Source organism: Thalassospira australica (assembly GCF_044790785.1).
GTDB classification, from domain to species: Bacteria; Pseudomonadota; Alphaproteobacteria; order Rhodospirillales; family Thalassospiraceae; genus Thalassospira; species Thalassospira australica_A.
In genome coordinates, this window is the sequence record NZ_CP085258.1 from 3,827,058 (window position 1) to 3,942,400 (window position 115,343).

Sequence of the window (115,343 nt, forward strand, 5' to 3'; positions counted from 1 at the left end):
CGCGGCGTATCAAATTCGACAATTTCGTTGAGGCAGCCAAAATTAAGGCGCGCAAGTTCCCAGCAATCGACACCATCGGCATTGCGGCAAAGTGCCACGGTATATGGGGCCTCCAGCCGCGTTCCGGCCGCGATCATTTCGCGCCAGATCTGGATCAGGGCCGTTTTCGGGAAGGCACCATCGTGACGATCAACCAGTGTCCGCATGATACGGGCCTCACGGGCCGGACGATACGGCACCTTGACCTTGCCACCGGCCGCAATCACACGATCCTTATAGGCCCCGACCGCCTGCACAACCTTGGTGCGCCGAATGATCAGGGATTGCAGTGCCTGATCGATATCATCGATTTCCGCCCTCAGCCCGTCCAGGTCAAGATTTGCCAAATTTTCGTCGCTTTGCGCCATGATCCGCTCTTTTGTCAAACGGGGCCCAGTATTAGGACAGGGCAATCGAAAAGCAAAGAAAAGATTGACTAAATCCCGGTCTATTCCTAGCTAGAACAGGTTTCTTTGCATCCATGCCAAGGACCATCCAGCCTTGCCTACAACAAAAACAACCTAATCAAAGGGAAACGGACATTCATGTCGACCGCCGCCAGCACAGATCAGCGCAGCAAACTTCCCGGCCATCACATGGTCCTTGGGGAAACGGAAAAGCTGCGCCTTGATAGCGGCATCGAATTCGGGCCGTTCACCATTGCCTATCAGACATATGGCGAACTTAACGCCGACAAAACCAACGCCATTCTGGTTTGCCACGCCTTGACCGGCGATCAGTATGTCGCCGATGAAGTCCACCCGATCACCGGCAAGGAAGGCTGGTGGCGTGAAATTGTCGGACCGGGCAAAATCATCGATACCGACAAATATTTCGTCATCTGTTCAAACGTGATTGGCGGCTGCCTTGGCAGTACCGGGCCCAAGGAAATCAATCCGGCCACCGGCAAACCCTGGGGCCTTGATTTCCCGGTGATTACGATTGCCGATATGGTGCGTGCGCAGACCATGCTGATCGATGCGCTGGGCATCGATACCCTGTTTGCGGTTATTGGCGGTTCGATGGGCGGCATGCAGGTTCTTGAATGGTGCAAAAGCTATTCCCATCGCGTTTTCGCCGCCGCCCCGATTGCAACCAGCTTCCGCCATTCGGCGCAAAATATCGCGTTTCACGAAGTCGGGCGTCAGGCCGTCATGGCCGATCCGGACTGGTGCGGGGGCAATTACCTGCTGGAAGGCAAGAAACCATCCCGCGGGCTGGCCGTGGCGCGGATGACCGCGCACATCACTTATCTGTCGCAACCGGCCCTGCATCGCAAATTCGGCCGCAAGCTTCAGAATCGCGGGGCCATTACCTATAGCTTCGATCATGATTTCCAGATCGAAAGCTATCTGCGTCATCAGGGCAAAAGCTTTGTCGACCGGTTTGACGCCAACAGCTACCTCTATATCACGCGGGCAATGGATTATTTCGATCTGTCCGCCGATGCCGAAGGCCGCCTTGGCGACGCCTTCGTTGGTTGCAAAACCCGTTTCTGCGTCATTTCCTTCTCCAGCGACTGGTGCTTTACCACCGCCGAAAGCCGCCAGCTTGCCCACGCATTGAATGCGTCGTCATGCAATGTCAGTTGTGTGGAAATCGAAAGCGACAAGGGGCATGATGCCTTCCTGCTCGACGAGCCGGATTTCCATATGGTGTTAAGCGGCTTTATCGAAGGCGCTGCTGAAATCCGGGGATTGAAATAGGTTATGAATCACTCTTTACCCAATGGCAGCGGCGTTATTCCGAATGATCGCATTCGTGTCGATCTGCAGCTTATTGCCGATATGGTCGAACCCGGCACCCGTGTGCTTGATATCGGGTGTGGCGATGGTGAATTGCTCGGCTATCTGACGCGCAGCAAAAATGTCGACGGTCGCGGACTTGAACTGTCTAACGAAGGGGTGCGCAATTGCGTGGCACAGGGTCTTCCGGTGATGCAGGGCGATGCTGACCGTGACCTTGGCGATTATCCCGACGGGGCGTTTGATTACGCCATTCTTAGCCAGACTTTGCAGGCGACCAACCGCCCGAAACAGGTTTTGACCGAACTGCTTCGTATCGGCCAGAAAGCCATCGTTTCCTTCCCGAATTTCGGTCACTGGCGTGCGCGGTTTGATTTGATGTTCCGTGGGCGCATGCCGCAAAACCCGAATCTGCCGATCATGTGGTATGAAACCCCGAACATCCATTTCTGCACCGTCCGGGATTTCGTCGCCCTTTGTGATGAATGCGGCTTTAAGATCGAACGATCAATGGTACTTAATGAAAGCGGATCGAAAGTCAGTCTGGACAGCCATTCACGGCTTGCCAATTTCTTTGGCAATCAGGCGCTTTTCATGCTGAGCAAGTAGGGTCAGGACCTAGTTCCGCCAACGCCTTTGTCATTTTTGCCATCACAGTTTTCCCCCACCCCCGTCAAGTGACGAGCATGATCACGTGATGGGGACGTTATGGCAGTTTCATCGATCTACCAATTCACCCGCAAGGCAGTCCTGATTATTGGCATCGGGCTTTTGGCGGCCTGTTCGCAAAAGGCCGAAACCCTGAAAATCACGGTTACCCAGTTTGGCAGCGCGACCGAGGATGCCTTTGACGCCTATGGCACGGCACAGACCGCTCAATTTACACCGGCGCCAAAATCGCAAAGCGCCCGACAATCCGAATTCATCACCAATATGGAAGCCTTCACCGGCCAGGTGACGCCATCCAATCTGCCCACCCTGCTTGATCCGGATGCGGTTAAAATCGATCCGGATGTTGCGCAGCAATGGCAAAAGACACTGGCCAGCCTGCGCAACCAGTATCTACAATTTGTCGCGATTTTCGATCAGATCGAAGCCGGGTCGGCGCTTGGTGCTTCGGCGGTAACGGATTCCGGTCCGATCCTTGAAAAACTGCGAAGCCAGCTTGATGCCATCACCGACGATCTGGCCAAGGACCCGCCGCAATATCTTGTGCGCCGTGGCACACTGATTGCCGAACTGAACAAAATCCGTTCCGAACCGAACGATGATGAAGACGCCAAATCATTGCGTCTGCAAATCTGGTGGCAGAACTGGAACGCCTTGATGGCCGAGGAAAAGCTGCTTCAGACACACACACTGCGCAGTTTCATGGCGGCATCTGCGTTGGGCAGACATTTGCAAACGCAGATCGATAATTACGCCAAGCTGGATGTAAATGCCCTGATCGGAGCTGCCGAACAAGGTATAACTCTGGCCGGAAAGGTGCGCAGCCTGTCCCCAACGGAACTTGTCGCCGAGGGCAGCAATCTGTTTGAGACCGCAACCGGCAGCACAACAGCCACACCGGTACAATAGGAGATTCCCATGAACAATCTTGATGAATTGATCCGTGCGGCCAAAAACAGCTTTGTTGAAATTGACGCGGCCTATCAGGCAGCCGACATCAACGAAAAACTCGTGATGGCCGAAAGCCGCAACAAAGCCGCCGATCAGCTTATGACGCTTCAGGCAAAACGGCTGATCCAGAATGCATCGGCCATCACGGATGCGGATATAATCGAAATGAAGGCCCTTAAAGACCGGATCGACGATGCCGCCCAAATCCAGGCTGCCCTGCTGCAGTTTGTCGGGCTTCTGGTAAAATTTGTTGGTTAATCCGTGTTCCAGCGATCAGCATCGGCATCGTCCGATGCCTTCGCCGTGACCCAATGATCGCCTTCGGGGGTTTGTTCGCGTTTCCAGAACGGCGCACGGGTTTTAAGGAAATCCATGATAAAGTCGCAGGCCTCGAACGCGGCACGACGATGGGCCGATAGCGTGATCACCAGGACAATCCGCTCACCGGGCAACATACGCCCGAACCGATGCACGATCCGCACATCGTCAAGCGACCAGCGATTGGCAGCCTCGTCGGCGATCTTTTCAAGTTCGCGTTCGGTCATCCCGGGATAGTGATCAAGGATCAGGGCCGAAACCTGATCACCGCCATGAATATCACGCACCAGTCCGACGAAACTGACCGCCGCCCCGATATCGGTACGACCATCGGTCAGGGCTGCCAGTTCGGCCCCCGGATCAAAATCCTGTTCCTGAACGGATACGCGTGCCATGTGGAACCTTATCCTGTGCAACCCTTAATCGAGATGCTTTAGCCCGGTGCGAAGATAGATATACCCGGTCTGAACCGTCACCAGCCCGGCAATCCACAGAAGGATATCACCGATCAGGATCGACGGAATCATGTCGGGCGACGCATCCCCGACCAGAAGAAACCCGATGGCAAGGATTTGTGCCGTGGTCTTCCATTTCGCAAGGACCGTCACCGGCAGCGGAACTTTCAGTTCCGCGAGATGTTCCCGCAGACCCGACACCATGATTTCCCGGCACATGATGATCACGGCGGGCAAAACGGCCAAACCGGAAATACGTTCGAACGCCACCATCATCATCAGGGCAGCCGCAACCAGAAGCTTGTCCGCAATGGGATCAAGGAACCGGCCAAGCGGCGAGACAACATTCATGCTGCGCGCAAGGTAACCATCAAAAAAGTCTGTCACCCCGGCAAAGGCAAACAGTGCAAACCCGATCCAGTTACCAACCGGTCCGCTGATATAAAAGGACGCAACCAAGGCCGGAATCACAATGATGCGCGACAAGGTTAGCAGATTGGGAATCTGGTTTTTCATAAACAAGCCTGTTTGCGGGTATTCTACCGAACGGTCCGGCGAAGCGTTTTCTGTCTCCCCGATGCGAGGCAATTATTAATGTCTCCGGACAGTTACCACAAGTGCCGCGTTCAATTGCAACAAACCTGTTATGAAACAGCCGGTAACCGTGATCAGTTTTCGCCGTGGAAATGATCGTAAATCTTGCGTGCAAGGGCGGCACTGATGCCATCCACCGCCTCAAGATCGGTTAAACCGGCATCCGCCACGCCGCGCGCCGATCCGAAATGATGCAACAACGCCTTTTTGCGTGCCCCGCCAACGCCGGGCACATTATCCAGAACGCTTTTGCCGATCTGCTTGGACCGTTTGGCGCGATGCGTGCCAATTGCCCAACGGTGGGCTTCATCGCGCAGACGCTGGATGAAATACAGAACCGGGTCCTGCATATCAAGGCGCACAGGCGGCTTTCCGGGGATATGCAGCACTTCCTTGCCAGCATTCCGGTCAACACCCTTGGCAACACCAACCAGCATCACATCTTCTATTCCAAGGTCTTCAAGCACTTCGCGGGCCACGCCAAGCTGCCCCAAACCGCCATCAATCAGACAAAGGTCCGGCCATGTTCCGTTTTCCCGGTCCGGGTCTTCTTTTTGCGCACGCGCGAAACGCCGGGTCAGGACTTCACGCATCATGGCAAAGTCATCACCCGGTGCGATGTCGCTCTTGATATTGAATTTGCGATAGGCACTTTTCATAAAGCCCTCGGGCCCGGCGACGATCATGCCGCCGACCATGTTCGTACCCTGAATGTGACTGTTGTCGTAAACCTCGATCCGTTCCGGCGTACCATCCAGTTCCAGTTTATCGGCCAGATCTTCCAGCAATTTGCGTTGTGACGCGCTTTCGGCCATACGACGCCCCAGCGCATCCTTTGCGTTGTTCATCGCATGTTCGACAAGTTTGCGTCGACCGCCACGCTTGGGCACCTGCAGGGTGATCTTGCGGTTATTGTTGATCGACAATGCGGTTTCGACCAGTTCCTGGCCTTCGATCTCGTGCGACAGCAGCACCTGTTTCGGGGCCGGTTTATCGGCATAGAACTGTCCGACAAAGGCCGACAGGATTTCCGGGATTTCCGCCCCCTGCTCATGGCGCGGGAAATAGGACCGGTTGCCATAATTCGACCCGGACCGGAAGAAGAACACCTGAACGCAGCTTTGCCCGCCTTCGTGATGCAGGGCTATTACATCGGCCTCTTCAACGCCTTCCAGATTGATATCCTGATGCGATCTGATCTGGCTTAGTGCGCGAATACGGTCGCGATACATCGCGGCCTGTTCAAAATCCATGCGTTCGGATGCGGCCAGCATGTCACTTTCAAGCTGCTTGAGGATTTTCTGGCTGCGCCCGGTCAGGAAGTCACGGCAGATATCCACAAGCCCGTCATATTCGGCCTTGGCAATCCGGTCCACGCACGGGGCAGAGCACCGCTTGATTTGATACAGCAAACACGGGCGCGACCGGTTGGCAAACACCGCATCGGTGCAGGACCGCAGCAAAAAGGCCCGCTGCAGATGGTTGATCGTGTTGTTCACCGCCCAAGCGGATGCAAACGGCCCAAAGCAACTGCCATCCTTGGCTCGTGCCCCGCGATGTTTGACGATGCGTGGATAATCATGATCCTCGGTGATCAGGATATAGGGGAAACTTTTGTCATCGCGCAGAAGGATGTTGTATCGCGGTTTAAGCTTCTTGATCAGGTTGGATTCAAGCAGCAGCGCTTCGGCTTCGGTATGGGTGGTGATGATTTCCATCCGCACCGCCTGCGCAACCATACGGGCAATCCGTATCGGCAACTGCATCAGACGGGTATAGGCGACCACACGCTTTTTAAGGTTCTTGGCCTTGCCGACATAAAGAACCCGGTCCTTGTCATCAATCATGCGATAGACACCCGCCGACCCCGGCATGGTTTTCAGCGCATGTTTGATGGCCTCGACACCGCGCGCAGCTCCCCCGTCATATTCATCGCTTTCAAGCGACAATCCGATTTCCCGGGCGGGGTTTTCGGATGGGGTTTCAGGCTTCATCAGGCGTCTCCGGCAGATTTATTAAAAATCAAAAGTTGTGACGGCCGTCACTTCACAAACAGGCTTCCGACAATACCCAAAAAGATTAACGCCGCAACATCACTTCACAGAATCGCGACCCGAAAAAGATGTCCACCAAGGCTGTGGATAAGTTTGTGGGTAATAGGGGGGCTCTTTGCTGCACCCCTTGAGAGTCTTAACGTTCTATGAAGTGCCCATTTATTGAGCAAACAAGTTAAGTTATTGATTTAATTCACAAAAAATACTGTCAACCTGAAAACATTCGGTAATAGAGGAGTCAAAAAAGAATATTTTCCTTTGATTCCACCCCGCCAGATGCTTGTGCATAAGGGCGGCAGCGATTCGGCCTAGAGGAATCACAGAGTCCCCGTCCAAAACCGTTAACAAAAGTAAATTTTACGCAGATTTACCGATGCGATCAGCGCGCGATATTAAAGCGCTCTATTTCGACCCCGACCGCCGCAACGTCGTCAAAGACATCAAGCTTTTCAACCCGGACGTTCACCTTGCGCACCCGGCGATCCGCCAGACACATATCGGCCAGTTTTTCCCCAAGAGTTTCCACAAGGTTCACATGACCGTCACGGCAGATTTCACGCGTGCCGGTCACCAGATCCTCGTAGCTTAAAACAGTGGCAATATCGTCATTCTGGACACCCTCGCCTTCGAGCACGGCAAGATCCAGATTGATTCGCACCCGCTGCGGGGCATGTTTTTCGTGGTCATATACGCCAATGGATGTCTCGACCACCATGTCGCGTACGAAGACACGACGCAAACTGCCTGCATGATCTGCATAGGGCAGTGTCGTAATGTTATCGTCCTGCTTAAGGCCTGCGGTCATGGTCTGGTCTTCCTTGTGCTGCGCTTGTGCGGCCAGATGTCCGGAACCCAGGCCCGACTCATCATTCCTCTGGCATATCCTGTTCGCCACTGGGCGACCAATTCAGGTGCTGCCCGCCGTCAAGCGCTAACATTTGCCCGGTGATGGCTGGCGCGGCAAGGAAAAATCGTACCGCGTCGCAAATCTCTTGCGGGTTTGTCCCAATTTTCAGGGGAGTCTGACCACATTGCTGATCGAAAACTTCCTGTGTTTGCCGGACACTAGGCAGTGCCGGCCCCGGCCCAATCGCATTAACCCGGATTTGCGGTGCCAATGCCAGCGCCAGTGTCTGGGTCAGGGTCCAAAGACCGGCCTTGGACAAGGTATAGGTTATGAAGTGCGGTGTCAGATTCCAGACGCGCTGATCAATCAGATTGATGATGACACCCTTTTGCCCCGGCGGTAACCGTTTGGCGAAATCCTGCGACAACACGAACGGCGCGCGCAGATTGGCTTCCATATGATAGTCCCAGCCCTCACGCGTGGCGGTGCTGATATCATCATATTCAAAGGTGGATGCATTGTTGATCAGAACACCAATCGGGCCAAGTGCGGCAGTTGCTTCGCGCACGACACGGCTGGTGTCTTCTTCCCTGCCAAGGTCGGCAGAAATGACGCAGGCTCTCCTGCCAAGAGCACGGATTTCATCGGCAAGCTGTTCCGCATCCCTGCGCGATGAATGGCAATGCAGGGCAACATCATATCCCTGCGCGGCCAGATCAAACGATAAAGCCCGTCCGATGCGCTTGGCCGCCCCGGTTACAAGGGCCGTTTTCGGTATTTTCCCTGTCATCTGGTTTCCATCCCGTCCGTCAAGATGCGCCGGTGTTTAAGGACAGGCAGCATCGGAACTTACAATCAAACCGTCGTGCCGGTCCATTGTCGCATGACCGATATCAGCCCTGTTGACAGGTCAGGCCGTAACCAGACTTGCAACATATCCCAAATAGGCCACGACAAAGATCGTACCCGTGATCCGCGATATCCCGCGCAGGAAATAACCGACAATCAGCAAAAGAACGGTTACTGCCAGCATGATCCAAAGATCGGATTGCAGAATCTGATCGGGCACCGCAATTGGTGCAATAAGCGACACACCGCCGATAATCACCAACAGGTTCAAAAGGTTGGAGCCAACGACATTGCCCAGCGCCACATCGGAATGACCGCGGAACGCAGCGACGATCGACGCTGCCAGTTCCGGCAGTGACGTTCCGAACGCGACAAGCGTCAAACCTATAACGGCTTCGGACACACCGAACTGACGCGCAACCGAAACACCCCCATCCACCAGCAGATCCGCACCATATGCCAGGGCAACAATCCCGATAACGGTCGCGATGATCGGTTTCAACCAACCGCTTGGCACCTCGCCGACTTCGTCGACTTCTTCTTCATGCAGCTGGCTGGCTTCGCCCGGGCTTTTCTTGTCATGCTGATAGGTGAAATACCAGATCGCAGCCAGAACCAGCAGCATGATCGCACCGGCCCAGCGTTCCACAACCCCGAACATGCAAAGCCCGATAAACAGCACCGTGCCCAGCAACATCGTGCCACCGTCGCGTACAACCATTGTCCGGGACGCCGCAATCGGCTTCAGAACAGCCGTCGCCCCAAGGATAAGAAGGATATTGGCAATGTTCGAACCAACAACATTGCCCATCGCAATGTCACCGGACCCGGCAAGTGCCGCATTCAGCGACACAACGAATTCCGGGGCAGAAGTGCCGGCTGCAACCACTGTCAGGCCGACGATGATCTTGGAAACCCCCAGCAACAGCGCCAGACCGACAGCACCGCGAACAATAAACTCGCCACCGGCCGTCAAAAGCACAAGACCACCGATAATCTGTAAATAGGGGATGAATTGTTCCAATTCTGGCCTGCTCGTTTTGGGAACCATTATTTTTCTTTGCCCGTTTGCGGGCCCGCGGAACATGGCATTCCGCAAACAGAATAGCAAGCCGCCTCAGCCCGTTGCGATGCCATTCCATCCGTCACTGTGATACGGTTCCCACACTGTATGACTGGATCGGTCACATATCTGCAGGAATATCTGTATCCACATGGCATACATCCGTCACCGATGTCTTCGCAAACGCAAAATTTCCATAGAAATCATAGGGGTATTTCCGCTATCCTGATTTCAGCGACTTCCTTTACATGCCCATCTGCCCCGGACGCATAGCCCACCATGTCACACAGCGTTCTGTTCGAGCTATTCCTTGTCCTGACCGCGGCGGTGATTGCCGTCCCGTTGGCGCAAAAATTACGCGCAAACTCGATCATCGGTTTTCTGATCGGCGGTTTTTGCATCGGTCCTTTCGGTTTTGGCCTGATCAGTGACCGCGAAGACATTTCAACCGTTGCCGAACTTGGCATTGTCTTTTTGCTTTTCATGATCGGCCTTGAACTTTCGCGCGAACGATTACGTGTCATTGGCGGCCGGTTTGCCACTCTTGGTTTCCTGCAGATCTCTGTCACCATGGCGGTGATGTTTGGTGTGTTGTTCCTGATAAGTAGCGATATGCCATCCTCGATCGTGATTGCCGGGGCGTTGGCATTGTCGTCGACCGCAATTATCCTCAAGCAGCTTTCCGATGAACGGCAGTTGCATACCCGTTTCGGGCGTGCGGCCCTTGCAATCCTGCTGCTGCAGGACGTTGCTGTTGGGCCGTTCCTGATCATGGTTCAGGCCGCGGGCAAGGCCGGAACGGAAACCAGCCCGTGGATCAGCGTGTTAAGCGGTATCGGCGCCGTTGCCATATTGCTGCTGGCCGGCCGTTATCTGCTGCCGCGCCTGTTTCGCTATATCGCCGCCCTTAAGAACCCGGAACTTTTTGCAATCGGCACGCTGTTTGTCGTGCTTGCCGCCAGTACGCTGACCGAGGCGGCCGGGCTTTCGATGGCGCTTGGGGCCTTCATTGCCGGGGTGATGTTGGCCGAAACCGAATTCCGCCATCAGATCGAAGCCGATATTTCACCGTTTCGCGGCGTGTTTCTGTCGCTGTTCTTCATGTCGGTTGGCATGTCGGTCAATGCCAATGTGGTTATTGGCGAGGCCGGAACGATCATATTGTGGCTGATCGGGCTTCTTGCGGTTAAGGCAGCGGTTCTGTTCGGATTGTCCCTGCTGATCGGCTTTAACCGGGCATCGTCAATCCGGGTTGCCATGAGCCTTGCCGCGGGTGGCGAATTTGCTTTTGTCATGCTGGCACTCGCGTCCCAGAACGGCGCGGTTCCGCGCGACATTGCCGTTCTGCTGATACCCGTTGTTGCCATTTCCATGGGTCTGACACCGACCCTGATTTCACTGGGTCACCGGATCGAACAGAAACTACATCCCAGGGAAAATGACCAGCTGACCGAGATATCCGATGAAACCGACGGCATTCAAAAACATGTTCTGGTGATCGGCTGCGGGCGTGTCGGTCGGGTTCTGGCGCGCTTGCTGCGTACCAAAAACATTCCGTTCATCGTTCTGGAATCCGATGCCCAACAGGTATCGCGTGGCCGTGCCGAAGGGCTTCCGGTCTATTTTGCCGATGGTTCACGCCCGGAAACATTTCGTGCCGCCCATACCGAACAGGCCCATGTTGCGGCCGTTGCCATGGGCAACCCGCACGCGACCGAAAAAACCGTTGCCCTGCTGCGTCAGCATTATCCGCATCTGAAAATCTTTGCCCGCGCACAGGACATCACCCATATCGGGCCCCTGTCGCGAAGTGGGGCGGATGCGGCCATCCCCGAAGTGCTCGAAACCGGTTTGCGCCTGTCCGATCATGTTCTGGCAGCCTGCGATATCCCGCAGGAAGATATCGATATCGAAATCGCCAAGTTCCGGCGTGCCGATATGCTGTTGATGAACGAACTTGCACCACGAACATCTCGCCACAAGACAGAAGACACCGCAACAAAACCGGACAAACTGGCAAAAGACAAGAAAAGCACCTGAATACAAAAACCCCCATCACAAGAATGGGGGCCTTTCGTTTCGTCTTCCGGAATAAAAGTGTACTTAGGCGACTTCAACATCCAGTGCATATCCCGCGGCACGGACGGTGCGGATGACATCGCGCGTTCCCTTGACATCATTCAATGCCTTGCGCAGGCGACGAATGTGAACGTCGACAGTACGGGTTTCGACATAGATATTCGGCCCCCAAACCGCATTCAGAAGCTGCTCGCGAGAGAAAACCCGCCCCGGATGCTCCAGGAAGTAACGCAGCAGACGGAATTCGGTCGGGCCAAGATGGATCGCCTTGCCATTTCGGCTGACACGATGGGCGGCCAGATCCATTTCGATATCGGAATAGATCAACTGCCCCTGTGGTTGCGCCGGGCCGGATCGGCGCAGCAACGCCCGGATACGCGCCAGCAATTCGCCAATCGCGAACGGCTTGGTCACATAATCGTCGGCCCCGGTATCAAGGCCGCGGATGCGGTCGCCTTCTTCGCCACGCGCCGTCACCATGATCACCGGCAAATCGCGGCTTTCCGGTTTCCGGCGGATCTGGCGGCAAACCTCGATCCCCGACATCACCGGCAGCATCCAGTCCAGCAGCACCAGATCGACATGGGTTTCGGCCAGAATTTTCAACGCTTCGTCACCGTCCCCGGCTTCGACAACCTGCATCCCCTCGCGTTCGAGGTTGTAGCGCAACATGGTTACGATTGCAGCTTCGTCCTCGACGATAAGAACCGTTGGGTCCATCTTCCTATGCTCCAGTGTCACTCATTCGGTTCTACAACGGCAAAGTTCGCCGCATCATTTTTTGGCCGCGTATCCACCGGCAGGTCTTCGCCCTTGATCCGGTAATAGATCGTTTCGGCAATGTTGGTTGCATGATCGCCAATACGTTCGATGTTCTTGGCGATAAACAGCAGATGGGTCGATGCCGTGATGTTGCGCGGATCTTCCATCATGTAGGTCAGAAGTTCGCGGAACAGGGAGTTGTACATGTCGTCAACTTCCTGATCACGCGCCCATACACGCTGTGCCTTTTCCGCATCGCCTTCGATATAGGCGTCCAGAACGTCCTTGATGATTTCCTGGCACAGCTTCGCCATGTTCGGGATCACCTGAACCGGGCGGATCGGCGGAACCTGGTTTAGCACCTGCGCACGCTTGGCAATGTTTTTCGCCAGATCACCGATACGTTCCAGATCGTTCGAAAGTTTCAGTGCGGTTACCACCTGACGCAAATCGTCTGCCATCGGCTGACGCAGGGCCAGAAGACGTACGGCAAAATCCTGCACTTCCTGTTCGAGCAGATCAATACGGTGATCGGAAAGAATGACCTTCTCGGCCAGTTCCGAATCCCGTTTGACGATTGCGCGGATCGCAGAAATCAACTGGCTTTCGGCAAGCCCGCCCATCTGCGAGATGATATTGTTCAGACGGGTCAGTTCTTCGTCAAACGAACTAACGATATGATGTTTGTCATCGGCCATCGAAAATACTCCTGCCCGGACTTAACCGAAGCGACCCGTAATGTATCCCTTGGTGCGTTCGTCCTTGGGATTGGTGAAAATCTGATCGGTTTCGCCCACTTCGACCAGCTTGCCGAGATGGAAGAACGCCGTGCGCTGCGACACGCGGGCCGCCTGCTGCATGGAGTGCGTTACGATCACAATGGTGTAGTTCGAACGAAGTTCGTCGATCAGTTCCTCGACCTTTGCGGTGGCAATCGGGTCAAGTGCCGAGCACGGTTCATCCATCAGGATGACTTCGGGGCTGACGGCAACCGCACGCGCAATGCAAAGGCGCTGCTGCTGACCACCCGAAAGACCGGTTGCCGGTTCCGGCAGACGATCCTTGACTTCTTTCAGAAGGCCCGCTCGCTCAAGCGAGGTCATGACGATTTCGTCAAGCTCGTCACGCGAATTGACCAGGCCGTGAATACGCGGTCCATAAGCCACGTTGTCATAGATCGATTTCGGGAACGGGTTTGGTTTCTGGAACACCATACCGATACGGGCACGCAACTGAACAACGTCAATCGCCTTGTCATAGATATCACGATCATCAAGCGTCACCTTGCCATTGATCGTAACACCGTCAATCGTGTCATTCATGCGGTTCATGCAGCGCAGGAAAGTCGACTTGCCGCAGCCCGACGGGCCGATCAATGCCGTCACCTGGCGCTCGACAATGTCAAGATTGACATCAAAAAGCGCCTGGTTGTCGCCATAGAAAAGATTGAGGTCACGTGCCGTCATTTTCGGACTGGTGACTGACGGCTCTGCCGTCATTGCGCTTTCAGTTACAACAGCCATTTTACCACTTCCGTTCAAATTTCTTGCGCAGATACACGGCCAATCCGTTCATCAGAATCAGGAAGCCCAGCAACACCATAATCGCTGCCGAGGTTTTTTCGACAAAGGCACGTTCCGGGCTATCAGCCCACAGATAAATCTGCACCGGCAGAACCGTCGCCGGATCAAGTGCCCCGCCCGGGATATCAACAATAAACGCCACCATACCGATCATCAGAAGCGGTGCCGTTTCGCCAAGTGCCTGCGCCATGCCGATGATGGTACCGGTCAGGATACCGGGCATTGCCAGCGGCAATACATGATGGGTTACGGTCTGTACCGGCGATGCGCCAAGACCAAGGGCAGCCTGCCGGATCGACGGCGGCACAGCCTTGATGGCCGCACGCGATGCAATAATGATGGTCGGCAATGTCATCAGTGCCAGTGTCAGGCCGCCGACAACCGGGGCCGACCGCGGCAGATGCATGACATTAAGGTAGACCTCAAGCCCGAGAAGACCGAACACTATCGACGGCACTGCCGCAAGGTTGTTGATATTGACCTCGACAATCGTCGTGAACCGGTTACGCGGTGCGAATTCTTCCAGATAGATCGCCGCCAGAACACCAATCGGGAACGACAGTACAAGCGTCACAACCAGCGTGTAGAACGACCCGACCGCAGCGCCCCAGATCCCCGCCAATTCCGGTTCACGAGAATCACCACTGGTAAAGAAGCGTGTGTGGAACTGCTTTTCAACCGATCCTTCGGAAACAAGGGTATTATACCAACCGATCTCCTGATCGTTCAGTCGACGGTCGCCTTCGTCTGTATCAGCACTGATATACCCCTTGTTGAGCATGTCGAAATCGTCACCGGAAATCATCCAGATTTTCCGGGTCTGTCCGATCAGGGACGGATTTTCCAGCACACGTTCGCGCAGATCATAAGATGCCCCGCCCGAAACAATGTCATAGAGATCACGCCGTTCGCTACGTCCGCTAACTTCCGGGAACTTTTCACGCAACGCGGTCTTGATCAGACCGTCGAAATTGGCCCTGCCAATAACCGCCGGATCACCCGTTCCATCCGGATCAATCTCGGCCGGGTCAAAAAAGATTTCCATCTGAACATAGGTCTGGAAAAAGGCGCTATAGCCTTTCGAAATGATCGAATAACCAAGCACAACCAGCGCCATAAGAGCGATGGCAATCGCGCTTAAGCCGTAAATCTTGAACCTGCGTTCCGCTGCGTAACGTTTTTTAATGTTACGTGCCAATTTGGGGCTGTCCCAGTCAACCGGCGTATGCAGATTGCCAGAGATCACCTTGGCGGCAGCTCTATCTTCCATCAGCGATGCCATATCAGTCATATTTCTCGCGATACTTCTGAACAACCTTAAGGGCAAACACGTTCAGACCCAAGGTGATAAGGAAAAGAAGCAGACCCAACGCAAATGCCGACAGGGTTTTGGCACTGTCGAACTCCTGGTCACCGACCAGAAGCGTCACAATCTGCACGGTTACAGTCGTTACGGCTTCCAACGGGTTTACCGTCATATTGGCAGCAAGCCCGGCCGCCATCACCACGATCATGGTTTCCCCAATTGCACGCGATACTGCCAGCAGAACCGCCCCGACAACACCCGGCAGGGCAGCGGGAAGGATCACATGCCGAATGGTTTCAGACCGTGTTGCACCAAGACCATATGATCCGTCGCGCAACGATTTCGGCACCTGGGACATGACATCGTCAGACAGCGAAGACACAAACGGAATGATCATGACCCCCATGACCAGCCCCGCAGCCAGCGCACTTTCGGAACTGACATCAAGTCCCAGCACAGCCCCATTATCACGCAGGAACGGTGCAACCGTCAGGGCTGCAAAGAAGCCGTAAACAACCGTCGGAACACCCGCCAGAATTTCAAGCGCAGGCTTGGCAACGGCGCGAAATTTCGGCGATGCATATTCCCCCATATAGATGGCAGAAAACAAGCCGACCGGCACCGCCACAAACATTGCGATCAACGTAATCAGCAGTGTCCCGACAAAAAGCGGAATTGCTCCAAATGCGCCTTCTGATGCCACCTGATCGGCACGGATGGCCGTCTGCGGGCTCCATTCCAGACCAAACAGGAATTCCAACGGGCTGATCTTGTTAAAGAAATGCAGCGCTTCAAACAAAAGCGAGAAAACAATGCCGACTGTCGACAGGATGGCAATCGCCGAACACACAATCATAATGTATCGAAACAGCCGTTCGACATTGTTCCGCGCGCGCATTTCCGACGAAATCCGGCGATAAGATAGCGTCAACCCCAGCAGGGCAACGGACAGCATCACGACAATAAGAGCCGCATTCCCAATAGTGTTGAGGTTTGCAAGCCGGTGACCTGCCTCCACGATCTCGGGAGAAACGGTAAGATGTTCCCCGCCTCCGGCTGCAATTTGCGAGATACTGTTAAGCGCCAAAGATAACAGCCCCGAATTGGACCTCACTTCTTCAGGAAGATCGGCAACGATCATTGTCTGAATGATCGTCCCTTCAAACAGCATCCAAACCACCAAAAGACCCAAGGCAGGCAAACCGCACCACAACGCCGTATACATCCCGTAATGCGCTGGCAGCGAATGAAGATTGCTGTATCGTCCGTTTGACAAGGCAACGGCGCGCTGTCGACCGAAATAGAATGACACGGCGCACAGGATTGCCACGGCAAGCAGCAAATAGGTCAGGGACATTGCGGTTAATCCATTTGCCAGAGAATGACCAAAAACTTGGTGCGCGTTTAAGGCAGGTCCAAGAATAAATCAATTAAAGCCTGAAAACAAAGAAACCGGTGGCAGCAAACGCCACCACCGGTTGAAAGATCGCGTTACATGCTCAGCGGAGCAAGGTTCAGCGCAGCATTGCGAACGGCTTCACGCTCGCTTGCATCCATCGGGATGAGGCCACGATCAGCAAGGTAACCTTCGCCACCCCAAGCTTTGTCGGCGGTGAATTCGGTCAGATATTCTTTGATACCCGGAATGGTACCAACGTGTGCGTTCTTCACGTAGAAGTAAAGGGAACGCGAAACCGGGTAATCACCAGCAGAGATCGCTTCGAAGGTCGGAGCAACACCAGCGATCAGGGAACCCTGAAGCTTGTCGCCGTTCTGGTCGAGGAACGAGAAGCCGAAGATGCCAAATGCATCATGGTTGGCTTCGAGTTTCTGAACGATCAGGTTGTCGTTTTCACCGGCTTCAATGTAGGCGCCATCTTCACGAACGCCTTTGCAAACCGCACCATGCTGATCTTTGTTGTCCTTGATTGCCTTGATGGCATCGAAGGAGTCACAAGCTTCTTCAAGTACCAGCTCGGTGAAGGCATCGCGGGTACCGGAGGTCGGGGGCGGGCCAAGGACTTCGATTTTGATGTCCGGCAGGCTCGGATCGATTTCCGACCAGGTGCTATACGGGTTGTCGACCAGCGACTTGCCGTCTTTCGAAGGAACGGTTTTGGCCAGCGCCAGGAAGATCTGTTCCTTGGTCAGGTCAAGCTGCGGTGCATCTTTGGAGTTCGACAGAACGATACCGTCATAGCCAACCTTGACTTCGGTAACTTCTGCAACGCCGTTCGCGGCACAGGCTTCAACTTCGGACTTCTTGATACGACGCGAAGCGTTGGTGATGTCCGGATGCTGTTCGCCAACACCTGCGCAGAACAGCTTGATGCCGCCGCCAGAACCGGTCGATTCAATAACCGGAGTCTTGAAGGAGGTGGTTTTACCGAATTCTTCAGCAACCGCAGTTGCGAACGGGAAAACGGTGGACGAACCAACGATACGAATCTGGTCGCGTGCATGGGCCGCGCCAGCAAAGGCAACGCTCATCAGCGCCGCAACAGCAAGAGTCTTCTTCATGGTAAATTCCCCATTGATTGTTCCGGAGTGGAACGGTGCAACGATCTGCGAGGCGGACTCTAACGCCGGGTGCTTACGGTATTGCGTCAGTTTTGTTAACGTTATGTGACAACGTATCAGAGATGCAAACGACTCTCTGAAATCCTTTATTTCTCAATTATTTTTACGAATTGGCACCCGTGCAAAACCAGACCCGAAACCGGCAACTCGGCATTGGATTGCTCGATTTTCACAGGCTTGCTTACAAAAACTGTAACATTACACAATCACGGCATTGGCTGTTCTCCGCGCCCCCGCCTTTACAAAGACGGGGGAAAACACGAAGCTTGTTCATAAGATATCAAACCGTTGGGGACACTCTGGCGCAGCAGAGCGCAAAAAGGGAGACAGCAATGAGCACTTCGCTCGATGAGATTCAGGAACTGGTTCAGAAGCTTTCCGGTGAGCTGGGCGACATGTCCGAGGCCGCATCACGCCACATTGATGACCTGCATGTGGCGGTCAACAACATTGCGTCTCATGTGCTTGCCATGGAAGCCGTCATTGCGGTGATGGCAACAAAGGTCGATGTCAGCGAAGCCGACGTGCAAAACTGGATTCGCGAAAAAACCGCTGCCTTCGCCGAAGACAGCAGCGAAGGCTCCGCCGCCGAAGGTATTGCCACCAGTCTGCTTGCGAAATAAGCGATTTCCCCAAAACCGCCTGCCAAGTTGTACAAAAGCCCGCGCGACGTTTTGTCGGCGGGCTTTGGCATTTAAAGGTCAAATCTTTGGCTAGGCGATCTTTTCGGCATAGTGGGGCAAAAGCTTTTCAGGGACCGGTCCCCCCATCGCCCAGTCAAGCAACTGTACCGTATGCACAACCTTTAACGCATCTGTTTCAAGCTGCACCATGCATCCGATATTGCCCGTCGCAACCAGGTCGGGGGCCGTATTTCTGATATTGCCGAGTTTCCGTTCACGCAGCTTGCCTGCGATTTCGGGCTGCAACAGGTTATAAACCCCCGCCGACCCGCAACATAAATGCCCCTCGGCAATTTCAAGCACGTCGTACCCGGCCTTTTTCAAAAGGTCGCGCGGTTCGCGGATGATTTTCTGGCCATGCTGCATCGAACATGCGGAATGATAGGCAACCCGTGCTCCGCCATGTGCCGCACCGGCAAAACAGTCCACCGGAACATCAATCCCGGCAAGATATTCGGTCACATCACAGGCAATATCCGAAATTCTGGCCGCTTTTGCCGCATATACCGGGTCATTGCGCAACATATGCCCGTAATCCTTGACCGTTGTGCCACATCCCGATGCCGTAATGACAATCGCATCAAGTCCCTCGCCCGCAAGTTCATTGCTCCAGGCATCAATGTTGGCTTTGGCCTGATGATGGGACTGCGCTTCCTTGCCCATATGATGAACAAGCGACCCGCAACAACCTGCCCCTTGGGCAACCACGATCTCGATCCCCAGTCGTGTTAGCAAACGCACGGTTGCCTCGTTGATCTCGGTCTCAAGAACCTGCTGCGCACAGCCAGTCAGGATTGCGACCCGGCCTTTGCGTTCACCAATAGCCGGGATCACCTGCGGTTTGTCGACCCAGCTTGGCGGCGGCATATGCCGTGCGCCCATTTTCACCATGCCCTTCAGACGGCCGGGCAAAAGGTTTGCGAATGGCGATGCCAGTTTCGCCCCGATCAGCGACAGCCTGAAAAACGTCGGGTTTGGCACGACAATCGATAAAATCCGGCGCAGCCATTTATCCGCAAACGGCCGGTCATAGGTTTCCTCGATATGGGCGCGCGCATTATCGATCAGATGCATGTAATCGACACCTGACGGGCATGTCGTCGTGCAGGACAGGCACGACAGGCACCGGTCCAGATGCTTGACCACCTTATCGGTTGCCGGTTTGTCGTTTTCCAGCATGTCCTTGATCAGGTAAATCCGCCCGCGCGGACTATCAAGTTCATCCCCCAGCGTCACAAAAGTCGGGCATGTCGCGGTACAAAATCCGCAATGCACGCATTTGCGCAGGATCTGTTCGCTTTCGGCGATTGCCGGATGGGCAAGCTGGGCGGGGGTAAAGTTCGTTTGCATTACGCGTCTCCCCCTTTGGCAATCATCTTTCCAATCCTCCCCGGGTTAAGGATACCTTCGGGGTCAAAATTTTCGCGGATTCTGGCATTGATCCGCGCCAAGGCCGCATCCCCGGCATGGAACACCGGCACCTGATTTCGGATATCTTCGGGCGCGCGTACCAGAACGGCCCGCGCATCGTGGGACACGGCAATGTCGCGCACTTTATCGGCCATCGCATCGGCCCCGGCCAAATGCAGCCATGTCTGTGCCCCCGCCCAATCCATCATGATTTTCCCGCCGGTTTCAGCCGCCAGTGTCGCGGCAATCGTACCGCCCGATGCCGGTGGCCCGGAAACACGCCACAACAATCCTGTCCCGCCAGCAAACGGGGCAACATCGGCCACCGCCTGCCAGAACGCATGACTGTTGGTGCTATGAAGTTCTTCACTAACGCCAATATCGGTCATAAGCTTGCGCAATGCCTCACACCGCCAGGCAACCGAGGGGGCCGGTCCTTCAACCCGCAATGCGACAATCCCCGCCCCCATACCGGTCGCACTGTCCGCACCAAGTTTTCCAACCTGTTCCTGTCCAATCCATGCTGCGGCAGAAACTTCATTTTCGCTGCCCATGGCACGCGTCATCGCACGCCCGGCACTCTCGATATCGTCACAGGCGATCAGAACGGTTCGGGTTTTCTCGTCGCGCGGCATGACTTTCATGGTGATGGTGTGCATCACGCCAAGCGTGCCGAACGATCCCGCCATCAGCTTTGACAGGTCAAACCCGGTCACATTCTTCATCACCCGCCCGCCGGATTTGAAATCCTCGGCCCGGCCGCTAATGGCCTCAAACCCCAAAAGATGATCGCGCGCCGCACCAACCTTTATGCGGCGCGGCCCCGACAAATTGGCTGCAATTAGCCCGCCAATCGTCCCGGCATGATCAGAAATCCCATCGGCCAGAAGACCCGGAAAATTTCCGGGCTCAAAATGAAATTGCTGGTTTTTGTCGCGCAGCAATGCGTGGATTTCGGCAAGCGAAGTGCCCGCCCGCACAGACATCACCAATTCTTCGGGCTCGTAAAACAAAACCCCGGTCAGTTTCGACAGGTCCAGAACATGGTCGGCTGCAACCGCATGTCCATATGTTTTCTTGCTGCCCGATCCAATGATTTCCAGCGGGACCTTGGAACCAAGCGCCCAACTAATGGCTTCGCGCAATTGTTCTGGCGTGGTGGGGGATATGACTTCCGCCATTATGGTTTCTCTCTTCCTCTCCTGATCCTTGCCAACCGGTTGGTGGGAACCGGTGGCTGGATTATTTTTCTTCTCGTTTTTCGTTCCGGCCTAAAAGCGCGGGATATCCGGGAATTTGTTGGCAACTTCGCGTGCATGCAGGGTTTTAAGCTCCCCACAGCCATGCAAGGTCGGGAAAACCTTGCCGGGATTAAGCAATTCATCCTCGTCAAACGCCAGTTTCAGACGTTCCTGATGCTTCATGTCGTCGTCGGTAAACATTTCCGGCATCAGATCGCGTTTTTCGACACCAATCCCATGTTCGCCCGACAAGACCCCGCCAACCTCGACACACAGTTTCAGGATATCGGCACCGAATGCCTCGGCCCGTTCCAGTTCGCCGGGCTGATTGGCATCAAACATGATCAGCGGATGCAGATTGCCGTCGCCTGCATGAAACACGTTGGCCACCCGCAACCCGTGGCGTTGCGACAAAACCTGCATTCCGGTCAGGACTTCGGCCAGACGTCGGCGCGGAATAGTGCCATCCATACAGATATAATCGGGCGAAATCCGCCCAATCGCCGGAAAGGCATTCTTGCGCCCCGACCAGAACAGCAGCCGTTCATCCTCGCTTTCGGAAATGCGCGAATAGACCGCACCGCATTCGCTGGCAATCGCGCCCACCCGTTCAATCAGATAATCAACCTCGACCTTTGGCCCGTCGAGTTCGACAAGCAGCAACGCCTCGACATCAAGCGGATAACCCGCATGCACGAAATCCTCGGTCGCCTTGATCGCCGGGGCATCCATCATTTCAAGACCGCCCGGAATGATCCCGTGGGCAATGATCCGGGCAACGCAATTGCCGCCTTCCTCGCTGCTGTTAAAGCCAAGCAAGAGTGCACGTGCGGTTTCGGGTTTGCGTAAAATCCTGACCGTGACTTCGGTTACGATGCCCAGCAATCCCTCGGACCCGGTAACAACCCCCAAAAGGTCATATCCCGACTGCTCAAGTCCCTTGCCCCCGATCCGAAGGATTTCACCCTCGATCGTGACCATTTCAACACCAAGGACATTGTTGGTGGTTAGTCCGTACTTCAGGGAATGTACACCGCCCGAATTTTCCGCAATATTGCCACCGATTGAACAGGCGATCTGGCTGGACGGGTCCGGGGCATAATAAAACCCCTTATGTTCAACCGCCCGCGTGATGCCAAGATTGGTGACACCGGGCTGCACGACGACCGCCCGATTGTCCCAGTCGATATCCAGCACGCGGTTGAATTTCATCATGCTGATCGTGATCGCATCCGCCATCGGCAACGCCCCGCCCGAAAGGCCGGTGCCCGCCCCGCGCGGAACGACACGGATTTTGTGGGTATGACAATATTTCAGGATGGCCGCGACCTGCCCGGTATTTTCGGGCAGGACCACGATCATCGGAAGCTGGCGATAGGCCATCAACCCATCGCATTCATAGGGCCTGAGCCGGTCTTCATCGACAATGACCCCGCCGTCATTGGGCACGATGTCCCGCATGGCGGCAATGATATCCTCGCGACGCGCAAGGGTCGATTGATCCGGCTCAGGCATCCTAAGCATGCGAAGTTTACTCCCTTAATTCGATCAGCAAATCCTTGCTGTCGACCTGTGTACCGGCAGGGGCATGAATGGTGGCCACAACCCCGTCCCTTTCCGCATGAACTGCGGTTTCCATTTTCATTGCCTCAAGCGAACACATTACATCACCCGCCTTGACCTTCTGGCCTTCGGCAACATGGACCTCGACGACAAGGCCTGGCATCGGGGCAGCGATATGAAGCTGGTTGCCATCCTCGGCCTTTGGCTTGACCTTGCCCGTGGCGGCCAATGTCTTGTCGGCAACCTTGACAGTCCGGGGTTGACCGTTCAGTTCAAAGAACACGGTTCGATTGCCTTCCTCGTCCCCGCCTTCGGATGTCGCAAGATACCGGATTACAAGCGTCTTGCCCTTTTCCAGATCGACGGAAATTTCGTCATTCTGGCTCATCCCATAGAAGAAAACCGGGGTCGGCAGGATCGAAACATCGGCGTTGTGGCTGCGATGTTCGGCATAATCAAGGAACACCTTGGGATACATCACATAAGATGCGACCTCGGCATCGCTGATGCTGCGATGGGTTTTCTTTTCGATTTCCTTGCGCGTTGCTTCGAAATCAATCGGCGGCATCGACTTGCCCGGCCGATCCGAAAGGGCTTCGGCACCCTTAAGCACCTTGCGCTGAAGGGCTGGCGGGAAGCCGCCCACCGGCTGACCGATTTCACCACGGAAGAACGAAATGACGCTATCGGGGAATGCGATGTCCTTTTTCGGGTCCAGCACATCCTTTTCGCTAATGCCCGACGTTACCATCGTCAGCGCCATGTCACCGACAACCTTCGAGCTCGGCGTCACCTTGACCACATCGCCAAACATCTTATTGACTGCGGCATAGGCTTTCGACACTTCGGGCCAGCGTTCCTCGATACCAAGGGAACGTGCTTGCTGGCGCAGGTTGGTATATTGGCCGCCGGGCATTTCATGGACATAAACATCCGATGTGCCGCTGCGAATATCGCTTTCAAACCCGGCATAATACCGCCGGACCTGTTCCCAATAGGTCGAAACTTCTTTAAGCGCCTCTGTATTCAGCCCCGGATCGCGTGGCTGCCCGATATAGTTATTGGCAATCGAACCAAGGTTTGGCTGCGATGTCAGACCCGACATCGAATCCATGGCAGCATCCACCGCATCCACCCCGGCATCAATCGCGGCAATCACGGTTGCCGCCGAAATGCCGCTGGTATCGTGGGTATGGAAATGGATCGGAATATTGACCGTATCCTTCAACGCCTTGATCAGGGTCGTTGCCGCCGCCGGGCGCAGAACCCCCGCCATATCCTTAAGTCCCAGGATATGCGCACCGGATGCCTCAAGCTCGCGGGCCATTTTGACATAGTAATCAAGGTTATATTTCGGGCGTTTCTCGTCAAAAATATCGCCCGTATAGCAAATGGTTGCCTCGCACAGCTTGTCGGTTTTCAGAACCGCATCCATGGCAACTTTCATGTTTTCGACCCAGTTCAGGGAATCGAAGACACGGAAAACATCCATGCCGTGTTCTGCCGCCTGCTTGACGAAATATTCGACCGCATTGTCGGGATAGTTGGTGTAACCGACCGCGTTCGACGCCCGCAAAAGCATCTGTGTCAGGATGTTGGGAACCCGTTCACGCAACTTGACCAGACGATCCCAAGGATCTTCTTTCAGGAACCGCATTGCGACGTCAAATGTCGCCCCGCCCCAGCATTCCAGGGAAAACAGTTCCGGCAGCCCATGCGCATAATAAGGCGCGATTTCGAGCATATCGAATGTCCGCATCCGGGTCGCCAGCAACGACTGATGCGCATCACGCATCGTGGTATCGGTGATCAATACCCGTTTCTGATCCTTCATCCAGCGAGAAAATCCCTCGGCCCCCAACTGGTCAAGCTTCTGCTTGGTACCCGGACGGATTTCGCCCAGATCAATGGATTTGGGCATCACCGGCGCATGCAGGTTTGTCGGCACCACCCGGCCTTCGACTTCCGGATTGCCGTTCACCGTAACCTCGCCAATGAAGCGCAGCAAACGGGTCGCGCGGTCGCGACGGCGCACGAACTTGAACAGTTCGGGCGTTTCGTCAATGAACCGCGTGGTATATTCACCGGCCCGGAATTTCGGGTGATTGATCAGGTTTTCAAGGAACGCCAGGTTGGTCGCAACACCGCGAATACGAAACTCGCGAAGGGCGCGGTCCATTCGGTCGACCGCTTCGCGCGGGGTGCTGCCCCATGCGGTGACCTTTTCCAGCATACTGTCATAAAACGGTGTGATCACCGCCCCGGAATAGGCTGTGCCACCATCCAGACGAATGCCAAAACCGTTCGCCCCGCGATACACCTTGATGATCCCGTAATCCGGCACAAAGCTGTTTTCGGGGTTTTCCGTCGTGATGCGGCACTGAAGCGCATGATCACGCAGTTTGATCTTGTCCTGCCACGGAATACCGGTTTCCGACGGGAAGCCAATACGCCCCCCCTGCGCAACAAGGATTTGCGCCTTCACAAGATCAAATCCGGTCACGCATTCGGTCACGGTATGTTCGACCTGAATGCGGGGATTGACCTCGATAAAGTAAAACTTGGATGTATCCACATCCATCAGGAATTCGACAGTCCCCGCATTGACGTAATTTGCGGCCTTCCCCAGACGAAGCGCCGCTTCGCAAAGTTCTTTCCGCTGTTCTTCGTCAAGGTAGGGAGCCGGTGCGCGTTCAACGACCTTCTGGTTACGACGCTGAACCGAACAGTCACGTTCAAACAGATGCACCAGGGTGCCATGCGTATCGCCCAGAAGCTGCACTTCGACATGACGGGCGCGACGGATCAGTTTTTCGAAATAAACCTCGTCATTGCCAAATGCGGCTTCTGCTTCACGTTTGGCAGCCAGGACCTGTTTGGAAAGATCCTTGGAATTCTCGATGACACGCATCCCGCGGCCACCACCACCCCAGCTGGCTTTCAGCATGATCGGATAACCGACCTGATCGGCAATGCGGGCAACTTCGTCCATATCATCAGGCAGCGCGCCGGATGCCGGCATCACCGGCACACCGGCACTTTCCGCCAGATTACGCGCGGCAACCTTGTTGCCCAATGTCCGCATGACTTCGGAGTCGGGACCGATGAAGGTAATTCCTGCCTCAGCACAGGCATCGGCGAAATCCGGATTTTCCGACAGGAAGCCGTAACCGGGATGTATCGCATCAGCCCCGGCTTCGCGGGCGACGCGCAGGATATCCTCGATATCAAGATAGGCACGAATGGGTTTGTTGCCCTTACCGACGGTATAGCTTTCGTCGGCTTTGAACCTGTGCAGGGCAAAACGGTCTTCGTCGGAAAAGATGGCAACTGTGCGAATGCCAAGCTCGTTGGCGGCACGCAGAACACGAATCGCGATTTCACCGCGGTTCGCGACCAGAAGTTTACGGATACGCTTTGGTGCAGAACGCGTCATTGACACCGGGCTCCTACCAGATTTGCACGGCAGGCGCGTCCCTGTGCGCCCCTGCCGAAAACCAAGAGAAACGCCACGATATGATCCTGGAATGCGTTGCGGTGCGGGATGCCTGCAACGCCATACCATCTGTGGCGATAAAGGATGTCTGCCACGTTAAAACGCGTGCAGTGCATCCAGGGTTCCTGGCGCCCGGTGGGCAGGCGACGTGTCTGATATATGCGCAATGCGCTGCCTCTGTCAAAGCATGATCTTCGAAATTGGTAATACCAATTTTGCTTTATGGCAGCCAGTCCCTTTTCACCATGTGGAAAATCGCGCCCGCACGCAATGCAACCCAAAGGTTCGCAACCTGCGATCAGGCGCAGACTTTTGATGCTTTTGTGATATTGTCCGGCGCGAAAAATCTTCCTGCATTCGAGACCGTTGTGCCCATGCCCAAAATCAACCTGCGACTAAAGTTTTTGCTCCTGTCGATCCTGCCTCTGGTTCTGGCGGCGGCGGCAATTTCCTATCTGGTGTTTGCACAGGCAGAACGACTGGCCGAAGCCGAAATCAGAACGTTCGAACGCAACATCCTCGAAGCCCGCAAGGAAGAGCTTAAAAGCTATCTTGAACTCGCCATGGCATCCATCGACCACATCTATTCGGTCGCAAGCCCGTTGGATGCCGTTTCCAAGGAACGGGTCAAAAGCATTATCGAAGACCTGTCCTATGGCGAAGACGGCTATTTCTTTATCTATGACCACGATGGCACGGCCCTTGTCGACCCGCCGCAGCCCTGGCGTCTTGGACGGACCTATTGGAATTTGCGGGACCTGAACGGAAATTCCGTCATTCAGGCCCTGATCTTCAATGCCGAAAAAGGGGGCGATTTCCTGCAACATGTCTGGGAAAAACCCTCAACCGGGGAACCGGCCGAAAAGATTTCCTATTCCCTGATGCTTGATAAATGGGGATGGATGATCGGCACCGGGATTTATATCGACGATATTTCCGAACAGGTACAGGAAATCGAGACCGAGGTATCATCCCATATCCGCGACACCACCATTTCCATCGTCGGCATCACCATTCTGGCGGTTTTGCTGGTCGGTATTTCGGGCACCGTCGTCACGCTTTCCGAACGCAAATTGGCCGATTCCAAGTTAAAGGAACTGACCCATCGGGTTGTCGATGTACAGGAACAGGAACGCTTGCGGGTGTCGCGCGAATTGCATGACGGCATCAGCCAGATCCTTGTTTCCGTCAAATATTCGGTCGAAACGGCGATTGCACGCCTTGGACCGGAAAAAAATGCCGCAACCGAACCGATGGAAAAGGCTGCCAAACGATTGCAGGATGCCATCCATGAGGTACGGCGCATATCGCGCGACCTGCGCCCGGCGGTTCTCGATGATCTTGGCCTGCGCCCGGCCATTGAAAGCATGTGCAAGGAACTGGCGGACCGGTCCGGCATGCAGATAGAAGTCAAATCCGACAATATTGATGTGGTTCTCGATATCGCAAAGAAAACGACGCTCTATCGCGTCTTGCAGGAAACCCTGACCAATATCGAACGCCACGCCGATGCAACGCATATCAAGGTCACGATCCGCCGCGAAGGCCAGAGTGTCGTGATGAAAATCATTGATAACGGTATCGGTTTTGAAACCAACCGTTATATTCGCAACCGCGATCCTCGTGCCGGCATCGGTCTTCGCAATATGCGCGAACGCATGGAATTCCACGGTGGCGGCATGACCGTCAAATCCGAACCGGACGATGGCACAACCATCACGGCCTATATTCCGGTTTCGCGTGATAATGATCTACCCGTAACCGCCATCAGCGGCTAAGGTGGCACCAGATGTTTCGGCCCAGATGTTTCAGCAATGTGACAGAGAACTGAATTGACCATGAGCAGCGCAACTATCGCCTATTCGTCCAACCGTCCCATTCGTGTTTTGCTGTGCGACGACCATGCGCTGGTCATGGATGGCATTCGTTCACGCCTTGAATGCTATGACCATATCGACATTGTCGGCGAAGCCGGCAACGGCATGGAAGCCCTGTCGCTGGCCGCTAATGTCAAACCCGATATCGTTTTGATGGATATCTCCATGCCGGTGATGAACGGGCTTGAAGCTGCCGAGAAGTTCCGCGAAACCATGCCCGATATCAAGGTCATCATCCTGACCATGCATGAAAACCCGGAATATCTGCGCACCGCCCGTCAGGCCGGGGCACGCGGCTTTATCCTGAAAGACGTGTCCTCCAACGATATGGTCCGGGCAATCGAGGCAATCGCCAATGGCGGAGAAGCTTACAGCCCGACTTTTGACCATATCAGCAGCGCCGAGAAGGCATCCGACGACGGTATGCCGCTTACCACGCGGGAACGAACGGTTTTGCGTCTTCTGGCAAAGGGCGCAAGCAACAAGCATGTTGCACGCGAACTTGATATCAGTGTGCGCACGGTCGAAACCCATCGCCGCAATATCAAGCGCAAACTTGATATCGACAGTTCAGCCGGTTTGGTCCGCTATGCAATTGAAAAAGGGCTGGTGACGCTCGACAGTACGCCATAGCCTCCGATGCCCCCATAACAGACCACACGGGGCAGAGGCCTGATTGATTGCCCCTTACCGCAGAGCCTGTGGCAAAGTCGTCTGAAAGGCGGAATTGGGCCCGCATGCCTTTGACAATCTTTCATATTCGGATGGCGTATCAATGGCACGATGATCGTCTCGCCGCGCAAGATCGATCACACGTAAACGACGTGTGAAATCGCGGCCATACTGGGCCAGCAGCCGACGTTGCAAACGTTGTACATCCCCTGCCCCAACTGGTCGCATGGCGGCAAAGTCCGCCGTAATTTCGGCAACCATGGCATCAAGTTCGCGCTGGATATCGCGTTCCATATGCTGATTGATCTGCACATGTTGCCCTTCATGGGCATAAACCACGTCATATTCACAGGTCCCGCGTTCCAGTTCGGATGCCACATAAACCAGATGTTTGACAACCTCGACTTTCGGATTGATCCGGATCGGATACAGACAGAACCGCCCTACCGCAACTTCGACGGGTTCAAGCCGCATATCGAACTGAGCCTGAAGTTCATATTCGGTCAGGCCGGTCACCATATAACGACTGCCCTGATTGGCACGGTTGTTCAGCCAGCGGACGGATCGGTGACGATCCAGCATCGGGGCCTTATTGATAAAGGAAAGGCGCGCATCCGGCGCACGTGCAACCGCACAATTGTTTTGCTGCGCTTTTGCAGGGCCGCGATCCATCAAAAAAATCAGCAATGCAACCAGACTGCATGCTGCGATCCTGCCCCAACCGATCAATTTTCTCGACCCGGCATGCTTCGCCTTTTGATCTGCCATATATCGGATACGTTAATTCGGTTTGACCGGTTTTCTCCAACCATTCCTAGCTATGCTTAACATGATCGGCGCAGTCGACACATAGCGGTGTGGTCGGATCAAACTCCAGACGCTTCTTTTCGATTTCCTCGCCACAGTTGTGGCAATAGCCGTAATCGGCATGTTCAATCCGCGCCAGTGTCTTTTCGATACGATCAAGTTCGGCAGCGCGGCGACGTTCCTGCTCCAGATGCATTTGCTGGTTCTGAAGCGCATCCATGCGTGACAGACGACCGACTGCCTGCTGATCAAGTTCGACAGGCTTTCGGTAATCTTCGGAATGATTTGAATGCGCCATGATATCCGCGCGCCGTTCCTCAAGTCGTTGGCGCAAAAATGCAATGTCGATGTCTCTGCGATCGGACATTCTGGTCCCTCACCGTTAGTTGCCGCCATTTCTTATATATGGGTAGCAATCGACGGGTTTCGCCAAGGGGGCGTGCGAATTTGTTCGCCCCCCTGTGTTCAGGCATGCTTAGTCCTGTTCAGGCGCAGTTGCCGCAGGCATCGACCAGCTTTTCCATTGCGGCCTCTGCCTCGTCATCATCGAGTTTTTCGGCCTTCATCTTTTTCTGGATCTTGCCACACAGTGCCGGGCCATCGGCAAATGCATGATCGGTCCAGAACGGAATATCGGTGCCGAAATATCCAATCTGGTCAAGGAACGAGACACCGTAATAATACGCCGCCCCGACCGAGTTATAGAAAGTCGGATCATCAATGAACCCGCCATCGGGTGTCATGGATTTGGTCAGACACCAGTCAAGGATCGTGGAAATGTCGGCCGATGCCGATTTCTGGCTAGAGCTATCGACTTCGTCCCAGCCAAGATCAAAGATTTTGGCAACGTCATAATTGTTGTGATTGTTGAAATCACCATTGTGTTTCCAGCCGAACGGATAGGCATCATCACGGATCGCCAGCGTCGTTTTGAAGATGGCGGGCCATAGCTCGACCTTGCCGTGCTGGTAGGAAATATTGTGAAAGGTCAGGCTAAGGTCCGGGCTTTTAAGAATATCGCCAGCATCTGTTTCAAACCAGCCACCCCAATATCCCGATTGTCCGTCCTGCCAGTCATCCAGCCAGCTTTTATAAGCCGCGATATAATCATCGCTCAGATCGAAACCTTTGACATATTTGCGGAAATAGTCACGGATTTCGCTTTTGAAACACATTTCTGACAGTGCGGCACTAACCGCACCCAATGCATCACGACGGTCCAGACCATCGGCAAATATCCGTGACGTTTTCTGACTGTTCAGCCAGGCAACAAGATCGGATGGCGTAGCAATCGGTGCCATAAAAGTCAGTGGATAATCCGGTGCAACCCCGTCGTCTGCCAATGCGTTGATCGCATCAATCATCGCATCCACCTTCAGAAACCACTGGTCATAGCATGGCCCCCACGAACCATCGCTTGCCACCTGTTCCTCGGCCCAGTCCTGATCCTTGTTTTTCAGGGACTTTTCAAACTGCACAATCTTCGTTTCAAGAGTATCCCAGTCAGCGGTGTAAAGCAGCAGCCACTTGCATTCGATCATATACTGATCCGATGCTGCCATGCTGTTCCCGGTTTGCTGGGCTGCAATCAGCCTTTCCTCAAGCGGTGCAAGCCTGTCGGCGTAGGAACTCTTTTTCGCAAGATAATCTGAATCGAATGCACAAAATTGCTGCTCGATCAGTGAATTGAAATCTGTCACGCCTGCCCCGCTGTCTGTTTGATCTGCGAGTTAAACAGGAGATGTTCAAAATGCAAAGTGAAAGAGATCGTTCAATCAGTGTTGGCAAGCCAATGCCTGATAACACGAAGCGCCTGATCGGGGTCTGTATCGACCATATGACTGGCGATATTGGCTTTGCGCCGATCGATCCGGCCTTCAATCCCCGCAACAGAAAATCCTTCGCCCTCACTGTTTGCATCAGACAGGCTTGGCGTGTGTCGACGATCCGGAGATGTTCCGGGCTCGTAACGCGGTATTGGTGCACAAGGTTTGGGACCGGGCAAATACCCGTCGCCCACCTTTGCCCCGTTTGATAAATCAGATTTGTCGACCATTTCGAAATTGTCACCCCGATTGACGCACCGAAGCAAGGAATTTCAGAAGGAGGCCCGCAGCCTGATATGGGAATCAGCCATATTGGAGCATCTTGAACTTTAGTCGATAACCATTGTCATATATTATGTCCGGCAATTCCTGTCTTGCCGGTCAGGAAATGCGCACAAACTATGGGATACCTCCTTTTCAACAGGGCACCCGCTTCCAGATAGGGCGATAGGGTCTTTTCGGCACTGAAATGGATTTCGTGACCCGGTATGTTGTTTATCCGGCAAAAAAGATGCACATAGGAAAATTACACGCAATGCGTTGTAAAGGATTGCCTGTCCTCGCATCTTAAGAAGAATGATAAAACAGACATATGAACTTTACCTAGGTTCAACCATGAGATATTCACCACCTAAGAATAGGAATATCGATACTTTTCGATAGGCAAAAAAACATTCAGGGGATACCCGAAGTGCATAGGGTAGTGGGAAGCTTTATATCGCTGGTATCGATACTGGCCGCCATTATGGGTGCGTCACAACATGATGCCCATGCAGTCGAATTCGGCGAAGCCCCCATGCTGGCAGAAGCCGTTGAGAGTGGCAAACTGCCACCTGCCGCCGAAAGGCTCCCGCGCACACCAATGATCGTCACACCAAACGACAAGCTTGGCCAGTATGGCGGCACCTGGCATATGGCCCAGAATTCCGAACGCGACCATGCCCTTCTGATCCGGACGATAGGCTATGAACCGCTTTTGCGCTGGACGCCGCAATGGACCGATACGATTCCCAATGTCGCCCTGTCGATGCAGCCCAGCAGTGACGCGACCGAATTCATTTTCCGGTTGCGTCCGGGAATGCGCTGGTCGGATGGTGCCCCGTTCACCGCCGAAGATATTGTGTTCTGGTACGAAGATATCCTGATAAATCCGGCATTTGACAATGCCATACCGGAATGGCTGACGACCGACGGCGATCCGGTACGTGTCGAAAAAATCGATGAAAACACGGTCGGTTTTCGCTTCAGCACACCTTACGGTCTTTTCCCGACATTTCTTGCCAGACCAGAAGGTGTCGAACCGGTCAGCTATCCGGCACATTTCCTCAAACCGCTGCTTCCCAGATACAACAAAGATGCTGACAGCCAGGCTCGGAAACTTGGTTTTGAGGGCTGGAAGGAACGTTTCCTGTCCGTTTTCGGAAAGCCCGGCACGATTGACGATCCAGATCGCTGGCTCAACCCCGGGGTTCCAACGCTGAATGCATGGGTCCTGACCGGCGTTTATGGCAGCGACAACCCACTGGTTGCCGTGCGCAATCCGTATTACTGGAAAATAGATCCGGGTGGGCGGCAATTACCCTATATCGACAAAGTCTCGTTCAGTCTGATCCGCAGCAAGGATGAAGCGGGTGATGTCGCAATATTGGGCAAGGTCAATATGCAGGAACGTCATATTGGTCGCCGGGTTGACGAGATTCTTGCCGCCAACAACAATCTTCAGTCCTTTACCCTGATCGAAAGTGACATGAATATCCTGACCCTGTCGCTTAATCTCAATGACAAGGACCCGGTACTTCGAGATATATTCCAGAACAAGGAATTCCGTATTGCCCTGTCGCACGCGATAGACCGCGACAGTATCATCGCACGTTTCGTCCCCGGGGCCCTTCCGCATCAGGCGGCTCCGCGTCCTGAAAGTCCACTTTATCATACTGTTCTGGCCCGGCAATTCATCACCTATGATCCTGTGCTTGCCGCAAGCCATCTCGCCAATGCCGGCCTGACTGAAAAAGACGATGAGGGCTTCCTGCTGCGTCCTGACGGGAAACGCCTGTCCTTTACGATTGATACCGACGGGGCAGCTCGTTACGAGATGCTTGCTGCCACCGTAGATTACTGGCGCGATATCGGTCTTGATGTTACGGCACGTGATCTGTCGCGAGACGTGTTTGTCGCGACCCGTGAAAATAATGATCATCATGCCAGCGCATGGGGTGGTGACGGCGGACTTGATGCGATGGTGATTCCGATCAATTACCTTCCGGTATCAAGCGAATCTTCCTGGTACGCGACCGGTTGGGCGCAATGGTATGCGAACCCCGAAAACCCCGATGCGGTTGAGCCACCCGCCGAAGTCATTCGTCAGCTGGCACTGTATAGCCAGTTGAAAGCGACGGCAGATGCTGAAAAACAAAATAAACTTATGCGCGATATTCTCGACATCAGCGCAAATCAGTTTTACGTTATGGGAATTGCCTTGCCGCCCAATCGCAAAGGGCTCGTGGCAAAAAACTTCAAGAATGTTCCCAAGGTCATCCCTGCGGCTTGGAGCTATGCCACACCGGCACCGACCAATCCATCCCAGTATTATCTTGAGAGCCAATAACAGAATGACCGGCAATCAGGCTGGGCCAGGGTTTAGAGGTTGGCGTGAAGAAACTTTTTGACCGCCTGTTTGGCAGTCTGGTTTTCAAGATCGGGGTCGCAATTGTTATTGTCGAAACCATCCTGCTTGGCCTCTTTGGCGGTTATTATGTTCAGTATTTCGGTGCGGAGATTGACCGGCGGATTGCCGAACAGATCAGCGCACCCGGTCGCCTGATTCAGGATGAACAGCTCAAGATTTCCGTAATCAGCGATCCCAAACAGCTCGAACTGCTTTTGGGCCCGCACCTTCGTGAAGCCATGGCCATCGGCTTTGACGGTACGATCTATCACGCGATGGACCCGATGCTGATCGGATCGGATATTGCTTCTGTCCCCGATTTCCCCAAAGACCGGCTTTCTGCTGATTTGCGCAGTCAGGTGCTGTTTACCACCGATGGTCCGGATGGACGCAACATGGTCAGCATCACGCCGCTGTTCAGCCTGAATGCCAACCAGCCCTTCATGTTTGCTTATTTCAAGGTTTCTACCCTCGGTCTGGAACAAAGCCAGCGCCAGATGCAGTCAGTTCTGCTGATCGGCTCGGTTCTGTGTATTCTGATGACGTCGGGACTGATTTTCCTTTTCATGCAGCAAACCGTTCTGCGTCGCCTGATCACAGCCGCGCAATTTGTTTCTGAAATCCAGTTTGGAAAGCTCAGCGCCCGCCTGAAACCGGCCGGTCGGGACGAAATCGGTTCGCTTGAGCGTGGCCTGAACACCATGGCCGAAAGTCTGGAGCGGCGCACCAACCAGCACCAGATCGCCCAGGAAGCCCTCCGCGACAGCGAAGAACGGTTTCGTGACTTTACCCTGTCGTCTGCCGACTGGTACTGGGAAATGGGACCGGATCTGAAAATCACATTTGCATCCTATAAATTCTATCAGCTGATCGAGGAACTGAACGGCTCCCCGCAGGGCCAATCCTTTGACAAACTGGGCCTCAAGGCCGAAACGGATCATAACTGGGGCAGTCTGGTCAAAAGGCTTGAAAGCCATCTTGCATTCCAGAATTTCGAATTTTCGTGGACTTCGCGTGAAGGGCAAAAACATTTTGGCCGGATCAACGGTGTCCCGGTCTTCGATCTTGACGGATCGTTCAAGGGATATCGCGGCACCGGCAGCGACGTTACGTCACAACATCGCGCGACCGAAGAACAGCAGGCATTGCAGCGCCAGCTTGCCACGTCGCAGAAACTTGAGGCCGTCGGTCAGATGGCAGGCGGCGTAGCACATGAATTCAACAACTGTCTTGCCGGTATTCTCAGCTTTGCCGAAGTCGCGCGCGCCAAAATCGACGATCCCGACCGGGTCCGGGAATATCTTGATCATGTGATATCGCTTGGCGAACGTGCCACCAGTGTTGCCGATCAGCTTCTGATGTTCTCGCGCCGCCGGATCGATCAGCCGACCGTCGTTCAGGTCGATACAGCCATTACCGAAATGGAAAAGCTGCTGATCACCCTTCTGGAACACCGGATCGAATTGCAAATCTGGGCCAATGATGCCCCACTATATACGCGTGTTGATCCAACGCAGCTTTCGGCATGCATCCTGAACCTTGCGATCAATGCCCGTGATGCGATGCCCGATGGTGGCACATTGCAGATTTCATGCTATGGCGCGAGCATTCCGCCCGCCGATGAACGATCCCCCGATGACGAAGATGACATCTTCCCCAAAGGGGCCGCAGGCGATTATGTCGTGGTTACGGTACAGGATACCGGCACGGGTATCCCCGCTGACATCCTTGGCAATATTTTCGAACCCTTCTTCTCGACCAAGGAACCCGGCAAGGGAACCGGGCTTGGCCTGTCGATTGTTCATAGCTGGGTCGAGGAATCGAGCGGCTTTATCGATGTTGAAAGTGTCGAGGGTGAAGGCACGACCTTCTCAATTTATCTGCCACGTTGCGAAGCCGGGAAAGCGCAGGTTCTGGCCACGCGCGAGATTGATTATTTCCCTGGCAATGGCGAACGCGTGCTGGTTGTCGATGATGAACAGTCACTGCGGACCACCGCCAAAATCATTCTCGAAGATGCAGGCTTTGATGCCATCGTTGCCCGCAGCGCAGAAGAAGCCTTGCAGATCATTACGGAGTCACACAAGACAGACCGCATAGACGTTATCCTGACCGATGTCGTGATGACGGGGTTGAGTGGCCCGCAACTTGCCATTGAAGCACAGCGTCAATATCCCGAAATAGCCGTCGTCTTCATGTCGGGCTATCCGGCCCGAACCCGCAAGGAAATGGAAAAGATGCTGGGCGATTATATCTTCGTCAAAAAGCCGTTCCGCCCCGCCCAGTTGCAAAAGGCCATTCACGAGGCCCTTGCGCAAAAAACCGAACGTCATCGTCTTTAGCTGCTTTCGATAAATCGATTCGCTCAAATTATTAGAGTGATCCATCCCTTGCGTACGGCCCTACCGAACACGCGCGAGAATTTCCTTTTGGGCAACAACCCATAAGCCATTGATTTTATGAAATTCACAAAAACGTCATCACGCCATGCAGGTGCGCTGTGACGGTGGTCACTTTAAATATGTTAACCGAACCCTAATCTGTAAGTCAGAAGCACGCGATATCGCCGGTGGCGGTATTACAACTTCACGGAATTCGAGACGAGGACACAATGATCGGTTCAGCAGGCTCAGGACTTAGCGCAGCAGCACAGGCCGTAAATGACGCCATCACGCCGGGTGGCGGCAAAGATGGCGTGTCGGCACCGCTTGCCGCAGCAACCTCTTCGATCCAGAAGGCCACGGGCCTTGCACAGGTTATCGGCTCTATCGTTACAGAACATCAGCCGCTTGAGACCAGCGGCTCACGCGGTACCCGCGTCAATCTTCTAACGTGATTTTTCCCTCTCGTTAGCTTCCTCGGGGTGGTTTTAACCACCCCTTTTTCTGCGTGGCTTCGGGATGTATCCTGTCCCCATGCAGAAACCATCCGGCCCCCGTGAAAAAATCATTCCCGAAGGTGATGACCGCGAACGGCTAAGCTGCCCCGATTGCGGTTACATCCGTTATGACAATCCAAAAGTCGTCGTCGGTGTCGTCGCGACCTGGGAAGACCGCTATCTGATGTGCCGTCGCGCGATCAATCCGCGCAAGGGCTTTTGGACGCTGCCTGCCGGTTTCATGGAAATCGGTGAGACATCCGCCGCCGGGGCCGCACGCGAAGCCTACGAAGAAGCCCGCGCCGATCTTTCGCTTGATCGTTTGCTGTGCCTTTATGACCTGCCCCATATCAGCCAGTTGCAATTGCTCTATCGTGCAACCCTGAACAGTCCCGATGTTTCCTGTGGCCCGGAAAGTCTTGATGTCGGTCTGTTTCACTGGGAGGATATCCCGTGGGACGACATCGCCTTCCCAACCGTGCATTGGGCCCTGCATCATCATCGGGATGCCATCGGACAGGATGTCTTTCCGCCATTTGGCAACCCGCCGGGGGCCTCTGCCCGGATGGGAAATGACGACACGGCAACTTCATGACAAAACCCGTTGATCATGCTAATGTTTTTGCAGTTTCAGAACGGATAAACTCATGGCAACCAACCGGATCGGCAGTAGTGCCACACAAACGGGCCTTCACGATGCCCGCTCCATGCCGCAAGGCGTGCCTTCGGGTGCGCGCGGTCGTGTGGCTGCCAACACCGATCAGCCATCCCCCGACAGCTTCATCGCCGCCCAGCTTGCCCGCTTGCGTAATCTGATCGCCGCCGACCAGATTGACCACAATGCGCGGCGCGGGACTTATCTGAACATTCTTCTCTGATCCGCCTTGTTCGGATCAGGCCTGTTGCGCAGGGTCCCCGAAAACCCGGATGTAACGTTCAACCTGCTTTGGATCGCCCGAAATCTTTTCCGGATTATCCGAAAGCTTGACCGCCGGTTGCCCATTGGCACTTGTCACCTTGCACACCAGCGACATAGGCTCAAGCCCCTGTTCCCCCGCCGGATCACAACCGCGAAAATCATTGGTCAGGTTCGTGCCCCAGCCAAAGCTCATGCGGACCCTGCCATGGAAATGCAGATAGGTTTCGATAATCGCATCAATGTCGAGATTGTCTGAAAACACCAGAAGCTTCTCGCGCGGGTCCCTGCCATGTTCTTCCCACCATCGGATGATCTGTTCGCCACCCTCAATCGGTGGCGCACTGTCGGGGCGAAATCCGGTCCAGTCCGCCAGCCAGTCCGGCGCACCTTTAAGGAACGCCGCCGTGCCATATGTATCGGGCAACGCAATCAGAAGATTGCCGCTGTAATACTGGCGCCATTGCTCAAGGACCCGATAAGGCGACGCCGCAAGTTCTTCATCGGTTTTTGAAATCACCGCTTCGACCATCGGCAATTCATGGGCGTTGGTGCCAATCGCCTCGATATCCGCGGTCATTGCCAGCAACACATTTGACGTGCCGATGAACCGGTTGCCGATCCCTTCTTTCAGGGCTTCGACACACCAGCGCTGCCACAAAAAGCCATGCCGCCGCCGGGTGCCGAAATCGGCAAGAACAAGGTCCGGCAAATCGCGCAACCGTTCGACTTTTTCCCAAAGCTTGGCCTTGGCACGCGCATACAGCACATCAAGTTCAAACCGCCCGCGATTGCGCAACACCGCACGCGACCGCAATTCGGTAATGATCGCAAGGGCCGGTGTTTCCCACATCGAACTATGCGTCCATGGCCCGGAAAAATGCAGTTCAAACTGCCCGTCGATCTTGCGCAATTCATATTCCGGCAATTGGAAATCGCCCAGCCAGCGGATGAATTCCGGCTTGAACATATGGCTGCGCCCGTAAAATGTCGCCCCCGCCAGCCAGATCAGTTCCTGACGCGAAAAACGAAGGCTTCGCGCATGGTCAAGCTGCGCGCGCACTTCACCTTCATCGATGATATCGCCAAGCCTTATATGATGGCTGCGATTGATCAGCGAAAAGGTAACACTGACATCGGGATGCTCCTGCCAGATTGCCTGCAACATCAGAAGCTTGTAAAAATCCGTATCCAGAAGACTGCGGATAATCGGATCAAGCTTGAAGTTGTGATTGTAGGTCCGCGTGGCAATGTCGGTAACGGTCATGAACCACCTGTCGGAATGGCAAAGATGTTCGCTTTGACATAAGTATCGATGCCGCCCGGCGAAAGCACCACCCCATAAAGACCATAACCGGCAAAAAAAGAAGCCCCGCACAAAGTACGGGGCCAGTTTGTTTGTCCGGGTGTATGGACAAGGGAGCTTGCGCAAAAGCGTGAAAAGGGTTCACGCAGTTGCCTGGTTTTCGCTCATCGAGCGAATGGGGTGTTCCAGCTTGTCGACGATTTCTTTCGGCACGATCTGCCAGAAATTGCCGCGTTCACGATCCCAATTGTCGAGGATGGTGCGCGCAAAACCGCTATCGGTTTCGGCAACATGCTCTTCAATCAGCGAACGACAGACTTCGTCCCAATGCTGGGTTTCAATACGCTGGTACAGGATGGAGCCATCATTGACGACATCCCCAAAGGTGCCTTCAACGTCATAGATGAACGCCATGCCACCGGTCATGCCGGCACCGAAGTTCTCACCGACCGCGCCAAGGATCACGGCCGTACCGCCGGTCATGTATTCACAACCGTTCGAACCACATCCTTCAACCACGACCGTCGCGCCCGAGTTACGAACGCAGAAACGTTCCCCGGCCTGACCGGCGGCAAACAGCTTACCGGCCGTTGCACCATAAAGGATGGTGTTGCCGATGATCGTGTTCTCGTTGGTCTTGAGCGGGCTTGATGGCCGCGGGCGCAACACGATGGTGCCGCCCGAAAGGCCCTTGCCGACATAATCGTTGGCATCGCCCTGAACTTCGATTTTCAGCCCCTGAACCGCAAACGCGCCCAGTGACTGACCGGCAGAACCGCGCAAACGCACATGCAGATGGCCTGGTTTCAGGCCAGTCATGCCATATTTCTGCGTGATCAGCGACGAAATACGCGTCCCGATAGCACGCTGCGTGTTCTGGATATTGTATTGCAGTTGCATCTTTTCGCCGTCTTCAAGCAATGCACGCGCATCCTTGATCATCTGGGCGTCAAGCGTGTCGGGCACTTCGTTGCGCCCCTCAACCGTGCAATACCGTTTGTGATCACCAGCATCAGCCTGTGCAAGCAGCGGGTTCAGGTCAAGGTCAACAAGGTCCTTCGCACCACGATGAACCTGCTGCAACAGGTCCGAACGGCCGATGATTTCCTGAAGATTGTCATAGCCAAGCTCGGCCAGGATATCCTTGACCTCTTCGGCCATAAACGTGAACAGGTTGACCAGCTTGTCCGCCGTACCGACGAACTTGGCACGCAATGCCGGGTCCTGGGTACAAACGCCAACCGGACAGGTGTTCGAATGGCACTGACGCACCATGATGCAGCCAAGCGCGATCAGGGATGCGGTACCGATACCGAATTCTTCCGCGCCCAGCATCGCACCGATCACCACGTCGCGGCCGGTTTTGAACCCGCCATCGACACGCAGTTTCACCTTGCTGCGCAGATTGTTCAGCGTCAGAACCTGATTGACTTCCGAAAGGCCCATTTCCCACGGAATACCGGCATATTTGATCGAGGTCTGCGGGCTGGCACCGGTGCCGCCATCATAACCCGAAATCAGGATGACGTCGGCCTTTGCCTTTGCCACACCGGCCGCAATCGTGCCGACCCCCGAACGCGACACCAGCTTGACGCAAACGCGGCAACGCGGGTTGATCTGTTTCAGGTCATAAATAAGCTGTGCCAGATCTTCGATCGAATAAATATCGTGATGCGGCGGCGGCGAAATCAGGGTCACACCCGGCGTCGCATGACGCAGCTGTGCGATTTCAACCGTGACCTTGAAGCCCGGAAGCTGCCCGCCTTCGCCCGGTTTTGCACCCTGGGCGACCTTGATCTGGATTTCTTCGCAGTTGTTCAGATATTCGGCGGTTACACCGAAACGACCCGATGCCACCTGCTTGATTGATGAACGTGCATTGTCCCCGTTCGAACGCGGACGGAAACGTTCACGCGATTCACCACCCTCGCCAGAGTTCGATTTCGCACCGATGCGGTTCATCGCAATCGCCAGTGCCTCGTGGGCCTCGGTCGAAAGCGCACCGTGGGACATGCCCGGGGTAACGAACCGTTTGCGGATTTCGGTGATGCTTTCAACCTGTTCCTGACGAACCGGTTTGCGGTCGGAACGGAAATCAAGCAAATCGCGAAGATGAAGCGGTTCACGCGAACGAAGCCCTTCCGAAAACTTGCGGAAGGTATTGTACGACCCCGTCGTGACGGACGACTGCAACGTATGGATCAGCGGACCGGTCCAGACATGGCGTTCACCCGAACGGCGATATTTGTAAAGACCGCCGACGGGAAGGGTCACGACATTGCCGTTAAACGCTTCCTTGTGCTGGGCAATGCAACGACGCTGGATACCCTGAAGGCCGATACCCGAAATGCGCGACGGCATGCCCGGGAAGAATTCCGCCACCAGCGAGCGCGACAGGCCGATACTTTCGAAGTTATAGCCACCACGATAGGAACTGATGATCGAAATGCCCATCTTGGACATGATCTTGAGCAGGCCGGCATCAATCGCCGTCTTGAAACGCTGCATGACTTCGGCCGTGCTGCCGACATTCGGGAACAGTCCGCGCGCATAACGGTCCAGAAGACCTTCCTGCGCCAGATAGGCGTTCACCGTCGTCGCACCCACACCGATCAGAACCGCAAAGTAATGCACATCCATGCATTCCGCCGAACGGACGTTAAGCGAGATATAGGTACGCAGCGACGTTTTCACGAGATAGCTGTGCACACCACCCGTTGCCAGAACCATCGGGATTGCGGCACGTTCGGCCGAAATGCCCTCGTCGGTCAGGATAATGTGAAGCGCCCCGCCACGAACCGCTTCTTCGGCTTCGCGCTGGATACGGGTAATCGCATCGCGGAGTGCTGACGCGCCACCATTGATGTCAAACGTGGTATCGATTTCGACCGCCGTTTCGCCCATATAACCGCGCATCGCGTCATATTCGGCATTGGTCAGTACCGGGCTTTCAAGCTGCAGCAGGTCGCACTGGCTTTCATCCTCGTCAAGGATGTTGCCAAGGTTGCCAAGGCGCGTTTTCAGGCTCATGACGCGGGCTTCGCGCAAAGAGTCAATCGGCGGGTTGGTCACCTGCGAGAAGTTCTGGCGGAAGAAATGATGCAGACCGCGATACCGATCCGACAGGATCGCAAGCGGGGTGTCATCCCCCATCGAACCGATGGCTTCCTTGCCGTCTTCCCCCATCGGATGCAGGATCAGTTCAAGGTCTTCATGGGTAAGGCCCATCGCCTTCTGCAGACGCAGAAGCGCTTCCTTGCCAAGGCGCGCGGGTTCAGTGTGTTCTGGCGAAATCAGGTCATCAAGCACCTTGGTGCGACCCACCCATTTTGACCAGTCACGACGGTTCGCCAGCTTATCCTTAAGCTCGCTGTCATGGTACAGCTTGCCTTCTTCAAGGTTGATGGCAATCATCTGCCCCGGGCCAAGCCGCCCTTTTTCAAGGCAGCTTTCCTCGTCGATATGCACCATGCCTGCTTCGGAACCAGCGATCAGAAGGCCGTTACCCGTGACGGCATAACGCAGCGGACGAAGACCGTTACGGTCCGTACCACCCATAAGCCACTTGCCGCCATAAGCTGCCAGTGCCGCCGGGCCGTCCCACGGCTCCATCACCGCGTTGCAATAGGCATAAAGGTTTTTATAGCTGTCCGGTGTCGATGCCTTTTTCGACCAGGCTTCGGGCACCATCATGGTTTTCACCATCGGCAGGTCACGACCGGCCCGCACCATAAGTTCAAACACGGCATCAAGGGCGGCCGAGTCCGATGACCCCGGCTGAATAACCGGTTTCAAATCTTCGATGGTGTCGGAAAATGCCTCGTGTGCCATGCGGGCTTCGTGGCTTTTCATCCAGTTGACGTTACCGCGCAGCGTGTTGATCTCGCCGTTATGGGCCAGAACACGGAACGGCTGCGCCAACGGCCAGCTCGGGAAGGTATTGGTCGAATAACGCTGGTGATAGACGCAGAAGTTCGAAACGAACCGCTCGTCACGCAAATCCGGATAGAAGATGTCGACCTGCTCAGCAAGGAACATGCCCTTGTAGATGATCGAGCGGCACGACATCGAACAGATATAGAAATCCTTGATCGCTTCGGACAGGACTGCTTTCTCGACGCGACGACGGATGGTGTAAAGATCGACCTCGAACTGGTCCTCATCAACGTCATCACGCGCACCGATCAGAACCTGTTCGATTTCAGGCCGCGTCTGGTTGGCTTTTTCACCGATAACCGAAACATCGACCGGAACCTGACGCCAGCCAAGAATGCCGTAACCCTGTTTCAGGATTTCGGTTTCAACGATGGCACGGCAACGTTCCTGTGCCGACATGTCGATACGCGGCAGGAATACCTGGCCAACCGCAATCAGGCTTTCCGGAGCTTCCTGGTTGATAACCTTCAGGTACGCCTTGAAGAAATCCTGCGGGATCTGCAGGTGAATGCCCGCGCCATCGCCGGTTTTACCGTCGGCATCAACGGCACCGCGGTGCCAGATGGCTTTCAGCGCCTCGATACCGGCTTCAACAACCTCGCGACGCGGCTTGCCGTCAATCGCACCGACCAAGCCCACGCCACAGTTGGCGTGTTCTTCGGCCGGGTCATACATGCCGTTCGCCGACAGATGTTCGGCATTTTTTTCAAAACGGGCGATCTCTTGCGCGCCACGGTCATGAATAATCTTGTTCATAACTCTCTCTCCTAATGCGGCAGCGGGCTTAAGCAGCAGCTTCTTTGCGCGCCAGCAGATATTCATCGATCCGGTCAGCCGCGTCGCGACCGTCACGGATGGCCCAGACCACCAACGACGCACCACGCGCAATGTCACCGGCGGCAAAAACGCCATCCAGATTGGTCATCATCGAGCGGAAATCGATTTTAACCGTGCCCCAGCGCGACACACCCAGTTCCGGCGCATCGAACATGGTCGGCAGGTCTTCCGGCTCGAAACCAAGGGCAAGGATGACCATGTCGGCATCCATGGTGTAGTTCGAACCCTCGATCAGTTCCGGGCTCTGGCGGCCACCGGCATCCGGCGCGCCAAGGCGCATCTTGACCGCGCGCACACCTGTCACCTTGTCGTCGCCAACAAAGGCTTCCGGGTTGGTCAGCCAGACAAATTCAACGCCTTCTTCCTCGGCATTGGCCACTTCGCGCTGTGAACCCGGCATGTTGGCACGGTCACGGCGATAAAGACATTTGACCGACTTCGCACCCTGGCGAATTGCCGTACGGACACAGTCCATTGCGGTATCGCCGCCACCAATAACGACAACGTTTTTGTCTTTGGCGTTCAGCGTGCCATCGTCATAGGCCGCAACCGTATCACCAAGACCGATGCGGTTCGACGTGGTCAGATATTCCAGTGCCGGATAGATATTGCCAAGGCCGACACCCGGCAACTTCAGATCGCGGGATTTGTAAACACCCGTGGCGATCAGAACGCTATCATGTTTGCGGCGCAATTCATCAAGCGTCGCGTCACGGCCAACCTCGAATTCGGTGTGCATGACGACACCGCCTTCTTCAAGCAGCTTTACGCGGCGTTCAACGATATGCTTTTCCAGCTTGAAGCCCGGAATCCCGTAAACCAGCAATCCGCCCATGCGGTCATAGCGGTCATAGATATGGACTTCGTATCCTTTAAGGCGAAGCTGTTCGGCCGCCGCCATGCCTGCCGGACCACCACCGATGATCCCCACCGACATGCCGTTTTCCTGCGTCGGCTTGGGGGCCTTGACCCAGCCATTCGCAAAGGCGGTATCGGTAATGTATTTCTCGACAGAGCCAATCGTGACGGCACCATGGGTTGACTGTTCGATCACGCAATTGCCTTCACACAGACGATCCTGCGGGCAGATGCGACCGGTCACTTCCGGCATGTTGTTGGTTGCCGCCGAAATGGCATAGGCTTCTTCCATGCGACCTTCGGTCGTCAGGCGCAGCCAGTCGGGGATGTTATTGTACAAAGGACAATGGGCCTGACAGAACGGCACACCACATTGGGAGCAGCGCGCGGACTGATCGGCCGCAGCTTCTGTCTCGAAACCTTCGTAAATTTCATTGAAGTCCGTGCGACGCTCGGATGCTTCTCTCTTGTGCGGATATTTTTGTTCAAGATGAACAAACTTCAGCATCTTTTCTGTCATAGCAGCCCTCTGAAAGGGTTTTATGTTGCGGGTTGGCTTTTGTATACGCGCCGGTTTTGCAAGAATCCAGCACAAAATGCATGATAGGTCAATATTACTGACCATTATATCCTCAAATAAAATCAGGGTATCGGGAATTTCGGGTTTTAAAGCGCTGAAAGAAAGTTTCATTAGTACCATTTTGGTACTATTAATGCATTTCGCCTGTTCGCGCTAAGCTGCTATAAGCGGGGAGTTTTTGCCGATAACAGCGATCGAGGCCGGGGTGACGTTACAACATATAATTCTTCTGGCAGTCATCCAGGGGATCACAGAATTCCTCCCCATCAGTTCATCGGGTCATCTGATCCTGACCCCCGCCCTGACAGGTGCTGCAGATCAGGGTTTGTTGGTAGATGTTGCCGTTCATGTCGGCACACTGGCCGCTGTTCTGATCTATTTCTGGCGCGATGTTTTCGCGATGATCGGCGGATTCTTCTTCCTTTTGTCGGGCCGGATCAATGCCGGTGCCCGACTCGCGCTGCACATCATCCTTGCCACCATCCCGGTTGTCGCTGTCGGCTTCTATTTCAAGGTCTCAGGCATCGAGGAACAGCTTCGCTCGGTTGAACTCATCGCATGGACAACGCTTGTATTTGGCATCGTGCTTTGGATTGCCGACAAGATCGGCATGACGATCAACCGGCTTGAACATATGCGCTGGGGCGGCGCGGTGTTCATAGGCCTCGCACAGGTCCTTGCCCTTATTCCCGGCACCAGCCGTTCGGGCATCACCATGACGGCGGCACGTTTGATGGGCTATGAACGCGCCGATGCCGCACAGTTTTCCATGCTGCTGTCGATTCCGGTCATTCTGGGGGCTGGTATTCTGGCCGGTATTGACCTGCAACAGTCGGGTGACATGGCCCTGACCATGGATGTTCTTCTGGCGGCGGGCCTGTCCTTTATCACCGCCCTGATCGCCATCGCCATGCTCATGAGCTGGCTGAAACGTTCAACCTTCACGCCGTTTGCGATCTACCGCATTCTTATGGGGGGCGGCTTGCTGGTATGGATTTATGGCTATGGCGGCGGTCCGATCCCGCTGTTCGGATAAAATACCCGGCAACAGATCACTTGATAGGACGGTGGGTCCACCCCACCGTCAACCCCGCTAATCCTGCCAGATCGGCCCACCCGAAAGGATGACTTGCGCGCGCGCCGGATCTTCCGGCGCATAGCCGCTATCCTCGACAAAGCCCATCAGAAACGGTTCGTGCGAAAGCAGAAAATCAAGGGCCCCCAATTGCACGTCATTGCTGGTGATCCCGGCCTTCAGATCATCAATGCCAATGCCGGTCTGCGCGAAAAGCCCTTCGAGCAGTTCATCATCCCCTGCGATATGGGCAATGGCCCGAATGGCCAGCGTTTCAGCCGCATCTTTGTTCATTTCATCCCCGTCCTGTGACGATACCGGTTGCTTAACTGAACCATTTTGCCTTGGCCAGGGCCCGCCAGATCACCAGCCCGGCAATCACGATCAGGACACCGCCAATCATGCCGAAGTTCTGCCCCAGAACCACCACCAGCCCCCAAAAACCAATTGTGCCAAATCCGACCGCAAGTGCCAGAAACGCCGATTTCGTCAGGCTGTCCTGCTTCTTCTGGGCGGCTTCGGCGCGTTTAAGCTCGTCAACAATCTCGTACCAGGCAATCTGTTGCCAGCGCGAATATTTAAGGCCCTTGCGCGGGCCTTTGCGCAGGAACTCGTCAAGCTGCTTGACGATATTGGCCGCACGTTCCTCGGGCGCGACATATTTTCCGAACCGCTCTTTCTTGCGCGGGCCCTCGTCTTCACTATCGATATCGTTCACCCAACCACTCCGAAAGCCGCCCATTTTCGGGCCATGCCATTGGTCATAAGCGTTTCTGATTTATATCCGGTAAATCAGAAACGCCATGATGACGATCACGCAGCACTTTATCCCCCGCAAAATATTGCAGGAAAAATAATGACAGATATCAGACGGTTGGAATTATGCGGGCTCAGGCAACGACCATTGCGGTAATCGCAATCACGCCAAATGCAAAAAGATGAATCATTGTCTTCTCCTGTTGTCGGGGATATTGGTCCCGGTCAAACGCATGTGTATTGCGTTTGTTCCTGAAACCTAATCTGCAAAACAGGTTATTTAATGGCGCAATTCCGGGCCCAAAACGGCGATCACCCCATAAGGGTTCCGGGGATATGGTGCGGGCGGCCGGACTTGAACCGGCAAGGTCTTTGAGGACCGGCGGATTTTAAGTCCGCTGCGTATACCAATTTCGCCACGCCCGCAAAGCGCTCACAAGGTTGGCGTTCCAACCGGCAAAAAGGGTTCTAGCGCGGCTTTAAAAACGGCGCAATACCGGAATAGCCGTTTTTGCCAATCCCGATAAACCCGGCACAGCAACAGCCGCGCGCAACCGGATGTGGCATTGCGACATAATTGCCTGTCTTTCACCATATTACCCCCATTTTTCCCCGGCACGGTTGTAATGATCCCATCGGAATCAAACAGGCGACCCGGTTGACCGTGAAGAAACACTGGTACATTTCACTGGTTATTTCAGCATGTCTGGCACTTGCCATGCTTGCCTTTCTGTCGCGCCACGAAATCGTTCCCCCTGCCAACGCCGAAGATGATGGCCCCAATCGTCTTGATGCTCCGATCCTGAGAAGCGAGACAATCAACCGGTCCGCCAATCAGCAACGCCACATCAATCGCCTGTATGACAAGATGGAAAAAGATCTTGTCGGAAGCACAATCGGCCCGCTCTTTCTCGATAATTCCATTCCCGCCCCGGCCCAGCCGCCAAACGCACTTGCGCTTGGCACCGGCGATGCAACAACCATCGAAACATTTGGCGGGCGCTCTGCCCTGGCATCCATCGCCAAAAAGCTCGATTTCGATACGGCCAACGGTACCTTTCCCAACCAGACGCGCCGCGGCGCCACCCCGATCAGCCTGTGGGTGCATGGCAGTCAGACCGACATTGAAAACCGCATTACCGATACCGGTTACAATCCGAATCTCAGCGGCGATGTCATCTCGATTGATACCGGTGTCGATTATCAGGTCGATGACAGCCTGATTATCGGTCTTGGTGTCGGCTGGGGCAGCACACTCAGCGAAGCCGCCGCCCGACAGGTACTGTACCGCGAAAACAACGTCACCTTTTCCCCGTATTTTGTATCGCGCATGACCGAATGGCTCAATATTCGCGGCAGCATCGGGGTCGGCAGCAGCACCATCACCCAGTCTGCCCTCAATGGCGGTTCGGATGATCTCAGCTATGCCGAAAATCTCCAAAGCTCGACATTGTCGAGCTCGATCGGTTTTGGCACGGAATACGATCTGGATTTTCTGCCCGTCACGCTAAGTCTTGACGGGGATGTCATTACCGCCCGCGAAGAATTTGACAGCGCACGCGCGGTCGACGGATCACTTGTCCGGGCACGCACTGCCCTGAACCAGATTTTCGATACCACCGCCGAGGCCCGCTATAACCTCGTTCTGGGGGACCATCATCTTATGCCTTTTGCCGGGCAGGACCAGACCGTGACCCTGATGAACCAGGGATACGGCCGCTCCACCAATCGTCGTTATTTCGCGGGAACCGAATATGCCTATGATCCCTGGCAAATCGGGGCATCGGTAGAAGGCTTTCGCGAATTTTCTCCAAATTCCGACGCCGTCGAAGGGGTAAGGTCCGAACTGATTCTCCGCTCGGAACTACCCTATGATTACGGGGTTCTCAGCCCCTACGTCACCAGCGAAAATACCAGCACCTATTCACAGCTGGGCGGCGGCATCACACATGACTGGGGCGGCATTCCCGGCCAAATGAGCCTTGAGGTTCAGCGCAAACTGACCTTCGAGACGGAACACAACAACCTGTCGGGCCTGATGACGATCCATTTCGATTTCTGATGTTTTCCACGCCCTGCTGTCATCTTGTGGCTTGGCGTTACACCCCTGTCCGGTTAGGGTGCAAAAAGAATTGAAACCGCCAAGACCAGCAGGTTCGCGCCATGACCCGATCCGATCGCGATGCGCCCGACGCAACAGATGCACTGACCCCGCCGGTGTTTGATCGCACCTTTCAAAAACAGTTCATCGATCTGTTGTTATGGCGGCGTGACGTGCGGCGTTTTCGCACCGACCCGATCCCGAAGGACGATATTGACGACCTGATCAAGGAAGCCTGCCTTGCGCCATCTGTCGGCAATTCTCAGCCGTGGCGTTTTGTAAAGGTCAACGATCCCGACCGCCGCCAAGCCATCCGCGACAGTTTCGAACGCGCCAATCAGCAGGCGCTTAACGATTATCACGGCGAACGCGCCAGACTTTATGCGTCGCTAAAATTGCAGGGCATGGATCAGGCCCCGATCCAGCTCGCCGTTTTCGCTGACGAGGAAACCGAGGCCGGCATGGGGCTGGGGCGCAAAACCATGCCCGAAATGCTTGATTATTCCGCCGTCGCCGCCGTACAGCTTTTGTGGCTGGCCGCCCGCGTGAAGGGAATCGGGGTGGGTTGGGTTTCAATCCTTGAACCCGAAACGGTTCTCAAAACCCTCGACGTGCCGCCGCACTGGCGGTTGATCGCCTATCTGTGCATCGGCTATCCCGAAGAAGACCACGTCATCCCCGAACTCGTCCGCGAAGGCTGGCAGGATCGCATTGATCCCGCTGCCCTGACGCTTGAACGCTAACCAAATTCGATCATCAAAGGAAACCCCGATGTCCGCCGACAAAGGCCAACCGACCAATCCAGAACAACCCGCCAAAAAGGGCCTGCCCAATGGTCATTATTTCAAGATCATGGGCTATCTTCTGACCGCGGCGTGGGTCGGCTATATCCTTGCGGTTTCGGGGGGCGACACCACGCACCCGATGTTCGACTATATCTTTGTCGTTCCGCTGGCCTTCTGGATCGGCGGCATGATCATCGCCAAAATCCTGCGTGCGCGCAGGGGTGCGGACCGGCCCTGACGGCCCCGTCAAATCGCCAAAGGCGCTGAAATCATCCGCGCCTTTTTTATAATCTGTTCCGATCATCCCGATGCTTTTTTCGTTCGTCGTCATAGCTGTCATTATCGGAAAAACCGCCCAGATTCATGATGCCGATGCCAAGGCTGATGCCACCAAACGTGATGAACAACCCGAAAAACAGCAACATGATAAAGACCGGCGCATCGTGTGATGCTATGGCAAGGCTGTAAATCCCGCCAATATCAAAAAACAGCACTAGCACGCCAAACACCAGCGCCCCGAACCCACCATAGGCGGTATGTTCGATCATGAATTTGACAATCGACCGGGCTTCGCGCGCCGCCTGACTGTTACGAATTTCGTCCGTTTCATCTGGCTTTTGCGTCATGCTGGCTCCTCCAACGCGACATCACCGGATTGTCATAGTCGGAATGATAGCACAGCCAAAATGATCAATCGCAATCCCGGTGTTACGAAACCGGGCCGCTATCCTCGATAATCTCGCGGCCCTGCTCGATAATCACCGCCCGGATACGCTCGGACGCAAGGTCAACATCCTTGGCTTCTTCGCCCCGCACCACAAGCGTCGTGCCGAGTTTTCCCTCCCGCAGGAACGGATAGGACCCGATATCGGTATCGGGGAAATCATGCTGGATTTCACCCAGCACCTTGGCAATCGTGCCTTCGGGAATATACCCGCCGACCGACCGCGAAACCATGGGCCGCCCGCCGGTCAGTTGATGTTTGATCCCCTGGAACATCGCCTGCATGATCATCGGCACACCGGCCATGACATAGACATTTTCCATCCGGAACCCCGGTGCCTTGGATATCGGATTATCAATCAGCTCCGCACCTACCGGAATATGTGCCATGCGCAGCCGCGCCTCGTTCAGGTCGGCAGGGTTCTCATAATGGCTTTTCAGCAATTCATGCGCTTGCGGGTTCAGTTCGATCTCGACCCCGAAGGCACGCGCCACACAGGGCGATGTAATATCATCATGGGTCGGGCCGATGCCGCCGGTGGTAAAGACGTAATCGAACTTTGCCCGGCATTCATTGACCGTCTCGATGATTGTGGTTTCGATATCGGGAATGACGCGGGTTTCGGCCAGCCGGATGCCAATCTTGTTCAGTTCCTCCGCCAGATAAGGCAGATTCTTGTCATGGGTCCGTCCCGACAGGATTTCATTGCCGATAATGATCAGACAGGCCCGAACCGCTTCAGACATCACAACCTCGCAAACTTGAACTCAGTATTCAAATACGACCGCCAAAAGGGGTCGGATCGTCACAGAAAATCGCGCAACATCGCCACCAGCGGCACATCGGCCGGCGGCATCGGATAATCACCCAACCGGATCGGGCGCACCCATTTCACCTGCTGGCCTTCCATCGGGGTGATTTCCCCCTTCCAGACCCGGCACAGATAAAGCGGCATCATCAGATGGAAATCATCATAGGTGAAGGACGCAAAGGTAAAAGGTGCCAGACAGCTTTCAGTGATGTCGATACCAAGCTCTTCCTTAAGCTCGCGCACCAATGCCATTTCCGGCGTCTCGCCCGCCTCGACCTTGCCGCCGGGAAACTCCCAAAGCCCCGCCATGGATTTGCCTTCCGGGCGCTGGGCGATCAAGACACGATGATCGGCATCCACCAGCGCCACCGCACTGACAAACACCGTTTTTTCGGGGATTTTTCCCTGCCGCAGGTCCACCGACATGCAGCCTCTATCTGGATTTTGAATGGTCATGCGATTGTTTTATCCTGCCCGTCTGCTTTCGCCAAGAGGTGCATTTTCCAATTGCTGCTCGCCCTTAGCCCGCCCTTTGCCCACCGGGGTCAGAGCCAGAATATCCTTCGTGTCATTCGTCCTGAAATGAAACAAATCCCGATGGCGGGCTTTTGCGTATAGTCTTTAAACCCAAATCGACAATATCTGTTTTACGGTGACAATGCGCGTATTCAAACTGACGGCAAATGCCCTGATCGCGGCCCTGTTTCTCGCCGGTTGCGATAAGCTCGCCGCATTCAATCACCTTCAGGCTGGCGACTATCAGCCGACCATTGCCGATCTGCAATATGGTGATGCGGATCGTCAGAAACTTGATCTTTACCTGCCTTCTGATCGCACAAAACCGGCCCCCCTGATCGTCTGGTTTTATGGCGGATCATGGGATTCGGGTGACAAGGCAAAATACGCTTTCGTCGCCAAACGCTTTACCGAAATGGGCTATGCCGTCGCCATCCCCGATTACCGGCTGGTGCCCGAAATCCGTTTCCCGGAGTTCATCAAAGACGGCGCAAAGGCCCTCGCCTTCATCAAGCAATACAGCCATGATCACCCCGACCGCATCACCACAGGTCCAATCATCCTGGCCGGCCATTCCGCCGGTGCCTATAACGCGGTTCAACTGGTGGCCGATCAATCCTATCTCGCATCCGTGGGGATGACCGCCAACGACATTGCCGGGATCATCGGGCTTTCCGGCCCTTATGATTTCTATCCCTATGACGTCAGGGCCACCCAGATCGCCTTTGGCAATACCCACGCCACCCAAAGCCAGCCGGTCGAACAGGATTTGTCGCATATGCCGCCCCTGCTTCTGATCACAGGCAACCGCGATCATACGGTCTATCCCCGCAACTCCATCCGCCTTGCCGAACTTGCCCCGAACACAAAGCTCGTCATCATCAAGGATACCGGCCATGCCGGAACCCTGATTGCCTTGGGCAGTGTATTGACGGAAAACCGGGCTGTCCTGGAACCGGTCCGGGAATTTTTAACCGCACAAACAACAGCCCCCATATCATCAATTGCTGCGCAGTAAATCTTGCAGCGACCTCAATGAAAAACGCGCCGTATAAAACGACGCGTTTTGTCTATCAGGTTCGGTTTAAAACGGCCTTACGCCAACTGACCGTGGCAATGCTTGTACTTTTTACCCGATCCACACGGACATGCGGCATTACGTGCCACCCGGCCCCAGGTCGATGGATCGTTCGGGTCAACATTGCCCGATGCCGCACGTGAATGGACCGTTGCACTGTCACCAGCTTCACCCGCCATCGCTTCGGGTTCGGGGTGATTTTCATGCATTTCCTGCGGTGCGCGGCGCGGCTCAAGGTCTTCGGGGCGCGGGGTGGATTGCAATTCAACATGCGACAGCATCTGGGTCACACGTTCACGCAATGTCACCAGCATGCCTTCAAACAGGTTGAACGCCTCGCGCTTGAACTCGTTTAACGGATCGCGCTGGCCATAGGCCCGAAGCCCGATGCCCTGACGCAGGTGATCAAGTGCCAGAAGATGCTCTTTCCACGTCTGATCCAGAAGCTGAAGCACAAGGCTCTTTTCAACCTGGCGCATGATATCCGCGCCATAATTGGCAACCTTGGCTGCCATCTTGCTCTCGACCGCCTGCTCGATCCGCTCGCGCATGACTTCGATATCAATACCTTCTTCCTTGACCCATTCGGTCACCGGAAGATCAAGGCCAAACAGACGCGTGCATTCTTCATGCAGGCTGGCGGCTTCCCACTGTTCCGGGTAAACCTTTTCCGGGCAGTATTTGGTCACAAGGTCTTCGACGACTTCGCTGCGCATGTCGGCCACATCTTCGGCAACATGCTTGGCCTGCATCAGATCGCGGCGCTGTTCATAAATGACCTTACGCTGGTCATTCATGACATCATCGAATTTCAGCACGTTCTTACGAATGTCGAAGTTGCGTGCCTCGACCTTCTGCTGTGCCTTTTCAAGCGCCTTGTTGATCCACGGATGATAGATCGCCTCGCCTTCCTGAAGGCCAAGCTTCTGAAGCATCCCGTCCATACGCTCGGACCCAAAAATACGCATCAGGTCATCTTCAAGCGACAGGAAGAATTTCGAACCGCCCGGATCGCCCTGACGACCGGAACGACCACGCAACTGGTTATCAACCCGGCGGGATTCATGGCGTTCGGTGCCGATCACGAACAGACCACCGGCATCCAGAACCTTCTGCTGATCTGCCTTGACCTCAGCCTTGATCCGTTCAATTCCCTCGGCGCGCTTTGCATCGTCTTCGATATTGGCAAGTTCAAGCTCGGCACGCATTTCAACGTTACCGCCAAGTTTGATGTCGGTCCCGCGGCCGGCCATGTTCGTGGCAATCGTGATCGCACCCGGCGCACCGGCCTGTGCCACAATAAACGCTTCGCGTTCATGCTGTTTGGCGTTCAGGACTTCGTGCGGAACTTTGCGTTCTTTCAGCAACGCGCCAAGAATTTCCGATTTCTCGATCGATACCGTCCCGACAAGAGCCGGCTGGCCGCGCTTGTGACAATCTTCCAGAAGATCGGCAATCGCGTTCCATTTTTCCTTGGCCGTCCGATAAATTTCATCATCGGCATCTTTACGGGCAATCGGGCGATGGGTCGGGATTTCCACAACCTGAAGCTTGTAGATTTCCTCGAATTCCTCTGCCTCGGTCATTGCCGTACCGGTCATGCCCGCAAGGGTCGGATAAAGACGGAAATAGTTCTGGAAGGTGATCGATGCCAAGGTCTGGTTTTCGTTCTGGATCTTGACCTTTTCCTTGGCTTCCAGCGCCTGATGCAGGCCATCGGAATACCGTCGGCCTTCCATCATGCGCCCGGTGAATTCGTCAATGATGACGACCTTGTCGTCCTTGACGATGTAATCGGTGTCCTTCTGGAACAGCTTGTGCGCCTTAAGCGCCTGATTGACGTGATGCACCAGATGAACGTTGGCCACGTCATAAAGCGTGCCTTCGGTCAGGATGCCCATCTGCTGCAAAAGCTGTTCGGCATTTTCGGTCCCGTCTTCGGTCAGGGTGACGGCACGCGCCTTTTCATCCTTCTCGTAATCGTCTTCGGTCAGTTTCGGGATCAGCGCATCAATCGCGCGATACAACTCCGAACTGTCTTCGGCCGGGCCGGAAATGATCAGCGGGGTCCGTGCTTCGTCAATCAGGATGCTGTCAACCTCATCGACGATGGCAAAGTTGAACGGGCGCTGCACCATGTCTTCAAGGCGGAACTTCATGTTATCGCGCAGATAATCAAAGCCTAGCTCGTTATTGGTCGCATAGGTAATATCGCACGCATAGGCCGCACGACGCTGGTCATCGGTCATGCCATGCATGATCACACCGACAGAAAGACCCAGGAAGCCGTAGACCTGCCCCATCCATTCCGCATCACGACGCGCAAGGTAATCGTTGACCGTGACAACATGAACGCCCTTGCCTTCGATCGCGTTCAGATAAACCGGCAGGGTCGAAACAAGCGTTTTACCTTCACCGGTTTTCATCTCGGCGATCTTGCCAAGTGTCAGAACCATGCCGCCCATAAGCTGCACGTCATAATGACGCTCGCCGCGCACACGCTTGGCAGCTTCACGGACGGTGGCAAATGCGTCAGGAAGAATATCCATGAGAGTCTCGCCCTTGGACAGACGCTCGCGCAGCCAATCGGTACGGGCGCGCAGTTCGTCGTCACTAAGCTTCTCGACTTCGGGTTCCAGGGCATTGACTTGCTCGACCGTGGCCCGCAGGGCTTTGACTTCACGATCGTTAGCTGAACCGAAAATTTTCCGGGCAATTACGCCGAGCATTAAAACGTTCCTGAACAAATGAAAAAACAGTTATGGGGCGACGGCTATATACCGGGACCCGATCACAGATAGAACCCTGTCTGCCATCTGTCAACGGAACGAACCAATATCACTAATGTTAGGGCGGTTATGGCCGCAAAAAGTCCCGACCAAGGGCACGCAGTTATACAACCTTTGCCTGTACACATGAATGTCACTTCCTTCATGCTTGAGGAAATCGCAAAAAACACGTATGATCTGTGTTCAACTTTGAATTTCAGAGCAAGTAGCTCATCTTTTTCGCGATATCTCGGGGCTTGGCTGCCTTGCGCGAAAGAAGCCTCAGGAGGAGGAAATGGTGGATTTCTCCACACTTAATCCCTTTCGACAGGGACAATCATCACTGACCGACACGCGACAGCCTATTGCTACGTCCGGCAATAATGCTGCGCAGACCAACGGAAACCAGAAGCCCGTCGTTGATCCCGTCGACCTTTCCGACAATGCGGTCGCCACACAAAATGCCGATAAAAATCTGCCGCAAACAGCAGGTTCGAAATCCCTGTCGTCCGAGCCGATGACAACCGATGAACTTTTTGCCAAGGCACTTGATGCCGCCCTTGAACTGATCAAGGACGATATGGTCGAAATGTTCAAACTTGCCGGAATGGACGATAAGGAAGCCCTTGCCGCGACCAACGCGATGTTCAAGGGAATCCGCGAAATGGCTGCCGATGACGGTCAGGTCGATTTCTCTTTCCAGCAGGCAATCGCAAGCCATTCCCGCAAGGAAATCTCCTATGCCGGGGCGAATGGTGCGGGCGTCGGGGTTTCCGAGTCTGCCATGATGGCGATGCAGTCGCTCGATATCAATATCAACAGCGACACCGGCGAATTCTCGTTCAAATACGAAGCGACCAAGGTTGAAATCGTCAAAACCCAGGCCGTTGCCATCGGCAACAGCGCGGGGGCTGCGATGGGCGCACTTGGTGCCGTGATGAACGGGCTTGGCGGCGGCAATCTGGTCGATATGCTTGGCAATCCGGCCAGTGCGGGCAATGGCAGCCTTCTGTTTGATATGGAAGGCAGCGGAGTCGCCGACTTCATCCGCGACCTGATGCTTGATACCACCGGGGCCGAACCCGGCGCCGAGGGCGAAGAAAATGCAGATGGCACAGCAGATGACGCCAGCATGCAGGAAATTCTCACCAGCCGCATGGCGAAACTCAACGCCCAGATCATGGAACAGGCAACCCTGATTGTACGTGGTGTTACCGAAACAATGGCCGAAGACGGTTCGGGTGATCCGATGCTGAAACTGTCGGTCGACATGCTGATGCCGATGGGCCGTTTCGGACAGGATGAAAACGGTGCCGCCTTCCAGTTGCCGAACGGTGAAACCGTTTCCGTAATTGACCCAAGCCAGGAACAGGACGTTCTGGCCTGACCATAGCAGTACGGGATGGGGTACAATTGTTGCCCCGTCCCGCGGCCCTTCAGGAAGGAGGCGCTGAATGTTTGGACATCCGTCATTTAACAGCAGTACCGGGGGACGATCTGCCGATTTGCTGGCGACGTCGCGGCGTGTTATTGCCGCCAACATTCAACCCGACACAAGGCAAAACCGCCCGGCACCCGAACAGGATATTGCCCGCGCGGGACGTCGCATCATCGATCAGATCGATGAAAGCCTGCGGATCAATCTGCGCCTTGATGAAACGCTGGGCGATGCCACCCTTTCCAACCTTATTCCCCCGACGGCAATTGAAAAACTGACCGGCGCTGTCGGCACAACGCTTGGCGATGCGGCAACAAAAATGAACCGCGATGCCTTCATCGTCCTTGCCATGCTGGGCATCCCACCGGCCGAGGCGCGCGAAATGGCGAATGCCCTGACCGCCGGGCTCGGCGAGGATATGGCTGCTGCCACCGGTATCGACGGCAGCCCGGCCGCGATGGCGCGCGATTTTGGTCTGGCTCTGGCCAACGGTTTTGCCGAGCGCGGCAGCCGGGCGACCTTTTCGATGGTGTCGCAAAGCATCCGCCTCGACATGAAACAGATCGAAGCCCGCTTTTCCGATGCGCTTGGCAGCGGCAGCATCTCGATCAGCGAATTTCACGCCCGCATCGAACAGATTCGCATTGAAATCATCGGCGTAACCCGGCAGGACCCGTTGATCCTTGATCTGGACGGCAACGGGATCGATATCACCAGCCTTGAAGACGGCAGGATATTCGACATCAATGGCGACGGCACACAGGATCGCACCGCCTGGATAACCGGCAATGACGCGCTGCTTGCGCTTGATCGCAATCGTGATGGCATCATCAATGACGGCACCGAACTGTTCGGCGATCAGAACGGGGCAAAAGACGGCTTTGCCGAGCTTGCCAGATATGACGGCAACGGTGATGGCCGGATCGACAGCAATGATGAAATCTTTTCATCGCTTGTTATGCTGCGGACCGATGGCAGCACCACCAACCTTGCCGATGCCGGTATCACAGCGATTGATCTGACCTTCATCACCCCGCTTGATCAGAAACTGGTCGGCGGCGTTCTGGCGGCAAGTGCCGGGTTTGAGCGTGACGACGGCAGCACAGGCACCGTAGGCGAGGTCTTTTTTGACGTGCGCGCCTAGTTAAGCACAAAATGCACCTGTCGGACCGTTTTCCGCGCTACATCAGCATTTCACATTTTAGCCAGATTGCTTTGAAAAAACCGTAACATCCGAGGGGAACCCTTGTGTGTCGCGAACGGATGTGATTTATCCGTGGGGTGAGGCATGGGGAAAAATCCCCCTTAAATGAAAAGTCTGGAGAAAATATGCTGCGCAAAACCCTACTCGCTGCGTCACTTGCAACCGTTATGTTTGCAAGCCCGGTTATGGCACAGGACGCTGCACCGGCCGAAGACCAGGTTCTTGCAACCGTCAATGGCGAGGAAATCCTGGAATCCGAAGTGCGCGCGACGCAACAGGGCCTGCCCCAACAGTATCGCCAGCTCCCGTTTGAAATGCTCAAGCCGATGCTTGTCGACCGCGAAATCAATCAGCGCCTGCTGATGCTTGCCGGTCAGGATGCAGGCCTTGCTGACGATGAAGAGGTCAAACAGCAGCTCGCCGCCCTTGAGCGTCGCCTCGTTGCTGAAACCTATCTTGAGCGCGCAATCGCCGAGAAAGTCACCGACGACGCGATCAAGGCACGTTACGACGAGTTTGTTAAAACCAACGAGCCGGAGCCGCAGGTCCACGCGCGTCACATCCTTCTGGAAAACGAAGAAGACGCCAAAGCCGTGATTGCCGAACTGGATGACGGTGCCGACTTCGTCGAACTCGCCAAGGAAAAATCCACCGGCCCGTCCGCGCCGAATGGCGGTGATCTTGGCTTCTTTAACCGCGGCGAAATGGTCGCACCGTTCGCCGAGGCTGCCTTCTCGATGGAACCGGGCAGCTACAGCAAGGAACCGGTTCAGACCGAGTTCGGCTGGCATGTCATTCTGGTTGAAGAGAAAAAAGACGGCGTCCAGCCGACCCTGGAAGAAATCCGTCAGCAGATGGAAGCCGAAGTCACCCAACAGGCCGTTCAGGACCTGATTGAAGAACTTCGATCCGATGCCGAGGTTGTCAATAACACCGAAGCCCCGGCCGCAGACGACAGCGCAGAAACCCCGAAAAACTAAGCCAGACGGCTTAACCGGTTTCAAAAGCTGAGATCCTAAACGGGGTGAGCCATCCGGCCTCACCCCGTTTTTTTGTCATCCACCCGTGCCAAATGCGCTACCTTTGGATTAATGGCAGGGTTACGTTCAACGAAGGAAATTGAACAGATGGTTGCGACGTCGCTTTCTCCGCTGGCCCCGGCCGGCTTCCCCGATCTTCCGGCAATTCCCGGTGTCAAACTGCACACCGCGACCCTTGGTATCCGCTACAAGGGCCGCCCCGATGTCCTTCTGGCCGAACTCGAAGCGGGGACACAGGTTGCAGGTGTCTTCACCACCTCGACCACGGCATCGGCTGCGGTTCGCTGGGGACGCGAGGCGCTTAAAGGCGGCACCGGTCGGGCATTCTTCGTCAATGCCGGTAACTCGGTCGCCTTTACCGGCAAGGCAGGCGAAAAGTTCGTCGCCGATAAAGTCGATGCCGCCGCAAAGGCACTGGGGTGCGATAAAACCGAAATCTTTACCGCCTCCACCGGCGTGATCGGGGAGCCGACCACCGCAAACCGCATCACCGATGCCCTGCCCGATCTTCTGGCAAACCAATCCGGCTGGCCTGATGCCGCCAGGGCGATCATGACCACCGATACCTTCCCCAAGGGGGCATCGGCCACCGCCACCATCCATGGTGCCAAGGTCACCATTGCCGGTTTTGCCAAGGGCTCGGGCATGATCGAACCGAACATGGCCACCATGCTGGGCTTCCTCTTTACCGATGCCGCCGTGCCCCATGCCGTGCTGCAAGCCCTGCTAGCCGATTGCACGGACCGGTCGTTCAACGCGATCACGGTCGATAGCGACACCTCGACATCCGATACCGTCCTTCTGGCCGCAACCGGCAAGGCGGGCAATGCCGCCGTCACCGATGCCGATGATCCGGCACTGGCCGAATTCAAAACCGCCCTTGAAGATGTCATGCGCGATCTTGCCCATCAGGTGGTTCGCGACGGCGAAGGGGCATCGAAATTCATCACCGTCAATGTCACCGGCGCCATCAGCGAAAAAGAAGCCAAAATCACCGCCAAGGCGATTGCAAACTCCCCGCTGGTCAAAACCGCGATTGCCGGTGAAGACGCCAACTGGGGCCGTATCGTTATGGCAGTTGGCAAATGCGGCGTTCAGGCCGACCCGAACACGCTGACCGTTTCCATCGGTGGCATTGTTCTGGCGAAAAATGGCGAACGCGTTGCCGATTACGACGAAGCCCCGGTCGCGGCCCACATCAAGGGTCAGTATATCGATATCGATGTCGATCTCGGCCTTGGCGATGGCACGGCCACCGTCTGGACCTGCGACCTGACGCATGGCTATATCTCGATCAATGCTGATTACCGCAGTTGATTGACCGGGCTTAAACCCGGATGCATCAAAGCCGCCTTTCATTCAAAGGCGGCTTTTTCTGTCTGGCTCAAAACGATTTTCCGATCAGGCAGGGCCCGGCAAATGCCCGTTCAGGACCGCCCCGACATTGGCCCCTTCAAAATCAACACCGCTCAGATCCGTATCGCCAAACGCAACGCCCGAAATATTGGTGCGGATCATTTTGACATCGGCCATTTTCGGATTGGTGAAGATCGCATTGCGCATGTCGGCCTTGGAAAAATCCGCACCGCTAAGATCGGCATGCCAGGTCACACCGGTTTTCTGCCCCCTGCCGTCGCGCTGTTCGACCGCACCAAAACGCGCCCCTTGAAAAACCGCCTTCTGGCAGTTTGCCCCGGTCAACCGCGCCCCGTTCAGGGTCGCACTGTTCAGCTTGGCAAGTTTAAGATTGGCCCCGCGAAACGATGCCATGGCAAGGATGGTGTCGATAAACAGCACGCCGCGCAAAATGCAGTCGTCAAAACAGGCCGCCGAAAGATCCAGCCCGGAAAAATCCATCCCCGAAAGATCACGCCCGGTCGCATTCAATGGCGTCCCGGCCTGCCCGTTTGTCGACAGCCACTCACTATGCGCATTCACCAGATCCCGAATATCGTCGGGCAAGGGGGCCAATGCCTTGCTGCCAAGGCTGTTGGCAATATTGGCCTGGGACAGATCAACATCGGTCAGATCAACATTGCGCATGTTTGCGCCACTCAAATCCGTTCCCGCCAGAACCGCATTCTGAAGTTTCGCCCCCTTGAGGTTGGCGTTCTTCATCTTGGCCCCCGAAAGGTTGCAACCCGATAAATCCGCCCCGGCAAGATTGACGGCAAACATGTTGGCATCGCTAAGATCGGCATCAATCAGGCTGGAACCCGACATGTTGCTTTCAGACAAATTGGCCCCCGACAGCATCGATCCTTCCATATCGGCATTGGCAAGATCGGTTGCGCGCTTGACGCGGCGTTCGCGCCCGGAATCCATGACAATCATCACGCCTGATCGCATATCCGCCCCTTTGAGATTGGCGTTGCGCAGCTTGGCGCGTGCCATATTCGCCCCGCGCAGATCCGCCCGCACAAAGCTTGATCCCTCAAGATCGGCTTCGACAAAGTTGGTCCCGAAAAGGTCGCAGAAGTTAAAGCTGACATCCTTGATGACAGCCTGGATAAAATTCGATCCGGGCATGATGGCGTCTTCAAGGCTGATTTTGCTCATCTTGATGCGCGAAAGGTTCCCGTTGCGAAGCTGCATGCGCTTGCCACCAGGCTGTTTCAATACATATCGCTGATGCTTTTTGATCGCTTCGATCAGCTCTGTACGTGAAACCATTTGATAGGATCGATCCCCCGAAGATCTGGCCCGGTTTAAGGTTTGGATTTTTTACAGTTTTATTGTAGCCGGGATTCACCGTTAATTTTCTGACACAATATGACATCTTGGTATTTTCGCGCCACTTTCCAACAAGTTGACGCAATAAATTACAAAACAGTTTCACATATCTATACAAAGATATAAATACAGGTATCAAACCCTCGTCGCCTTCCATGGCACCTGCCCGACATCAACGGCATTGCCACCCGTTTCCCGCAAAATTGATATCCGGGCGCCTCCTTGTCCCCGCTACATTCCCCCGCACAGCCGAAACCTGCGCTGAATTTCCCGGCACAACCTGATTTAAATAACCTCGATACCTTTGATCTGCTGCGTGAAATCACCAAATCCATAGGTAGTGCTCACTCGATGGATCACAATCTATGAAAAGCATCCTGTTCGTTGACGATGACGAAAACATCCTGAACGGCCTGCGCCGACGGCTGCGCGGCCTGCGTCCCGACTGGGAAATGGTATTTGCCGCCAACGCAACCAAGGCGCTGGAACTGGCCCAAACCACGCAGATCGATGTCATCGTATCGGATATGCGCATGCCCGGAATGGATGGGGCTACGCTGCTAGGCACATTGCAAAAGACCCATCCGCATGCCACACGCATCATTCTCTCCGGCTTTGCCGAGGAAGAGGCTGTTTTGCGAACTGTCGGACCGGCGCATCAGTATCTTGCCAAACCCTGCGAAGATTCCCTTCTGATCGAAACCATCGAAAACGCCCTGGACCTGCGCAGCCTGCTGACCCGTCCGGAATTGCGTTCGCTGGTTGCCAGCATCAATACGCTAAGCTCTCCGCCCGATACGTATCTTCGTCTGGTCAAGGCGCTTGAAGACCCGAAAATCTCGCAGGAACAGATCACCCGGATCGTCTCGTCAGATATCGCCCTGACCGCCGAAATCCTGAAACTGACCAATTCGGCCTATTTCGCAATCGCCCAGAAAATAAGCTCCGTTTCCCATGCCGTGCGTATGATCGGCACCGAAACGCTCAAGGCACTGGCACTTTTCGTCGGCATCTTCCATGGGTTTGACGGCCCCAAAAGCGAGGCGGCAAAACTGTTGCGGTTGTGCCACCGCAGCCAGCAGATCGGCGTGACCGCCGCCCTGATTGCCGAATACGAAAAGCTGCCGCGTGCCATCTGCCATGCCGTCCCGTCAACCGGCATGCTCAGCCACGTCGGCAGCCTGATCCTTTATGCCAATCGCAACCGGGAAATGACCCAAGTGATTGAACGGGTTGAAAGCGAACATATCCCGATCGAACAGGCCGAAGCTGAACAGTTCGGGGCCGGTCACCCGGAAATCGGCGCCTATCTTCTGGGATTATGGGGGTTCCCCGCCCCCGTGGTTCAGGCTGTTGCCTATCATCACCGCCCGATGGATACACCCCACCGCGAAATGAATGTCCTGACCGCAATTTATGTTGCCCAGGACCTGACACGACAGGTTGCCGCCGAGGAAACCGGCAAGAAAGTCGAAAGTCATATCGACATGGATTATCTGGCAAGTATCGGCAAGGCCGATCAGCTTGACGAATGGCGCATGATCGCGCGTGTTGTCGCCGACAAATACAAAACCCTGACCCAGTAAAGACCGTGGCCATGGAAAAAAGCAAAGTCCTTTTCGTTGATGACGACAGAAACCTGCTGCACGCCCTGCAACGCAAGATGCGCCGCAAATACGACTTTGAAATCGCCATCGGCGGGCAGGAAGCCTTGCGTATCCTGATGGAAAACGGCCCCTTTGCCGTCTGCATCGCCGATATGCGGATGCCCGGCATGGATGGTGTAAAACTTCTAAGCGAAATCGCCCGCGTCAGTCCCGATACGGTTCGCATGATGCTGACCGGCAATGCCGATCAGCACACCGCCGTCGAGGCCATCAATCGCGGCCATATTTTCCGGTTTTTCAGCAAACCCTGCGATGACGACGTACTTGAACAGGGGATCAATGATGCCATCCGTCAACATCACCTGATCACGGCGGAACGCGATCTGCTTGAACAGACACTGGCCGGCAGCGTCAAGGTTCTGACCGATGTCCTGGCCCAGCTTAATCCGCTGATATTCGGGCGTTCCATGCGGGTAAAATCATGGTGTGACATGATTGCGCGCGATATCGGCTATCCCCACCCGTGGGAACTTGGTCTGGCCGCCCTTCTATCCCCGATTGGCATGGTATCCCTGCCACCCGATACGCTGGCGCGTCTGGCGATGGGCAAGGTGCTGCAACCGCTTGAACGCGACTTGCTCAAACGCACCCCCGAAGTCGGAAAACAGCTGATTGCCAATATCCCGCGCCTGAACCATATCGGCGAAATTGTTTACCTCCAGTTCCGCAACTTCGACGGAACGGGCTTCCCCGTCGGTGATAGTCCCAAAGGTACGGATATCCCGCTTGGCGCACGCGTATTGCGCATTCTCAATGACCTTGCCGAACTCAGCACCAGCGACATGCCACTCGCCCGGAATTTCGATGAATTGCAGGATCACCCGCATCGATATGATCCCAATCTGCTCGGTCAGATATCCGACCTTCTCGCCATTGTCGACGACTCCTACGATATCGCCACCCACCCCCAGGGCCGCGAACAGGATGTCTATCTCAAATCACTGCGCGTACATGATTTTCTTATGACCGATATAGAAACCGTTGATGGCCATGTCCTGCTGACCCATGGCAACCATATTTCCGAAGTGCAGTTACAGCGCCTTCGGGTATTTCAGCAAATACACAAATTTCGTGAACCGATCCGCATTCGTCGTGGCGGTTCGCGACCGTCATAGAATGTCTGGGTAACGGAAACGCCGGTATGACCGACAAGCAGTATATGGATGAAAATCTCAAGGTCATTCACCCTGCCATTAACGCGGCGGGAACCGACGACCTGCTTGATGCCATCAATCAGCTTGATGTCGGTGACGAGGCCCTTCGGCAAATTCACGCGCTGTTGAATGAACAGAAGAAGCGCGAAACAGAATCCAATCAACGGCTTAAGACCATCCTCAACAGCGTGGTCGAAGGTATTCTGGTCGTCGATGGCGCAGGGAAGATTTGCGATTGCAATGAATCTGCCCTGACGCTGCTGCGCGGTTCGATGTCCACGATGCTGGGCCTGTCGGTTAACGCGCTGTTTGTCGATCGCAAGTCGACAGTCCGTCACAAACTGCTGAACCGCTGCATCAATATCAGCAGCGGCACACTGCGCTATGACTATACCGAAACCATGGGCCAGCGCCTTGATGGCGACACCTTTCCGATGGAAATCACCGTAAGCCCCGCCAATTTTACCGGCGAAATGAGCTATCTGTATATCTTCCGCGATATCACGCGCCGCAAACAGGCCGAAGAATCCCATCAAAAGCTCGAAGGCGAACTGCGCGAGGCATTGAAACTCGAAGCCATCGGCCATCTTGCTGGCGGGATCGCGCATGAAATCAACACGCCCAGCCAGTATATCCGCGACAACCTGAAATTCCTCAATGACGGCTACGGGGCATTATCCCGCATTCTGGGGCTGGCGCTGCAAACGCTTTGGCAAAATCGTGCGCAGTTGCCTGAAAACACCTTCAACAATTTTGCCCGCAAAATGCGCGATGCCGATCTGGAATTCCTGCTTGATGAAATACCGCACGCGACACAGCAATCGCTTGATGGCATCAATCAGGTTGCGCGCATCGTCCTGTCGATGAAGGAATTTTCCCATCCGGGCGGGACGGAAAAAACCGCGACCGATATCAATCGCGTCCTGTCCAATGTGGTCGTGATTTCACGCAACGAATGGAAACATTATGCGCAACTGGTCGAAGAATACGAACCGGAACTGCCGCATATCCCGTGCCATATCAACGAAATCAATCAGGTTTTCCTCAACCTGATCGTCAATGCCGCACAGGCGATTGATGCTGCCGGACGCAGCCCGGAAGAAGGCGAAATACGCGTTAAAACCACCTTCCTTGATGACAGTGCCCTGATCAGCATTTCAGATAACGGCACCGGCATCGCCAGGGAAAACCGGTCAAAGGTTTTCAACCCGTTCTTCACCACCAAGGAAGTCGGCAAGGGCACCGGTCAGGGGTTGGCAATCACCCATGACATCGTGCAGATCAAGCATGGCGGGCGCATCTGGTTTGAAACCGGAACGGGCAAGGGCACAACCTTCCATGTCCTGCTCCCGGCCGAGGATCGGACTGGTAAAAAAACATAATCTATGCAAAACCGCTGGCAAGGATGATCCCCGTCGGCATCGCCGCAACGTCTTTGGATATCTTGGATTTATCCGAACTGTTTCATAAGTTAGGGTCAGGCTTCTGAAAACCTCATCGGCGAAAACCCAATCTGGAGACCAATATGGCGTCGCGTCCGACCGTTCATGACGTTGCCCGCGAGGCCGGAGTCAGTCTTGCTACCGTCGACAGGGTCTTGAATGCACGAAGCGGCGTGCGCCCTGCCACCGCGCGCAAGGTCGAAGAAGCCATGGCAAAGCTGCGATATGAACGCGATATCGCCGCCGCCAATCTGTCAAAAAAACGCTTCTACCGGTTCTGCTTTATCCTGCCCAAGGGTCCCAACACCTTCATGCGCGGCCTGGAACAGGAAGTCGACAGGATTGCCGAACACGGGCCGCTTGATCGCATAGAAATCGAAACCATCATGGTCCCCGCCTTTGATGGCGTTGCCCTGGCCAAGGTACTTGACGCCATCGAACATCAGGCATTCGACGGTGTCGCCGTTGTCGCCACCGAATCGCAGGCCGTGCATCAGGCCATCGAGGGATTGCGGGAACGCAATATCCATGTCGTCACCCTGGTCAGTGACCACCCCACATCCCGGCGCGAACATTTCATCGGGATCGACAACGAAGTTGCCGGGCGCACCGCCGCCGGTCTTTTGGGGCGTTTCTGCCACGCGCCATCGGGCAAAATTGCCGTCATCGCCGGCTCGATGCTGCTGCGCGACCATATGGAACGGCGCAACGGTTTTGAACGGATCATCCGCAACGAATATCCGCATTTCTCGATCCTGCCCGCCATCGAAGGTCTTGATAATTCCGACCGCGTAGAACTTTTGCTGCGCGAAATGCTTGAACAAAATCCCGATATTGTTGCGCTCTACAGTTTGGGGGCGGGCAATCGCGGCGTTCTTCGCGCCTTGGAAAAAACCGGCAAGGCCGGGAAAATCCCGGTGGTCGTTCACGAACTGACCGAACATACCCGAAACGCTTTGCAAAACGGCATCTTTGACGCCGTCATCAATCAGGACGCTGGCCACGAAGCCAGAAGTGCGGTCCGCATCCTCAAAGCCCTTGTTGACGGTCGCCCCTTCCTGAATGCGCAGGAACGTATCCGCATCGATATTTTCATGCGCGACAACCTCCCCTAGAACAAAATCTCAATCAGGCACTTTCAAATCCCTCCCTTTTGAGGTACGTTAATCAAAGACGTACGTACATCAGAAAAACAACTGATTATCGTAACTTCCTAAAATACATCAACAAAAGGTTGCAAAAGCAGCCTTCCGGGAGGAACCAATGAAACATACACTTGGCGCTGTCGGTATCGCCGTGTGCAGTCTTTGCACCGTCGCCGCACAGGCGGACACCACCATCAATATCCTGCGCGTTGAAACCGGCGATCCGGCCCAGAAGGCATATCTGTCGACGATCGGCAAGGATTACGAAGCCAGCCATCCCGGCGTGAAAGTCAATTTCGAATATCTCGCCAATGAGGCCTATAAAAGCAAACTGCCAACCCTGCTGCAATCCGATGCCGCACCCGACATTTTTTATAGCTGGGGCGGTCAAACGCTGGCCGATCAGGCAAAGGCCGGCTTCCTCAAAGACATATCCGGCCTGCTAAACAGCGAGTTCCTTGATACCGTTCCGCAATCTGCGGTCAACGCCTATTCGGTAGATGGCAAGATTTATGGTCTGCCGATCTACGCGACCGAGGTTATCTTCTGGGTCAATACCGACCTGACCGCCAAGGCTGGTGTTGATCACACCCAGATCAAAACCTGGGATGATTTCCTCAAAGCGGTTCAGAAAATCAAGGATGCCGGCATCACGCCCATCGTTGCCGGGGGCAAGGATAAATGGCCGCTGCATTTCTATTGGGCCTATCTTGCGCTGCGCCATGGCGGGGCGGATGCGATTAACGAAGCCATGCAGGATGATGGCGAGAATTTCGAGTCAGAGCCCTTCGTCCAGGCCGGGCGTACTTTCCAGGAACTGGTCAAGCTCGAACCCTTCCAGTCAGGCATGATGGGCACAAGCTACGAACAGGCCAGCGGCATGTTCGGCGACGGTGCCGCGGCCTTCCATCTGATGGGCGACTGGGATTACCTGCCGTCGCGTGCGCGTTCCCAAAGCGGCAAGGGCCTGTCTGATGAACAGCTCGCCATCATGCCCTTCCCGATGATCGACGGCGACGAAGCCGGTGCCGATGCAACCTTTGGCGGCATCAATGGCTGGGCCGTTTCCCATAATGCACCTGACGAAGCTGCTGATTTCCTGCAACACATGATCAGCGCCAAATATCAGCGCGAAGCCGCAAAAGCCGGGATTTTCATCCCGATCGTCGATGGCAGCGACGACGCGCTCGACAACCCCTTCTTCAAGCAGGTCGCCCGCGATCTGTCGGGAACTTCCTATCACCAGATCTTTCTTGACCAGTATCTCGGTGCGTCCGTTGGCGCCACGGTCAACGATATCTCGGCCGATCTGGCACAGGAAGTCATCACCCCCGAAGAAGCCGCCGCGCAAATTCAGGAAGCCTGGGACTTTCAATAAGCCCTGACCTGCTTGCGGGGATGTTTGGCCCAACCCGGTTTCGGGTTGGGCAACGCCCCTGCCTTCTCCAATGATACATGCTTCGGAGGCGGCCCATGCCGACCATCCCCCACGCCCCGCCGCACCTTTCGCTGGCCCAGCGCACAAGAAACGTCCTGACCAATGGCAAATTCGCTGCCCTTGTGTTGCTGCTGCCGCCTGCCCTGATCCTGTTCAGCCTGTTTGTCATCCTTCCCCTGCTTCAGTCGGGCTATTTCGCGTTTTTTAACTGGAACGGATATGGTGAACCGACCGACTATGTCGGGCTGAAGAATTTCGAACAGATGATGGGACATTCCGTGTTCCATTCGGCGATCTGGAACACGATCAAGATCGTTCTGGTATCGCTTCTGGTCCAGATGCCACTCGCCCTGTTCCTCGCCCTTCTGATCTATAAGAAAACACCGACCAACGCCCTGTTCCGGCTGATCTTCTTTGTGCCCTACATTCTGGCCGAAGTCGCCGCCGGCCTGATCTGGAGCTTCGTTTTCGACGGCCATTACGGCGTCACCGCATCGGTCGGGGGCGCTTTCGGGCTTGAACCCTTCTTCATTCTGGCGGATCGCGACTGGGCCTTTGTCGCGGTGATGACCGTGATCGTCTGGAAATATTTCGGCTTCCACATGATGATCTATATCGCCGCCCTGCAAGGCGTACCCCGCGATCTGATCGAAGCCGCCCGCATCGAAGGCGCAAAACCGTTTGATATCGTGCGCTATGTGCAAATCCCGCTGATCAAGCCCGCGATTATCGTCAGCGCCTTTTTCGCCATTATCGGCGCCCTTCAGGTCTTTGACGTGATCATCCCGCTGACCAATGGCGGCCCGTCCAACACCAGCCACACCATTGTGACCTATCTTTACACGTTCGGCCTGACCCGTCTGCGTATCGGTTTTGGCAGTGCCATCGGGGTTGTCCTGTTCATCACGGCAGTTGCCGTTGCCATTTTCTATCAACGTGCCGCCATGTCGCCGGGGAAAAAGCCATGACAAGCAAAACCTTCCTGCGCAATCTTCTGCGGGTGACCATACTGTGCATCATCGCAAGCTTCGTCATCGCGCCCTTGCTTGCCACCGCCCTTGGTGGCTTTAAAACCAATGCCGAAATCCGCACTAGCGCCTTTGGCCTGCCCGAAAACTGGAACTTCGAATTCTATAACGCCATCGCGTCGGACCCGGCTTTCTGGCGCTATCTGGGCAATTCGCTGCTGATTTCGGTTTCCGCCGTTTTCCTGACCCTTCTGGTCGGGGCGGCGGCGGCCTATGTGTTTGCGCAAATCCGCTTTTTCGGGTCGCGGATGCTGTTTTCCTATCTGTTGCTGGGCCTGATGTTCCCGTTTGCAACCGCCATCCTGCCACTGTTCATTCAGGTGCGTGATATCGGCCTTCTGGATTCCTACTGGTCGGTCATTCTGCCGCAAACCGCCTTCGGTCTATCACTGGCGATTTTGCTGTTCCGCACCTTCTTCGAACAGCTCCCGCGTGAATTGTTCGAAGCCGCCTATGTCGATGGCTGCGGCTATATCCGGTTTTTCTGGCGGTTCACCCTGCCACTTTCCACACCGATCCTCGCCACGGTTGGCGTCTTCGTCTTCGTCCAGAGCTGGAACAACTTCCTGCTGCCTCTGGTCATGCTCAATTCGCGCGAAGCCTTCACATGGCCGCTTGGCATGATGCAGTTCCGCGGTGAATTCGTCACCGAATGGAACCGCACACTGGCCTTCGTCACCCTGACGATCATGCCCGCCATCGTGTTCTTCCTCGCTGCCCAGAAATATATCGTCGCCGGCCTGACCGGTGGTGCTGTCAAAGGTTGATGTCATGTCTGCTGAAATGATCCAGAACCCCATCCTTCCCGGTTTCAACCCGGACCCGTCAATCTGCCGCGTTGGCGATGATTATTACATCGCAACCTCGACCTTCGAATGGTTCCCGGGTGTGCAAATTCACCATTCCCGCGATCTGGTGAACTGGAAACTGATCTCACGTCCGTTAAACCGCAAATCGCAACTCGACATGCGCGGCAACCCGGATTCCGGTGGCATCTGGGCACCCTGCCTGACCTATGCCGATGGTCTGTTCTGGCTGATTTATACCGACGTCAAACGCAAGGACGGCGCTTTCAAGGATACGCCAAACTATCTTGTGACCGCCCCCGCCATTGATGGCCCGTGGTCTGACCCGGTCTATCTCAACGCATCGGGCTTTGACCCGTCGCTGTTCCATGATGATGACGGCCGCAAATGGCTAATCAATATGATCTGGGATCATAATCAGGTGGTCGGTGAACGCTTTGTCGGTATCGCCCTTCAGGAATATTCCACCACCGAACAAAAACTTGTCGGCCCCATCCGCAACATCTATCGCGGTACCGATCACCTGTTTACCGAAGGCCCGCATCTTTATCGTCGTGATGGCTATTACTATCTGCTCGTGGCCGAAGGCGGCACTGGCTATAACCATGCCGTCACCATCGCCCGGTCACGCGAACTGACCGGCCCGTATGAAACCGATCCGGCCAAACATATCCTGACCGCCAAGGACAATCCCGAAAACCCGCTGCAACGTGCGGGTCATGCCGATATTGTCGAAACGCAGAACGGCGAATTTTATATGGTGCATCTGTGCAGCCGTCCGCTGCCCGGCACCAAAAGATCACCACTGGGTCGTGAAACCGCGATACAGAAACTGATCTGGGAAAAAGGTGAATGGCCCCGTCTGGCCAATGGCACCAACCAGCCTGACCTGATCGTCCCGGCCCCCGATCTTGAACCCCATCCGTTCGAAGCCGAACCGTCACGGATTGATTTCACGCCGGGCGACCTGCCTGCCATGTTCCAATGGCTGCGTACCCCGGAACCCGAACGTCTGTTCTCGCTGGCCGAACGACCGGGGCATCTGCGCCTGTTCGGGCGTCAGGCACCGGGTTCGGCATTTGAACATTCCCTTGTTGCCCGTCGCCAGACCGACATCAATTACAGTGCTGAAACCGTTGTTGAATTTACCCCGCTGGACTTCCAGCAGATGGCGGGCCTGATGGCGTGGTACAACCGGTTCCAGTACCATTACCTTGCTGTCACTGCCGACGAAGACGGCAACCGAAAGCTCAACATCTATAGCTGCCCGGGTGATTTCCCCTATGCCCGGCTGACCTACCCGCTGCCGGCTTCTATCGACCTTCCCAAGGACGGTGTCATCCGCCTTGGCGTCGATGTGAACGGGCCGGAATTGCGGTTCCGCTATGCCCATCCCGGCGGCGACTGGACCATGATTGATGCGGTCCTGGATCACACGGCCCTGTCTGACGAAGCCGGAAGCGGCGAAGGCACAAACTTCACCGGTGCTTTCATCGGCATGGCCGCCCATGACAACAGCGGTCGCGGCATTCACGCCGATTTTGCTCATTTCATCTATAAAGCCAACGGGGAACGCAACAATGGCTGACGTTCATCTCAGACATATCAATAAATGCTTCGGCGCTATCGAAGTCATTCCTGATATCGAACTCGAAATCCCGCATGGCTCCTTTACCGTTCTGGTCGGGCCATCGGGCTGCGGCAAATCGACCCTGCTTCGCATGATCGCCGGTCTGGAAAAACCGACATCCGGGACGATTGAAATCGGCGGCACCGACGTCACCGGTTTCGAACCATCCGCACGCGGTATTTCGATGGTGTTCCAATCCTATGCGCTTTATCCGCATATGACGGTGGCACAAAATATCGATTTTGGCCTGCGTCTGATGAAAATGCCCGCGACTGAGCGCGAAGAACGCGTCAGGGATGCCGCCAAACGCCTGCATCTTGAACAATTGCTGGATCGCAAACCGTCCGAACTTTCCGGCGGGCAACGTCAACGTGTTGCCATCGGGCGTTCGATCGTGCGCAATCCCAAGGTTTTCCTGTTTGACGAACCGCTTTCAAACCTTGATGCCGCCTTGCGGACCCAGATGCGCGTTGAACTGGCCGAACTGCACCAATCCATCGGTGCCACCATGATTTATGTCACCCACGATCAGGTCGAAGCCATGACGCTCGCCGATCAGATCGTGGTCATGAATGGCGGCCGCATCGAACAGGTTGGCCCGCCGATGGAACTTTACGACAATCCGCAAACCGAATTTGTCGCCGCCTTCATCGGGTCCCCCAAAATGAATTTGCTACCCGGTCAGGCCATTGGCCGAGATGACATCAAATCGGTTGGCATCCGCCCCGAACATCTCGAAACCCATATGGAAAATGGCAAATGGGCTGCCAGGGTCGGGGTGATTGAAAACCTTGGCAGCGACACGGTCGTGTATATGGAAACCGATGATTTCGGGCCCGTTACCGTGCGCCTGCCCGGTCATCACCCCTTGCGCACCGGGGATCGTGTTTTCCTGACCCCGGATGAAAAACACCTGCATCTGTTTGGCAAGGATGGCCGCAAAATCCACGCCAAAGACGCACTTTCTGCGCCCGCCACCTGAACGGAAAAACTCGTTATGACAACATCATCACTTGGCGTTGGTATCATCGGATGCGGTGTAATCAGCGAAATATACCTTAAACGTGCCCAAACCTTCCCGCAGATCGACGTCAAGGCCGTCGCCGATCTGAACCCGGACGCCGCACGCATCCGCGCCGAGGCATTCGACGTCAAAGCCCTGACCGTCGATGCCCTTCTGGCCCGCGATGACATTGATATCGTCCTGAACCTGACGATCCCGACCGCCCACATGGATGTCAGCATGGCGGCGGTAAATGCCGGCAAACATGTCTATTCCGAAAAACCGCTAACCGGGAATGTCGCCGATGCCCGTGCCCTGCTCTCGCTCGCGGCCCAAAAAGCTGTGCGGGTCGGCTGCGCGCCCGATACCTTCCTTGGCGGCAGTCACCAGACCGCACGCGCCCTGATCGATCAGGGCAAAATCGGCACTCCCCTTGCCGGGACGGCTACCTTGATGCTGCCCGGTCACGAACGCTGGCATCCCAACCCGGATTTCTACTATGTCCGCGATGGCGGCGGTCCGTTGCTTGATATGGGGCCTTATTACATCACAGCCATGATCAACATGCTGGGACCGGTATCGCGTGTTTCAGGCATGGGGCGAAGCAGCCGCACCACCCGCGTCATCGAATCCGGCCCCCGCAAGGGACAGGAAATCCCTGTCACCACGCCAACCCATATTGCCGGTGTCATGGAATTTACCAGCGGCGCGCTGGTTCAGATCACCACCAGTTTTGATGTCGAGGCACACCGCCACACCCCGCTTGAAGTCTATGGCAGCGACGGCTCCCTGCTTGTGCCCGATCCCAACCGCTTTGATGGCACCGTCGCACTCTATCGCCGCGGCGAGGACTGGCAGGACATGCCAATGACGCATGGATATGGCGACGACAATTATCGCGGGATCGGCATCGCCGATATGGCCGATGCCATTCTCAATAATCGTCCGCACCGTGCCAGTGGCAAACTCGCCCTGCATGTCCTCGACGTGATGGAAAGCCTCCTGACCGCCACCCTCGAACAACGTACCATCGCCATCCAAAGCCACTGTGACCGACCCGACGGGCTCGCACCAAACCTGTCCGTCGGCCAAATTCACGCATAAAGGATAAAACCATGCCCCAGAAATCAGCCCTCATCTTCTACGGCGGATGGGAAGGACACGAACCCGAAGCCTGCGCCAAAGTTATCGACACCATGCTGCGCAACGAAAACTTCAAAACCGAACGGGTCGAAGGCACAGACTGCCTTACACGCGAAAACCTTAATCAGTTTGATCTGATTGTGCCTCTCTGCACCCAGACGACGGTTGAAAAGGATGCGCTCGACAATCTGGTTGCCGCCATTGCTGCCGGAACCGGGCTTGGCGGTTTTCATGGTGGTATGGGTGATACGTTCCGTATGGAACCTGCCTATCAATTCATGGTCGGCGGGCAATGGGTCGCCCATCCGGGCAATATCATTGATTACCGCGTCAACATTACCAAACCCGATGATCCCGTTGTCGCCGGCATCGGCGATTTCGATTACCATTCCGAACAATATTACATGCATATCGACCCGGCGATTGATGTGCTGGCCGAAACCACATTCACCGGCGAACATGCCCCATGGATCGCCGGGGTGAAAATGCCGGTTGTATGGAAACACCGCTATGGCAAGGCGCGTGTCTTCTACTCGGCCCTTGGTCACGTTGCCGACGAATTCAAGGTTCCCCAGATGTACGAAATTGTCCGTCGCGGCCTGATTTGGGCGGCACGCTAAGACCCGACACCGCGCATTGACAAAGACCACACCCGAAAATCAACGGGTGTGGTCTTTGCATTTGAGGACACTGTCAAAAAAAAATCGCCAGCCTATCGCGGCGCAAACAGGATGATCCCCGCCCCGACCAGACAGACCGCAACCCCGGTCATGTCCCATCTATCGGGCATTTTACCCTCAATCAGCCATAACCAGCCCAGCGACGCCGCGATATAAACCCCGCCATAGGCCGCATAGGCCCGCCCGGCAAAATCGCTTTCAACTCTGGTCAACGCCCAGGCAAACACAATCAGCGATAAAATGCCCGGCACGATCCAGAATGCGGATTTGCCAAGCCGAAGCCATGCCCAGAATGCAAAGCATCCGGCGATTTCGGCAATTGCTGCACCGGCATAGGCCGCAATGCTGTGCATCTTTCCCCCAAATCAGAATGCCGGGCGCAGATCCCCGGCATATTTGCCCGCCCAGTTGGTCAGAACCGGCGTCAGGTAATTTTTAAGTGTTTCGGCACGGGCATCATCAATCACCCCATGCTGGCGCAATATCGCCCCCATCGCAACCTCGGCCCCGCGCTGCGTGCCATCATCGATCTTAAGCGCGACACCAAGACCCTGTTTGGGGAATGCTGCGCAATAAACACCTTCGGCACCCACCTTGACCAGCGCATCCTCACCGCAGACTTCCATGATCCCGGTGCAAAAACGCCCGGTGCCTGCCACCATGAACGGGGCGGCCGCACATCCCTTGCGAATGCGTTTGATCGCCTCAATACGTTTCGGTTCCAACCCGCCTGGATCGGCCATCCGCGCCATCGCAAGGCCAAGGTCACGCAACCGCATCCCGATCACCGGAATGCCGCATCCGTCAATGCCGCGTGGCGTGGACGAAAGATCGCAATCGCCCATTTCTTCCAGCACCCGGATCAGGCGCTGCTGAACCGGATGGGCTTCCTCGATATAACCCGCCGGATCATCGCCCAGATGCTGCGCGGTCGTCAGGAACCCGCAATGCTTGCCCGAACAATTGTTATGCGCCTTTGAAAGCTTCACATGATCAGACGCCTGCTTGATCGCCGCATTCAGGCTCAGCGAATAATGCGGCGCACAGGCCAGCGTATCGACCGACAATCCGATTTTCTCAAGCCATGCGGCAACCGTTTGCGCATGTTCTTCCTCGCCATTATGCGACGAACAGGCCAGTGCAATGTGCTTGTCCTCAAGCCCGAACGCATCCGCCGCCCCGCTTTCGACCAGCGGGATCGCCAGCAACGGCTTGATCGCGGATCGCGGATACATCAGCGCGTCAATATCCCCGCCCTCGGCAACCACCGTACCATCGGCCTTCATCACGACATACCGCCCGCGATGGAAACTTTCGACCATCCCGCCACGCGTGGCTTCGACAAGGATCGGATTGGCAGCATTGGCAGACATCTTGGGGCTCTCCATCACCGGATGCATTCAGAACAGGATCAAACCTATGCCCGAAGTCGCCCCAAAAAAGCAAGCATCACCCGTAATGCAGTGCAGCGCGATCACAACCCACAAAGCGTGACGTCAACTTTGGGCTTCCTTCCTTTCGAATACGATCAACGAAACAAGGACCCCAAAGATGAAACGGACTTATCTCTCGATTGTCGGTCTGATGCTGCTTTTTATCGCGACCGGCCCCGCTCTTGCCGATTGGCAGGATCAGCAAGACGCAATCCATCAATTGTGGGATGCCCGGGCACCGGTTGGACACACCCAGAATTTCCCCGCCAATCAATGTGATAACTGGGCTGCATTACCGCAAAACGTGCAGGCCGTCTCGACCCAGACCGGATCAGGACTGGTCGTCCCCTCAGTCAGCGCCGCAAATAACGCCCTGACCGATGGCCTGCGGCAGATGGCTCAATCTCTGCACGCGTACAACACCGCTCTCACCAATGTGGGAACTTTCTATCCCGCCGAAGTCGATGGCCCGTTTTTAATGGATGCAGCCTATTGGCAGGGGGCCGGTCGCTCGCCGCATGGCAATGCTCTTGACCATCTGCCTCAAATCAATCTGGCAGGGCTGGACAACAACACTTGCCCTGCGGGTTTGGCAAACATGAACCGGCAACAGGTCATGGATGCGCTGAACCAAACCAACAACATCTCCAACAGTCAGCGCTGGCATTGCTATTCAAACCGGTTTTCGACCGTCGGGCAGGATCATATCCCCCTCACTGGCTATGTTGAATTCACCCAGCAGGAATATAACGGATACAACTATGCGGCGGCAGATGGCCGGATTGTCTACGACTATGTAAACAACCTCGTCTATTTCACCCCGGCCCATTACCGCCAATGGAAAAAGGCCGATTTTGCACAGGACATGACCGGCAATTACGGCTGCACGCCGGGTGGCACCTGCTGCGATCCGTTCTTCAAGATTGTGCCGTGATTTTACACACCCGGTCCCGAGGAGCTTCTCGGTAACGGCAGAACGGCTTCACGCTGTCGGCCAGGTTGAAAGTGCCTGGTCGATAACGCGTTCCAGCCTTTCACGGCTGAAACCTGCCTTGGCCTGTACGGCCATGCCATGCAGGATCGTCAGAACGAACGACGCAAGCACACCAGGATCGGCTGTTTCAGGCAGGTCACCCTCGTCCTTTGCCCTCTCGAACCGTTGGCGAAGCTGTTCTTCGCCGACTGCACGGGCCTCAATCAATGCCTGTCGCACCGGTTCCGCATCATCTGATCCGGCAAGAACCCCGTGGATGCCAAGACAGCCGGTATGATCGGGGTAACGTGTGTTCAGATCCGCCGCCTGATACAGAATATGCGCTGCAACTTGGCGGGCCGTCGGCAGGCCAAGCGCGACCGGAATATAATCAAGATAATGCGCGTAATAACGGTCCAGCGCCTTGCGAAACAGGGCTTCCTTGTTCCCGAACGCGGAATAAAGGGCGGGTCGCTCGACACCGGTGGCTTCTGTCAGATCGGCATAGGATGCCCCTTCGTAGCCCTTGCGCCAGAAAACACAAAGTGCCGCGTCGAGTGCCTTTTCCACATCAAATTCGCGATGACGTCCCATCAGTCCAATCCTGTTTTTCGTAATGATCGTTATTAAACCACTTGACAGTGCATGTCCAGTTTTCATAATGATCGTTACAGTAATGAACGTTATGAAAAGTGTCGCTGCCGTTTTGGCCAGCCCGCACCGGATCACATACAGAAAGGATTAATCATGACTGAAACTCTTGGCGGCAAAGTCGCCCTTGTCACGGGCGGGTCGCGCGGCCTTGGTGCCGTCACGGCCGAAAAGCTGGCCGATCTTGGCGCAAACGTCGCCATCAGCTACGCGTCTTCTGCTGACAAGGCCCATGCCGTCGTCGAAAGGCTCGAATCCAGGGGTGTTCGTGCGATTGCGATCAAAAGCGATCAGTCGGATCTGGCTTCTGCCAAACCATTGATCGATGCCGTGATTGCCGAATTCGGCAGGCTCGACATCCTTGTGAATAATGCCGGCATCGCCATTCAGGGGCAGTTGGTGGATGATCCCGAACTTGATGGCGACAAATACAATCGCCAATGGCAGGTCAATGTCATGGGGACAATCGCCAATACCCGTGCGGCCGCTCCCAAACTTTCGGACGGTGGCCGGATCATCTTTATCGGCTCACTCCTTGGCAGCTACGTGCCCTTCGCCGGTGCGGCCGACTATGCCGGGACCAAAGCCGCCCTTGTCGGCTATGCCAAGGGTGTTGCCCGGGATCTTGGCGGTCGTAACATCACGGTCAATGTCATTCAGCCCGGCGTGATGCCAACAGACATGGCGACCGAAGTCCTTGGCGACAGCGTCCCTGACGCGCTTCTTGACATGCACCCGATCCGCCGGATCGCGACACTCGACGAAGTCGCCGAAACCATCGCCTTCTTTGCCGGGCCGCATGCCGGTTACATTACCGGCGAAACCGTCAATGTCGCGGGTGGCATCGGAACCTGATGATCAATCTGATGCGGGCGGGCGGTCAAATGCCAATCCTTCGGCAGCCGGTATCCAACGCCTGCCCGCATCGCTTTCGAAAGCAAATCCAAAGTTAAACCTCCCATGACACCAATCGGCATCACAGGTGCTGGCGAAGTTGGCAGCCATATCGTGCCTGCAACCCTCAAACCGTCGCCAGTATCGGGATCGCCGTCTGGTTCTTGTATTCCTTGAGCACAAGGCTTGACTGCACATCACGCACATTGGGCATCGATAAAAGCTTGTGCGTGACGAAATCCCCGAAACTTTCAATATCGCGCGCCAGGGCCACCAGAAGGAAATCCTGCCGCCCGGTCATTGCCCAGCAGGACATGATCTGCGGCAGGTCGTTCATCGCCTTGGCAAAATCCTCTGCCCCTTCTTCGGTGTGGCGTTGCAGGCGGACCTGAATGGTTGCCAGCACGCCAAGCCCGGCCTTCTTGCGATCCAGCAACGCCACCGTCTGACGGATGATGCCCGACGACTCAAGCTGCTTGACCCGGCGCAGACAGGGCGAAGGCGACATACCGACCTTTTCGGCGAGCTGCACATTGCTGATCGATGCGTCGCGCTGAAGGATTTGCAGGATCTTGATATCGGTCGGGCTCAACTGCATCTCGGTCATTTTTCGCCCTCAAACTGGTTTATACGGTCACATCTGATCAACCATAACGCATTTTGATCCCTATATCGCGCGAAAATGACATTTGAATTGATGTAAAATGGTCCGTGCAGAAAATCTCATCAGGGAGCAAACGAGGACCGTCATGGACCAGAACAAAAATCTGCGCGGCGATTACAGCCACATCAATGATGACTACACCGTGGCCCAGGACTGGGCATCCTATTCCGGGGCCGAACATGACCTTTGGCGCAAACTTTACGCCCGTCAGAAGGCGATCCTGCCGGGCTATGCCGCCCCCGATTACATCCGCAATCTTGAAAAACTTGATGCTGCCGATGGCATTCCGCATTTCGGCCGGGTCAGTGAAAAGCTCCATGCTGCCACTGGCTGGCACCTTGTCGCTGTGCCGGGACTTGTGCCTGACGATGTGTTTTTCGATCATCTCGCCAACCGGCGTTTTCCGGTGACCGTCTGGCTGCGCAAGCCCGAGGAAATCGATTATCTCGTCGAACCCGACATCTTCCATGACTTCTTTGGTCATGTGCCGATGCTCTATGATCCGGTCTTTGCCGACTATCTGGCGGCTTATGGTGCCAAGGGCCCCGAAGCCATTGCCAAAGGCGGGCTCAAGAAACTCGCACGCATGTACTGGTACATGGTCGAGTTCGGCCTGATCATGACCGACCATGGATTGCGTGCCTATGGGGCGGGCATGCTGTCATCGCAATCTGAGACCATCTATTCCGTATCTGATCCAGCCCCCAACCGGGTGGCGTTTGACCTCGAACGGGTGATGGCAACCGACTATGCGATTGACGATTTCCAGAAAACCTATTTCGTGCTGACCGACTACCAACAGCTTTTCGACGCGATGGATGCCGATTTTGCGGCCATCTATGACCGCCTCGCCCATCGCCCGGCGATTGATCCGTCGGTCACACTTGCCAGTGATCGGCTTTATCATATTCACGGGGACGAGGATCACACCATCGCCATGCCATCGGGTGATCCGGCGCAACTTCGCCACGCCTGAAAAGGCATTTAACTATTATGATATGAGGAATATGAAAAATCGGGTCCAACGGCATTTTTTGCCAAAAGACCCGATTTTTTGATTTTTCACTGAAAATGAAAAATATGGACGATTATTAAAAATAACTCAGCAATGGCTCATGGATTTATCAAGCGCCCGGTTAAGCTGCTCGACCACCACCATCGGGCTTGCGTCCTTACTGATAAAGTCAGCCGCGCCAAGGGCATCGGCCTGCGCGCGCGTATCGGCATCATAATGGGCCGAGAAAAACAGAACCGGCACCTCGACCGCGTTCGGGAAGCGGCGGCGAATCTCGCAAAAGGCTTCAAACCCGCTCATGCCGGGCATTTCAAGATCCAGAATAATCGCGCGCGGATAAAGACCGTCCAGCTGGTCGATCAGATCGTCGGCACAGTCAAACCCTGCCACGTCATAGCCGGCACGGCGCAACACGGTTTCAAGGGCCGCTTTGGCGCTGGGGCTGTCGTCGGCAAACACCACCAGACCGTCATTCATTGGTCGGGGCGGCACGGCGCTGAGCGCATTCATGGATGGCAATACTCCGAGATTTGGGACAGCCCCAATCTGGCAGATGAAAATGTCAAATTGGTTAAACCCCGCATTTTTTCCCCGAAACCATCACAATCCGGCCAAAGTATAATGGCAGCGGCACGCCAGGAATATCCGTTCATCGACCCCATCCTTGGCAGAAAATCACCATTTTTCAGAAGGATAACGTTACGGAATGCTGATAGATGGCCGCAAGATTGACCTAAATAGGTATTTCCATGCCTATTTACGTAATTATGGGCGGGTGCTATAAACACCGCCATGTCGCAGATGCGATATGCAAACATTCTTTCGGGAATTCGGTACGGTCCGGCGCAAGCCCGCGATCAAGGCCGAAGCTGCCCTCGCAACTGTAAATGCGCCGTTTTGGCGGTGCATAAGCCAGATACCGAAAGATGGCTCTGTTTCTGCCGGACCGGGCGGGGTGTACCGGGCGGAGGGAATCCGTTGTAAAATAGAATCGACCAGATCCGAAAAGATCGGACCGCGACCGGGAGAGAGCATGACAGACCCGTTAAAGCTGGCCTCAGAGTTTCCAGCCGCAGATTATGCAAGCTGGCGTCAACTGGCGGAATCCGGCCTGAAAGGCGCATCCTTTGACAAGAAACTGGTCACAAGGATGCTTGACGGGTTCGCCATGCAGCCACTTTACACCAATGACGATCAGGACGACGCAACCCGCCTGATCCATCAGGTGCTGTGTGCCGCCGTCGATGCCAAGGACGCCGCCAGCGGCTGGGACATCCGCCAGCTTCATGCCCATCCCGATCCCAAATCGGTCAATGCCGCGATTCTTGATGATCTTGAAAACGGTGCAACGTCGGTCCTGTTGCGTCTGGATGCCGCCGCACGCACGGGTGCGGATATCACATCAGGCGACGCTGGCATTGACGGCATTGCCATTCATTGCCTTGCCGATCTCGATGCCACACTTGACGATGTCTATACCAACCTTGCGACCGTCGCACTTGATGCCGGTGCCGCCGCAATCCCGGCCGCGGCCCTTTTGGCCGCGCGCCTTGAAAAGGATGCGGAAAACAGCGCCGACGCAGATGACGATTTTGCAAGCGACGCCGCACCGGCCTTTAACATCGATCCAATTGGCACATTGGCCGCAACAGGATGCCTTCCGGTTTCAGCCGATGATGCGATCAAACAGGCCGCCGATATTGCCGCCGATCTGATCGACCGTTTCCCGCATGCCACCGCCATCACGTTAAATGGCGCGCCGTTTTACAATGCCGGTGCAACCGACGGGCAGGAACTTGCCTGCCTGCTGGCCGGTGGTGTGACCTATCTTCGCGCGCTGACCGATACCGGCATGGTGATTGACCAGGCCGCGGGCGCGATTGCGTTTAATGTCGCGGTCGGCACCGATTTCTTTGCCGGGATTGCCAAACTGCGCGCGCTTCGCCTGATGTGGAGCCGCGTTCTTTCGGCATCGGGTGTGGATGACGCCACCATCACGATCAACGCGGTATCGGCCGAAATGGCGCTGTCGAAGGTTGATCCGTGGGTCAATATGCTGCGCACCACCGTCACCAGCTTTGCCGCCGGTCTGGGCGGTGCCGATAGCGTTATCTGCCTGCCCTATGATCATCTGATCGGCCTGCCCGATGGCTTTGCGCGCCGCATTGCGCGCAACACCCAACTGATCCTGCAGGAAGAAAGCAATGTTCACCGTGTAATCGATCCGGCAGGCGGTTCATGGTTCATCGAAAACCTGACCCGCGAACTGGCATCCAATGCCTGGGGCCGGTTCCAGTCACTTGAAGCCAAGGGCGGCATTATCAAGGCCCTTGCCGACGGGTCCCTGCAAAAAGAGATTTCGGACGTCTGGCAGAACCGCGCAAACCGCGTTGCCACCCGTCGCGATCCGCTGACCGGGGTGTCGGAATTCCCCAACATCGCCGAGGCCAAAGTCACCTGCGATGCGCCGGACCTGGCGACGATCCGCAAGGAAGCCAAAGCCCGCCAGACCGGGTTTAAGGATGCAATCGGCAACAACCTTGATGATCTGATCACGGCCGCCAAATCGGGTGCCACCATCGCACAGATGTTTACGGCCCTTTATGGCACGGCGGCGGGCACACATATCGATCCGCTGCCAACGCATCGTCTTTCGGAAAGCTTCGAAACCCTGCGTGATCGTGCCGATGCCCACAAGGCGTCAACCGGCAAATTTCCGCAAATCTTTCTGGCCAATCTGGGCCCGGTTGCCAAACACACCGCGCGCGCCATGTTTGCCCGAAACTTTTTCGAAGCGGGCGGGATCGAGGCCATCACCAATAACGGCTTTGCCGATGCCAGCGAAGCCGCAAGGGCATTTGGCGAAAGTGGTGCCAGGATCGCGGTGATTTGCGGATCGGACCCGCAATATGCCGACATGGCCGCCGATGTTGCCAAAGCCCTCAAACAGGCCGGGGCGCCCCGCATTTACCTTGCCGGGCATCCCGGCGATGCGAAGGCGGATTACGAGGCGGCCGGTATCGATGATTTCATATTTATCGGGGCGGATGTTCTTGCGATCTGCGAAACAGCCCTTTCACATCTGGGGGTAAAATAACCATGACCCGGATTCCGGACTTTTCCGATCTGCCGCTGTTTGATGGTGCAACTTCCGGTCCGACCAGCCCGGTCAACACAGCGCCCTGGACCACGCCTGAAGGCATCGATGTCAAAGCGGTGTTTGGCGCGGATGATCTGGCAGGGCTTGATCATATCAACACCATGCCGGGCATGCCGCCCTTCCTGCGTGGCCCCTATCCGACCATGTATGTCCAGCAACCCTGGACGATCCGGCAATATGCCGGTTTTTCGACCGCCGAAGAATCCAACGCGTTTTATCGCCGAAACCTCGCCGCCGGGCAAAAGGGCCTGTCGATTGCCTTCGACCTTGCCACCCATCGCGGTTATGACAGCGATCATCCGCGTGTCACCGGCGATGTCGGCATGGCCGGTGTGGCGATTGACAGCATCTATGACATGCGGACCCTTTTTGATGGCATTCCGCTCGATCAGATGTCGGTCTCCATGACCATGAATGGTGCGGTTCTGCCGGTGATGGCGCTTTATATCGCGGCTGCCGAAGAACAGGGTGTTAAGCATGAACAGCTTTCGGGCACCATTCAGAACGACATTCTGAAGGAATTCATGGTCCGCAATACCTATATCTATCCGCCGAAACCCTCGATGCGGATCATTTCGGATATCTTTGCCTTTACCTCGCAAAACATGCCGAAATTCAATTCGATCTCGATTTCCGGCTATCACATGCAGGAAGCCGGGGCGACCGCGGACCTTGAACTGGCCTATACCCTTGCCGATGGCATCGAATATGCCCGTGCCGGTCAGGCCGCCGGTCTTCCGATTGATAAATTCGCGCCGCGTCTGTCGTTCTTCTGGGCGATTGGCATGAATTTCTTTATGGAAATCGCCAAAATGCGCGCCGCCCGCATGATCTGGGCCAAGCTGATCAAACATTTCGATCCGCAGAACCCCAAATCGCTGTCATTGCGCACACACAGCCAGACATCGGGCTGGTCACTGACCGCCCAGGACGTGTTTAACAACGTCATCCGAACCTGTGTTGAGGCGATGGCATCAACACAGGGCCACACGCAGTCGCTTCATACCAATGCCCTTGACGAGGCATTGGCCCTGCCGACCGATTTTTCGGCCCGCATTGCCCGTAATACGCAGCTTTTCCTGCAACAGGAAAGCGGCACGACCAAGGTCATCGATCCGTGGGGCGGGTCCTATTATGTTGAACGGCTGACCCGTGATCTGGCGGAAAAGGCATGGGCCCATATCCTTGAGGTCGAAGAACAGGGCGGCATGGCCAAGGCGATTGAGGCCGGCATCCCGAAAATGCGCATCGAAGAAGCGGCTGCGCGCACGCAGGCCCGTATCGATAGCGGCCGTCAGACACTGGTCGGTGTGAACAAATACCGTGCTACCGATGATCGCCCGGTGGATGTTTTGCAGGTTGACAATGCCGAGGTCCGCCGTCAGCAGATCGCCAAGCTGGAACGTCTGCGCGCCGAACGCAACAATGCGGATGTTGAAAGCGCCCTTACCGCCCTGACCAATGCCGCCGATCAGGGCAGCGGCAACCTGCTTGAACTTGCCGTGCAGGCTGCCCGGTCGAAATGCACGGTCGGCGAGATTTCCGACGCGCTTGAAAAGGTCTATGGCCGTCATCAGGCCGTGATCCGGTCGATTTCGGGGGTCTATAAAACCGAAGTCGGTGCCGATAACGAAGCACTGGCCAAGGTTGACCGGCTGGTAAACGAGTTTGAACAATCCGAAGGCCGCCGCCCGCGCATCCTGATTGCCAAAATGGGGCAGGACGGGCATGACCGCGGCCAGAAAGTCATCGCAACCGCCTTTGCCGATCTTGGCTTTGACGTCGATATCGGCCCGCTGTTCCAGACACCCGAAGAAGCCGCGCGACAGGCGGTTGAAAACGATGTGCATATCGTCGGTGCCAGCTCGCTTGCAGCCGGTCACCTGACACTTGTGCCGCAGCTTCGTTCTGAACTGGACAAGCTTGGCCGCGAAGACATCATGATCGTTGCCGGCGGTGTTATCCCGCCACAGGATTTTGACAAACTTTACGAAGCCGGGGCCGAGGCGATCTTCCCGCCCGGAACCGTGATTGCCGAAGCGGCCTGTGACCTGTTAGAAAAGCTGAAGGAATCAACGTCCGAGGAAGCAGCCTGATTGTGAAGGCGAGATCGTGACAGAAACCGCACCAAAAAGTGCACCGGAAACACTGCGCACCATATCGGGCAGCCCCAAGGGCCAGCCCCGCAAAACGGTGCGCAGGCGGGTTCTTTCAACCGATCAGATTGTCGATGGCATTCTGGCCGGTGATCGCACCATTCTCTCACGCGCGATCACGCTGGTCGAAAGCCGCAATCCCGGACATTTTGATCAGGCGCAGGACGTTCTTTCGCGCCTGATGCCCCATACCGGCGGATCGCAGCGCATCGGAATTACCGGCGTGCCCGGTGTCGGCAAATCCACCTTTATCGAGGCCTTTGGCAAAAACCTGACCCAAGCGGGGAAAAAGGTCGCGGTGCTGGCGGTTGATCCGACAAGTGCGCGATCTGGCGGGTCGATCCTGGGCGACAAGACGCGGATGAACGAACTTTCAATCGATCCGAACGCCTATATCCGCCCATCGCCTAGCAGCGGCTATTTGGGCGGCGTCAATCGCATGACCCGCGAAACCATTTTGCTGTGCGAGGCAGCCGGTTTTGACGTGGTTCTGGTCGAAACCGTCGGGGCCGGTCAAAGCGAAACCATGGTCGCCCAGATGACCGATTTCTTCCTGGTTCTGATGCTGCCCGGTGCCGGGGACGAATTGCAGGGCATCAAGAAAGGCGTTCTTGAAATCGCCGATCTGATCGCGGTCAACAAGGCCGATGCCGACCCGGCCAAGGCGCGCGAAGCCAAACGCGAATATTCATCCGCCCTTCGCATCCTGCAACCCAGTAGCCACCATTGGCGCCCGCAATCGATCATGGTTTCGGCCCTGATCAATGACGGCCTTGATCAGGTCTGGGCCCTGATCAACCAGCACCGCACCATCATGGAAAACGAAGGCGAATTTGCCGCCAAACGGGCCCGTCAGCAACGCGACTGGATGTGGACCATGCTGCGCGACCGGTTGCTTGAAACCTTTACCGCCCGCGAAGATGTTGCCGGACGGCTGAAAACACTTGAAGCCGACGTACTGGCCGGAACCACCAACCCGACCGCCGCGGTCGAGGAAATGCTGGGCCTGATCAAATCCCCCAAAAAATAAAGGCCGCACAAAAGTGCGACCTTTGATCGGCTGTTTTTATACAGCGGAGCTTATTTCTTCTCGCCCGCAGCTTCGAGCTTTTCTTTCAGGACTCGCAGCTTCTCGACCGCTTCGTTGATCTCGGTTTCGATATGCGCCAGATCTTCGCGCTTTTCACGCGGCATGGCTTCGATCTCGTTCAAAGCTTTTTCGATGATATAAAGCAATTCTGTCCTCCGTTACTGGCCGCCGATTATATGGCGGCTGTGACCTCGTTGCCGTGATCAGGCAGATCGTCGACCCGACACATCTGTCGCCGTCATAGCCCGGTTTGATGTCGGGGCCCATGATCCCGATCAACGGCTTATTGGTCGCGCACACTTTTCTGATGCGCACCAATGAGCCGCCCGGATCGTATGCCAGACCCGCATCATTTTACCCATAACAGGGACAAGGAAACAGGGATACGGGACGCTATCTTTTGAAAAAAGCCCGGAAACCTAGCCGTTGGTGGCGGGTTGTTCGAGCTTGTCCTTGAGGATTTTCAGATTCAGTGCCGTTGATTTCATCACGGTTTCAAGGTGTGACAATTTCTCGCGTGCGTCGCGCGATACGGCTTCGACTTCGTCCAATGCGCTTTCGATAATATACAGCATTTCCACACTCTCCTGCCCGGACCATCAAAGTCCGGGTCGTTTTATTGTGATTGACCTTACGAAGGTGGGCGGGAAATTCGCTGAAACCTTGTCGGAAATAAGCCAGATTGGCCTTAATTCACCGATCCTGTTGCCTATGGATCAAACCTGATCTGTGATTTTTGACCGGCATGATGTTGCTGTTTGTGTTAAAAGCCGCGCACTCAATTTCATTTAACGGGATAATCGGCACATGACGCATCTGGTGCTTGCACCAATGGAAGGACTGGTCGACTGGCGCGTTCGGCAATTGCTGAGTGCGACGGGCGGGTTTGACCTGTGCGTGACCGAGTTTATCCGTGTGTCGCAAAACCTGTTTCCGGCCCATGTGTTTTACCGTTACTGCCCCGAATTGCTTCAGGGCGGCAAAACGGCATCGGGCACGCCGGTTCTGGTGCAGTTGATGGGGCATGATCCCGAACTGATGGGGGAAAATGCCGCCTTTGCCGCATCCCTTGGCGCGCCGGGGATCGATATCAATTTCGGCTGCCCGTCCAAAACGGTGAATAAGCGCGAAGCCGGGGCGTCGCTTTTGAAATGCCCGGACAATCTTTTCAACATCGTTTCCGCCGTTCGTCGGGCGGTTCCCGATCATATCCCGGTCAGTGCGAAAATCCGTCTGGGTTATGCCGACAAGGAAATGTTTCTGGACAATTCGCGCGCGGTCGAGGCCGCCGGTGCGCAGCACCTGACGGTGCATGCGCGCACCAAGCTGGAAGGATACAAACCGCCCGCACATTGGGAATATCTGGCGCGCATCCGCGACGCCATTTCAATCCCGATGACCGCCAATGGTGAAATCTGGACGGTCGAGGATTACGCGAAATGCCGGGATATTTCAGGATGCACGTCCTTTATGCTCGGTCGCGGGGCCATCGCCGCCCCCGATATCGCCAATCGCATCAAGGCGTTTGAGACCGGTCAGAATCTTGAAAAGCAAAGCTGGTCGGATGTCCTGACGATGCTTTTGACCTATATCGATCTGATGAGTGCCGATGACACCACCGAAAACCATCAGGCCGGGCGCATCAAGCAATGGGTGGCGATGATCCGCAAGGGGCATGAACAGGCCGCTAGTTGCTTTGACGAGATCAAGCGTATTCGCGACATTCAAGAGCTTCGCGCCAAACTGACCATAGACCGCGACAATCCGGAAAATCAGCGGCCAAATGTTCCGATTGCCGCCGAATAGCCGGTAAAGAAAGACAATCAAAAGAAAAGGCATCATGGTTGGCTGCCTTTGTCATTTCCGGATCAGGCACCCCAAACGATCCGCGATCAGGTGCCGAACCCGAAATCATCGGCATCAAGATCATCGGTATCATGGACGCCCATCAGAGTGACTGATGCATCATTGCCAAGTTCAATCACGACATTGCCATCGGTATCAAGATGCATGTCGTTCTTGATCTGGTTGAAGTTGCTGTAATTCCATTCCGACAGGTTGATGATGTCCTCGCCCGGCGTGAAATCCGTGATGATGTCGTGACCGTTGGTTTTGCCGATCTCGAACTCGTCCCAGCCCGAACCACCGGTCAGGGTGTCGTCACCGGCACTGCCATAAAGACGATCATTGCCCGCACCGCCCAGAAGCACATCGTCGCCCGCATTGCTCCAGAGGATGTCATCACCATTGCCACCATCCAGCGTGACATTGCCATAGGTTTCATAGGTGCTGGTCAGATCAATGATGTCATCGCCATCACCGGCCTCGATCACCTCGATATTACGGATGCGCGGCGAAATGCCCGGATCGCTGACCGTGTCGGCAAGGAATAGCGCGTCATTACCGCTGGTCAGTTTCAGGGTATCGGTGCCATCGCCACCTTCGAAGATGTCGTTCGACTGGTTATAGCCGTTCAGATTGACATATTCGCCAGTCCCGGCATCGCCGCTGTAATCATGGCCCCAACCGTTACCGTGATGGCCGGTATGACCCCAGCCGGTATTGTTGTCATGGCCGTCTTCGCCCGGCGCACCATCATTAAGCGCATGCCAGTTCGAGCTCCAGGTGTCGTCGGCATTGTATTGCAGAACGTCATCACCGGCCCCACCATTCAGGATGTCGATCCCCGCACCGCCTGCAAGGGTATCGTTGCCCGCACCACCCCAAAGCGTGTCGTTGCCTTCGCCACCATCAAGGACGTCGTCACCGGCGTTGCTCCAGATGATGTCGTTGCCGGTTCCGCCAAGCACCGTGACATCGCCATAGGACTGGGTTTCACTGGTCAGGTCGACGATGTCGTCACCGTTACCGGCATCGATGACTTCGATATTCGAAATGCGCGGCGAAACGCCCGGATCGGTGACCTTGTCATCAAGGAACAGGGCATCATTGCCGCTGGTCAGGGACAGGGTATCGGTGCCGTCGCCACCATCAAATATATCCTGCGAACGGGTGTAACCTTGCAGATTGACCTGTTCATGGGTGCCATTCATGTGCGGGTCGCCGACATTCTTCGCGGCATAGCTGCCCGACCAGGTCGCGTCTTTCTGATATTCGATGATGTCGTCACCGGCACCGGCATCGATCAAATCGCTGCCCGAACCGCCATTGATGACGTCATTGCCATCGCCACCCCAGATGGTGTCATTGCCGCCATCACCGCCCAGAACATCATCGCCCGACAGGCCCGACAGCAGGTTGGCACCATCATCACCAAACAGATAATCGTTGAAGTTCGACCCGATCAGATCCTCGATCGAGGACAGGATATCATTACCATCGCCACCGGTGGCTGTACCGAGTTCAAGGCTGACACCAACGGCGGATGTCGCATTGGCATAACTTGCGGTATCCCGGCCCGATCCACCCGAAAGGGTATCGTTGCCCTGACCACCCATCAGGGTGTCATTACCGCCATCACCATAAAGCTTGTCATCGCCTGATCCGCCGAACAGGGTATCGTTGCCATCGCCGCCCCACAGACGGTCGTTATTTTCGCCGCCATCCAGAACGTCGTTACCGTCACCGCCAAGGATCGAGTCATCGCCGGTGCCGCCATTGATCACATCATTGCCGGCTTCGCCATACAGCCTGTCCTGACCCTGACCGCCCAACAACGTATCGGCCCCGTTTCCACCCCAGACGCGGTCATCACCCGATCCACCATCCAGCGTATCATCGCCTTCGCCACCGGTGAGGCTGTCCTGCCCGCTGCCGCCGTCAATCAGGTCATTACCGTTGTCACCATACAGCTTGTCGTCGCCATCACCGCCATAAAGGCTGTCATTGCCATCCATGCCCGAAAGCGTGTCCTGTCCATTCAGGCCAAAGACGGTATCGTCACCCGAAAGGGCTGCAATCGTGTCATTGTTGCTGGTGCCATACAGGACATCGTCATAGGGCGTCGGCCCGGTCGAGGCTTCGACACCGACAAACATATTTGCATTGAGGTCACCAACCGCGACACCAATCAGCGTCAATGTCCCCTGACCATTGAGGTTGATCACGGCATTGCCGTTTACATCACTCATCAGGCCACGCAGTTCGGCCCAGTCATCAACATCAAGGGCAGACAGGTTGATCTGGTCACTTGCCGGATCGAAATCGGTAACAACCTTGTCGCCGGAATTGTCCGAAACGATGATCTGGTCCGAACCGGCACCACCGGTATAGGTATCGTTGCCAGCCCCGCCATCAAGCGTATCGTTGCCATCGCCCCCCGAAAGGGTGTCATTTCCGGCACCACCCGACAGCCAGTCATTGCCTAGGCCGCCATTAAGGGTATCGGCACCGTCGCCGCCCGAAATGACATCATCGCCCGCTTCGCCCGAAAGCTGGTCATCACCGGCCGCGCCATAGATCGTGTCGGTATCATCACCACCGGTGACAACATCGTTGCCATCCATCCCGTCGATGAAGTCCGAACCGCCGCCGCCGGAAATCACATCGTCGCCCGATCCACCGATCAGGGTGTCATTGCCCGCTCCGCCCGCGATCACGTCATGGCCGTCATTGCCATCCAGATTGTCGTCGCCGTCGCCCCCGTCGATCACATCATTGCCGTTGCCGCCCGAAATCGTATCATTCCCGGCACCACCCGACAGGTTATCGTCACCGTCATTGCCAAGGATGGTGTCATTGCCATCCCCGCCATCAACCACGTCATTCCCGGCCAGCGCATCGATATAATCATCTTCGCTGGTGCCCAGCAGGACATCATCAAACGGCGTCGCGCCAACCGGGCCTTCAATCCCGACAAACATATCGGACGTGACTTCGTTCAGGCGCACACCCAGCAGCGTGACCGAGCCATCCGGGCCCAGATCGATGACGGTATTGCCATTGACCTCGCTCAGACGCGGGGCAAGTTCGGACCATTCGGAAATGCCAAGCGCATCAAGGGAAATCCGGTCAACACTGGTGTTGAAATCGGTAACGACCTTGTCACCGACAAGGCTTGTAACCTTGACCAGATCGGCACCCGAACCGGTCGAGATACGGTCATTGCCCGATCCGCCATCCAGCGTATCGTTGCCATCGCCGCCCACAAGGCTGTCATTACCAGCCCCGCCGTCAAGCGTGTCGTCGCCTTTTTCACCGTTCAGATAGTCGTTGCCATTGCCGCCCATCAGGGTATCGGCGCCATCACCGGTCCAGATCGTGTCATTGCCCTCGCCGCCATCGACTGTATCGGCGCTGACATCGGCTTCGACATTGTCAAACGTATCGTTGCCATCGCCCAGATCGACAACATTGTTCTGGCTGTTGCCATAGACATAATCATCATGGGCCGATGCAATGACGCGTTCGAAATTGGCAAGAATATCGCCTGCGGCATCGCCGCCAAATGCGCGGCCGCCTTCGCCCGGTGTTCTGGCATTGGCATCGGTATCGCCAAGATAAATCTCGACCCCGGCGCTTGAACCCTCATAGCTGATGGTATCGATGCCATCGCCGCCATCAAGCGTATCGGCACCCGCACCGCCTTCGATGGTGTCATCCCCAGCACCGCCCGAAAGGACGTTATCGCCATCCGATCCGGTAATGTCGTCATTGCCCGCCGATCCGATGACATTTTCAAAACCGGAAATATCATCATTGCCGGTTTCAGCACTGCTTGCGGTACCGGCCGACAAATCAACCGCAGCACCACTTGCCGCCTGGCTCAGGTCAAGGGTATCGGTGCCTGCACCACCCGAAAGCGTGTCATTCCCGGCACCGGCCATGACGGTGTCATTACCGGCCCCGCCATAAACGGAGTCATCACCCGCACCACCGTCCAGAACGTCATCACCATCCGCACCGGACAGGACGTTTGCCCCGCTCGATCCGATAAGCGTATCCGCGCCCGCCGTACCCAGAACATTCTCAAAGCCGGAAATGGTATCTGTACCGGTGGCATCGCTGCTTGCGGTGCCGGTCGACAGGTCAACCGTCACACCATTGGCAGCAGCGAAATCAAGGGTGTCGGTGCCATCACCACCGGCAAGAATATCGTTGCCCGCACCGGCAACAACCGTGTCATCACCCGTACCCGCATCAACCGTATCGGCGCCTGCACCCGCGGTGATGACGTCATTGCCATCGCCCGCCAGAATAACGTCGTCGCCCGCACCGGCATCAAGGGTATCGTTACCGTCACCCCCGCCCAGCGTATCATTGCCTGCACCGCCATAGAGGCGATCGGCACCGTCGCCGCCGGTAAGGGTGTCGTTACCCTCGCCACCATCGAGCATGTCGTTGCCGACACCCCCATCAAGGGTATCGTTGCCGCCATTGCCGATCAGGCTGTCATTGCCAGCCCCACCCGAAAGCAGGTTATCGCCATTCGACCCGGTCAGGGTGTCACTACCGCCCGAACCAATCAGGTTTTCAATACTGCTCAGGGTGTCGGCTTCGCCATTGGCAAGCTGTGCGGTACCGGTTGCAAGGTTCGCACGAACCGCTGCGGCCGAATTGCTGTAATCCGCCGTATCGTTGCCATCACCACCGCGCAGCGCATCATTCCCGGCACCACCCGAAAGGGTGTCATCACCAGAACCACCATCCAGCGTGTTGTTCTGCGCATCACCCCTGATGATGTCATCATGGGCAGAGCCGACAACGTTTTCGACCCAGTAGATGCCGTCATTTCCGGCACCACCCGTCGCGGTGTAATTGGCAAGATCAACATTCACGCCCGATGCCGCGTCGTCATAGGTCACGGTATCGATGTCGCCACCGCCATGGATGATGTCGTTGCCTTCACCACCGCGAAGCGTATCGTTACCCTGTCCGCCGATCAGCGTATCGTTGCCTTCGGCACCATCAAGAACATCGCGGCCATAACCACCATCAAGATAGTCGTCACCCGCGCCGCCATAAAGATTGTCGTCGCCAAGTTCGCCATTGATGCGGTCATTGCCTTCGTTGGCCCAAAGCGTATCGTTGCCGCCACCGCCATTGATGGTGACATCGCCATAGGCAATCGTATCGCTGGTCAGATCGACAACGTCATTGCCGTCGCCCGCATTGATAACCTCGACCCCGTCAAGGCGCGCGCCATCGGCAACCGTTTCTTCGACCACCGCATCAAAGGTGATGGAACGCACGAAATAGTCGCTGCTGTCACCACCCGATGAACCATCGGCATAAGGTTCGCTCTCGAAGGCGAGATAACGGAACTCAACCGGATTGCCCAGACTGTCGGTGACACTGATGGTTGCGGTGCCGACCCCGCCACTGGTGTAATTGATCGTGCTTTCGTCAAGCACGCCCGATGCCACCAGATTTCCATCGGCATCAAAGGCCTGCCACGAACCGACTTCACCGCCATGCTCGGCCGCGATCAGGTTGGAAACCTGGACCGTGGCATTCCGTGCATTGGCACCAAGATCGACAACGACGGCTTCGCTTTCGCCGGTATTGCCATTGTGGTTGATCTGGCTTCCGGCCGGTGATCCACCGTTATTGCCGATACCGTTGCCATCAAAGGTCACGGTGTCATCGGCCGCGGCAAGGTTCAGTTTGCCGTCTTCGCCGACATAGGATGTACCGAAATCAAAGGCATAAAGATTTGCATCCGACCATGCGGCCTGCACGGCACCCGATGATGCCGAATCCGTCAGGCCCAATGTCCGGGTTTCAGTCGTGATACCCGTCGTCTGGCCATCGCCCAGTTTGCTGCCATCAAGGATCAGCGCATCACTGCCACCGGTCAGGTTCAGGGTATCGGTACCGTCACCACCGACAAAGGTATCGTCCGAGATGTTCTTGCCACCGATATTGGCAAGCTCACCGGTGCCATCGACGCCCGGGCTGCCGGTATTTTCGGTGGTTTCACCGCTTGCGGCCGTGCCATCGGCTTCAAAGTTCAGGGCATCGTCGCCGGATCCACCGTCAAGGGTATCGTCACCTGCACCCCCCGAAAGCGTATCAGTGCCATCGCCGCCACTGAGTTGATCATTCCCGGTACCACCGCCAAGCGTATCCGAACCGCTTCCACCATCGACCGTGTCATCGCCCGAACCACCGGCCAGGGTATCGTTGCCCGCACCGCCATCAATCGTATCGTCACCGGCACCACCATCGACAACATCGTCCCCGGCAAGGGCATCAATGACATCATCGCCATCGCCACCGGTCAGGCTGTCGTCATAAGGCGTGCCGCCATCCGTCACACCGGTGAAATCATCGACTGAGAGATCAAGCGGATTGACGCCCTGTAGCGTTATCGTTCCGCCGGACGGCAGATTGATCACCGCATCACCAAGCGAATTGCCCGTGATCAGATCACGAAGTTGGGTCCAGGTTTCAATGCCCGTGCCATCAAGGGTCAGTTTGTCCGTCCCGATTTCGAAGTCGGTGACAACATCATCATCGGTGCCGTCGGCAAAGATAAAGCTGTCATTACCCGCCCCGCCCGAAAGCGTATCGTCGCCAGCCCCGCCATCAAGGGTGTCGTTACCCGCCCCTGCGGCCATGACGTTATTGGCATCCGATCCGGTCAGTTCATCATCGCCCGAACCGGTTGTGACATTTTCAAAGTTCGAAATGATGTCCGAACCGGTTTCTGCCGATTGCGCCGAACCTGCCGCCAGATTGACCGTGGCACCACTGGTTGCGTTGCGCATGTCGATGGTGTCATTGCCCTCGCCACCATCAAGGCTGTCATCACCGGCACCCGCGATAACCGTGTCATCACCTGTACCGGCATCGACATGGTCACTGCCCGCGCCATCGGATACGGTATCATTGCCATCACCGGCCACGATCCGGTCATTGCCATCGGCGCCGTCAATCGTATCGTTTCCTGCGCCGGACGATATTGTGTCATCGGCTGAACTTCCGGAAATCGTATCGTCACCAGCACCCGTAACGATCTGTTCGAAGCCTGAAATAGTGTCAGAACCGGTTTCCGTGCTGCTTGCCGTACCATTTTCAAGATCAATGACGGCACCGCCATCGGCATTGGTCAGATCAAGCGTATCGGTGCCATCGCCACCGGCAAGTGTATCATTACCGGCATCACCGATAACGATATCGTCACCCGCCCCGGCATCGACCGTATCGTTGCCCTCACCCGACGAAATCACATCGTTGCCGTCACCCGCAGCAATCACATCATCGCCGGAACCCGCCGCGATATCATCATCACCCGCCCCGGCGTCAATCACGTCACTGCCGGCACCCGTATTGATATGGTCATTGCCATCACCGGCAAGGACGCTGTCATCTCCGGCACTGGTCCAGATGGTATCGTTGCCAGCCCCGCCATCAACCGTAACATCGCCATAGGAATGCACCTGGCTGGTCAGATCGACAACGTCATCACCGTCGCCGGTTTCAATGATTTCAACGCCGCTGATTGACGGATTGGCAGAACCATTTTCATGATCGCGATCCAGAATGATCGCATCGCCACCCGACGTACCCACCAGCGTATCGATGCCGTCACCGCCATCATACTGGTCATCACTGATGCCAAGACCATCAAGATCGGCAATTTCGCCGGTGCCATCGACACCGGGGCTGCCCGCATGATCGGTGGTATCACCCGATTGACCGGTTTGATCCGCACCGAATTCCAGAACGTCATCACCCGCACCACCGTCAAGCGTATCCGTGCCCGGACCACCGATCAGGGTGTCGTTGCCGTCACCACCGTCGAGCGTGTCATCGCCATCGCCGCCGTCGACCGTATCGTTACCGGCACCGCCGTCGACGCTGTCATCGCCCGCACCACCGTCAACGGAATCGTCACCATCGCCGCCATCGACCGTGTCATTACCCTCGCCACCGTCGACCGTGTCGTTGCCATCACCGGCCCCAACCGTATCGTCACCACTGCCACCGCCAAGTGTATCATCACCCGGCGTTCCGACATTTTCGATTCCGGCAAAGTGGTCCGGTGTCAGGTCGCCAACAGCAACACCCGAAAGCGTTACCGTGCCGCCGGACGGCAACGTGATCACCGCACCATCCGGTCCATCGGACAGCAGCGGCTGCAATTCGGTCCAGCTTGAAACACCGATATCGGGCAGGGAAATCACGTCGCTGGCGATATCAAAGTCGCTGACCAGATCGGCGTCGCTGCCATCTTCAAAGACAAAGACATCCGCGCCATCGCCACCGGTCAGGGTATCGTTGCCGTCGCCTGCGGCCAGCGTATCATTGCCTGCACCGCCCGAAAGGACGTCGTCACCAGCCCCGCCATCAATCACGTCATCACCGGCACCACCGTCAATCGTGTTGGCCGCTGCATTGCCGGTAATGGTATCGGCGTCTGCCGAACCCGTCACATTTTCGAAACTGGCAATCGTATCGGAACCGGTTTGTGCGCCGTTCGCCGTGCCAGCGGCAAGATCAACCGTCACCCCGCCACTGGTGCCCGACAGATCAAGCGTATCAATGCCGTCGCCACCATCAAGATGGTCGTTACCGGCATCAATCGAAACCGTATCGTTACCCGCACCGGCATCAATCACATTGTCCGCGGCATTACCGATGATGATGTCATCACCATCCGTCGCGATCACATTTTCAAAGCCGGAAATGCTGTCCGAGCCGGTGGCATCGCTGCCTGCCGTGCCATTGGCCAGATCAATTGTCGCGCCATTGGCCGCAGACATATCAAGCGTATCGGCTCCGTCACCACCCGAAAGCGTATCATCGCCGATACCGGCCATGATGGTATCGTCGCCAGCACCGCCCGCGATAATGTCATTCCCGGTTCCGCCGTCGATGATGTCGTTATCCGCGCCACCATCGATATTATCAGCACCCGCACCGCCCAGAATATTGTCCGAACCGTCACCGCCAAGGATGACGTCATCACCGTCATTGGCCCACAGGGTATCGTCCCCGGCACCACCATCAATCGTGACGCCGCCATAGGAATGAATTTCACTGGTCAGGTCGACAACGTCGTTACCCGCACCGGCATTGATGTTTTCAATATCCACAATCGACGGGTTGGCGGCACCGCCACCGGCGTGATCGCGATCCAGGATGATGGCATCATCACCGTCGCCTGCCTGCAGGGTATCGTTGCCTTCGCCACCGACAAAACTGTCATCAGAAAGGTTTTTGCCACTGATATCGGCAACATCACCGGTGCCATCCGCCGTCGGGCTGCCGACATGGTCGGTGGTTTCACCCGACGCCGCGACATGGTCCCCTTCGAAGGTCAGGACATCATCACCGGCCCCACCGTCAAGCAGATCGGCCCCGGCGCCACCGGCAAGAGTATCGTTACCCGCACCGCCCGACAGGGTATCATGACCCGCACCACCCGAAAGGATGTTATCGCCATCCGATCCCAGAAGGGTATCGTTGCCCGATCCACCGGTCGCCCCTTCGATCTCGATCAGCGTATCGTTGCCATCGGCGGTCGTGCCGGTCCCCGCGGCCAGATCAACCACAACCGGATCGGTCCGGTCCGAATAATCGGCAATATCGGTACCATCGCCACCGACAAGGGTATCGTTACCGGTACCCGCCTGCAGGGTATCGTTTCCGGCACCACCCAGAATGGTGTCATCCCCGGCACCACCGGCCAGCACGTCGTCGCCCGCACCGCCTTCGATAACGTTGTTGGCATCATCGCCCGAAATGGTATCGGCATGGTCGGACCCGATCACGGTTTCAAAACCGTCAATCACATCATTTCCGGCACCACCACTTGCCGTCCCATTGGCAAGATCGACGGAAACGCCTTCTTCGGCCCCTTCGTAGGACAGCGTATCGTCACCTTCGCCGCCAATCAGGGTATCGTCGCCGCCATTGCCATAAACGGTATCGTTGCCAGCACCGCCATCCAGAATATTGGCGTTTTCATCGCCGATCAGGATATCGTCGCCGTCCCCGCCGGTAACATTTTCGATGCTATCAAGGGTATCGTTTCCGGCGTCCCCGGTTGCCGTACCCGCGCCAAGGTCAACGGTGACACCTTCGGATGTGTCGGAATAATCGGCGGTATCGTTGCCGTCCCCACCATTCAGTTCGTCATCACCGGCACCACCGGTCAGGGTATCGTTGCCCGCATCGCCATTGATGACATCATCACCGGCACCGCCATCAACAATATCGTCACCCGCCAGTGCATTGATTTCATCGCCAAGCTGGCTGCCATGCAGGACGTCGTCAAATTCGGTGCCTTCGATGGTGACATAGCCAAAGAAATTATCCGGCCCAAGATCATCGACCGAAACGCCTTCAAGCGTGATGCTTTCACCCGGACCAAGCGAAATAACCGCGTTGCCATTGGCGTCATCGAACATGCGATCGGCAAGATCGCTGTAATCTTCAATCCCGTAGGATGACAGATCAATCACATCTTCGTTGACGTCAAAATCGGTAACCGTGTCGCTGCCGCCACCCGGGGTAACAACGATCAAGTCTTCGCCGTCGCCGGTGATAATGACGTCGTCACCAGCCCCGCCAAACAGCGTATCGTTGCCCGAACCACCATCAAGTGTGTTGACCCCGTCGGCACCGATCAGGGTATCGGCAAAGTCGGTACCAATGACCCGTTCAACATTGCGAACAATGTCATTGCCGCCCGAACCCGATGCATACTGGTTGACCAGATCAACGACAACCGGGCCTTCGACATTGGAATAATCGACTGTATCGATACCGTCGCCACCATCGATGATATCGTCACCGGTATCACCATAAATCCAGTCATCGCCGGTCCCGGCCTGAATGATGTCGTCACCCGCACCGCCCGACAGGGTATCGTCATCGGCACCCCCGTCGATAACGTCGTTGCCGGTACCACCCGAAAGGGTATCCGATCCCGTACCGCCGGTAATTTCGTCATCGCCACTTCCGGCATCGACGACGTCATCCCCCGAACCGACATTGATCACATCGTTACCGGCACCTGCCGTTACGGTGTTATTGGTCGCATCGCCGGTGATTGTATCATTGAAGTCCGACCCGATGACATTTTCGATATCACCAAGCGTGTCACTGCCCTGACCGGTTGCCGTACCGTCTTCAAGATTGACGTCAACCGCACCGTTGGCGGTGCTGTAATCGACGGTATCCGAACCGGCACCGCCATCAATAATGTCATTACCCTCGCCCCCGGCCAGCGTGTCATTTCCGGCAAGGCCCAACAGGATGTTATCACCAGCGTCACCCGTCAGCGTATCTTCAAACAGTGTTCCGGTAAGATTTTCGATACCGTCAAGCACATCGTTGCCATCCCCGCCGGTGACGGTGCCGATCGCGAGGTCACCCGCAATACCGGCCGTCTCGGTCGAGTAATCAACGGTATCATTACCCGCACCACCGATCAGCGTATCGGAACCCGAATTGCCAATCAGCGTATCATCGCCTGCATCGCCAGAAAGGATGTCATTGCCTGCGCCACCAACCAGGCGGTCATTGCCGTCACCACCCGAAACGGTGTCATCCCCGCCCAGCGCGTTGATGATGTCACCACCCGAACCACCCATCATTTCATCGGCGTTTTCGGTTCCCAGACGGACATCGACACCGATGAAATTATCAATGCCAAGCGAGGATGCCTGAACCCCTTGAAGGGTGATCGTATCACCGCTATCAAGCGTAATGGTCAGGTTGCCGCTGGCATCCGTGCCAAACAGGCTTTCAAGCGCACCATAACCGGCAATGTTGAAGTCCGTCAGATCAATGACGTCATTCGCCGGATCAAAATCGGTAATCGTGTCATTACCATCGCCCGGACGGAAGACGACCTGATCCCTTCCGGTTCCGAGTGTCAGTGTGTCATTGCCAAGACCGGCTTCAAAGGTGTCATCACCGGCACCACCGATGAAGGTGTCGTTTTCCGCCCCCCCCATAAAGGTATCGTCGAATGCCGAACCTTCTATAACCTCAATACCGTCAAGCGTGTCTGTGCCGGTAGCAGATCCACTGACAGTATCGTTTGCGGTATCAACCAGAACAGGACCGGTTGAATCGGCATAACTGGCGGTATCAAGCCCGTCACCCCCCATCAGGACATCGTCACCGGCACCTGAAAGCAGGGTATCGTTGCCTGCCCCCCCTTCCAGCGTGTCGGCACCGTCACCGCCGGAAATAACATCGTTGCCAGCACCACCATTTACAACGTCGTCGCCAGCACCAGACGTAATGATGTTGTTGCCATCATCCCCAACGACAATGTCATTACCCGATCCGGTCGTGATATTTTCGATATTGGCAAAACTGTCGGTATCCGTGCCATCGGTTGCCTGGCCGACTGACATATCAACGGTGACATCACCCGTCAGGTCAGACAGATCAAGCGTATCGTTCCCGGCACCGCCATCTATGGTATCCGAACCGGCACCGCCACGGAGCGTATCATTCCCCTCACCGCCTGACAGAACGTCATCACCGGCACGACCATCGATGAAATCATCGCCTGCACCGCCGTCAATACTGTTGGTGCCGGAATCACCGCGCAAAGTATCGGCGAAAATCGAGCCATTGATATTTTCAAAATTGGAAATCTGGTCGTTTTCGGCACCGCCAACAACACCGCTTTGCAAGTCGACACTTACCGATCCGCCGGCGCTGTTATAGGAAATGGTATCTTCGCCAGCACCACCGTCGAGAATATCGCGACCTGTGCCACCATCAATCAGGTCATTACCATCGCCACCCGACAGAATGTCGTCACCGGCACCGCCAAGCAGCGTATCATCCCCGGCACCGGCACTAACCGTATCGGCATTGCCGCTTCCGGTGACGGTATCGTTGAAATCGGATGCCAGTATCTGTTCGATCCCGGTGAACAGATCGGTGCCTGTATCGGCCCCGGTGGCAATATTGTTGGCAAGGTCGATATTCAAACCCGATTGGGCCGTCCGGAAATCAAGGGTATCCGAACCCTCACCACCGACATAGGTGTCGTCACCGGCTTCTCCGACAAAGCTGTCATTGCCAGCCCCACCGTTCAGAAGGTCGTTACCGGCACCACCCGACAAGACATCGTTCCCGAGCCCGCCAAGCAATGTATTGTCAGCATCATCACCGGTAATCGTGTCATCGAAGGCCGTACCCGTGACATTTTCGAAACCGGCAATATCGTCGTTGCCATCGGCACCGCTGGATATGCCCGTCGCCAGATTGACGGCCTGCCCGTCGGTCGCGCCGGAATAATCAAGCGTATCAATGCCCGCACCACCGCGAAGAGTATCATCGCCCGCGCCACCGATAACGGTATCGTTTCCACCTTCGGCACTGATGAAATCATTCCCGGCACCACCCGATAGAACGTTATTACCGCTCGACCCGGTCATGCTGTCGTTGAAGCCCGTGCCGGTTGCGTTCTCGATACCGGTAAAGCTGTCCGCGCCATCGGCTTTTTGCGTCAAACCTGCCTGCAGGTTCAGCGATACACCACCATCAGCAGCACTGTAATCAATCGTGTCTGTGCCCGTACCGCCATCAAACACATCGTTTCCGGCACTGCCGATAAACCGGTCGTTCCCGGCACCGCCAATCAAGGTGTTATCTGCGTTTGACCCCGTGATCGTATCGCCAAAGGACGAACCGATGACATTTTCAACATTGGAAACGCTATCGGCGGTTTCCGAATCTGTCTGACCGGTCGCAAGATTGATTTCAACACCACCGGTTTGTGCCGAATAATCGATGGTATCAATACCATCACCGCCATCAACATGGTCGGCACCATCACCTGCAATCAGGGTATCGTTACCGGCCCCACCCAACAGGGTATCGTCGCCATCGCCACCCGAAAGGATATCGTTGCCCGCACGGCCATCAAGGATATTACCCTCCTGATCACCCGTGATAATGTCACCGGCATTCGATCCGCTAACATTTTCAACGCCACTTAATGTATCCGTCCCAAGTCCGGTTGCCGTTCCGGTTGTCAGGTCAACATTCACACCGTTGGTCGCATTGAGGTAATCGACCGTATCGACACCGCCGCTGCCGATCAGGGTATCATTGCCACCCGTTGCGATAAGGGTGTCGTTGCCCGCACCGCCATCAAGACGGTTATTGCCGTTATCACCTTCAAGCACGTCATTGAATGCCGAGCCAGTGGCATTTTCGAAATCGACCAGAACATCATTACCGGCAGCACCGGTTGCCGTCAGATCGGCCAGATTGACGCTAACCCCGCCCGACGCCGATGCGTAGGATGCGGTGTCACTGCCCGCGCCGCCAAACAGGGTATCATTCCCGCCAAGGCCATCGATCACATCATCTCCGGCATTACCCGAAATTACGTTATCCCCGGAACTGCCGGTCAGGATATCGGCCGAAGAACCGCCAATGATGTTTTCGATATTCGACAGATGGTCATTGCCCGCGGCCCCGGAAACCTCACCGGTTTGAAGATTTGCATTAACGCTACCACCGGCATCGCTGTAATCGACGGTATCGGTATCGGCACCACCGTCAATCCGGTCATCACCCTCGCCACCCTTCAGCAGGTCGTCACCAGCCCCCCCGGCAAGACTGTCATCCCCTTCAAAACCGTAAAGCGTGTCATCCCCGTCAAGCCCCGAAAGGGTATCGCGCCCGTCCGTACCGCTCAGAACGTCGTCGCCAAGCGTACCAACAATGTCGCGAATGCCGATAAAGTTATCCGCGGTGATACCGGCCTTGCTGACACCTTCCAGCGTCATCGTCACGCCATCACCAAAGTCGATCACCAGATCGCCATTACCGTTCTCGCTCATCTGCTCGAACAGTTCGCCATAGGTGTCGATGGATAGCCCGGTCAGATCAATCTGATCGCTGTTGACATTGAAATCGGTGACTGTGTCGTTCCCGTCGCCCGGTGCAATCTGGTAAATATCCGCACCAGCACCACCCGTCAGGGTATCATCCCCTGCACCACCGGTGATGATATCGTTCCCCGCACCGGCAGAAATCACGTTATCGCCAGCATCGCCCGTCAGGTTATCATCCCCGGACGAACCGATCAGGTTTTCAATACCTGAAAGCGTATCGGTTCCCGATGCACTTGTCGCCGTACCGTCAGCCAGATTGACCGTAACACCGCCGGTATTCTCGAAACTCGCAGTATCGCGACCTGCACCACCATCGATAACATCATTACCTGCTCCGCCGCGAAGCATGTCGTTGCCATCGCCACCGGACAGGACATCGTTGCCATCACCGCCAATCAGGGTGTTGTCAGCGCCATCACCTGTCAGCGTATCGTCAAATGCACTGCCTTGCAGGTTTTCGATACCTGACAATGTATCATTGCCATCCGCGCCACTCGCCGTGCCCGCCGCCAGATCAACGACAACACCGCCCGTCGCAGCAGAATAATCGGCAAGATCAACACCGCTGCCCCCGCTCAGGATATCGTCACCGGCGCCACCTGAAAGAACATCTGTCCCGGCACCACCAAGAACCTGATCGTTTCCGGCCCCGCCCGATAGCGTGTCATTGCCGGCTTCCCCGCGCAGGATATTGTCCTGATCGTCACCAAGCATACGGTCGGAATTTTGCGACCCGATAACGTTTTCGATATTGATCAAGGTATCGATAGTGCCGCCGACAGAACCTGTCCCGGCAGAAAGATCGACATCGACCCCGACACTTTGACCATAATCGACCGTATCACGACCCGTACCACCGTCGAGAACATCCGCGCCTGCGCCACCTGAAAGCGTATCGTCGCCTTCGCCGCCAAAAACAGTATCGTTACCCGCACCCGCGAAAATCGTATCGTTCCCGGCAAGACCGTCGATGATTTCAGCAACATCCGTGGCGTTGATCACATCATCATTTTCAGTCGCGCCAAGCGTTTCAAGACCGCTGAAGTTTGAAACATCAAGTGCCGAAACAGGAACACCGGTCAATGTCAGGCTGTTGCCGTTGATCGTGATAACGGCATTGCCATTATCATCTGTGCTGATCAACGGTTTCAGCGCTTCCCAGTTTGGAATATCGAACGCAGCCAGATCAATCTGGTCACTGGCGACATCAAAATCGGCAATTTTATCGTTTCCGGCAAACGTCCCGAAAACAAAAGTATCCGACCCGTCACCACCAATCAGAAGGTCATCGCCGCGCCCGCCATTGAGCGTATCGTCCCCGGCACCGGCACTCAGGGTATTTGCACCCTCGGAACCTGTAATGATGTCGTCGAAGCCGGAGCCGATAGCATTTTCAACATCGGTGATCGTATCGGAACCTTCCGACCCGATCGCGGACCCGGCACCCAGATTGATTTCGACACCACCAGCCGCATCATCGTAGGTAACAGTGTCAATACCGCTACCGCCTGCGATTGTATCGTTGCCAGCACCGCCATTGAGCATGTCAGAGCCAACACCGCCTATAAGGTAATCGTCACCATCCCCGCCACTGATGGTATCGTTGCCCAATCCACCAAGAAGCGTATTGGCTTCGTCATTACCCGCAAGACTATCGTCATGAATCGAGCCGGTGACATTCTCGATCCCGGTCAGGGTATCGTTGCCCGCACCACCCGATGCGGTTCCCGCATCAAGATCGACCGAAACACCGGCAGCCGCATCCCCGTATTGCGCCGTATCGTTTCCGGCACCCCCGTCAAGAACATCGTTGCCCGTGCCACCGTTCAGAAGATCGTCTCCGTCACCGCCAAACAGCGTGTCGTTTCCGGCATTGCCATAAATGGTATCGTCATCAGCCAGGCCATCAATGACGTCGCTTCGGTTCGTTCCGGTCAGAACATCACGATTTTCCGTCCCATCCAGCGACCGGATACCGGCAAAATTCGCGTATGTCAGGGCATCGGGGTCCACACCTTCAAGGGTGACAACCGAACCGCCAACCGTAATCGTGGCATTGCCTGCGGCATCTTCACCGATAAATCCGGCGACATCCGAAAACAGTTCAAGCCCGTCAATGCCCTGAATATCGATGACATCACTGGCCGGGTCGAAATCGGTAATCAGGTCATTGTCGCTTTCCGCCGACACGACAAATGTGTCCCGGCCGCTTCCACCGCTAAGCGTGTCGTCACCACCGCGCCCGTCGATGGTATCGTCGCCCGCGCCACCAATGAAACGTTCCGAGGCATCACTGCCCGAAAGGATATCCGCCCCTGATGAGCCCTCGTATTCCTCAAACCCGCTGAAAATATCCGCCGAACCACCAGCAACGGCCTGACCGGTCTGCGCATCCAGAACGATCCCCTGAGCAGAGTCCGTCCCGCCCGCATAGGACAACGTATCCCGACCATCCCCGCCAGACAGGGTATCATCGCCAGTGCTGCCGAAAACGGTATCGTTTCCGGCACCGGTATCAATAATGTTGTCCTGATCGTTACCGTGAATGACATCATCACCATCCCCGGTCGTCACATTGTCGATTTCGACCAGGGTATCATTCCCCTCGCCGGTTGCAGTGCCTTCGATCAGATCAATCGTGATATCTGCGTTCGTCCCGGTAAAGTCGGCAGTATCGCTACCAGTACCACCAACCAGCGTGTCGTCACCCGCACCGCCCGAAAGGGTATCGTCGCCCGCACCACCGGAAAGAATATTGGCACCATCATTGCCGCGAATGACATCGTCACCCGACGAACCGACGGCATTTTCGATGTTGGACAAAATCGTCTGGCCAAAATCCGATTGCCCTATCCCGGCAGCAAGATCGACAGTAACACCAGTCTGACCGGCAAAACTGACAGTATCGACACCATCACCCCCATCAAGCGTATCGTTGCCACGTCCGCCATTCAGGAAGTCGTCACCGGCACCTGTCGAAATAACGTTATCGCTGCTATCGCCGGTTACAACGTCATTGCCTGCACCGGTGAGAATGTTCTCGATCCCCGTGACAGCATCTATCTCGCCGCTGGTATCATCTGTGACAACACCGGCACCCAGATTAACCGTCTGCGCGCCATCGCGCGCACTCAGATCCAGCGTATCGTTGCCCGCACCGCCGATATAGGTGTCATTGCCAGCCTCGGCGACAAAGGTATCGTCACCGGCACCACCATCAAGCGTATCATTGCCATCCCGGCCGGTAATGGTGTCGTTGCCTGCCCCGCCCTGCAGCACGTTAACACCGCTGTCACCCGAAATCGTATCGTCGTAATTCGATCCGATAACGTTTTCGACGCGGTCAAGAATGTCATTGCCATCGGCACCGGTTGCCGTACCCTCGGCAAGGTCGACATTCACCGCACCATTGGCACCGGAATAATCAACCGTATCAATACCTTCCTGACCGCGCAGGGTATCATTGCCCGCACCGCCCGAAAGCGTGTCGTTGCCATAACCGCCGGAAATGACATCGTCACCGGTTCCGCCGCCAAGAACATCATTCCCGTCAAAGCCATAAAGCGCGTCATCACCGTCGGTACCCTCGGCAACGTCGTCCCCATCGCCTTCAAAGATGCGCCCGAACCCGCGGAAATTATCCGCAACGAGACTGTCCGAACTGACACCTTCAAGGGTCAGAACACCCTGATCGCCAAAATCGATAACGGCGTTGCCGTTGCCATCATCGCTCATCATCGATTGCAGGGTCGCGAAATCGGTCACGCCCAGCTTTGAAAGATCGACCGTATCTTCGGCAATATTGAAATCGGTGACCGTATCGTTGCCGAAATTCTCGGTCAGTTCGATGTCATCCTTGCCCGATCCGGTGGTCAGCGTATCGTCGCCCGCACCGCCCGTCAGGGTATCGATGCCATCCCCGCCAATCAGCACGTTATTGCCGTCATTGCCGGTAATATGATCGTCGAAGTCCGAACCGATGACGTCTTCGACCATCTGCAGGACATCATTGCCCGCACCACCGGTTGCCGTGTTCTGCGAAAGATCAACGGTTACAGCATCGGTCGCATCGGTATAGCTGACGGTATCAGTACCATCACCGCCCTGGATATGATCATCGCCAAGACCGCCGCGCAGGAAATCGTCGCCCGAACCGCCTTGCAAAACGTCATTGCCAGTGCCGCCAACCAGAAGGTCGCTGCCTTCGCCACCCTGAAGAATGTCGTCTTCGGAACCGCCATAAAGGCTGTCATTGCCTTCACCGCCCTGCAAGACATCGGCACCCGCACCACCATCCAGGGTGTCGTCGCCAAGGCCGCCCTGCAAGACGTCATTCCCGAGCCCGCCATCAATGACATCATTGCCATCACTGCCCTGCAAGGTGTCGTTCCCGGCAGCCCCGCCAAGGAAATCATCACCATCAGTACCATGGACAATGTCGTTCCCCGATGTCGGGGTGTTGTCAAAGATATTGGTATCGTCGCCGGTCTCGTTTCCGCTGTCGGTCGCGCCACCACCCGTATCGTCGCCAGTATCGTCACCGGCCTCATCCCCGGCTTCGGCATCCGTCCCGCCCGTGGCTTCACCATCGGTCTGCTCGCCCGATATGCTGTCGCCGTCTTCAGCACCCGCGTCAATTGGATCTGCTTCGCCATCCGTGGTTTCACCGCCGGTCGTATCCTCGGCTCCGCCTTCATCCGCGCCAGCATCTTCACCAACAGTCTCATCACCGGTCGCGTCACCGGTCGCGTCACCGGCCGCGTCACCGGAAAGACCGGTTTCATCCGTGCCGGTTTCCGGCGATGTTTCCGCCCCGGCCTGAAGACCGCTATTGGTGTTTTCCTGTTCGGTCTGGCTCTCTGACTGGGATGGCTGTTCTTCGCCGTCCGTGCTGTCATCACCATCACCCGACGCAGGCGTATCTTCGTTCAGAACGTCTTCGCCCGCACCGTCCGAACCGCCGAGGCTGTCGTCTTCGGCACCGTCACCCGAATTTGCTTCATCATCCGCCGCGTCCGAACCGGTTTCAGCAGGGGTCGTTTCCTGATCGGGTTGGGTTTCCCCGTCGGCTCCCTCATTCGATGAACCATCGGAAGTCTCGCCGTTTGTTTCGGTCAAAGAGCCTTCTTCGGTTCCGGATGTTTCCGAACCGCTTCCTGTCGGGGCGTCTTCGCCTTCCGTCACCGGATCGGTCGAACCTTCATCGGTGGTGTCCGCGGTGGTGTCATTCGCGCCATTTGAAGTTTCTTCGCCGCCACTTGCATCGCCTTGGTCGGCTTCATCAGCTTCATCACCGGAGGTACCGCTTTCAACCGCACCATCACCCGATGCCGTGTCATCGGTCTGATCCGGGGATGCGTCATCGGATGCATCGCCCTGTGCCCCGGTTTGCGTATCACCCGTCTGCGTCTGATCACCATCGGTGGTCGATCCGGTTTCAGTTTCCTGCGAAGCACCATCGGTTTCGCCGGCACCATCCGTCTCGTCACTGCCGGTTTCCGATCCCGTACTGGCATCGGTTTCGGTATCAGACCCCGTTTCGGTGTCATTTTGATCAGTCGGGGCTGTCTCTTCGATACCGGTGTCTGGACCGGTTTGTTCATCGGCCCCGGCATCACCGGTGGTTTCATCACCTTCGCCCGAAGCGGTACCGGTACCGGTATCAGTGTCAGCGCCGGAGTCAGTTTCCGCTTCGCCGGTTTCCTCGGCGGTGATGTCATCACCCGATCCACCAGATACGGAATCATCGCCAGCCCCGCCATCGGTTTCCGACTGGGCACTGTCCCCACCGTTACCGGAAGAAGCCTGATCACCCGTTTCGCTATCGGTCGTATCACTGCCGGTCGTATCACTGCCGGTCGTATCAGTTTCGCCAGTTACCGGCCCCTCCGACGGGTCTGATGCCTCGTCGGTCGCGTCGCCAGTATTTGACCCGGCGGTATCGCCGGTCGTCTCACCAGAAGTCTTGGCGTCCGTGCCGGTATCAGTTGCCGTTTCACCGCCGGATGCATCATCACTTGCCGTGCCGGAATCCGTATTGTTTCCGGTTCCCGAAACCGCATCATCGCCCGTTTCGGTCTCGGTCCGGCTTTCGGTCGCACCATTTTTCAGATCGACAACCACACCCTGTTCGGACGTGCTGTAATCAAGGGTGTTGCGACCCGCACCACCGTCAATCGTGTCATTGCCGCCACTGGCGCCAAAGGTATCGTCGCCTGCACCACCAGAAAGCGTATTGTTTCCGGCATCCCCGCGCAGGACATCATCACCCGATGTCCCGGTCAGATTTTCGATATTGGTAAATGAAACAGTATTGCTGCCGCCGATACTGCTTGCCGTGCCGGTCGAAAGATCGGCAGTTACGGCATCATCCGAACCATCGAATGACAGCGTATCGTTGCCAGAACCGCCATCAACAATATCGCTGCCACCATTGCTCGAAATCACATCGTCGCCGGAAGTACCTTCGATAACGTCATCACCCGACGTACCGTCGATCACTGTTTGCGTGCCCGACGACAGATCGCCGGAACTGTCCAGCACAATGTCGGTCAACTGCGGGGCATCAACAATCGTGATCTCGGAAAGCTGCGCAATCGTCATCCCCTTGAGCGTCAGCTGATCACCGGACGCAAAGGTAATAACAACATTGCCCTGACCATCATCCGAGGCCCGCGAAACCAGATCGGTCGCACTTTCAATGCCCAGATCATCAAGTGCCAGATAATCTTCGCCAAGGGTGAAATCGGTAATGGTCGCCTGACCAAATCCGGCCTGCAAAACGAATGTATCGCGACCTTCACCACCCGTCATTTCATCCTGGCCCTCGCCCGGCACCAGGATATCGTCGCCTGCACCACCGATCAGGGTGTTGTCGCCCGCATCCCCGATCAGGATGTCGTTATAAGACGTGCCGATGACGTTTTGGATATTGGTAAAGACCTGCGTTGCAGGGGATTGTGAACCTGACGCGCCCGACGAACCGGAATCAGAATTACCCGCAGCAGAGCTATCCTCTGCGCGGTCATCCAGTACCTGTTCGATATCGGCACCGGCAAGACCGGTGCCATCATCCTGATTGGCGGGCGAGGCCAAGGCTTTGCTCCCTACTTGGGATTAATTTTTCAATCCATTTTCATGGCAGGCAACGGGCCATACATATACACTAGTATAGACCCCAATCAAGAGCCCATCAACGGAAGATGCGCACCAGAATCGGTAAATCACATTTTTTTCATGTTTTCCGGGGATTTGGAAGGCGAAATTCGCCTCTGACAGAATCTGTCAGGTTGTATAGGGTAGATAGACGCACCCCGAACCGGGTCGATCCGCTTATTGCTCGCGGAATGCGCGATCAAAACTGTCGGTTATCGGGGCAAACAGATAGGCGAGAATCGTCCGCGCACCGGTCACGATTTCAAGCTGCGCGGCCATGCCCGGTGACAAAATCATGCCTTCATGCTCGGCAAGACTTTCCGAATCGATTTCGATCATTGCCTGAAAATACGGGCGGCCTTCCGGGTCGGTCAAGCGGTCCGGCGATACATCCGCCACAACGCCCTTTACCGGCGCAAACCAGCGCTGGCTGAAAGCCGTCACCCGGATATTAACTTCAAGCCCCTCATGCACGACATCAATGTCGTTTGGCGATACCCGTGCCTCGATCACAAGCTTGTCATCTTGTGGCACGATTTCAAGGACTTGCGCACCGGGCGGTATCACCCCGCCGACCGTCGAAAATTGAAGGTTGGTCACCGTCCCCGAACGCGGTGCCTTGATGTCGGACCGTATCAGAATATCCTCGGCCGAACGTAACCGTTCGTTCAGGTCGGAAATCTCGCCCTGGATATCGCGAAGCTCGGTATTGATGGTTTGCAGATTATCGCGCGTCAACTGCGCCTGGCTGGATTTGACCTGCTGGATTTGCTGTTCGATGCGCGCAATATCGGCTGAAAATCGCCCGATATTGCCCAGCACTTCAACCAACCGGCTTTCCAGTTGCAACAACCGCGTCCGGCGGGCATAGCCAAGCTCGACCATCGGTGTAACCATGGCCAGCTCTTCCTTGACGATGCCAACCTGCTGTTCGGCGGCGGTTTTTTGTTCCTGCGTGCCGATAATCTCCCGGCGCAGTTCCTTGATCCGTTCGTCATAAAGGTCAAGTTCACCGCGGAATGCGTTCATGCGGCTTTGAAACAGGGTTTCCTGCGATTCAACAATCCCGGCATATTTCGGATCATAAAGCGGCGCGGGAAACTGAATTCTGTCCTTGTCGCCACGTTCGGCAATCAGGCGTGCCTGTGTCGCCAGCGCATTGAGGTATCGGTTATTCAGCAGGTCATAACTGGCCCGCGCACGCGTATCGTCCAGCCGGATCAGAACATCGCCACCCTGCACGCGCGCACCATTGCGCACCAGAATTTCACGAATGATTCCGCCTTCAAGATGCTGAACACTCTGTCGTCCCGAAAAAGGTGCGACCACGCCACTGGCTGTTGCGGCCGAATTGATGCGCGCCGTTGCCGCCCACAAAAACACCGATCCGACGCCAAGGATCAGGATCAGAAGGCCGATCCGCACCAGCGGCCTGACATCGGTTTCAAGTTCGCGCGCGGTTGGAAGCTGCACCCCTGCCATCAGGCACCACCCTGTCTGCGGCCAGCCGATCCTTCAACCACCCGAAGCTGTGGCGGGTCACTGCGTTTCGGGCGCGGTGCGGCTGTTGGCTGTTGTCCTGCGGTGCGTTCGGCAGCACGCCGCGCCTTGCGCGCCTCCTCACGGGCAGCGGCCTTTTTCGCCAACACCTGCGCACGTGCTTCCTTGCGGCTGGCTTCAAGGGCGGCTTCACGCGCGGTTTTACGCGCGCTCAGTCTTTGCTTTTCCTGTTTTTCACGGGCGATGCGCATCCGTTCGGCACGGTCGTCCGCTGATTCCGCGGCCTTTTTGCGGGTGGCCGGGCGCATGGTCATCATGGTTCCGCCCGGCGTCGGTTGCGGCACCATTTCGGTGCGCTCGATCCCGGCCTTTGCCTTGGCCTGCGCGACACGGCTGGCCTGTGCGCGGGCTGGTGTCGGCATGATGCCAGCGGGCAAAGGCGGCTGTCCCGGTGTCCGGTTTTGCGCCGAATTCTTTTCAATGATCGGGCGCGGTGCATCCGGGTTGGGCACGGCAATCCGCTTTGGCGTAATCCGCATTTGCCCGTCAGATGCCGGTTCGGTCGGGGGTGGCGCCATCGGTGCGGACGGCGCGATCATCTGATCGGCCTTGCTCCGCACCGGCACGACCTGAATCTGACCATTGGCAAGGGCAATGATCGCATCGGCACGTACCAGAATTTCGCGTTCGTGACTGACGATAAAGGTCGTGATCCCGGCACGGCGCACAATATCGATCAGCCCGCTGATATGCCCGACACCATTGTCATCAAGGGCCGTGGTCGGTTCATCAAGCAACAACAGGCGCGGTCGCCCGAACAGGGCGGCGGCAAGGGCGATAAGCTGTCGCTGCCCGCCCGAAAGATTGCGCCCGCCCCGTTCAACACGGGTTTCGTAACCATCGGGAAGATCAAGGATGAATTTATGCGCCCCCGCCAGTTCGGCCGCCTGAATGATGTCACGCATCTCGGCATTGCCAAGACGGGCAATATTTTCGGCAATCGTTCCTGGAAACAGAAACGGGTTTTGCGACAAATAGCCGACCTGCGGGCCAAGTTCGCCGCGATCAATGCGCGATGCCTCGATTTCATCAAGCTTGACCGATCCCGATCCGGGCACCCAGATGCCCATGATCAGTTTCAAAAGCGCGGTTTTGCCAACCCCGTTAAACCCGGCGATGGAAATAACCTGCCCCGGTCCGGCCTTGAACGAAAACCCCTTGAACAGGACATTGCGGCTGCCGGGCGGGGCAAAGACCAGCCGATCAACCATAACCGTCATGCCCCGTCCGCGTGGCAGGGGTGCCGGGTTGGTCTGGCGTTTATCCAGAAGGATCTTGTTCAGCCGTTCGAACGAATTGCGCGCCGAATTCCAGCTCCGCCATGCTGAAACCGCGCCATCAAACGGGGCCAGCCCGCGCATCCCCATGATCATGGATGCCACCATGATCCCGATCGTGATGCTTTCGGACAGCACCAGATAGGCACCAACCCCGATAAAGCACACCTGCATCGCCAGACGGATAAAATGCGACAGCGTGGTCGATGTACCCACCCGGCGGCTGGCCTGCCCTTCCCAGTAAAGCGAATCCGATTGATCCGCCTGCCAGCGTTGGCGCGCAGCCGGAGTCATGCCCATGGCTTCCATCGCCTCGGCATTGCGGACATAGGTTTCTTCCTGCGCGATGCCACGGTTCTGGCTTTCTTCGGACCGGTCGACCGAAATCTTTGCCGCCGCCTCGTTGGCAATCGCAATCAGGATCAGGATCGCTGCCCCGGCACAGGCGACAAGCCCAAGCCGCGTGTCAAAGATGAAAACCACACCGATATAAACTGGCGCCCACATGAAATCGATCAGGGTAAAGGGGCCCGATCCGGTCAGGAACCCGCGCAGACCATAAAGATCGCGCAAAGGGCGCTGGCGCATATTGTTGCCGCGTGCCGCCTGCTGCACGACATGGGCAAACAGATCCCCGCCAAGCCGCAGGTCAAGTGCGGTTCCGACCCGGATCAACAGGCGGGAACGCAACTGCTCCATCGCCGCGATAAAAACCAGGACAAGACCGATCCCAAGCGTCAGCAACAGCAGCGTATCGACACTGCGGCTGGAAAGGACACGGTCAAACACCTGCATCGAATAGATCGGGATGACCATGTTCAGCATATTGATGACCATGCTGAATCCGCCGACAAGGGCAATCGACCGCCAGAACACCCGTTCCAGCGGGGTGCGATCCCCTTCCCGTGTCGC

81 protein-coding genes, 1 tRNA gene, 1 pseudogene and 1 riboswitch (2 of these 84 cut by a window edge) are annotated in these 115,343 nt (G+C 55.9%); of the genes and pseudogenes, 41 read left to right on the plus strand and 42 right to left on the minus strand.

Going from position 1 to position 115,343, the window contains the following annotated elements:
* Window positions 1-407: the beginning of a chorismate mutase gene (locus LG297_RS17915; protein WP_404422675.1), read on the minus strand. It extends 487 nt beyond the left edge of the window; the window shows 407 of its 894 coding nt (coding positions 1-407); its start codon is at window positions 405-407; its stop codon lies off the left edge, out of view.
* Window positions 408-584: 177 nt separating this feature from the next.
* Here LG297_RS17915 and LG297_RS17920 point away from each other — a divergent pair, with 177 nt between their 5' ends.
* The 4 genes from LG297_RS17920 (at window position 585) to LG297_RS17935 (ending at window position 3,662) form a co-directional block, all read left to right on the plus strand.
* Window positions 585-1,745 carry a homoserine O-acetyltransferase gene (locus tag LG297_RS17920; RefSeq protein ID WP_404422677.1) on the plus strand — a complete coding sequence of 387 codons (1,161 nt, stop codon included), beginning with the start codon at window positions 585-587 and terminating at the stop codon, window positions 1,743-1,745.
* Window positions 1,746-1,748: 3 nt separating this feature from the next.
* Window positions 1,749-2,393 (plus strand): methionine biosynthesis protein MetW, encoded by a 645-nt coding sequence (metW, locus tag LG297_RS17925; RefSeq protein ID WP_404422679.1) that lies wholly within the window; start codon window positions 1,749-1,751, stop codon window positions 2,391-2,393.
* A gap of 99 nt (window positions 2,394-2,492) precedes the next feature.
* Entirely contained in the window at window positions 2,493-3,362 is an 870-nt protein-coding gene (locus LG297_RS17930; protein ID WP_404422681.1) for a hypothetical protein, read from the plus strand.
* 9 nt (window positions 3,363-3,371) lie between these two features.
* On the plus strand, window positions 3,372-3,662 hold the full coding sequence (locus tag LG297_RS17935) for a hypothetical protein (RefSeq protein ID WP_404422683.1): 291 nt from the start codon (window positions 3,372-3,374) through the stop codon (window positions 3,660-3,662).
* On the opposite strand, the gene moaE is transcribed toward LG297_RS17935, so the two are convergent.
* The 6 genes from moaE to LG297_RS17965 all read right to left on the minus strand — a co-directional run bounded on the left by moaE (window position 3,659) and on the right by LG297_RS17965 (window position 9,545).
* Complete coding sequence (gene moaE, locus LG297_RS17940; RefSeq protein ID WP_404422685.1) at window positions 3,659-4,117, minus strand: molybdopterin synthase catalytic subunit MoaE; 459 nt, start codon at window positions 4,115-4,117, stop codon at window positions 3,659-3,661. The two genes, LG297_RS17935 and moaE, sit on opposite strands and share 4 nt — an antisense overlap.
* 24 nt (window positions 4,118-4,141) lie before the next feature.
* A complete protein-coding gene (gene pgsA / locus LG297_RS17945) occupies window positions 4,142-4,693 on the minus strand; it encodes a CDP-diacylglycerol--glycerol-3-phosphate 3-phosphatidyltransferase (RefSeq protein ID WP_037987084.1) in 552 nt (183 codons plus the stop codon).
* A gap of 152 nt (window positions 4,694-4,845) precedes the next feature.
* A complete protein-coding gene (gene uvrC / locus LG297_RS17950; RefSeq protein WP_404422687.1) occupies window positions 4,846-6,765 on the minus strand; it encodes an excinuclease ABC subunit UvrC in 1,920 nt (639 codons plus the stop codon).
* Window positions 6,766-7,204: 439 nt separating this feature from the next.
* Window positions 7,205-7,630, minus strand: coding sequence for a dihydroneopterin aldolase (gene folB / locus LG297_RS17955; RefSeq protein WP_051682075.1), 426 nt, complete (start codon window positions 7,628-7,630; stop codon window positions 7,205-7,207).
* 61 nt (window positions 7,631-7,691) lie between these two features.
* Window positions 7,692-8,462: an SDR family oxidoreductase gene (locus tag LG297_RS17960; protein WP_404422689.1), complete on the minus strand. Its 771-nt coding sequence runs from the start codon at window positions 8,460-8,462 to the stop codon at window positions 7,692-7,694.
* Between the two features lie 120 nt (window positions 8,463-8,582).
* On the minus strand, window positions 8,583-9,545 hold the full coding sequence (locus LG297_RS17965) for a calcium/sodium antiporter (RefSeq protein WP_404422691.1): 963 nt from the start codon (window positions 9,543-9,545) through the stop codon (window positions 8,583-8,585).
* 318 nt (window positions 9,546-9,863) lie between these two features.
* On the opposite strand from LG297_RS17965, the gene LG297_RS17970 reads away from it, so the two are divergent.
* The gene (locus LG297_RS17970; RefSeq protein WP_404422693.1) at window positions 9,864-11,624 is read left to right on the plus strand and encodes a cation:proton antiporter; all 1,761 of its coding nucleotides are present in this window, start codon (window positions 9,864-9,866) and stop codon (window positions 11,622-11,624) included.
* 63 nt (window positions 11,625-11,687) lie between these two features.
* On the opposite strand, the gene phoB is transcribed toward LG297_RS17970, so the two are convergent.
* The 6 genes from phoB to LG297_RS18000 all read right to left on the minus strand — a co-directional run bounded on the left by phoB (window position 11,688) and on the right by LG297_RS18000 (window position 17,834).
* A complete protein-coding gene (phoB, locus tag LG297_RS17975) occupies window positions 11,688-12,383 on the minus strand; it encodes a phosphate regulon transcriptional regulator PhoB (RefSeq protein WP_404422695.1) in 696 nt (231 codons plus the stop codon).
* 17 nt (window positions 12,384-12,400) lie between these two features.
* Window positions 12,401-13,123, minus strand: coding sequence for a phosphate signaling complex protein PhoU (gene phoU, locus LG297_RS17980; RefSeq protein ID WP_404422697.1), 723 nt, complete (start codon window positions 13,121-13,123; stop codon window positions 12,401-12,403).
* Window positions 13,124-13,144: 21 nt separating this feature from the next.
* The gene (gene pstB, locus LG297_RS17985; protein WP_404422699.1) at window positions 13,145-13,948 is read right to left on the minus strand and encodes a phosphate ABC transporter ATP-binding protein PstB; all 804 of its coding nucleotides are present in this window, start codon (window positions 13,946-13,948) and stop codon (window positions 13,145-13,147) included.
* 1 nt (window position 13,949) lies between these two features.
* Window positions 13,950-15,299, minus strand: coding sequence for a phosphate ABC transporter permease PstA (pstA, locus tag LG297_RS17990; protein ID WP_404422701.1), 1,350 nt, complete (start codon window positions 15,297-15,299; stop codon window positions 13,950-13,952).
* Window positions 15,292-16,671, minus strand: coding sequence for a phosphate ABC transporter permease subunit PstC (pstC, locus tag LG297_RS17995; RefSeq protein WP_404422703.1), 1,380 nt, complete (start codon window positions 16,669-16,671; stop codon window positions 15,292-15,294). Before pstC ends, pstA begins: the two co-directional genes overlap by 8 nt.
* A 134-nt stretch (window positions 16,672-16,805) precedes the next feature.
* Window positions 16,806-17,834, minus strand: a complete 1,029-nt coding sequence (locus tag LG297_RS18000; RefSeq protein WP_404422705.1) for a PstS family phosphate ABC transporter substrate-binding protein — start codon at window positions 17,832-17,834, stop codon at window positions 16,806-16,808.
* Between the two features lie 392 nt (window positions 17,835-18,226).
* Between LG297_RS18000 and LG297_RS18005 the strand changes: the two genes are divergently transcribed.
* Complete coding sequence (locus tag LG297_RS18005) at window positions 18,227-18,517, plus strand: hypothetical protein (RefSeq protein ID WP_404422707.1); 291 nt, start codon at window positions 18,227-18,229, stop codon at window positions 18,515-18,517.
* Between the two features lie 90 nt (window positions 18,518-18,607).
* Here the strand turns inward: LG297_RS18005 and glcF are convergent, their stop codons facing one another.
* The 4 genes from glcF to LG297_RS18025 form a co-directional block, all read right to left on the minus strand.
* Window positions 18,608-19,927, minus strand: coding sequence for a glycolate oxidase subunit GlcF (gene glcF, locus LG297_RS18010; RefSeq protein ID WP_404422709.1), 1,320 nt, complete (start codon window positions 19,925-19,927; stop codon window positions 18,608-18,610).
* On the minus strand, window positions 19,927-21,168 hold the full coding sequence (glcE, locus tag LG297_RS18015) for a glycolate oxidase subunit GlcE (RefSeq protein ID WP_404422711.1): 1,242 nt from the start codon (window positions 21,166-21,168) through the stop codon (window positions 19,927-19,929). The genes glcF and glcE overlap by 1 nt, the downstream gene beginning before the upstream one ends.
* A 90-nt stretch (window positions 21,169-21,258) precedes the next feature.
* Window positions 21,259-22,743 carry an FAD-linked oxidase C-terminal domain-containing protein gene (locus tag LG297_RS18020; RefSeq protein WP_404426965.1) on the minus strand — a complete coding sequence of 495 codons (1,485 nt, stop codon included), beginning with the start codon at window positions 22,741-22,743 and terminating at the stop codon, window positions 21,259-21,261.
* A gap of 16 nt (window positions 22,744-22,759) precedes the next feature.
* Window positions 22,760-26,227: a pyruvate carboxylase gene (locus LG297_RS18025; RefSeq protein WP_404422713.1), complete on the minus strand. Its 3,468-nt coding sequence runs from the start codon at window positions 26,225-26,227 to the stop codon at window positions 22,760-22,762.
* A gap of 434 nt (window positions 26,228-26,661) precedes the next feature.
* On the opposite strand from LG297_RS18025, the gene LG297_RS18030 reads away from it, so the two are divergent.
* Both LG297_RS18030 and LG297_RS18035 read left to right on the plus strand, forming a co-directional pair.
* Window positions 26,662-28,065, plus strand: a complete 1,404-nt coding sequence (locus LG297_RS18030; protein ID WP_404422715.1) for a cache domain-containing protein — start codon at window positions 26,662-26,664, stop codon at window positions 28,063-28,065.
* Window positions 28,066-28,125: 60 nt separating this feature from the next.
* Entirely contained in the window at window positions 28,126-28,797 is a 672-nt protein-coding gene (locus LG297_RS18035) for a response regulator (RefSeq protein WP_404422717.1), read from the plus strand.
* Window positions 28,798-28,851: 54 nt separating this feature from the next.
* On the opposite strand, the gene LG297_RS18040 is transcribed toward LG297_RS18035, so the two are convergent.
* From LG297_RS18040 to LG297_RS18055, 4 genes are all read right to left on the minus strand, one after another.
* Complete coding sequence (locus LG297_RS18040) at window positions 28,852-29,604, minus strand: hypothetical protein (RefSeq protein WP_404422719.1); 753 nt, start codon at window positions 29,602-29,604, stop codon at window positions 28,852-28,854.
* A 46-nt stretch (window positions 29,605-29,650) separates the two neighbouring features.
* A complete protein-coding gene (locus LG297_RS18045; protein WP_404422721.1) occupies window positions 29,651-30,010 on the minus strand; it encodes a TraR/DksA family transcriptional regulator in 360 nt (119 codons plus the stop codon).
* Window positions 30,011-30,128: 118 nt separating this feature from the next.
* Window positions 30,129-31,343 carry a hypothetical protein gene (locus LG297_RS18050; protein ID WP_404422723.1) on the minus strand — a complete coding sequence of 405 codons (1,215 nt, stop codon included), beginning with the start codon at window positions 31,341-31,343 and terminating at the stop codon, window positions 30,129-30,131.
* Between the two features lie 71 nt (window positions 31,344-31,414).
* Entirely contained in the window at window positions 31,415-31,699 is a 285-nt protein-coding gene (locus LG297_RS18055; RefSeq protein ID WP_404422725.1) for a hypothetical protein, read from the minus strand.
* 461 nt (window positions 31,700-32,160) lie between these two features.
* Between LG297_RS18055 and LG297_RS18060 the strand changes: the two genes are divergently transcribed.
* The 5 genes from LG297_RS18060 to LG297_RS18080 all read left to right on the plus strand — a co-directional run bounded on the left by LG297_RS18060 (window position 32,161) and on the right by LG297_RS18080 (window position 37,893).
* Window positions 32,161-34,077, plus strand: a complete 1,917-nt coding sequence (locus LG297_RS18060) for an ABC transporter substrate-binding protein (RefSeq protein ID WP_404422727.1) — start codon at window positions 32,161-32,163, stop codon at window positions 34,075-34,077.
* Window positions 34,078-34,121: 44 nt separating this feature from the next.
* Complete coding sequence (locus LG297_RS18065; protein WP_404422729.1) at window positions 34,122-36,479, plus strand: ATP-binding protein; 2,358 nt, start codon at window positions 34,122-34,124, stop codon at window positions 36,477-36,479.
* A gap of 269 nt (window positions 36,480-36,748) precedes the next feature.
* On the plus strand, window positions 36,749-36,973 hold the full coding sequence (locus LG297_RS18070; RefSeq protein WP_404422731.1) for a hypothetical protein: 225 nt from the start codon (window positions 36,749-36,751) through the stop codon (window positions 36,971-36,973).
* Between the two features lie 79 nt (window positions 36,974-37,052).
* Window positions 37,053-37,610, plus strand: a complete 558-nt coding sequence (locus LG297_RS18075) for an NUDIX domain-containing protein (protein ID WP_404422733.1) — start codon at window positions 37,053-37,055, stop codon at window positions 37,608-37,610.
* A 52-nt stretch (window positions 37,611-37,662) separates the two neighbouring features.
* Window positions 37,663-37,893 carry a hypothetical protein gene (locus tag LG297_RS18080; protein WP_404422735.1) on the plus strand — a complete coding sequence of 77 codons (231 nt, stop codon included), beginning with the start codon at window positions 37,663-37,665 and terminating at the stop codon, window positions 37,891-37,893.
* Between the two features lie 15 nt (window positions 37,894-37,908).
* Here the strand turns inward: LG297_RS18080 and pncB are convergent, their stop codons facing one another.
* The 3 genes from pncB to LG297_RS18095 form a co-directional block, all read right to left on the minus strand.
* Window positions 37,909-39,198 (minus strand): nicotinate phosphoribosyltransferase, encoded by a 1,290-nt coding sequence (gene pncB, locus LG297_RS18085; RefSeq protein WP_404422737.1) that lies wholly within the window; start codon window positions 39,196-39,198, stop codon window positions 37,909-37,911.
* 180 nt (window positions 39,199-39,378) lie between these two features.
* Window positions 39,379-43,929, minus strand: coding sequence for a glutamate synthase large subunit (gene gltB, locus LG297_RS18090; RefSeq protein WP_404422739.1), 4,551 nt, complete (start codon window positions 43,927-43,929; stop codon window positions 39,379-39,381).
* A 28-nt stretch (window positions 43,930-43,957) separates the two neighbouring features.
* The gene (locus LG297_RS18095) at window positions 43,958-45,388 is read right to left on the minus strand and encodes an NAD(P)-dependent oxidoreductase (protein ID WP_404422741.1); all 1,431 of its coding nucleotides are present in this window, start codon (window positions 45,386-45,388) and stop codon (window positions 43,958-43,960) included.
* 265 nt (window positions 45,389-45,653) lie between these two features.
* On the opposite strand from LG297_RS18095, the gene LG297_RS18100 reads away from it, so the two are divergent.
* Window positions 45,654-46,484 (plus strand): undecaprenyl-diphosphate phosphatase, encoded by an 831-nt coding sequence (locus tag LG297_RS18100; RefSeq protein WP_404426966.1) that lies wholly within the window; start codon window positions 45,654-45,656, stop codon window positions 46,482-46,484.
* 57 nt (window positions 46,485-46,541) lie between these two features.
* On the opposite strand, the gene LG297_RS18105 is transcribed toward LG297_RS18100, so the two are convergent.
* The 3 genes from LG297_RS18105 to LG297_RS18115 all read right to left on the minus strand — a co-directional run bounded on the left by LG297_RS18105 (window position 46,542) and on the right by LG297_RS18115 (window position 47,705).
* Window positions 46,542-46,817 carry a DUF3572 domain-containing protein gene (locus tag LG297_RS18105; RefSeq protein WP_404422743.1) on the minus strand — a complete coding sequence of 92 codons (276 nt, stop codon included), beginning with the start codon at window positions 46,815-46,817 and terminating at the stop codon, window positions 46,542-46,544.
* Window positions 46,818-46,848: 31 nt separating this feature from the next.
* Entirely contained in the window at window positions 46,849-47,241 is a 393-nt protein-coding gene (locus LG297_RS18110) for a hypothetical protein (protein ID WP_404422745.1), read from the minus strand.
* A gap of 375 nt (window positions 47,242-47,616) precedes the next feature.
* Window positions 47,617-47,705 (minus strand) — tRNA-Leu (locus tag LG297_RS18115).
* Between the two features lie 238 nt (window positions 47,706-47,943).
* Between LG297_RS18115 and LG297_RS18120 the strand changes: the two genes are divergently transcribed.
* From LG297_RS18120 to LG297_RS18130, 3 genes are all read left to right on the plus strand, one after another.
* A complete protein-coding gene (locus LG297_RS18120) occupies window positions 47,944-49,341 on the plus strand; it encodes a hypothetical protein (protein ID WP_404426967.1) in 1,398 nt (465 codons plus the stop codon).
* Between the two features lie 101 nt (window positions 49,342-49,442).
* A complete protein-coding gene (gene bluB, locus LG297_RS18125) occupies window positions 49,443-50,123 on the plus strand; it encodes a 5,6-dimethylbenzimidazole synthase (protein WP_404422747.1) in 681 nt (226 codons plus the stop codon).
* 28 nt (window positions 50,124-50,151) lie between these two features.
* A complete protein-coding gene (locus LG297_RS18130) occupies window positions 50,152-50,403 on the plus strand; it encodes a hypothetical protein (protein WP_404422749.1) in 252 nt (83 codons plus the stop codon).
* 46 nt (window positions 50,404-50,449) lie between these two features.
* On the opposite strand, the gene LG297_RS18135 is transcribed toward LG297_RS18130, so the two are convergent.
* The 3 genes from LG297_RS18135 to mutT form a co-directional block, all read right to left on the minus strand.
* Entirely contained in the window at window positions 50,450-50,791 is a 342-nt protein-coding gene (locus LG297_RS18135) for a hypothetical protein (RefSeq protein ID WP_404422751.1), read from the minus strand.
* Window positions 50,792-50,873: 82 nt separating this feature from the next.
* Entirely contained in the window at window positions 50,874-51,635 is a 762-nt protein-coding gene (locus tag LG297_RS18140) for a competence/damage-inducible protein A (protein WP_404422753.1), read from the minus strand.
* A 59-nt stretch (window positions 51,636-51,694) separates the two neighbouring features.
* Window positions 51,695-52,126, minus strand: a complete 432-nt coding sequence (mutT, locus tag LG297_RS18145) for an 8-oxo-dGTP diphosphatase MutT (RefSeq protein ID WP_007091683.1) — start codon at window positions 52,124-52,126, stop codon at window positions 51,695-51,697.
* A 232-nt stretch (window positions 52,127-52,358) separates the two neighbouring features.
* On the opposite strand from mutT, the gene LG297_RS18150 reads away from it, so the two are divergent.
* Entirely contained in the window at window positions 52,359-53,234 is an 876-nt protein-coding gene (locus tag LG297_RS18150; protein WP_404422755.1) for an alpha/beta hydrolase, read from the plus strand.
* Window positions 53,235-53,311: 77 nt separating this feature from the next.
* On the opposite strand, the gene secA is transcribed toward LG297_RS18150, so the two are convergent.
* The gene (gene secA / locus LG297_RS18155; protein WP_404422757.1) at window positions 53,312-56,023 is read right to left on the minus strand and encodes a preprotein translocase subunit SecA; all 2,712 of its coding nucleotides are present in this window, start codon (window positions 56,021-56,023) and stop codon (window positions 53,312-53,314) included.
* A 334-nt stretch (window positions 56,024-56,357) separates the two neighbouring features.
* Between secA and LG297_RS18160 the strand changes: the two genes are divergently transcribed.
* The 4 genes from LG297_RS18160 (at window position 56,358) to argJ (ending at window position 61,061) form a co-directional block, all read left to right on the plus strand.
* Window positions 56,358-57,449 (plus strand): hypothetical protein, encoded by a 1,092-nt coding sequence (locus LG297_RS18160; RefSeq protein ID WP_404422759.1) that lies wholly within the window; start codon window positions 56,358-56,360, stop codon window positions 57,447-57,449.
* A 67-nt stretch (window positions 57,450-57,516) separates the two neighbouring features.
* Window positions 57,517-58,644 (plus strand): hypothetical protein, encoded by a 1,128-nt coding sequence (locus tag LG297_RS18165; protein WP_404422761.1) that lies wholly within the window; start codon window positions 57,517-57,519, stop codon window positions 58,642-58,644.
* Between the two features lie 185 nt (window positions 58,645-58,829).
* The gene (locus tag LG297_RS18170; RefSeq protein ID WP_404422763.1) at window positions 58,830-59,684 is read left to right on the plus strand and encodes a peptidylprolyl isomerase; all 855 of its coding nucleotides are present in this window, start codon (window positions 58,830-58,832) and stop codon (window positions 59,682-59,684) included.
* A 147-nt stretch (window positions 59,685-59,831) separates the two neighbouring features.
* Window positions 59,832-61,061, plus strand: a complete 1,230-nt coding sequence (gene argJ / locus LG297_RS18175) for a bifunctional glutamate N-acetyltransferase/amino-acid acetyltransferase ArgJ (protein ID WP_404422765.1) — start codon at window positions 59,832-59,834, stop codon at window positions 61,059-61,061.
* A gap of 84 nt (window positions 61,062-61,145) precedes the next feature.
* Here argJ and LG297_RS18180 read toward each other — a convergent pair whose 3' ends face one another.
* Window positions 61,146-62,417, minus strand: coding sequence for a pentapeptide repeat-containing protein (locus LG297_RS18180; protein ID WP_404422767.1), 1,272 nt, complete (start codon window positions 62,415-62,417; stop codon window positions 61,146-61,148).
* Window positions 62,418-62,842: 425 nt separating this feature from the next.
* Between LG297_RS18180 and LG297_RS18185 the strand changes: the two genes are divergently transcribed.
* From LG297_RS18185 to LG297_RS18240, 12 genes and pseudogenes are all read left to right on the plus strand, one after another.
* Complete coding sequence (locus tag LG297_RS18185) at window positions 62,843-64,063, plus strand: HDOD domain-containing protein (RefSeq protein ID WP_404422769.1); 1,221 nt, start codon at window positions 62,843-62,845, stop codon at window positions 64,061-64,063.
* A gap of 11 nt (window positions 64,064-64,074) precedes the next feature.
* Entirely contained in the window at window positions 64,075-65,259 is a 1,185-nt protein-coding gene (locus LG297_RS18190; RefSeq protein ID WP_404422771.1) for an HD domain-containing phosphohydrolase, read from the plus strand.
* 26 nt (window positions 65,260-65,285) lie between these two features.
* The gene (locus tag LG297_RS18195; RefSeq protein WP_404422773.1) at window positions 65,286-66,680 is read left to right on the plus strand and encodes a nitrogen regulation protein NR(II); all 1,395 of its coding nucleotides are present in this window, start codon (window positions 65,286-65,288) and stop codon (window positions 66,678-66,680) included.
* Window positions 66,681-66,823: 143 nt separating this feature from the next.
* A complete protein-coding gene (locus LG297_RS18200; RefSeq protein WP_404422775.1) occupies window positions 66,824-67,855 on the plus strand; it encodes a LacI family DNA-binding transcriptional regulator in 1,032 nt (343 codons plus the stop codon).
* A 148-nt stretch (window positions 67,856-68,003) separates the two neighbouring features.
* Window positions 68,004-69,263 carry an ABC transporter substrate-binding protein gene (locus LG297_RS18205; RefSeq protein ID WP_404422777.1) on the plus strand — a complete coding sequence of 420 codons (1,260 nt, stop codon included), beginning with the start codon at window positions 68,004-68,006 and terminating at the stop codon, window positions 69,261-69,263.
* Window positions 69,264-69,358: 95 nt separating this feature from the next.
* Complete coding sequence (locus tag LG297_RS18210) at window positions 69,359-70,291, plus strand: carbohydrate ABC transporter permease (protein ID WP_062961325.1); 933 nt, start codon at window positions 69,359-69,361, stop codon at window positions 70,289-70,291.
* Entirely contained in the window at window positions 70,288-71,118 is an 831-nt protein-coding gene (locus LG297_RS18215; RefSeq protein WP_404422780.1) for a carbohydrate ABC transporter permease, read from the plus strand. Before LG297_RS18210 ends, LG297_RS18215 begins: the two co-directional genes overlap by 4 nt.
* A 4-nt stretch (window positions 71,119-71,122) precedes the next feature.
* On the plus strand, window positions 71,123-72,745 hold the full coding sequence (locus tag LG297_RS18220; protein WP_404422782.1) for a glycoside hydrolase family 43 protein: 1,623 nt from the start codon (window positions 71,123-71,125) through the stop codon (window positions 72,743-72,745).
* 76 nt (window positions 72,746-72,821) lie between these two features.
* Window positions 72,822-73,160, plus strand: a pseudogene (locus LG297_RS18225) (ABC transporter ATP-binding protein); the annotation flags it as partial.
* Window positions 73,161-73,451: 291 nt separating this feature from the next.
* The gene (locus LG297_RS18230; protein ID WP_404426968.1) at window positions 73,452-73,769 is read left to right on the plus strand and encodes a TOBE domain-containing protein; all 318 of its coding nucleotides are present in this window, start codon (window positions 73,452-73,454) and stop codon (window positions 73,767-73,769) included.
* 15 nt (window positions 73,770-73,784) lie between these two features.
* Window positions 73,785-74,894: a Gfo/Idh/MocA family protein gene (locus tag LG297_RS18235; RefSeq protein WP_404422784.1), complete on the plus strand. Its 1,110-nt coding sequence runs from the start codon at window positions 73,785-73,787 to the stop codon at window positions 74,892-74,894.
* 11 nt (window positions 74,895-74,905) lie between these two features.
* Window positions 74,906-75,553: a ThuA domain-containing protein gene (locus tag LG297_RS18240; protein ID WP_404422786.1), complete on the plus strand. Its 648-nt coding sequence runs from the start codon at window positions 74,906-74,908 to the stop codon at window positions 75,551-75,553.
* A 92-nt stretch (window positions 75,554-75,645) separates the two neighbouring features.
* On the opposite strand, the gene LG297_RS18245 is transcribed toward LG297_RS18240, so the two are convergent.
* The gene (locus LG297_RS18245; RefSeq protein ID WP_007091694.1) at window positions 75,646-75,966 is read right to left on the minus strand and encodes a YnfA family protein; all 321 of its coding nucleotides are present in this window, start codon (window positions 75,964-75,966) and stop codon (window positions 75,646-75,648) included.
* Between the two features lie 12 nt (window positions 75,967-75,978).
* On the minus strand, window positions 75,979-76,986 hold the full coding sequence (locus LG297_RS18250; protein WP_404422788.1) for an asparaginase: 1,008 nt from the start codon (window positions 76,984-76,986) through the stop codon (window positions 75,979-75,981).
* A 178-nt stretch (window positions 76,987-77,164) separates the two neighbouring features.
* On the opposite strand from LG297_RS18250, the gene LG297_RS18255 reads away from it, so the two are divergent.
* Window positions 77,165-77,980: a hypothetical protein gene (locus LG297_RS18255; protein ID WP_404422790.1), complete on the plus strand. Its 816-nt coding sequence runs from the start codon at window positions 77,165-77,167 to the stop codon at window positions 77,978-77,980.
* 48 nt (window positions 77,981-78,028) lie between these two features.
* Here the strand turns inward: LG297_RS18255 and LG297_RS18260 are convergent, their stop codons facing one another.
* The gene (locus tag LG297_RS18260) at window positions 78,029-78,613 is read right to left on the minus strand and encodes a TetR/AcrR family transcriptional regulator (RefSeq protein ID WP_404422792.1); all 585 of its coding nucleotides are present in this window, start codon (window positions 78,611-78,613) and stop codon (window positions 78,029-78,031) included.
* 153 nt (window positions 78,614-78,766) lie between these two features.
* On the opposite strand from LG297_RS18260, the gene LG297_RS18265 reads away from it, so the two are divergent.
* Window positions 78,767-79,525: an SDR family NAD(P)-dependent oxidoreductase gene (locus tag LG297_RS18265; RefSeq protein ID WP_404422794.1), complete on the plus strand. Its 759-nt coding sequence runs from the start codon at window positions 78,767-78,769 to the stop codon at window positions 79,523-79,525.
* 166 nt (window positions 79,526-79,691) lie between these two features.
* On the opposite strand, the gene LG297_RS18270 is transcribed toward LG297_RS18265, so the two are convergent.
* The gene (locus LG297_RS18270) at window positions 79,692-80,171 is read right to left on the minus strand and encodes an Lrp/AsnC family transcriptional regulator (RefSeq protein WP_404422796.1); all 480 of its coding nucleotides are present in this window, start codon (window positions 80,169-80,171) and stop codon (window positions 79,692-79,694) included.
* A gap of 142 nt (window positions 80,172-80,313) precedes the next feature.
* On the opposite strand from LG297_RS18270, the gene phhA reads away from it, so the two are divergent.
* Complete coding sequence (gene phhA / locus LG297_RS18275) at window positions 80,314-81,204, plus strand: phenylalanine 4-monooxygenase (RefSeq protein WP_404422798.1); 891 nt, start codon at window positions 80,314-80,316, stop codon at window positions 81,202-81,204.
* Window positions 81,205-81,330: 126 nt separating this feature from the next.
* Here phhA and LG297_RS18280 read toward each other — a convergent pair whose 3' ends face one another.
* Window positions 81,331-81,753 (minus strand): response regulator, encoded by a 423-nt coding sequence (locus LG297_RS18280; protein ID WP_404422800.1) that lies wholly within the window; start codon window positions 81,751-81,753, stop codon window positions 81,331-81,333.
* Between the two features lie 313 nt (window positions 81,754-82,066).
* Window positions 82,067-82,165: riboswitch (cobalamin riboswitch) on the plus strand.
* 111 nt (window positions 82,166-82,276) lie between these two features.
* On the opposite strand from LG297_RS18280, the gene LG297_RS18285 reads away from it, so the two are divergent.
* From LG297_RS18285 to meaB, 3 genes are read left to right on the plus strand one after another with little or no spacing between them, the layout of a single operon-like run.
* Window positions 82,277-84,340, plus strand: a complete 2,064-nt coding sequence (locus LG297_RS18285; RefSeq protein WP_404422802.1) for a methylmalonyl-CoA mutase family protein — start codon at window positions 82,277-82,279, stop codon at window positions 84,338-84,340.
* 2 nt (window positions 84,341-84,342) lie between these two features.
* Window positions 84,343-86,499: a methylmalonyl-CoA mutase gene (gene scpA / locus LG297_RS18290; protein ID WP_404422804.1), complete on the plus strand. Its 2,157-nt coding sequence runs from the start codon at window positions 84,343-84,345 to the stop codon at window positions 86,497-86,499.
* A 16-nt stretch (window positions 86,500-86,515) separates the two neighbouring features.
* On the plus strand, window positions 86,516-87,589 hold the full coding sequence (meaB, locus tag LG297_RS18295; protein WP_404422806.1) for a methylmalonyl Co-A mutase-associated GTPase MeaB: 1,074 nt from the start codon (window positions 86,516-86,518) through the stop codon (window positions 87,587-87,589).
* 50 nt (window positions 87,590-87,639) lie between these two features.
* Here the strand turns inward: meaB and LG297_RS18300 are convergent, their stop codons facing one another.
* Both LG297_RS18300 and LG297_RS18305 read right to left on the minus strand, forming a co-directional pair.
* Window positions 87,640-87,795, minus strand: coding sequence for a hypothetical protein (locus tag LG297_RS18300; RefSeq protein ID WP_404422808.1), 156 nt, complete (start codon window positions 87,793-87,795; stop codon window positions 87,640-87,642).
* Between the two features lie 273 nt (window positions 87,796-88,068).
* Window positions 88,069-88,224, minus strand: a complete 156-nt coding sequence (locus LG297_RS18305; protein ID WP_404422810.1) for a hypothetical protein — start codon at window positions 88,222-88,224, stop codon at window positions 88,069-88,071.
* A 232-nt stretch (window positions 88,225-88,456) separates the two neighbouring features.
* Between LG297_RS18305 and LG297_RS18310 the strand changes: the two genes are divergently transcribed.
* A complete protein-coding gene (locus LG297_RS18310) occupies window positions 88,457-89,455 on the plus strand; it encodes a tRNA dihydrouridine synthase (RefSeq protein WP_404422812.1) in 999 nt (332 codons plus the stop codon).
* An 86-nt stretch (window positions 89,456-89,541) separates the two neighbouring features.
* Here the strand turns inward: LG297_RS18310 and LG297_RS18315 are convergent, their stop codons facing one another.
* The 3 genes from LG297_RS18315 to LG297_RS18325 form a co-directional block, all read right to left on the minus strand.
* Entirely contained in the window at window positions 89,542-111,534 is a 21,993-nt protein-coding gene (locus LG297_RS18315; RefSeq protein WP_404422814.1) for a hypothetical protein, read from the minus strand.
* A gap of 237 nt (window positions 111,535-111,771) precedes the next feature.
* Window positions 111,772-113,076 carry an HlyD family type I secretion periplasmic adaptor subunit gene (locus tag LG297_RS18320; protein WP_404422816.1) on the minus strand — a complete coding sequence of 435 codons (1,305 nt, stop codon included), beginning with the start codon at window positions 113,074-113,076 and terminating at the stop codon, window positions 111,772-111,774.
* Window positions 113,076-115,343 carry the 3' portion of a type I secretion system permease/ATPase gene (locus tag LG297_RS18325; protein WP_404422818.1) on the minus strand. It continues 42 nt past the right edge of the window, so the window shows 2,268 of its 2,310 coding nt (coding positions 43-2,310); the start codon falls outside the window, past its right edge — the gene reads right to left on this strand; its stop codon occupies window positions 113,076-113,078. The genes LG297_RS18320 and LG297_RS18325 overlap by 1 nt, the downstream gene beginning before the upstream one ends.

Coding starts and splice junctions, on each gene's coding strand:
- pgsA (WP_037987084.1), bottom strand. CDS start 4,693: ATGAAAAACCAGATTCCCAATCTGCTAACCTTGTCGCGCATCATTGTG.
- LG297_RS18285 (WP_404422802.1), top strand. CDS start 82,277: ATGACAGACCCGTTAAAGCTGGCCTCAGAGTTTCCAGCCGCAGATTAT.
- bluB (WP_404422747.1), top strand. CDS start 49,443: ATGACCCGATCCGATCGCGATGCGCCCGACGCAACAGATGCACTGACC.
- LG297_RS18025 (WP_404422713.1), bottom strand. CDS start 26,227: ATGACGCGTTCTGCACCAAAGCGTATCCGTAAACTTCTGGTCGCGAAC.
- moaE (WP_404422685.1), bottom strand. CDS start 4,117: ATGGCACGCGTATCCGTTCAGGAACAGGATTTTGATCCGGGGGCCGAA.
- LG297_RS18260 (WP_404422792.1), bottom strand. CDS start 78,613: ATGGGACGTCATCGCGAATTTGATGTGGAAAAGGCACTCGACGCGGCA.
- LG297_RS18075 (WP_404422733.1), top strand. CDS start 37,053: ATGCAGAAACCATCCGGCCCCCGTGAAAAAATCATTCCCGAAGGTGAT.
- LG297_RS18195 (WP_404422773.1), top strand. CDS start 65,286: ATGACCGACAAGCAGTATATGGATGAAAATCTCAAGGTCATTCACCCT.
- LG297_RS18270 (WP_404422796.1), bottom strand. CDS start 80,171: ATGACCGAGATGCAGTTGAGCCCGACCGATATCAAGATCCTGCAAATC.
- LG297_RS17920 (WP_404422677.1), top strand. CDS start 585: ATGTCGACCGCCGCCAGCACAGATCAGCGCAGCAAACTTCCCGGCCAT.
- LG297_RS18020 (WP_404426965.1), bottom strand. CDS start 22,743: ATGCCTGAGCCGGATCAATCGACCCTTGCGCGTCGCGAGGATATCATT.
- LG297_RS17935 (WP_404422683.1), top strand. CDS start 3,372: ATGAACAATCTTGATGAATTGATCCGTGCGGCCAAAAACAGCTTTGTT.
- LG297_RS18245 (WP_007091694.1), bottom strand. CDS start 75,966: ATGCACAGCATTGCGGCCTATGCCGGTGCAGCAATTGCCGAAATCGCC.
- LG297_RS18055 (WP_404422725.1), bottom strand. CDS start 31,699: ATGGTCGACAAATCTGATTTATCAAACGGGGCAAAGGTGGGCGACGGG.
- LG297_RS18095 (WP_404422741.1), bottom strand. CDS start 45,388: ATGACAGAAAAGATGCTGAAGTTTGTTCATCTTGAACAAAAATATCCG.
- LG297_RS18210 (WP_062961325.1), top strand. CDS start 69,359: ATGCCGACCATCCCCCACGCCCCGCCGCACCTTTCGCTGGCCCAGCGC.
- argJ (WP_404422765.1), top strand. CDS start 59,832: ATGGTTGCGACGTCGCTTTCTCCGCTGGCCCCGGCCGGCTTCCCCGAT.
- LG297_RS18130 (WP_404422749.1), top strand. CDS start 50,152: ATGTCCGCCGACAAAGGCCAACCGACCAATCCAGAACAACCCGCCAAA.
- LG297_RS17970 (WP_404422693.1), top strand. CDS start 9,864: ATGTCACACAGCGTTCTGTTCGAGCTATTCCTTGTCCTGACCGCGGCG.
- phoU (WP_404422697.1), bottom strand. CDS start 13,123: ATGGCCGATGACAAACATCATATCGTTAGTTCGTTTGACGAAGAACTG.
- uvrC (WP_404422687.1), bottom strand. CDS start 6,765: ATGAAGCCTGAAACCCCATCCGAAAACCCCGCCCGGGAAATCGGATTG.
- LG297_RS18040 (WP_404422719.1), bottom strand. CDS start 29,604: ATGGCAGATCAAAAGGCGAAGCATGCCGGGTCGAGAAAATTGATCGGT.
- LG297_RS18070 (WP_404422731.1), top strand. CDS start 36,749: ATGATCGGTTCAGCAGGCTCAGGACTTAGCGCAGCAGCACAGGCCGTA.
- folB (WP_051682075.1), bottom strand. CDS start 7,630: ATGACCGCAGGCCTTAAGCAGGACGATAACATTACGACACTGCCCTAT.
- phhA (WP_404422798.1), top strand. CDS start 80,314: ATGGACCAGAACAAAAATCTGCGCGGCGATTACAGCCACATCAATGAT.
- LG297_RS18140 (WP_404422753.1), bottom strand. CDS start 51,635: ATGTCTGAAGCGGTTCGGGCCTGTCTGATCATTATCGGCAATGAAATC.
- LG297_RS18220 (WP_404422782.1), top strand. CDS start 71,123: ATGTCTGCTGAAATGATCCAGAACCCCATCCTTCCCGGTTTCAACCCG.
- metW (WP_404422679.1), top strand. CDS start 1,749: ATGAATCACTCTTTACCCAATGGCAGCGGCGTTATTCCGAATGATCGC.
- LG297_RS18255 (WP_404422790.1), top strand. CDS start 77,165: ATGAAACGGACTTATCTCTCGATTGTCGGTCTGATGCTGCTTTTTATC.
- glcE (WP_404422711.1), bottom strand. CDS start 21,168: ATGGCGGAAGTCATATCCCCCACCACGCCAGAACAATTGCGCGAAGCC.
- LG297_RS17930 (WP_404422681.1), top strand. CDS start 2,493: ATGGCAGTTTCATCGATCTACCAATTCACCCGCAAGGCAGTCCTGATT.
- LG297_RS18200 (WP_404422775.1), top strand. CDS start 66,824: ATGGCGTCGCGTCCGACCGTTCATGACGTTGCCCGCGAGGCCGGAGTC.
- LG297_RS18045 (WP_404422721.1), bottom strand. CDS start 30,010: ATGTCCGATCGCAGAGACATCGACATTGCATTTTTGCGCCAACGACTT.
- LG297_RS18035 (WP_404422717.1), top strand. CDS start 28,126: ATGAGCAGCGCAACTATCGCCTATTCGTCCAACCGTCCCATTCGTGTT.
- LG297_RS18160 (WP_404422759.1), top strand. CDS start 56,358: ATGGTGGATTTCTCCACACTTAATCCCTTTCGACAGGGACAATCATCA.
- gltB (WP_404422739.1), bottom strand. CDS start 43,929: ATGAACAAGATTATTCATGACCGTGGCGCGCAAGAGATCGCCCGTTTT.
- mutT (WP_007091683.1), bottom strand. CDS start 52,126: ATGTCGGTGGACCTGCGGCAGGGAAAAATCCCCGAAAAAACGGTGTTT.
- LG297_RS18235 (WP_404422784.1), top strand. CDS start 73,785: ATGACAACATCATCACTTGGCGTTGGTATCATCGGATGCGGTGTAATC.
- LG297_RS18190 (WP_404422771.1), top strand. CDS start 64,075: ATGGAAAAAAGCAAAGTCCTTTTCGTTGATGACGACAGAAACCTGCTG.
- LG297_RS18080 (WP_404422735.1), top strand. CDS start 37,663: ATGGCAACCAACCGGATCGGCAGTAGTGCCACACAAACGGGCCTTCAC.
- pstA (WP_404422701.1), bottom strand. CDS start 15,299: ATGACTGATATGGCATCGCTGATGGAAGATAGAGCTGCCGCCAAGGTG.
- LG297_RS18165 (WP_404422761.1), top strand. CDS start 57,517: ATGTTTGGACATCCGTCATTTAACAGCAGTACCGGGGGACGATCTGCC.
- LG297_RS18250 (WP_404422788.1), bottom strand. CDS start 76,986: ATGTCTGCCAATGCTGCCAATCCGATCCTTGTCGAAGCCACGCGTGGC.
- LG297_RS18135 (WP_404422751.1), bottom strand. CDS start 50,791: ATGACGCAAAAGCCAGATGAAACGGACGAAATTCGTAACAGTCAGGCG.
- LG297_RS18000 (WP_404422705.1), bottom strand. CDS start 17,834: ATGAAGAAGACTCTTGCTGTTGCGGCGCTGATGAGCGTTGCCTTTGCT.
- phoB (WP_404422695.1), bottom strand. CDS start 12,383: ATGGACCCAACGGTTCTTATCGTCGAGGACGAAGCTGCAATCGTAACC.
- LG297_RS18150 (WP_404422755.1), top strand. CDS start 52,359: ATGCGCGTATTCAAACTGACGGCAAATGCCCTGATCGCGGCCCTGTTT.
- LG297_RS18030 (WP_404422715.1), top strand. CDS start 26,662: ATGCCCAAAATCAACCTGCGACTAAAGTTTTTGCTCCTGTCGATCCTG.
- LG297_RS18180 (WP_404422767.1), bottom strand. CDS start 62,417: ATGGTTTCACGTACAGAGCTGATCGAAGCGATCAAAAAGCATCAGCGA.
- LG297_RS18305 (WP_404422810.1), bottom strand. CDS start 88,224: ATGCTGTATATTATCGAAAGCGCATTGGACGAAGTCGAAGCCGTATCG.
- LG297_RS18170 (WP_404422763.1), top strand. CDS start 58,830: ATGCTGCGCAAAACCCTACTCGCTGCGTCACTTGCAACCGTTATGTTT.
- LG297_RS18185 (WP_404422769.1), top strand. CDS start 62,843: ATGAAAAGCATCCTGTTCGTTGACGATGACGAAAACATCCTGAACGGC.
- pncB (WP_404422737.1), bottom strand. CDS start 39,198: ATGACCGTTACCGACATTGCCACGCGGACCTACAATCACAACTTCAAG.
- LG297_RS18230 (WP_404426968.1), top strand. CDS start 73,452: ATGAATTTGCTACCCGGTCAGGCCATTGGCCGAGATGACATCAAATCG.
- LG297_RS18320 (WP_404422816.1), bottom strand. CDS start 113,076: ATGGCAGGGGTGCAGCTTCCAACCGCGCGCGAACTTGAAACCGATGTC.
- pstC (WP_404422703.1), bottom strand. CDS start 16,671: ATGTCCCTGACCTATTTGCTGCTTGCCGTGGCAATCCTGTGCGCCGTG.
- LG297_RS18240 (WP_404422786.1), top strand. CDS start 74,906: ATGCCCCAGAAATCAGCCCTCATCTTCTACGGCGGATGGGAAGGACAC.
- LG297_RS18105 (WP_404422743.1), bottom strand. CDS start 46,817: ATGAACAAAGATGCGGCTGAAACGCTGGCCATTCGGGCCATTGCCCAT.
- LG297_RS18005 (WP_404422707.1), top strand. CDS start 18,227: ATGAGCACTTCGCTCGATGAGATTCAGGAACTGGTTCAGAAGCTTTCC.
- LG297_RS17960 (WP_404422689.1), bottom strand. CDS start 8,462: ATGACAGGGAAAATACCGAAAACGGCCCTTGTAACCGGGGCGGCCAAG.
- LG297_RS18265 (WP_404422794.1), top strand. CDS start 78,767: ATGACTGAAACTCTTGGCGGCAAAGTCGCCCTTGTCACGGGCGGGTCG.
- scpA (WP_404422804.1), top strand. CDS start 84,343: ATGACCCGGATTCCGGACTTTTCCGATCTGCCGCTGTTTGATGGTGCA.
- secA (WP_404422757.1), bottom strand. CDS start 56,023: ATGCTCGGCGTAATTGCCCGGAAAATTTTCGGTTCAGCTAACGATCGT.
- LG297_RS18310 (WP_404422812.1), top strand. CDS start 88,457: ATGACGCATCTGGTGCTTGCACCAATGGAAGGACTGGTCGACTGGCGC.
- LG297_RS18205 (WP_404422777.1), top strand. CDS start 68,004: ATGAAACATACACTTGGCGCTGTCGGTATCGCCGTGTGCAGTCTTTGC.
- LG297_RS18280 (WP_404422800.1), bottom strand. CDS start 81,753: ATGAATGCGCTCAGCGCCGTGCCGCCCCGACCAATGAATGACGGTCTG.
- glcF (WP_404422709.1), bottom strand. CDS start 19,927: ATGCAAACGAACTTTACCCCCGCCCAGCTTGCCCATCCGGCAATCGCC.
- LG297_RS18215 (WP_404422780.1), top strand. CDS start 70,288: ATGACAAGCAAAACCTTCCTGCGCAATCTTCTGCGGGTGACCATACTG.
- pstB (WP_404422699.1), bottom strand. CDS start 13,948: ATGGCTGTTGTAACTGAAAGCGCAATGACGGCAGAGCCGTCAGTCACC.